A 102,445-nucleotide genomic window follows, 5' to 3' on the forward strand; every position below is an offset into this window, starting at 1 on the left:
ACGTCGGTGCGCTGGTGGATACCCAGCAGATGAACACCGTGCTGTCTTACATCGAATCGGGTCACACCGATGGCGCCAAGCTGGTGGCCGGCGGCAAGCGCATCCTGCAGGAAACCGGTGGCACGTATGTTGAGCCGACGATTTTCGACGGTGTCAGCAACGCGATGAAAATCGCCCAGGAAGAAATTTTCGGGCCAGTGTTGTCGGTCATCACGTTCGACAGCGCCGAAGAAGCCGTCGCGATCGCCAACGACACGCCTTACGGCCTGGCCGCCGCGGTGTGGACTGCCGATATCTCCAAGGCTCACCTGACCGCCCGCGCCCTGCGTGCCGGTAGCGTTTGGGTGAACCAATATGACGGTGGCGACATGACGGCGCCGTTCGGTGGCTTCAAGCAGTCCGGTAACGGTCGCGACAAGTCGCTGCACGCGTTCGACAAATACACCGAGCTGAAGGCGACCTGGATCAAGTTGTAAGTCGTTAAAGGAGGTCTGCCGCAGAAACAGGCCTCTCAAACGACGCAGATCCCTTGTGGGAGCGAGCCTGCTCGCGATAGCGGTGTGACAGTCGACGAAAATGTTGAATGTTCTACCGTCATCGCGAGCAGGCTCGCTCCCACAATGTTTTGTGCGGCACATAACAATATCCACAGGAGCGTGGAACATGCGTTGGGCGACGTATTTCGCCGTGTTGGCGTCTGTCTTGAGTGTTGGCCTGGCCCTGGGGGTCAGCATGCCGCTGGTGTCGTTTCGCCTGGAAGGCTGGGGTTATGGCTCGTTTGCCATTGGCGTGATGGCCGCGATGCCGGCCATTGGCGTGCTGTTGGGCGCGAAGATTTCCAGCCATCTGGCGGCGCGTCTGGGCACGGCCAATCTGATGCGTCTGTGCCTGTGGGCTGGCGCCGTGTCCATCGGTTTGCTGGCGCTATTGCCGAGCTACCCGATCTGGCTGGTGTTGCGCTTGATGATTGGCGTGATCCTGACCCTTGTATTCATCCTCGGTGAAAGCTGGATCAATCAACTGGTGGTCGAGCAGTGGCGCGGTCGATTGGTGGCGCTGTACGGCAGCAGTTATGCGCTGAGCCAACTGGCCGGGCCGATTTTGTTGGGTGTGCTGGGCACCGAGCACGATTATGGCTTCTGGGTCGGCGTCGGTTTGCTGGTGGCGGCCCCATTGCTGTTGTTGGGACGCAGCGGTGCGCCCAGCAGTGAAGCGTGCAGTGTGACCCTTGGCGATTTGCTGACCTTTTGCCGTGGCTTGCCGGCCATTGCCTGGGCGGTGTCGCTGTTCGCCGCTTTCGAAGCGATGATCCTGACGCTGTTGCCGGTGTATTGCCTGCGCCAGGGTTTCACCACGGAAATCGCCTTGGCCATGGTCAGCACGGTAGTGGTCGGTGATGCCTTGCTGCAATTGCCGATTGGCGCACTGGCGGATCGCGTGTCGCGGCGTTCTTTGTTCACCGGTTGCGCGGTCATTTTGCTGGTCTCGAGCCTGGCGATTCCGATGCTGATCGACACGCTGCTGATCTGGCCATTGTGGGTGCTGTTCGGCGCCAGTGCCGGTGGCTTGTTTACCTTGTCGTTGATCCTGATCGGCGAGCGTTATCGCGACGATGCACTGGTGCGCGCCAACGCGCATATCGCGCAATTGTGGGGCATTGGCTGCCTGCTTGGGCCATTGATCGCCGGTGCCGGGAGTCAGTGGATCAGCGGGCATGCGTTGCCATTGTTGATGGCGGCCGGGGCCTTTGGCCTGGTGATTCTGGTATCACGCCAAGGGGCGTTTGGCGCGGTGGCCGAGCCGGCCTAGAGCAACCGCTCCAGGCCAACTGTATTACTGAACCACGCGTTGAAGTGTCGCCACCAACTGCCCGGTTCCTTGGTCAAGGTGTGCATTTTGCCGTCGTCTTCGGTCACCCATACCACCTGGTCTTTTTCCAGTTTTACCTGATAACTCAGAGGTGGCGCCATGCCCTGTAAGGCCAGTTCGCGGACGCGGGCCGCCAGTTCTGGGCTGTCCACCAATACGCCGACTTCGGTGTTCCACAACACCGAACGCGGGTCGAAGTTGAATGAGCCGATGAAGGATTTCTTCTGATCGAAGACGATCGCTTTGCTGTGCAGGCTTGAGTCGGACTCACCATAAGACCTGCGGGAAAACAGGCGAGGGCCGCTACCGCTTTCATCGCCGGGCTGACGACGCAGCTCGAAAAGCTGCACGCCATGCTCCAAGAGTGCCTTGCGATACGGCGCATAGCCGCCATGCACCGCTGGCACGTCCGTGGCCTCCAGCGCGTTGGTCAGCAATCGCACCGACACCCCGGCATCGGCGCGGCCCGTGAGGTACACCAGCCCTGGTTCGCCAGGTACAAAGTATGCCGAAACCATGACCAGCTCTTTGCTGACGCCATTGAGTTCCGGTGCCAATTGAGTGGTCAGCAGCAATTGCGGATCGGGCTCACCTTTGGCCAGTACCTTGCTCGGCGCATCCCACAGCGCCTGGTTCCAGGCCCAGATCAGCTCTTTGCGCCAGATATCCAGACGCGGTTCGGTGGCGAACTTCATCAGCTGCTGATAGAGCGCGTGATTCTGCTTGCGCGACTCCTCCAGAGATTCTTCCAGCCGTGTGCGGGTGTTGGCCAGGTCCTGGGCAGTCGGCTTGCTCGATACGAACGCATCGATCGGTTTGCTCAGGGCGCTGTTCCAGTACTGGTCGAAACTGTGCCCCAACTGCTCAGCCACCGGGCCGACGCCCAGGATGTCGATGTCGGTGAAATTCAGATTGGGTTCGGCGTCGAAATACTCGTCCCCCAGATTGCGGCCGCCGACGATGGCCATGCTGGTATCGGCCAGCCACAACTTGTTGTGCATGCGCCGATGCTGCTGCGAGAGGTTGAACAACCGGCCCATGGTGCGTGTGACGCCAGTGCTGCGGCCCAAATGCAACGGATTGAACACGCGAATCTGGATCTGCGGATGTGCCGCCAGCGTGGCGATGGTGCGGTCCAGGCCGTCGCTGGTGGTGTCGTCGAGCAGAATGCGTACGCGCACGCCGCGATCGGCGGCCTTGAGCAATTCCTCCACCAGCATTCGCGTACTGATGCCGTCATGGACGATGTAGTACTGCAGGTCGAGGCTGCTTTGAGCGTTGCGAATCAATTCGGCGCGGGCGGTAAAGGCCTCGGTACTGTCGGACAACAGGCGAAATCCCGACTGTCCTTCATGGGAAGCCGCCTGGGCCTGGACCGAACGGCCAAACGCCGAGGCACTCGCCGGCAACGCCTGGCTCGGTTCGCGCTGCACATCGAAACTGGCGCAACCGCCGAGGAGCGACGCGAGCAACGCAAGAGCAAGCAGGGGCTGTCTGACTCTCACGTGGGCTCGTTCCGGTTGGCGGCAGATGTTGGCATATGGACGCTGATATCCGCAAAAAGGTCAGTCGGGCAATCCGTCGTCGGCCAGCAGCTTGATGGCGGCGGCGCCGACCTTGCGCACGGCTTCTTCAATCTGTGCCGTTGGTTTGGCAGCGTAGTTCATGCGCAGACAATTGCGGTACTTGCCGGATGCGGAAAAAATGCTGCCGACCGCAATCTGTACGCCCTGATCGTACAAGGCACGATTCAGTTTCAGTGTATCGAAGCCTTCCGGTAGTTCTACCCACAGCATGAAACTGCCTTGAGGGCGGCTGGCGCGGGTGCCGGCGGGAAAGTAACGGCTCACCCAATCGATCATCATGTCGCGATTACGCTGATATTGCGTGCGCATCCGCCGCAAATGCGGTTCGAAGTGTCCGCCCTTGAGGAATTCGGCAATGGCAATCTGCGGTTGCGGCGCGGTGGAACCGGTGCTGATGTATTTCATGTGCAACACCCGCTCCAGATACCGCCCCGGCGCGACCCAGCCAATGCGCAGCCCGGGCGCCAGGGTCTTGGAAAAGGAGCTGCACAGCAGGACGCGGCCATCCTCGTCGAAGGATTTGATCGTGCGCGGGCGTGGATAGGTATAAGCCAGTTCGCCATACACATCGTCCTCGATGATCGCCACATCGAAACGCTGTGCGAGCATCAGCAACGAACGTTTGCGCGACTCCGGCATGATGTAGCCCAGTGGATTGTTGCAGTTCGGCGTCAACTGGATGGCCTTGATCGGCCATTGCTCCAGCGCCAGCTCCAGTGCGTCCAGGCTTATTCCCGTGAGCGGGTCGGTGGGGATTTCCAGGGCTTTCATGCCCAGGCCCTTGAGGGTTTGCATGGCGCCGTGAAAGCTCGGCGAGTCCACGGCCACGATGTCTCCCGGCTCGCAGATGGCGCGGATGCTGGTGGACAGCGCTTCATGGCAACCGGTGGTTACGACCAGATCGCCCGGCCCCAACTGACAGCCGGAGTCGAGCATCAGGCGGGCGATTTGCTCGCGCAGTTCGAGGTTGCCGTGGATGTTGTCGTAATACAGGCCGGGCATGTCCTGTCGCCGGCTGATCCGCGCCAGGTCGCGCAGTAGCGGCTTCATGGTGGGCGAAGTGATGTCCGGCATGCCTCGCCCAAGCTGTACGACATCCTTGCGCGGTACCGCGCGGATCAGCTCCAGCACCTGATCCCATTGTGAGATGTCCACCGGGCGCTGGGCCGGGCGGCCCACCGCTGGCAGCTCCGGCAATTGGCGACTGGCTGGCACAAAGTACCCCGACTTGGGCCTCGGCATGGCCAGCCCGCTGTCCTCCAGTACCCGATACGCCTGTTGCACGGTACTCAAGCTGACCCCGTGTTCAACGCTTAACGCCCGCACCGACGGCAGTCGATCGCCGGGGCGATAGAAGCCCTGTTCGATCCGCGTACCGAGCAATTCGGCGAGATTGACGTAGAGGGTCATGGCGCAGCCTCGAGGTGATTGAGTCGGTTAACCAGTACAGATCAAGCAAAAATCTTCGATTCAGAGGTGAATTCAGTAAATCTGTATGGAGTTAATACAGTTGCTTTGAATCTGTAACGCTTTTCGTCGCCCGCGCATCATGGAATCTCTGGCTACCCAAGTAAACAGGAGCATTCAAAATGAACGGTTTGAGCGATGTGCGGCTGACGTTACACAGTCAGGAACTGGAGGCAGGGCAACAGGACAATTCGCGCCATGCGCTCAAGCGCAACGCGCCGTCCGGCCTGAGCCGCTGGGATCTGTTCTGGCAGCGCCTGCACACGCGCAAGGCGTTGCTGGCCCTGACGCCTGACCAGCTCAAGGATGTCGGGCTGACGCGGGAGCAGGCGCGGGAGGAGGGGCTCAAGCCGTTCTGGCGGATCTGAGTTTTTGTGGTGTTTTTTCGGGCCTCATCGCGGGCAAGCCTTGCTCCTACAGTTAGTGTTGATCTCAAGAGTGACGCATGACCTGTAGGAGCAAGGCTTGCCCGCGATGGCGTCGGCACCAACGCCATAAATGTCTCAGGCCAACTCTTTAAGCCGATGCCACAACATCCCCAATGCCAGCAACGGCGAACGCAAATGCTTGCCGCCCGGGAAGGTGATGTGCGGCACTTTGGCAAACAGATCAAACCCACCGCTGTGCTGACCACTGATAGCCTCGGCCAGCAGCTTCCCTGCCAGGTGCGTGGCGTTCACACCATGACCGGAGTAAGCCTGGGCGTAATACACGTTTGGTTGGTCCATGAGTCGGCCGATTTGCGGCAGTCGATTGGCGCCGATGCCGATCATGCCGCCCCATTGATAGTCGATCCTCACATCGCTCAGGCGGGGAAACACCTCCAGCATCTTTGGTCGCATATAGGCCGCAATGTCTTTCGGGTCGCGCCCGGAATAATGGCAGGCGCCACCAAACAGCAAGCGACGGTCCGCGGAGAGTCGGTAGTAATCCAGGGCCACCCGTTGATCACAGACCGCCATGTTCTGTGGCAGCAGGGCGTGGGCCAGCTCTTCGCTCAGGGGCTCGGTGGCGATGATGTAGCTGCCGGCGGGCAGCACTTTGCCGCTGAGTTGCGGATTGAGGCCGTTGAGATAGGCATTGCAGCCGAGTACCAGGGTTTTGGCGCGGACTGAGCCTTGGGCGGTATGGACCTTGACCTCGGGACCGTAGTCGATGCGGGTAACGGCGGATTGCTCGAAAAGTTGCACGCCCAGTTGCTGTGCAGCGGCTGCTTCGCCCAGCGCCAGGTTAAGCGGATGCAAATGGCCGGAGCCCATGTCGATCAAGCCGCCCACGTAGCGGTCGGAACCTACCACGGTGTGCATTTCATCAGGTTGCAGCAGCCGGGTTTCATAGCGGTAACCGAGGCTGCGCAACTCTGCGGCATCTTCGGCGAAGCCCTCGAGATCGCGGGGTTTGTTAGCCAGGTCGCAGTAGCCCCAGGTCAGGTCGCAGGGAATCTGGAATCGCTCGATTCGCTGTCGGACGATTTCCACGGCTTCCAGGCCCATCAGTTTCATCTGCCGTACGCCGTCGACGCCAATCACATTGGTGAACTGGTCGAGGCCGTGGCCGATCCCACGAATCAACTGGCCACCGTTGCGTCCGCTGGCTCCCCAGCCAATCTTGCGGGCTTCGAGCAGTACCACGCTGAGACCGCGCTCGGCCAACTCCAGCGCCGTGTTCAACCCCGAGAACCCACCGCCGACCACGCACACATCGGCCAGCACTTCACCGGCGAGCGCCGGATAATCCGGTTGCGGCAGGCTGCTGGCGGCGTAATAGGAGGCAGTGTGCTGGGCACGGGCGTTCATGCGCGTCATCCTGGTTTCTATGTTCAGAAAATTTGCCGGAGCATAAGCGGACCTACCCAGAGGGGCAACATTGGTCGGCCGGCACTGTCTGGATCAAGGCTTTTGCGTCAGAATCCGCATCTATTCCACCTTCGGTCGATGCTTCAATGAGTTGCAACAGCCAGAAAATCCGCACACTGCGCCAGCAGATCCCCTCGTTCGAGTGCGTGCCCGGTTGCCATGACTGCTGTGGGCCGGTGACCACCTCGCCGGAAGAAATGTCACGCCTGCCGCGCAAGACCCGGGCCGAGCAGGAAGCCGCCATGGATGAACTCAATTGCGTTCATCTCGGCCCGCACGGTTGCACGGTGTATGACGAGCGACCGCTGATCTGCCGGTTGTTCGGCACCACCAAGACCTTGCCATGTCCCAACGGGCGCGGGCCGGTCGAACTGATTCACCCGAGGGTCGAGAAACAGGTCTTTGAGTACATGGCCTCGAATCGGCAGGTGTTGGTTTAACAGATCGCAGCCTTTTAATCCGGAATCGGCAAGGTCAGGCTCTCTTTCACCTCTTCCATCACGATGTAGCTCTTGGATTCGCGCACATGCGGCAGCTTGAGCAGGATGTCGCCCAGCAGTTTGCGGTACGAGGCCATCTCGGAAATCCGCGCTTTCACCAGGTAGTCGAAATCCCCTGACACCAGATGACACTCCAGCACGTGCGGCAGCTTCAACACTGCACGTCGAAACTCTTCGAAAGTATCGCCGGATTTATAGTCGAGGCTGATCTCGACGAACACCAGCAGGCTGCCCTTCAAATGCTGCGGATTGAGCCGCGCGTTGTAGCCCATGATGATCCCTTCGCGCTCCAGGCGCCGGACCCGCTCGGTACAGGGCGTGGTCGAGAGCCCGACCTTTTCCCCCAGTTCGGTAAAAGAGATACGCCCGTCCGCTTGGAGAATCCGCAGAATATTGCGGTCGATCTTGTCCAGTTCCCGTTTGGTCTGAGTATTGGTACGCATAGGGGATGCGCCTCCGTGAAAAGGGTTTTTGCCGAGAATTGTCGCCAAATATAGGCGCTTATATAGTGAAAAGCACTGGCAAATCTTTTTTACACTGCGCACATCTGAAGCTCTGAACAACAAACGTCAGCGGTTTGCCGCGATGAGGGAAATAAAAATGCGCGTCATGGTCTTGGGTAGCGGCGTCATCGGTACCACCAGTGCTTACTATCTGGCGCGTGCCGGGTTTGAAGTGGTGGTGGTCGACCGGCAGCCAGCCGCTGCCATGGAGACCAGTTTCGCCAACGCCGGCCAAGTGTCGCCGGGTTATGCCTCGCCGTGGGCCGCGCCGGGCGTGCCGCTCAAAGCCATCAAGTGGCTGCTGCAGCGCCACGCCCCGCTGGCGATCAAGGCCACCGCCGACATCGATCAATACCTGTGGATGGCGCAGATGCTGCGCAACTGCACCGCCAGCCGTTACGCGGTGAACAAGGAGCGCATGGTCCGCCTGTCCGAGTACAGCCGTGATTGCCTCGACGAACTGCGTGCCGAGACCGGCATTGCCTACGAAGGCCGCAGCCTGGGTACCACCCAACTGTTCCGCACCCAGGCCCAACTGGACGGCGCGGCGAAAGACATCGCCGTGCTGAAAGAGTCCGGCGTGCCGTTCGAACTGCTCGACCGCGAAGGCATTGCCCGCGTTGAGCCGGCATTGGCCAGTGTCACCGACATTCTCGCCGGTGCCCTGCGCCTGCCGAATGACCAGACTGGCGACTGCCAGATGTTCACCACCAAGCTTGCCGAAATGGCGGCGAACCTCGGTGTGCAATTCCGTTTTGGCCAGGACATCCAGCGCCTCGACTTCGCCGGTGACCGCATCAACGGCGTGTGGATCGACGGCAAGCTGGAAACCGCCGACCGCTACGTGCTGGCACTCGGCAGCTACTCGCCGCAATTGCTCAAGCCGCTGGGGATCAAAGCGCCGGTGTACCCGCTCAAGGGCTACTCGCTGACCGTGCCGATCACCAACCCGGCGATGGCGCCGACGTCGACCATTCTCGACGAAACCTACAAAGTCGCGATCACCCGTTTCGACAACCGCATCCGCGTCGGCGGCATGGCGGAGATCGCCGGTTTTGACCTGTCACTGAACCCTCGTCGGCGCGAAACCCTGGAGATGATCGTCAATGACCTTTATCCTCAGGGCGGCAATCTGGCCGAAGCCAGTTTCTGGACCGGCCTGCGTCCGACCACGCCGGACGGTACCCCGATCGTTGGCGCCACCCCGTTCAAGAACCTGTTCCTGAACACCGGTCACGGCACTCTCGGCTGGACCATGGCGTGCGGTTCGGGTCGCTTGCTGGCGGACCTGATGGCCAAGAAAAAGCCACAGATCAGCGCCGAAGGCCTGGATATTTCCCGTTATGGCAACAAAACCCAAGAGACTGCAAAACATGTCAGTCCGGCGCCAGCTCACCAATGACACGATGAGCTCGCGGTTATAGCCGCTGCGCTTCAAGCCAGAGATTCCTCCCCCGGCGCTGGTAACGGTTCACGCCGTCCGCCAGTGCCGGTTCTTCGAAACGACCGACCAGAAGTCTGCCGCCATGCGCCCTGCCCGTGCCCTGATCGACCTCCAAGCCCTGCGTCACAACTACCAGATCGCCCGTGAAATCACCGGCGCCAAAGCCCTTGCGGTGATCAAGGCAGATGCCTACGGCCATGGCGCGGTGCGTTGCGCCCAGGCGCTGGAAGGCGAGGCGGACGGTTTTGCCGTGGCCTGTATCGAAGAGGCCCTGGAACTGCGCGCTGCGGGTATTCGCGCGCCGGTGTTGTTGCTGGAAGGTTTTTTCGAAGCCGATGAGCTGTCGCTGATCGTCGAGCATGATTTCTGGTGCGTGGTGCATTCGCTGTGGCAGCTCGAGGCGATCGAAAAGGCTGCGCTGAACAAGCCGATCATCGTCTGGCTCAAACTCGATTCGGGCATGCACCGGGTGGGCCTGCATCCGAAGGATTATCAAGCAGGCTATCAACGGCTGCTGGCCAGCGGCAATGTCGCGAAAATCGTGCTGATGAGCCACTTCGCCCGTGCCGATGAATTGAACAGCCAGGCCAGTGTCGAGCAGGCGGCGGTATTCGAAGCGGCGCGCCAGGGCTTGTCCGCTGAAATCAGCCTGCGTAACTCGCCGGCTGTGCTGGGCTGGCCGCAGATTCCCAGTGACTGGGTTCGCCCGGGCATCATGCTCTACGGCGCCACGCCTTTTGAGGAGGCCAACACCGTGGCCTCGCGCCTGCAACCGGTGATGACCCTGGAGTCGAAAGTGATCTGCGTGCGTGAACTGCCTGCTGGCGAGCCGATTGGTTATGGGGCGAAATTCATTACTCCAAAACCGATGCGCGTCGGCGTGGTGGCCATGGGTTACGCCGATGGTTACCCACGCCTGGCGCCAACCGGCACTCCGGTGCTGGTGGCTGGGCAGCGCAGCCAGTTGATCGGTCGGGTGTCGATGGACATGTTGTGTGTCGACCTGACCGATATCCCGCAAGCGGGACTGGGCTCGACCGTCGAGTTGTGGGGCAAAAACATCCTGGCCAGCGACGTGGCCATTGCCGCCGGCACGATTCCTTATCAGATCTTCTGCAACCTGCGTCGGGTGCCGATGCTCTATTCCGGGGACTGAAGCGCCGGAAGTCGCTTCGCCGAACAGGATTCAGGTCAAAGTGTTGTAAATACTGAACGCTGTCGCCATGATAACGCTCAATATTCCAACAAACTGAATCCCTGGAGGCTCCTGCATTGGACGTCGGCGAACGACTGCAATCGATCCGTAAGCTCAAAGGTCTTTCCCAGCGTGAGCTCGCCAAGCGTGCGGGCGTCACCAACAGCACCATTTCGATGATCGAGAAAAACAGCGTCAGCCCCTCGATCAGCTCGCTGAGGAAAGTGTTGGGCGGGATTCCCATGTCCATGGTCGAGTTCTTTTCCGAAGAAATCCTGCAGGAAATACCGACTCAGATCGTCTACAAGGCCAACGAGCTGATCGATATTTCCGATGGCGCCGTGACCATGAAACTGGTCGGCCGGGCACACCCGAGCCGGGCTATCGCGTTCCTCAATGAAATCTACCCGCCAGGCGCCGACACCGGTGAGGAGATGCTCACCCATGAGGGCGAGGAAACCGGAATTCTGGTGGAAGGTCGACTGGAGCTTGTCGTCGGGCTTGAAACTTTTGTGCTCGAAGCGGGCGATAGCTACTACTTTGAAAGTACCAAGCCGCATCGTTTCCGAAATCCGTTCGACGCGCCGGCGCGACTAATCAGCGCAGCTACACCGGCAAACTTTTAAGAAAAGAGGCGCCCTGCCAGCATGGCCGAGGCACCCGAGCCGTTTTACCGTTGCACAACAAGACCCCTTCGACTTTGGGGTTGTTTCAGTGTCGCGGGCTTACCGCTATACTTGCGCCCGCCTGCGAACCGTGGCCGTAGGCGTGACTAGCCACCATTGAGGGTGAACGCGTGAATCTAATTATGAAAATGCTGGCCGTACCAGCAACCGTATTGGCCCTCTGGGCTGTCAGCGCTCAAGCTGCGACGAACGACGAAATTGCCAAACGCCTCGAGCCAGTCGGCCAGGTGTGTGTTCAAGGTAAAGAGTGCAAGGGCATGGAAGTAGCCGCTACTGCCGGCGGCGGTGGTGGTGCTAAAGCGCCTAAAGATGTGATTGCCAAGCACTGCAACGCTTGCCACGGTACCGGCCTGCTGGGTGCGCCGAAAATCGGCGACAAGGCTGCCTGGAAAGAGCGTGCCGATCACCAGGGCGGCCTCGACGGCATCCTGGCCAAAGCCATTACCGGTATCAACGCGATGCCGCCTAAAGGCACTTGCGCCGATTGCACCGATGACGAACTCAAAGGCGCGATCAAAGAGATGTCCGGTCTGTAACAGCCCGACTCTGACGCCAAAAAGCCGCTTGCGAGCGGCTTTTTTGTGCCTGCGATTGCAAATAAACCGCGCCCTCCCTGTAGGAGCGAGCCTGCTCGCGAAAAAACCAACAGACGCAACGGGGCATCAGACACTCCGCGTTATCGTTGACGACCATCGCGAGCAGGTGGTTTGCGCCGTGCACAAAAACTGCGGCGAACATCAAAACCTGTGGGAGCGCGGCTTGCCCGCGATGACGTCGGCACAAACAACATCCTTGCTGCCTGACACTCCGCTATCGCCAGCAGGCTGGCTCCCACTTTAAAGACTGTTCATTGCAGCAAAGACCCGGCAAGCTCGGTCCAACCCCACGTCATGGAATGTAAGGGAGGATCGGATGGTGCAGCTGTGTTCTATCGAGCAAGCAGTCGACGATGTACTGGCGCGGTTGCCAGCGCATATTCACATGGGCCTGCCCCTGGGCCTGGGCAAGCCCAACCATTTCGTCAACGCGCTGTATCGGCGCGTGGCGCAGTTGCCGCAGCGGCAGCTGACGATCTACACCGCGTTGTGCCTTGGTCGCCCGCCATTGGGCGACGGCTTGCAAAAGCGCTTTCTCGAGCCCTTCATCGAAAATGTCTTCGGCGATTATCCGGAACTGGAGTTTCTAGCCGATCTGCGCCGCGACAGCTTGCCGGTCAATATCCGCATCCAGCAGTTCTTCATGCAACCTGGCAGCCTGCTCAACAGCGCAGCGGCGCAGCAGGATTACGTCAGCAGCAATTACAGTCACGCGGCTCGGGACATCAACGCCGCCGGGTTGAACCTGGTGGCGCAACTGGTTGCCAGCCACGCTGATCATCCCGATCGCTTGAGTCTGAGCTGCAACCCGGACATCACCCTCGACCTGTTGCCGATGATCGCCAGGCGCCGGGCTGCCGGCCAGACCATTCTGATGGTCGGCCAGGTGCATAACGATTTGCCCTACATGCCCGGTGATGCCGAAGTCGGGATCGATACGTTTGACCTTTTGATTGACGAGAAAGACAACACAACCCTGTTCTCGACGCCGAACATGCCGGTGGGTTTGCAGGATCATCTGATCGGCCTGCATGCCAGCACACTGGTGCGCGATGGCGGTACTTTGCAGATCGGCATCGGTTCCATGGGCGACGCGCTGACGGCGGCGTTGCTGGCGCGCCAAGCCGACAACGACGGTTACAAGGCAGTGTTGGCGGATGTAAATCTCAGCCAGTGGGCGCAACTGATCGAGCGCGAAGGCGGCATCGAGCCATTCGCCAGAGGCCTTTACGGTTGCAGCGAAATGTTCGTCAACGGCCTGCTGGTGCTGGCCGATGCGGGCATCGTGCGGCGCAAGGTGTACCCCGATGTGCCGACCCAGCAGCAGGCGAATGCCGGCACCCTCGACGAAGCGGCGCAAACCGATGGCATCTCGGTCCACGGCGGTTTCTTTCTCGGGCCGCGCAGTTTCTATGAGCGCTTGCGTGAGTTGCCGCAAAACAAGCGGCTCGAATTCAACATGACCCGCATCAGCTACATCAACGAGCTATACGGTCAGGAAGAACTCAAGCGTTTGCAGCGCCTCGATGCGCGGTTCATCAACACGGCGTTTACCGTGACCCTGCTGGGGGCTGCCGTGGCGGATCAGCTCGAAGACGGGCGCGTGCTCAGCGGCGTAGGCGGGCAGTACAACTTTGTGGTGCAGGGTCATGCACTGCAAGGCGCGCGCTCGGTGTTGCTGCTGCGCAGCTGGCGCGAGTCGGGGGGCGAGGTCAGTTCGAACATTGTTTGGGAGTACGGCCACTGCACCATTCCGCGGCATCTGCGCGATATTGTGGTCACCGAATACGGCATTGCCGATCTTCGCGGCAAAACCGATGCAGCAGTGATCGAAGCCTTGCTCAATATCAGTGACTCACGCTTTCAGCCCGGGCTGATCGAACAGGCGCAAAAGGTTGGCAAGCTACCGAAGGATTTCCACCTCGATCCGCGCTTTACCGACAACCGCCCTGAACGTTTGCAGGCGATCGCCGCGCGGCATGCGCCGCTGTTTCCCGAGTATCCGTTGGGCTGTGATTTCACCGAGGTGGAGCGGGACGTGTTGCGGGCGCTGAACTGGTTGAAGAGCAAGTTCAAGCTGAGCGAGATTCTGGAGTTGGGTAAGGCTGCGCTGGATGCACCCGAGGCTTCGACATTTCCCGGACACCTGGAGCGGATGCAGCTGAGCCAGCCGGAAGGGTTGAAAGAAGACCTTTATCAACGCCTCCTGCTAACCGGCCTGAAGGCTACCGCGCAATAGCTGCCACCCAACACAACTGTGGGAGCTGGCCTGCCAGCGATGAGGCCCTGACATTCAACATCTTCGTTGGCTGTCTGGCCGCCATCGCTGGCAAGCCAGCTCCCACAGTGATTTGCGGTGTGGTTATTCGATGAAGGTCACAACGCCATCTTTCAGCGACTTGACGCGCGCCAGCGATTCCACGCGATAGCCCTGAGAATCCAACTCGGCACGCCCACCCTGGAACGATTTCTCGATCACGATGCCCAGGCCGGCTACGGTCGCGCCAGCCTGCTTGATGATCGAGATCAGCGCCTGGGATGCCTTACCGTTGGCCAGAAAGTCATCGATGGTCAGCACGCGGTCGCTGCTGGTCAGGTGGCGCGGGGAGATCGCCACGGTGCTTTCGGTCTGCTTGGTGAACGAGTAGACGGTCGCCGACAGCAGGTTTTCGGTCAGGGTCAGGGACTGGTGCTTGCGGGCGAAAATCACCGGTACACCGAGGTTCAGGCCGGTCATGATCGCCGGTGCAATGCCCGAGGCTTCGATGGTGACGATCTTGGTGATGCCCGAGTCCTTGAACAGCGAGGCGAACTCGTCGCCGATCAGCTTCATCAGGGCCGGGTCGATCTGGTGGTTCAGAAAGGCGTCGACTTTCAGGACCTGGTCGGAAAGCACGATGCCTTGTTCACGAATTTTCTGGTGCAGTGCTTCCATGAAGCTGTCCTCTGTTGGCGCCTTTTGCGCCGAAGGTGTCAATAAAAGTGTCAATTCTAGCGCTTTAACATCGCGCGTATATCCGCCAATGCGTTGTTTCCGCGCACGGCTTTGACTTCGGTCGGGGTATCGTCGTTGCCTTCCCAGGCGAGGTCGTCCGGTGGCAACTCATCGAGGAAGCGGCTCGGCGCGCAATCGATGATCTCGCCGTACTGCTTGCGCTTGGCAGCGAAGGTAAAGGCCAGGGTCTGGCGCGCGCGGGTGATGCCCACGTAGGCCAGGCGGCGTTCCTCTTCGATGGTATCGGCTTCGATACTGGAGCGGTGCGGGAGGATTTCCTCTTCCATGCCCATGATGAACACGTAGGGGAATTCCAGGCCCTTGGAGGCGTGCAAGGTCATCATCTGCACGCCTTCGGCGCCGTCTTCTTCTTCCTGCTGGCGCTCGAGCATGTCGCGCAAGACCAGTTTGCCGATGGCGTCCTCGACGGTCATCTCGCCTTCTTCGTCCTTCTCCAGGGTGTTTTTCAACGCCTCGATCAGGAACCAGACGTTGCCCATGCGGTAGTCGGCGGCCTTGTCGCTGGAGCTGTTGGTGCGCAGCCAGTTCTCGTAGTCGATGTCCATGACCATGCTGCGCAGCGCCGAGATCGGATCTTCGCCGGCACACTGCTCGCGGACCCTGTCCATGAAGCGCTTGAAACGCGACAGGCGATCGGTGAAGCGGCTGTCCAGGTGCTCACCCAGGCCGATTTCGTCGGTGGCGGCGTACATCGAGATCTTGCGCTCGGTCGCATAGTTGCCGAGTTTTTCCAGGGTGGTCGAGCCGATCTCGCGACGCGGCACGTTGATCACCCGCAGGAAGGCGTTGTCGTCATCCGGGTTCACGATCAGGCGGAAGTAGGCCATCAGGTCCTTCACTTCCTGACGTCCGAAAAAGCTGTTGCCACCCGACAAACGATACGGCACCTGATGGTGCTGCAATTTCAGCTCGATCAGCTTGGCCTGGTAGTTGCCGCGATAGAGGATTGCGAAATCGCTGTACGGACGGTCGGTGCGCAAGTGCAGGCTGAGGATTTCCATGGCCACGCGCTCGGCTTCGGCGTCCTCGTTGCGGCAGCGGATCACGCGGATCTCGTCGCCGTGGCCCATTTCACTCCACAGCTGCTTTTCAAATTCGTGCGGGTTGTTCGAAATCAGCACGTTGGCGCAGCGCAGGATGCGGCTGGTGGAGCGGTAGTTCTGCTCCAGCATCACCACTTTCAAGGACGGGTAGTCTTCCTTGAGCAGCATCAGGTTTTCCGGGCGAGCGCCGCGCCAGGCGTAGATCGACTGGTCGTCGTCGCCCACCACGGTGAACTGGTTGCGCTTGCCAATGAGCATTTTCACCAGCAAATACTGGCTGGCGTTGGTGTCCTGGTACTCGTCCACCAGCAGGTAGCGCACCTTGTTCTGCCACTTTTCCAGGATGTCGGCATGTTCTTCGAACAGTTTTACCGGCAGCAGGATCAGGTCGTCGAAGTCCACCGCGTTGAACGCCTTGAGCGTGCGCTGGTAGTGGGTGTAGACGATGGCAGCGGTCTGCTCTTTGGGGTTACGCGCGTTTTCCAGGGCCTGGGCCGGCAGGATCAGGTCGTTTTTCCAGGCGCCGATCATGTTCTTGATCTCGTCGACACCGTCGTCGCCCGAGTATTCCTTCTGCATGATATCGGTCATCAGGGCCTTGACGTCGGTCTCGTCGAAGATCGAGAAGCCCGGCTTGTAGCCCAGCCGCACGTGTTCCTTGCGGATGATGTTCAGGCCCAGGTTGTGGAAGGTGCAGACCGTCAGCCCGCGACCTTCACCGGCACGCAGCAGGGTGCCGACCCGTTCCTTCATCTCGCGGGCGGCCTTGTTGGTAAAGGTCATGGCGACGATGTACTGGGCGCGGATGCCGCAGTTCTGGATCAGGTGCGCGATTTTGCGCGTGATCACGCTGGTCTTGCCGGAGCCTGCACCGGCGAGCACCAAAAGAGGGCCGCCGACGTAGCTCACGGCTTCTTGCTGCCGGGGATTGAGTCGGGACATAGGTAAATTCAGGAGTCAGTCACGAAATGGGCCGGCATTTTAACAGGCTCAGCAAATTGTGCTGCTCTCTCCGACTTGTGACGCAACACGCGATCTCTAATTGCCGCTTTTGTTACTTTCACGCAGGATGCGCAACGGATTTGCGTCTAATGTTCGTAATTCCGGATACAAAGACCTCGTTTGATAACTGATGTCATTGTCATTAGTTGTCGGCACGGCATAATGCCCGTCGCCTACATCTTTGCAGAGTCTAGGGAGCTAGCTTGTCTACGCCTGTCGAACCCTTGCGTTTGCTGCTACTGGCCGAAGAGCCAGCGTGGGCAGCGTTGTTGCGCGAGTGTCTGGCTCCGATGGGGAGCTCGGCCGTGCTCATCAGCGCGCCGAGTTGGGAGTCGGTCAGCAGCCTGTTCGATGACAACCGCAGTGCGGTGTTATTGACGATCCCGGCTCTTCAGCCGGCGCCGGGCCGTTGCTGTCTGCCGACGGTGTTGCTGCTTGAGCACGAGCCGCTCACACCGCCCGACGGCGTCAGCGACTGGCTGGTTCGCGACCATCTCGACCCCGGCATGCTGCGCCGGTGCTTGCGGCATGTGCGCGAGCGGGGCGTGCTGGAAACCACTTTGCAACGCCTGGCCGAACAAGATCCGCTCACCGGCATTGCCAATCGCCAGGGTTTCCAGACCTTGCTGACGGCGCGCCTGGCGGAAAACGACGGTCGCGGTCTGGCGCTCGGGCATCTCGACCTCGATAACTTCCGTCATGCCAACGACGCCCTTGGCCATCAGGCGGGCGACCGGTTGATCCTGCAAGTGGTCGCCCGGCTCAAAAGCCAGCTCGAAGCCGGTGATCAACTGGCGCGGCTGGGCAGCGATGAGTTCGCGCTGCTGATCGACACCCGCCGCGCCCCTCAACGCGCCGAGTGGATGGCCGAACGCATCACCGAAGCGCTGGCCGAGCCCTACTGGGTCGACGGCGAAAGCCTGTTGATCGGTTCCAGCCTGGGCATCGCCCATGCCCGTGCCCAAGCCGGTGCCGACCCGTTGATGTGGCACGCGCACATTGCCATGCAGCAGGCCAAGAGCACTCAAGGCTGCACCTTCCACATCTTCAACGAACGCATCAATCGCAATGCCCGCAGCATTGCCGATCTCGAAACCGAGCTGCGCCGGGCGTTGCGCCGCGATGAGCTGGAGCTGCACTACCAGCCACGCCTGAACCTTGAGGACGGGCAGATCGTCGGTCTCGAAGCGCTCGTGCGCTGGCGTCACGCTGAACGCGGGTTGTTGCCGCCAAGCGAATTCGTGCCGCTGGCCGAACAAAGCGGCCTGATCGTGCCGCTGGGTTACTGGGTGATTTCCCGTGCCCTGCGTGACATGCAGGCATTGCTGGAGCTGGGTTTGCCGCCGTTGCACATGGCGATCAACTTGTCGTTCCGTCAATTCCAGGACAGCCAGTTGCTTTCGACCTTGAGCCGGTTGATTGCCGAGCGCGGCGTCGAGGCACAGTGGCTGGAATTCGAATTGACCGAAACCGCGGTGATGCGTCGTAGCGATCTGGTGAAGCAAACCATGGATGCCCTCGGGCGTCTGGGCGTGCGCTTCTCCCTCGACGACTTCGGCACCGGGTTCTCATCGTTCGTGCACCTCAACAGCCTGCCGATCACTTTGCTGAAGATCGACAAGAGCTTTGTCGGCGGCATGGAACAGCGCGAAGAGAACCGCAAACTGGTCCACGCGATGATCAACCTGGCGCACAACCTCAATCTCGAAGTCGTCGCCGAAGGCGTGGAAACGCCAGAGCAACTGGAATTGTTGCGCGGGTTCGAATGCGATCAAGTGCAGGGCTATCTGATCAGCAAGCCGTTGGCGCTGGCGGATCTGGTGGAGTACCTGATGTTTGGTAGCAGTCAGCAGCCGGCGCTGGAAGTGGTGGTGTAACCGTTTGCAGGAACGCGCTTTGGGTGGCGAGGGAGCTTGCTCCCGCTGGGTCGCGCAGCGACCCCAAAAGCTTTGCGACAGCAGCGCAGCCGAGCGGGAGCAAGCGCCCTCGCCACACAATCCCCGGGGATTTCAGTCAGGTTGAGCCATCCGGAAACCTTCCTCAAGTGTTGGCTCCCGCCGAATCATCCGCTTCATCTTCCACTCAAACGCCAGCGTCAAACTGACCGCCGCGCAAGCCAGTCCCAGCGCCAGGCCCCACCAGACGCCCGTCGGCCCCCAGTTCAAATGGAACGCCATCCACCATGCGGCCGGTGCGCCGATCAGCCAATAGCATCCCAGGCCGACCAGGAACGTGGTCTTGGCATCCTTGAGCCCGCGAATGCAGCCCATGGCAATGGTTTGCGTGCCGTCGAACAGCTCGAACCACGCCGCTACCGCCAAGAGGCTCACGGCCAGATTGATGACTTCACGGAACGCCGGGTCGTTGTGGTCCAGGAACAGGCCGATCAACTGATTCGGCAGCAGCCAGAAGACCATTGCGAAACACAGCATCGCCGCCGCACCGAAGGCGATGCCGACCCGGCCGGCCAGTCGCGCATCGAGCAATTGCCCGGCGCCGTAATGCTGACCGATGCGCATGGTGATGGCGTAGGAGATGCCCGCCGGGACCATGAACGCCACCGAGACGATTTGCAGGGCGATCTGGTGCGCCGCCAGTTGGGTGCTGCCCATGGTGCCCATGCACAACGCCGCGAACGCAAACAGTCCGACTTCCACTGCATAGGTGCCGCCAATCGGCAGACCCAGTCGCCACAGCTCCTTCAAATACTGTCGGTTGAGCCGCAGCAACCCCTGGCGCAGCGGATACGCCTCGTACGCAGGATGCCGGCGAATGTGCCATGCCAGCGCCAGGGCCATGAGGTTGGCGACAATCGCGGTGACCAGGCCGATGCCCATCAAACCGAGTTTCGGCAGGCCGAACATGCCGGTGATCAACGCGTAGTTGAGCAGGAAGTTGGCCACCGTGCCGCCCAGGCTGATAACCATCACCGGTGTCGCGCGGCCGATGGCGCTGGTGAAGCCGCGCAAGGCCATGAAACTCAGATAACCGGGCAGGGCGAACGGCAAAAAGATCAGAAATTGCCCCGCCGCTTGTACGTTGCTTTCGGTCTGGCCGAACAGCAGCAACACCGGTTTGAGGTTCCACAGCAGTAACCCGGCGCCCAGCGCCATCAGCCAGGCCAACCACACTCCGGCCTGGGTCAGTCGGGCCGCGCCAAGAATGTCGCCCGCGCCCTGACGGATCGCCACCAGTGTGCCGACCGCCGCGATCACGCCAATGCAGAAAATCGACACGAACGAATAGGTCGCCGCACCCAGCCCGCCACCGGCCAGCGCCTCGGGACTCAGGCGGGCCATCATCAAGGTGTCGGTGAGCACCATCAGCATGTGCGCCAACTGTGAGGCAATCAACGGCCCCGCCAGCCGCAGGATGGCCCAGAGTTCAGTACGTGCTGGATGCTGCATGGTCATCAGGCTCGATCATCAACGTGAAGAGGAAAGCACCGATTCTCGGCGCTTCACGGGGTTTGCACAAAGGGATAAAAAGGATGGATGGCATGATTCAAACTCATGCTGCAGAGTTTCTGCTAGGGTGGCCAAGTCCCGCTGTAGGAGCATTCCCAATGTCACGTCGTCTTCCTCCCTTGTATGCCCTGCGCGCATTCGAAGCGGCGGCGCGGCATAGTTCGTTTACCCGCGCAGCCGAAGAGCTGTCGATTACCCAAAGCGCAGTCAGCCGGCATATTCGTACGCTCGAAGAGCATTTTGCCTGCCGCTTGTTTCATCGCAGTGGCCGCAACCTGCAACTGACCGAATCGGCGCGACTGATCCTGCCGGGCATACGCGAGGGCTTCACAGCACTTGAGCGAGCCTGCAATACCCTGCGCGCCGAAGATGACATCCTGCGCATGAAGGCGCCGTCGACCCTGACCATGCGCTGGCTGCTGGCGCGGCTCAGTCGATTTCGGCACCTGCAACCGGGTAATGAAGTGCAATTGACCAGTGCCTGGATGGACGTTGATTCGGTGGATTTCAACCATGAACCGTTCGACTGCGCTGTCATCCTCAGCAACGGGAACTTTCCTCCGGACTGGGAGGCAAGTTTCCTGTTCCCTGAAGAACTCATTCCTGTGGGCGCACCGAATCTTCTGAAGGATCAACCCTGGGACGTAGCGCGTCTGGCCAGTGCCGAACTCTTACATCCAACGCCCGATCGGCGCGACTGGCGCAATTGGCTGGAGCATATGGGCTTGACTGATCAAGTGTCGCTCAAGGGTGGGCAGGTCTTCGACACGCTGGAGTTGGGCATGATCGCCGCCGCGCGAGGATACGGTGTTTCCATGGGGGATCTGCTGATGGTGGCGGAAGATGTCGCCCAGGGGCGGTTGAGTCTGCCGTGGCCGACGGCCGTCGCCAGCGGTGAGCATTATTACCTTGTCTGGCCGAAAACGCGCCCGGGAGGCGAACGTTTGCGCCGTCTTGGCGACTTCCTGCAGAGCGAAGTACGAGCCATGGAATTGCCGGATGTCCACCGATTGAGCTGAATCGATAGAGCTGCCTGGGTGATGGCTTTAAGCTATATCCCGGCGAATTACTCAAGTATCTCGATTTGCCGCCGAAAATCTGCATGTTAGGACCTTCGTGCAGGTTCGACATATTGTCCATTATTAGAAATGTTGCTGAGCATTGGGGTCGGGATGATCCAGTCGCTCGGCCAGGAGCTGTCATGTCTCAACCTCGTGCCCGGATCGCCTCACAGCTTGGTCTCGCGCTTGCCGTGATACTGGCCATTGTCATCACCGGCAGTACTTTGTTCGCCCTGCGTTCGCTGGACACGGCCAACCTGGCGACCCGCGAAGAGCACTTGGCCAGTGAGGCCCGATTGCTGGCCGATCAGTTGAGTACTTTCCACGGCACATTGCGCGAAAGCACCCAACGCCTGGCAGGGCTGTTCGAGAAGCGCTTCAGCGCGGGCCTTACCGTGCACCCGGATGAACCGGTGAATGTGGCGGGCACGCAGACGCCGGGCCTGCACCTGGGAAGCGAAGTGCTCAACAACAACTTCAAGGAAGTTGATGAGTTCAAGCAGATGACCGCGGGTGTGGCCACGGTGTTCGTGCGCAGCGGCGAAGAATTCATTCGCGTCAGCACCAACGTCACCAAGCAGGACGGCAGCCGCGCCATCGGTACGGTGCTCGATCATGCGAACCCGGCCTATGCTCGATTGATGGCGGGGCAGAGCTTCGTCGGTCGATCCCTGCTTTTTGAACGTTTTTACATGTCGCAGTACACGCCGCTGCGTGACAGCAGCGGCAAGGTGTTCGCGGTGTTGTACGTAGGTTTTGATTACACCGATGCGCAGAAGGCCCAGTTCGAAAACCTCAAGCGCTTCCGCATCGGCCAGACCGGTTCGCTGGCGCTGCTGGATGAGCAAAACAAATGGCTGGTGCCGATTGCCGGTGTAGAAGCCCTGGACCAGGCTGTCCCGGCCATCAATGCGCTGGCGAAAACCCCGGGTAAAGGCGAGTTCTGGAGCGACAAGACCGAAGACTTCTACAGCATCGCCGTGCCGTTCGAGGGGGGGCCGTGGTCGGTGGTGGCGAGCATGCCGAAAACCGAAATCAGCGCCGTGACCTGGAGCGTCGGTATTCAGTTGGCAATCGGCAGTTTGCTGGCGATGCTGATTGCGGTGGGTTCGGCGGTCTGGTTATTGCGCAGCAAACTCGCGCCGTTGGGTGATCTGGTGCGTCAGGCCGAAGCATTGGGTGCCGGTGATTTGAGCGTGCGCTTGAACGTGTCGAGCAACGACGAGATCGGTCAACTGGCCCGCGCCTTCAACCAAATGAGCCAGGCGCTGTCGACGATGGTCGAGCACATCCGCAAGGCCTCGGTAGAGGTCAACAGTCGTGCCCAGGCGCTCTCGGGGCTGTCCGGTGGTGCCTACGAAGGCATGGAGCAGCAGTCGGGCGAGATCACCAGCATGGCCGGTGCCGTCGAAGAATTCAGCGCCACGTCCCTGAACATCGCCGACAACATGGGCAACACCCAGCGTCTGGCTCAGGAAAATGCGCAACAGACGCAAATCGGTCGAACGTCGATGGATGAAGCGTCCTCGTCTCTGGAGCAAATCGCCGGGGCGTTGAACAGCACTGCAACGGTGATCAACACCCTGGGTCAGCGCTCCCAGGAAATCGGCGGCATCGTCGGCGTGATTACCTCGATTGCCGAACAGACCAACCTGCTGGCGCTGAACGCGGCGATCGAAGCCGCCCGCGCCGGCGAGCAGGGTCGTGGCTTTGCCGTGGTGGCCGACGAAGTCCGTAACCTGGCATCCCGTACCCGCCAGGCGACTGACGAAATCTCCGGCATGATCCAGAGCATCCAGCAGGAAACCGGCAATGCCATCAGCACCATGGAGCAGGGCAACGTGCTGATGCAGGAAGGCTTGTCGCGTAACGCCAACGTCGCTACGGCATTGGCGCGCATCGACGAACAAAGTCGCTCGGCCGGCCAGCAATTCGCTGCGATCACCACGGCGACCCAAGAGCAGAGCAGCACCGCGACCTTGCTCAGCAGCAATTTGCAGAGCATTGCGTTGGCCAACAGTGAACAGCGTGAAGTGGTGGCCAATCTGGCAGTGACCGCCAAAGAGCTGGAGAAACTGGCGGCGGATCTGCGTTCCGAGGTTGATCGGTTTCGGTGAGGTGTTGCTGACATAGACTTTGCGTGCGAACTCGCCCTCACACCGTCCGTATTACACAGGATAGGGTGAGGGCCTGCTCGCGAAGGCATCAGTGTCGATTGTTGAGTTATCGCAGCGTCAAACCTGTTTTTCTTACTTGCTGAAACGTTTCCGCAGCGCTATAAAAATGGCACAACTCCAATAAAGGCTGCTGCCATGTCCCCGCTTAAACTTGCCGTCGCCCTCGGCGCGCTGTCCGCTGCTACCCACGCCATGGCCTGGGACTACGTCCTTCTCGATGCTGACAAGCCCGCGCAAAACTGGACCATCACCAGTGAGCAGCTTGGCGTGAAAACCGATAAACCCTTTTCCGTGAGCCTGCGCACGTTGCACGGTGGGCGGCAGGAAGGTGTCAGCATCGTTGATATCGATAACGGCACAATGAAACTCTCGGTGGTGCCGACCCGGGGCATGAATGTCCTGCACGCCTCTGTTGGCAACGTGCGCATGGGTTGGGATTCGCCCGTCAAGGACGTGGTCAACCCGGCCTTCATTGAACTCAGCGGGCGCGGTGGTCTGGGCTGGCTGGAAGGCTTCAATGAACTGGTGACCCGCTGCGGTTACGAATGGGTCGGCCATCCCGGCATGGACAATGGTGAGCTGCTGACGTTGCACGGTCGCGCTGCCAACATCCCGGCCAGTACCGTCACGCTGCACATCGACGAAAAACCACCCTACGCCATCAGCCTTCGCGGCGAGCTGAAAGAGCAGGCCTTCAAGAAAGTCGACTTTTCGGTTGTCACTGAACTGGTCACCCAGCCCGGCAGCGTGCGTTTCGTACTCAACGATACGCTGACCAACAACGGCGATTATCCAAAGGAATACCAGACGCTTTACCACAGCAACTTCAGTAGGCCGTTCCTTGAGCAGGGCGCACGTTTTGCCGCGCCGGTTAAACAGGTTTCGCCCTTCAACGACAAGGCCAAGGGCGATTTGGCGGACTGGAATACATATCGCGGGCCGACCAAGGATTACGACGAAACCGTCTATAACGTCGTGCCCTATGCTGACGCCAAAGGCGAAACCCTGACTGTTTTGCACAACCAGGCTGGAAGCCTCGGTGTTTCCGTTGGCTTCAATACCCAGCAGTTGCCCGTATTTTCCCTTTGGAAAAACACCGATACCCAAGGGCAGGGCTATGTCACCGGCCTTGAACCGGGTACCAGTTTTTCCTACAACCGTCGCTATCAGCGACCGCTAAATCTGGTGCCTACCATTGCATCGAAGGAACACAAACAGTTTCAGATCAGCTACAGCCTGCTCGCGGACAAAGACGCTGTGGATAACGCCTTGAAGCGTGTGACCGAGATTCAGGCCGGGAGAGAAACCGAATTGCGGCAGACACCGCTGGTTGACCTGACCGAACATTAAGGCGTCGCTGGCCGGTATTGCAGCGCTTCGGCAAGGTGCTCACGTTTGATGGTATCGACTTGCTCAAGGTCGGCCAGTGTCCGGGCGACCTTGAGTAAACGATGCGCCGAACGCAGCGACAATGTCAGCCGTTCACAGGCTGACTCCAGCCATTTCTCATCAGCTGTGGATAACTGGCAGTGTCGCTTCAGCCCCGGCAGATCGAGAAACGCGTTGGCACAACCCTGGCGTTTCTGCTGTCGTTCTCGAGCCTCTGCCACCAAAGCAGCGGCGCTGGCACTGTCTTCTCCAGGCTTCACCTGCGGGTTCAACGCCGTCGCTTCACGCGCCACCGTCAGGTGTAGATCGATTCGGTCGAGCAGCGGTCCTGACAACTTGTTGCGATAGCGCTGCACCATGTCCGGCGTGCACGAACACTTGCCGCTCGGCTCGCCAAGATATCCGCAGGGGCACGGATTCATCGCCGCTACCAACTGGAAGCGTGCCGGAAAACGTACGCGATCCTTGGCCCGGGCAATGACGATATGCCCGGACTCCAGCGGCTCGCGTAATACCTCCAATACCTTGCGATCAAATTCCGGCAGTTCGTCCAGAAAAAGCACGCCGTGGTGGGCCAGGGTTATTTCGCCGGGTTGCGGTTTCGAGCTGCCACCAACCAAGGCTGGCCCCGATGCCGAGTGGTGCGGTTGACGGAATGGGCGCTGCGGCCAATGAGTCAGCGGCGCGCCACTGGCAACTGACTGAATTGCCGCCACCTCCAAAGCCTCGCTCTCGGCCAGGGGTGGCAGCAGCCCCGGCAACCGGCTGGCCAACAATGTTTTACCGGTTCCCGGAGGCCCGTTGAACAACAGGTTATGCGCCCCCGCAGCAGCAATCAGCAATGCCCGTTTGGCAGCCAGTTGCCCCTGCACTTCATTCAAGTCGGGATAAGGCTTGCTGGCATGCATCAACCCGTCAGACACATACGGCTCAACCGGCGTATGCCCGTTGAAATGCGCCACCGCTTCCAGCAAATGATCCACGGCGTAGACCTTCAACCCCGAGGCCAGACACGCCTCCTCGGCATTCGCTCGCGGTACCACCAGCGCACGACCAGCCTTGCGCGCCGCCAGTGCTGCCGGCAGCACGCCGCGTACCGGCCGTACCGCTCCTGACAACGCCAACTCGCCCAAGCATTCCACCTCGTCCAGTGTCAGACATGGCACCTGCACACTCGCCGACAGAATCCCCAAAGCAATCGCCAGATCAAACCGCCCGCCATCCTTGGGCAGATCCGCCGGAGCCAGATTCAAGGTGATCCGCCGCGCCGGAAACTGCAGCCCGGAATTGATGATCGCGCTGCGCACCCGATCCTTGCTCTCCTTCACCGCCGCCTCGGGCAGCCCGACCATGGTCAGGGAGGGCAAGCCATTGGCCAGATGGACTTCGACGGTGACAGCGGGGGCTTCCACGCCAATCTGGGCGCGACTGTGGACGATGGAGAGGGACATGGTGTTCCTTGAAATGTACAGGGGCCGCTTCCTGCGGTTCTTCAAGGGTAGTCAGGAGATGAGAGTTTCGCGTGGCGGGAGTGAAGGCAAAATTTCACGGGATGTTGCGAGCCATTCTGGGATGCCGGGTTTGGGATCAATAGATCGGAGCCTGCAGCAGCTCCTGCAAGCGAAGCGGAAGGTTGTTCCGACCTTCAATCGCGAGCAGGCTCGCTCTTACAGGGCTTGCGGCGTCACTCGGCTGGAGGAGTGAGCCTCGCTTCCAGTTCCGCAACCTTCGCTTCAAGCGCTTCCAACCGTGCCCGCGTGCGCGCCAGCACCACCATCTGGCTATCAAACTCTTCGCGACTCACCAGATCCAGTTTGCTGAAGCCGCTCTGCAGCAACATTTTGAACTGACTTTCGATTTCAGCTTTCGGCAGAGGCGTGTCGCCACTGAAGAGGCGGGAGGCGGTGCCGGTCAGGGCGTCGAGGAAGTCTTTGGGCGCGAGCATGGGAAGAGGTCCTGATAACAATGGCAGGCAGTGTATCACGCAGTGTCTATAGTCATTTTCGTGGGCAATGGATGCACGCTTTTCGCGCATGCGGACGGACGGCATCGCACCGTTGTTGTGCGTATCGCGTCGGGCGTTGTGGTGATGATCTGGTCATCTGCGAGCAAGGGCTTGAAAACAGAGGATTTTGCGGAGATGGCAAGCTTTCTGCTTAGACGCTAGTGACCCATGCACTGATGCAGTCGCTGTGACGAATGCAGTGCGCCAGGCGAAACGGGGGAAGTGTTTCGCAAGGAGCGGTTAACTGGCGTCGGACGGGCAAGTCAGAGCCGACGATGCGTTACAAAGCCAGGCACTGCGCTTAGACTTGAGACGGGTTTGTTTTCCTGGGGCAAGTCCACCAATTCGGGAGAGAGTTTTCATGAAGCTAGTCACTGCCATCATCAAGCCGTTCAAGTTGGACGACGTGCGCGAGTCGTTGTCCGAGATCGGCGTGCAGGGCATTACCGTTACTGAAGTCAAAGGCTTCGGTCGGCAGAAGGGTCACACCGAGCTGTATCGTGGCGCGGAGTACGTGGTCGATTTCCTGCCAAAGGTGAAGATTGATGTCGCCATTGACGACAAGGATCTCGACCGGGTTATCGAAGCGATAACCAAGGCCGCCAACACCGGCAAGATCGGTGACGGCAAGATCTTCGTGGTCAATCTGGAACAGGCGATTCGCATCCGTACCGGCGAAACCGATACCGACGCAATCTAAGCCGCCACAAACCCAACGCCCCAGGAGAAAACAATATGACTCTGCGTAAAATCGCAGGGCTAGGAGCCCTGTTGTCCCTCGTAATGCCCGGCCTGGCCATGGCGGCAGACGAAGTGGCAGCCCCAGTCCTCAACTCCGGCGACACCGCCTGGATGATGACCTCGACAGCCCTCGTGCTGTTCATGACCATTCCCGGCCTCGCGCTGTTCTACGGCGGCATGGTTCGGTCGAAAAACATTCTTTCCGTGATGATGCAGTGCTTCGCCATTACCGGTCTGATCAGCGTCCTGTGGGTCATTTATGGCTACAGCATCGCGTTCGACACCACCGGCATGGAGCAGGGCGTCGTCAACTTCAACTCCTTCTTCGGCGGCATGGGCAAGGCTTTCCTCGCCGGTGTCACGCCAGCCAGCCTGACCGGCCCGGCGGCGCTATTCCCTGAAGCGGTGTTCATCACCTTCCAGATGACGTTTGCGATCATCACCCCGGCGCTGATCGTCGGTGCATTCGCCGAGCGGATGAAGTTCTCCGCGATGCTGATCTTCATGGGCATCTGGTTCACCCTGGTTTATGCGCCGATCGCGCACATGGTCTGGTCCGGCAACGGCGGCCTGATGTGGGACTGGGGCGTACTCGACTTCGCTGGTGGCACCGTGGTGCACATCAACGCCGGTGTGGCCGGTCTGATCGCCTGCCTGGTACTGGGCAAGCGCAAAGGCTTCCCGACCACCCCGATGGCGCCGCACAACCTCGGTTACACCCTGATGGGCGCGGCCATGCTGTGGATCGGCTGGTTCGGTTTCAACGCCGGTTCCGCCGCTGCGGCCAACGGCACTGCCGGCATGGCGATGCTGGTGACCCAGATCGCCACCGCCGCTGCCGCACTGGGCTGGATGTTCGCCGAGTGGATCACCCACGGCAAACCAAGCGCATTGGGCATCGCCTCGGGTGTGGTTGCCGGCCTGGTCGCCATCACTCCGGCCGCGGGCACCGTTGGCCCGATGGGCGCACTGGTGATCGGTCTGGCTGCAGGCGTGGTGTGCTTCTTCTGCGCCACCACCCTGAAACGCAAACTCGGTTATGACGATTCCCTCGACGCCTTTGGCGTGCATGGTATCGGCGGTATCCTCGGCGCGATCCTGACCGGTGTGTTCGCTGCACCGTCGCTGGGTGGCTTCGGCACCGTCACCGACATCGCCGCACAAGTGTGGATTCAGTGCAAAGGCGTGGGCTTCACGGTGATCTACACCGCGATCGTCACTTTCATCATTCTCAAGGTACTCGACGCCGTCATGGGCCTGCGTATCACCGAAGAAGAAGAGGCTGTCGGCATCGATCTGGCGCTTCACAACGAACGCGGCTACAACTTGTAAGCACGCGCATTGAAAAACTTGCCCGGCTTGCCGGGCATTTTTTTGTCTGCAATTTGTCATTGAAGTAAGCGCTGAAAGGTTTTTTCTTACAGCTTTGGCGGTGTTTACGACACGTGTTTTTGTACCGTCGATGGCTTACATGACTGGAGGATTATTAGGGCCTTTGTTTTTTCCCAGAGCGCGCTAGAATGCGCCCCGAACGTGCGGAGAACTGTATGTGGCAACAGACTCTGATAACCCTGCGGGCAAGGCCCCGGGGCTTTCATCTGGTAACGGACGAGTTACTCGCCGGCTTGCCTGAACTCAAGGCGTGCCGGGTCGGTCTGTTGCATTTGTGGCTGCAGCATACCTCGGCGTCGTTGACCATCAACGAGAACGCCGATCCGGCGGTACGTCGCGACTTCGAACGATTTTTCAATCGTCTGATCCCACAAGGAACAGACGGCTATGAGCATAACGACGAAGGCCTGGACGACCTCCCGGCGCACTTCAAGGCCAGCGTACTTGGCTGTCAGCTCAGTTTGCCGATCTCGGCAGGCCGATTGGCGTTAGGGACCTGGCAAGGTGTTTATCTGGGCGAGCACCGTGATCATGGCGGTGCTCGTAAAGTCCTCGCCACCTTGTACGGTGATGGGGCATAACCGCTGGTCAGCAGCGGCTGTTGATTTTTTTCCGGCAGCCTTCGACAGAGGGCAAAGCTGGGCTATAACTAATCTGCTTTTCGCAAGTCATGAGGTAGAACATGAGCGACGATGATCTGGAAAACGACGACCTCGAAGTAGGCGACGAAGACGAGGCCGAAGAAGGCCTGGAAGCAGCAGCGGAAGACGTTGCTGACGACGACGGCGGTGATGCGCCCGCGCCGACTGCCAAAGGCAAGGCCAAGGCCGCGGTATCGGTTGATGAACTGCCGAGTGTCGAAGCCAAGAACAAGGAGCGCGATGCCCTGGCCAAGGCCATGGAAGAGTTCCTTGCGCGTGGTGGCAAGGTGCAGGAAGTGGAGGCCAACGTGGTCGCCGATCCGCCCAAGAAGCCAGACAACAAGTACGGCAGCCGGCCTATCTGAGCCTGCTTCGCGCTTGCTGAAAAAGCCCGCCGTCGCCGCGGGCTTTTTCATGTCTGAAAAAAAACAGGGATGTTGCGACGCGGTCATTGTGGCGAGGGAGCTTGCTCCCGCTGGGTAGCGTAGCGACCCCCTAATGTTGTGCGACTGCTTCGCAGCCGAGCGGGAGCAAGCTCCCTCGCCACAAAGAATGAGGATTGTGTCAGGCGCAGGTGGTGTTCCAGCGAGCGAGCAACGCCGGCAACTCGGTCAGGCTGCGAATCTCGGCATCCGGCAGACGCTCGGCCTCCCAGTCCTTGCCCGCCGGGTTGAACCAGATTGCCCGCAATCCAGCCTGTTGTGCACCGGCAATGTCGTCGCCCGGATGATCACCGATATGCACCGCCGATTCCGGCACTGCACCACCGCGCTGCAGAGCTTCATGGAACAAGCGCGCGTCAGGTTTGGCGATGCCGATATCTTCGGCGCATAGCGCAAATTTGAAGTAGTCCGCCAGGCCTAGCCGACGCACATCGGCGTTGCCGTTGGTGACCACGCCGAGGGCGTAATGGTTGGCGAGGATTTCCAGGGTGGGTTCGACTTCGGGAAATACCTCGATCTGATGCCGGGCGTGCAGGAACACTTCAAAACTTTTGTCCGCCAGATCCGAGGCTTCTGCGTGGGTGTATCCGGACTCTTCCAGCGCCTGGAACAAGACGCGCCGACGCAAGGCGCTGATCCGATGCTTGAGTCCCGGCTCGCTGCTCAAAATGCGTTCGCGAATGGCCCACAAATGCTCCACCGGCACCGCGCCCAGATTGGGTGCGTGCTCGGTCAGCCATTCACGCAAAACGGCTTCGGCGCTGACGATCACCGGGGCCGTGTCCCAAAGGGTGTCGTCGAGATCGAAGGTGATCAACTGAATACTCATGAATCATCGCCTTTCATGCGTTTGGCCCGTGGATGGGCGCTGTCGTAGACCGTGGCCAGGTGCTGGAAGTCCAGGTGGGTGTAGATTTGCGTGGTCTTGATGTCCGAATGGCCGAGCAGTTCCTGCACCGCTCGCAGGTCCTGGGAGGACTCCAGCAAATGGCTGGCAAAGGAGTGCCGCAGCATGTGCGGGTGCAGGTTTTGGCCCAGTTCACGTTCACCGGCCGCTTTGACCCGCACCTGTATCGCCCGGGGGCCGAGACGTCGGCCTTGCTGGCTGATAAATACCGCGTCATCTGCCGGGTTGGCCAGTGCGCGCAAGGGCAACCACTGTTCCAATGCCTCGCGAGCCTTCTGGCCCACCGGCAATAGCCGTGTCTTGCTGCCTTTGCCGAGCACCTGGACCATGCCGTCGGCAAGGTCGAGTTGATCAAGGTTGAGTCCGGTCAGCTCCGACAGGCGTAACCCGGAAGAGTAGAAGAGTTCGAGAATCGCCTGATCGCGACGCGCGAGAAAGTCATCCTCCACACCCCCTTCAAGCAATTGCAACGCGCGGTCGGTGTCGAGGGTTTTCGGCAGGCGTCGCTCGCCCTTGGGTGGTGCCAGGCCATTGGCCGGGTCGTGGTCGCACAGGCCTTCGCGGTTCAGATAATGATAGAGCCCGCGCACGGCTGAAAGCAGGCGCGCCAGGCTGCGCGAGGATTGGCCCTGGGCATGCAGACGGGCGATCAGGCTGCGCAAGCGCTGGATATCCAGCGCTGCCCAGCTGCCGATATTCTGTTTGACGCACCAGCCCAGCACCTTATCGAGGTCGCGGCGATAAGCCGACAGCGTGTGCGGCGACACCTGCCGCTCACTGCGCAGGTGTTCGCAGTAAGCGTCCAGTTGCCGTTCCATGTTCAGCGTACCGAGCGCAGGGAGCTGTTGACCCGTGGCAGCACGCGGCCCATGACTTCGGCGATGTAGCTGAGGAACAACGTGCCCACCGAACTTTTATAGTGCTGCGGATCACGGCTGGCGATGGCCAGGATGCCGTGGATGCCTTGATGGCTGATGGCGACGACGGCAGTGGAGCCAATCTGCTTGCGCTGTTCTTCGCCGAACAGAAAGTCCAGCTCATGTTCACGCAGACTGCCGCTGACGCTTTTATCTTCCAGCAACAGGCCGCCGATGGCCACCTGTGCCTCGGCGTGGGTGACCCAGCGGCCCACCGGCATGGCGTTGTCGCCAAGCAGGATCAGACTGACGAAGGGCACCTGGAAATCCTGGCGCAGGCTGTCTTCGACGCAGATCACCACATCTTCCAGGCTGGTGGCGTCCATCAGCGCGAGAATCAGGCGGCGGGTCTTGTCGAAGAGTCGATCGTTGTCGCGGGCCACATCCATCAAATGCGAAAGACGATGGCGCAGTTCGATGTTGCGATCGCGCAGGATGGTCATCTGCCGCTCCACCAGGGACACGGTGTCGCCGCGCCGATGGGGAATGCGCATTGCCGGCAGCAGTTCTTCGTGCTCGACGAAGAAGTCCGGGTGAGCCTCCAGGTACGCGGCAATCGCCGCCGCCTCCAGGCTCTCGGACGGCGTTTCGTCGGACTGTCGGGCGGGTACCTGAGGCTTATCGGTCATGACGTTGGCTCACTCAAAGACGTACTTGTCCTTCGTATACGCGGACTGCCGGGCCGGTCATCAGCACCGGTTGGCCAGGGCCTGCCCACTCGATGGACAGCCGCCCACCCGGCAGGTCGATCAACAGTGGCGAATCCATCCACCCCTGGCTGATCGCCGCTACTGCAGCGGCACAGGCGCCGGTACCGCAGGCCTGGGTTTCCCCGGCCCCGCGTTCCCATACGCGCAACTGCGCTCGGCCCCGGTCGATGACCTGGAGAAAACCGACGTTGACCCGCGCCGGAAAGCGCGGGTGATGTTCGATTTTCGGCCCCAGTTCATGCACCGGTGCATTGTTGATATCGCTGACCCGCACGACGGCATGGGGATTTCCCATCGACACGGCAGCCAGCTCCACTGGCGTACCGTCGACGTCAACCTGATAACTCGTCGCCTGTTCCGATGCCTGGAACGGGATATCGGCCGGTACCAGGCGCGGGGCGCCCATGTTCACGCCGATCTGGCCGTCACTGCGAACGTCCAGCTCGATGATGCCGCTTTTGGTCTCGACGCGAATCTGCCGCTTGGCGGTCAGGCGCTTGTCGAGAACGAAGCGGGCGAAACAGCGCGCACCGTTGCCGCATTGCTCCACTTCGGAACCATCGGAGTTGAAGATCCGATAGCGGAAATCCACATCCGGGTTGCTCGGTGCTTCAACGATCAGCAATTGATCGAAGCCGATGCCGGTGTGCCGATCACCCCATTGCTTGGCGTGCTTGGGCAGAATATGCGCGTGCTGGCTGACCAGGTCGAGGACCATGAAGTCATTGCCCAGGCCGTGCATTTTGGTAAAACGCAGCAGCATGGCTTACTCCGGCAGCAGGCTTTCGCCAGCAAACAACTCGGCTACCGTTTCACGGCGACGCACTTCAAATGCCTGATCACCGTCCACCAACACTTCAGCGGCGCGGCCGCGGGTGTTGTAGTTCGAACTCATGACAAACCCATAGGCGCCGGCCGAATGCACGGCCAGCAGGTCGCCTTCTTCCAGGGCCAGTTCACGCTCCTTGGCCAGGAAGTCGCCGGTCTCGCAGATCGGGCCGACGATGTCGTAGGCGCGGGCAGCGGTGGTACGCGGGCGCACGGCGGTGACGTCCATCCAGGCCTGATACAACGCCGGGCGGATCAGGTCGTTCATGGCGGCGTCGACGATGGCGAAGTCTTTGTGCTCGGTGTGCTTGAGGTACTCGACCTGAGTCAGCAGCACGCCAGCGTTGGCGACGATGAAGCGGCCCGGCTCGAACACCAGCGCCAGGTCGCGACCGTCGAGACGCTCACGCACGGCCTTGATGTAGTCGGCAGCCAATGGCGGCTCTTCATCGCGATAACGCACGCCCAGGCCACCACCGAGATCGATGTGGCGCAGGTAGATGCCGCAATCGCCGAGACGGTCGACCAGGCCCAGCAGGCGGTCGAGGGCGTCGATGAATGGCGGCAGGGTGGTCAGTTGCGAGCCGATGTGGCAATCGACGCCGACCACTTCCAGGTTTGGCAGTTGCGCGGCACGCACGTAGACGTCTTCAGCGTCGGCGATGGCGATGCCGAACTTGTTCTCTTTGAGGCCGGTGGAAATGTACGGGTGGGTGCCGGCATCGACGTCCGGGTTGACGCGCAGCGAAATCGGCGCGCGAACGCCCAGCTCGGCGGCGACGATCTGCAGACGTTCCAGCTCGTCGGTGGATTCGACGTTGAAGCAGTGCACGCCGACTTCCAGGGCGCGACGCATGTCGTCACGGGTCTTGCCGACGCCGGAGAACACGATCTTGTCGGCACTGCCGCCGGCAGCCAGTACGCGTTCCAGTTCGCCACGGGAAACGATGTCGAAACCGGCGCCCAGACGCGCCAGGACATTCAGTACGCCCAGGTTGGAGTTGGCCTTGACCGCAAAGCACACCAGGTGCGGCATGCCGGCCAGCGCATCGGCGTACGCCAGGTATTGGGCTTCGATGTGCGCGCGCGAGTAAACGTAGGTCGGTGTACCGAAGCGCTCTGCGATGGCAGACAGGGCAACACCTTCCGCGAACAGTTCACCGTCACGGTAGTTAAAAGCGTCCATGAGGTTCCCTTATTGGTAGACGTCGTGCTTGTGCGACTTGGACGGCTGCTTTTGCGAGGACTGTGCCTGCTCTGCAGGGTCCTGGCTATCGTCCGGCAGGTACAGCGGGCCTTTTTGACCACAGGCCGACACGAGGCAGGCGACCGCGAGGAGCGCGGCAAGGGAAGAGATCAGGCGCTTCATGGCGAAATCCTTGAAAATGCATTAATTGCGCCGGAGTATACCGGCCACCCGGCAGCTTGCCTATGCGAGGGGGCTCCCGTCCGGCGGGGCTTGGCTTGCTGCAGGCAAGTCGTGTGAATGCATTGTGGGAGAGGGCTTGTGTGGCGAGGGAGCTTGCTCCCACAGGAACAGTGTTTGATGGACCTATGGCATCGCTTGGTCGTTATCCTTTGCAATCGACAGGGCTCGCCCGTATCTTGCGGCGCTTGAGCCTGATCAGACAATTTTTGAGGTTGCCGCAATGAGTTTGTCCGAAGCCCGTTTTCACGATCTGGTCGATGAAACCCAGGAAAAGCTGGAAGACATCTTTGACGAAAGCGATCTGGATATCGATCTGGAGAGCTCGGCCGGTGTGCTGACCGTCAAGTTCGAGAATGGCACTCAGCTGATCTTCAGCCGCCAGGAGCCGCTGCGTCAGTTGTGGCTGGCGGCTGTTTCCGGTGGTTTCCACTTCGACTACGACGAAGAGAGCGAGCGCTGGATGTGCGACAAGAGCGAGGAGCAACTGGGTGAAATGCTTGAGCGCATCGTCAAGGCGCAGGCAGACGTCGAACTCGATTTCGAAGGTCTGTAAACGCGTGACACAGCCAGCGCCCGTCCGTCCGCCAAAGCCCCTCTACAGCAATGTCAGCCCAGCGGTGCCGTCGCCGTGCAGCGGTGTGTGCCGTCTGGATGAGCAAAAAGTCTGCCTGGGCTGCTTTCGCCATGTCGAAGACATCCGTGAATGGCGCTCGGCGGATGATCAGCGCCGGCGGGTGATTTGCGCCGAGGCTGCTCACCGCAAATCCTCGGGATAAAGGCTGTTGTGGCGAGGGAGCTTGCTCCCGCTCGGTTGCGAAGCAGCTGCATGCTTTTGGGGGCGCTTTGCGCCCAGCGGGAGCAAGCTCCCTCGCCACAATGGACCGCACGGAAGCCGGATCGCCCAGCTTGTATATTTTTTGAGCTGTGATAGTGTCCGGGTACGCCTCAACCCATCGAGGCTCGTGAAAACCCCGCCTTCTTCTGGCGGGGTTTTGCTTTTTTCGTGCAGAAGAAAGGAGTCTGCCCTGATCATGACCGCACCTTCCATCACCCTTACCCGTCTGGACGTTCAGCGTCTGGAGCGTCTGATCGACAGCCTGGATGACACGCTGCCGGGCGTTATCGCGTTGCAAACCGAACTGGATCGCGCCGATACCGTGGTCGGCCACGATGAAGTGCCCGCCGATGTCGTGACCATGAACTCCCGTGTGCACTGCCGCGAAGAAAGCAGTGGCAAGGATTACCACCTCACCTTGGTGTACCCGAAGGATGCCAATGCCGACGAAGGCAAAATCTCTATCCTGGCGCCGGTCGGCAGTGCGCTGCTGGGGTTGAAGGTCGGTCAACATATCGACTGGCCGGCACCGGGCGGCAAGACATTGAAGCTGACCTTGCTGGAAGTCGAATCGCAACCGGCCAACGGTGGCGATTACAACATCTGATCGCGTCTCAGACCTGCTCGAGCGCGGCGTTCAATGCACGCTCCAGGTCGGCCTTGTAGCGCAAATAAAGATTGCTTGAGCCGTGACCATCACCGAGCAGGCCCGCCAGATCCAGGTCGGTGATGTAGCAACGGTACCGTTCGCTCTCGCGGCGCTGCTCGACGATTTCCCGGGCGACCACGCTGAACAGTTGGTCGCCGTATTCCAGCTCTGAAAACTCCCGTTGATTGCAATACAGCGTGACCTGCACCTCGCCCGGTGCGGCTTTGCCGACGATCGCCTGTACGTCATAGAACGGTTTGTTGGCCGGGGTTTGCGGTGCTGGCCGGGCTTCGACCCGGCGCGCCCGACCCTGGCCGTGGGGCGAGAGTTGGTAGTAAAGGATGTCCGGGTTCTTCGGTTGCGCCGAATCCATCGGCAGTGCAGCGTCGCGCCGGTACTGGATCGACAGCAAAAACCGTTGCAAGGGCACCAGCAGGCTCTGCTCGTCATGCCAGGGCAACCGCTGATGCCACATGGCATTGAATTCATCGAGGACGTACAGATCAGCCAAGCCTTCATTCACCCGGTAGAACACCTGAATGCTGTCAGGCTGGCCCATGGGCAGCAGCAGTGACAGATCATGGTCTTGCAGCGCCATCGGGTCCAACTGCAGCGGGCTGTAACCGGATTGTTCCTGTGCCAGGTATTCGAACAGGGCCGGCAACGATGTGAGGGCGGCATGTTTAACCTTGCCAGGCACCAGCTCCAGCACGTGGTAATGCTGCTGGACCTGGATCAGGTAGCGCAAATTGAGTTGGCTGAGCAGCAAGTTCTGCGCGGTGTCGAGAATGTCCTCGACGCGCTGGGCAATGAACTGCGCGCGGTTATGGCAAAAACAACGTACGCGCAACGTTGGCTGCAACGGACCATCCGGCAGGTTGTTGAGGTAATCGCGCAGGCAGTCGAGCAGGGCGTGAGGGCCGTCGTAACGATTGACCAGCACTTCGTTCCAGCTATTGAGCGTGACCTGGTCAAGGGTCAACACCAGATTTTCGCGGACCCCTGCATAGCTCAGTGAGTCGGTGCGCTCGGTAGTCATCAGGATGTTCAAGTCGCGGTGATGCTTTAGCGGATCGACCCCGACGTTCACCAGAATCAGCACTTCGCTGGGCACGCTGGCGCGCAGCAAAGGCTCTTCGGCAACGGTTGGCAGTGGCAAGGGAATGCTTTGTTGCAGGCTGCCGAGCAGATTGAACAGTTCGAATTCGCTCATATCGCTGCTGCCGGGGTGCAAGGCGAGGCGCGTACTGCTGTCGATCACGCCGTTGCGGTGGCACCAAGTGAGCAATTCAAGCAGATGGCGGCTGCGCTTGATCGGCGCGAAATGCTCCCATTCGAGGGCATTGAGGCTGCCGTTGTACAAGCCCCATTGGCTTTGTCCGGATTCTTTCTTGTCGGGCGAGTGCACCAGCGTCAGGGTGTCTTCGGCCAGGTCGGGGGCAATGCCCGGATTGATGAACTCGACCTTGTCGGCCTTGCGCTCGAACGCCGCGTAGAGACGACGGCCGAGCACGCTCAAGTCGCGTTTGTTGATCAGGCTGACGGTTTGTTCGTTGCGGGCGAACTGGGTCAGGAAGCGGTAGCTGTAGTTCAGTTCGTTGACCAGGGCGCGGCGCTCCGATCCAACTTGCCTGACTTTCCACTGGCTGCGGCTGTCGAGCAGCGCCAGTTGTCGCTGGTCCCACTTCCATTCATGGGCCAGGCGTTCAAGCAGCGAGCGTTGCCAGCCCTGGGTGCGGCCGCCGCTGCCGGTCAGTTTGCGGTTGACCTTCAGGTACAGCGCGCGACGCACCAGTTCCAGGCGTTCCGGTTCATTTCGGGCGACGAGATATTCTTCGATGCGCCGGTAAACCACGACATATGGATCCAGCTCATCGAGGTCGAGCTGATTGGCGAACACCGCTTGCTTGAAGCGCAGGCTCAGGCACTGGACCCTGGGGTGTTCGCTGGCGTAAACCTCGGTCAGCAGCAGCTTGAGCACCGATTTGTACGGCGACTCGATGCCCTTGAACAGCTGCCACAGGCCGGCGCCAACAAACTCGCCGGGTGGAATAAAGGCCAGATGCCCCAAGTCCAGGCTTTCGTCGGCGCGGATGAAGCGCTTGGAGAGCAGCGTGTGAGTGTAGCGGTCGTAACTCGCCTCTTCGTAGACCGGCACCAGCCACCAGATCGGTGTGCGCCCTGCCAGCCAGATGGCAGTGCGATAGAACTCGTCGAGCAGCAGATAGTGCTGGGTGGTGCCGCAGTCTTCCGAACTCAGCTGTGTATCGCGCTCGCCGCGAACGAAACGAACCGGATCAATCAGAAAGAAATGCGCCTCCGCACCCTGGCTCGCCGCCCAGGCTTCAAGCAGTTGGCATTTCTTGCGCAGCTCGGCGAGCTCGTTTTCGGTCAAGTCCGGGCTGTGACACACCCACACGTCCATATCACTCTGATCCGCCTGGGCCAGCGTGCCGAGGCTGCCCATCAGAAACAATCCGTGAATCGGCCTGGGCGGATTGCTGCCGTGGCGCGGCTTGTAGGAAAACGATCGGGTCAGGCGCTGGGCTTCGGCCAGGACGTGGGTGTCCGGCTCGTAATTCGACACGCCGGCCGGCGTGTTGCCGGAAACGTAGCCTGGCAACAGTGGATGATTGACGTGGAAGAACAACGGCAAGAGGCTCAATACCAATTGCTGGCGAGTGGACAAGCCTTCTATGGCACGGGCCAGGCGGCCGTCATTGAGCTTCAGAAAACGTGCGCGCAGCTGGCTGAGAACCTTTCGGTCGATTCCCTCTTCCAGATCGGGGCGGATTTCATGGGTGCGGGTCATGTCAGCTCAAACCGGCTCGCGGGGCTCGGGTGTGGGGCTCTCGGGTGAGGGGCAGTTTAGCGCCTCGGCCACGGGATTTTTAAGCTGAATTTGTTTTTTGACGTCAGATTTCTATCGCCTGGTGACAGCGCTCGGCAGAAACGGGCAACCCGGCTGGCCCGCGGAAATCCCATGGCAGGGGTTCCCGTGGGCGAATGGGCGATTCAGGCTGTTTCCTGGACGCTCAGAATGGTCAGGACTGTTTGTACGCTTTGAGCGGCATCACGGCCCAGGCTGGTCAGATAACCGCCATCGGGCTGGTCGATCAGTTCTTTTTCATGCAGGCGTTTGGCAGCGGCAATGTGTTTCGGGGCAGCGGTCTGATGAATTTTCAAACCTTCCTGGGAACTGTCCAGGTTGAAGAGTGCGAGGACTTCCAGTTCGGCAACCAACTCAGGGGTAAGCGACATAAGGACTCCAGACTTTCTAGGAATTGGACGACAGCGCCCCTAAGGTGATCTCACTCGTGCGGCATGTCCAGTGCTGGCGGCAGGGTTTTTTTGCCTGGGGCGGCTTTCCCCGGCTGCGGGGTGCCGCAGGAGCGAGGCTTGCCCGCGAAGAGCCGTGACGAGGTTTTCAGATAAACCGCGGCGAGGCTTACACGGGCACACACGCTGGTTTATTTCTTTTCCGGTGGCAGTTCCGGCAATGCGCGCAGCGCTGCTTCATACCATTGGGTGTTGAATGCGCGGTCTTCTTCGAGGATTGCGTCGATTTCTATCGCTAGAACGTGAGCCATCAGATTGAGGATTTCTTCGCGCTCGTAACCTACCAGGGTCAACTTGTTGAACGTTGCCTTGGCTGCTGGCGGGTTGTCGCTTTCGATCTGGTTTTCGATAGCTTCGACCAGCGTGTTCTCGGCGAACTCTTCTTCGTCGGCATCGATATCGGTTGGCTCGCTCATGGCAGGCTCCTTGGGGAAAGATGGCCAGTTTACCCGCATTCATGCCCGTGATGCTGCTGGCAAGAAACGCCGCAGCGTTCTATAAACAGGCACTGCCCACCCCGCACGGCCTGGAGGCTATGTGATGCTCAAGCTTTACGGATTTGCTGTCAGCAACTACTACAACATGGTCAAACTGGCTCTGCTGGAAAAAGGCCTGCCCTTCGAAGAAGTGCCGTTTTACGCCGGGCAAACCCCGGAAGCGCTCGCCATCAGCCCGCGTGGAAAAGTACCGGTGCTGGGCGTCGAGCAGGGTTTCATCAATGAAACCAGCGTCATTCTCGAATACATCGAGCAAAGCCAGAAAGGCACGCCGCTGCTGCCCAGCGATCCTTACGAGCGGGCGCAGGTGCTGGCATTGGCCAAGGAGATCGAGTTGTATATCGAACTGCCGGGCCGTGCCTGCTATGGCGAAGCGTTTTTCGGCACGACATTGCCGGATGCCATCAAGGAAAAGACCCGCACCGAGCTGCTGCTGGGCATGGCGTCCCTGGGCCGACACGGCAAATTCAGCCCTTACGTGGCGGGCGACAGTTTGAGCGTGGCGGATCTGTATTTCCTGTACAGCGTGCCGTTGGCGTGCGGGGTCGCCAAGAAACTGTTCGATATCGATTTGTTGGCCGAGCTGCCGGCAGCGAAGGCACTGTTGCAGCGGCTGGAGCAGAATCCGAATGTGCAACGGATTGCTGCGGACAAGGACGCGGCGATGCCGGCGTTCATGGCGATGATTGCAGCCAAGAAGTAGATTTGCAGCGCTCCTGAGTCAGCCATCGCGGGCAAGCCCCGCTCCCACAGATATTGTGTCGGTCAACAGATGGTGACTCGGCGCCAATCCTGTGGGAGCGGGCTTGCCCGCGATACTTTTAGCGGCTGGCGAGCAATGCCTGACCGCGTGCCACGGCTGCCTTGACCTGCGCCGGCGCGGTGCCGCCGATGTGGTTGCGCGCATTGACCGAGCCTTCGAGGGTCAGCACGGCGAATACATCCTGATCGATCTGGTCGCTGAACTTGCGCAATTCTTCCAGGCTCATTTCCGCCAGGTCCTTGCCGCTTTCAACGCCATACTTCACGGCATGGCCGACGATTTCGTGGCAATCCCGGAACGGCAGGCCACGACGCACCAGGTAATCGGCCAGGTCAGTGGCGGTGGAGAAACCGCGCAGCGCCGCCTCACGCATCATCGCGTGCTTGGGCTTGATCGCCGGAATCATGTCGGCAAAGGCGCGCAATGAGTCGCGCAAGGTATCGGCGGCGTCGAACAACGGCTCCTTGTCTTCCTGGTTGTCCTTGTTGTAGGCCAGCGGCTGGCCTTTCATCAAGGTCAGCAAGCCCATCAGCGCCCCGAATACCCGGCCGCTTTTGCCGCGTACCAGCTCTGGCACGTCCGGGTTTTTCTTTTGCGGCATGATCGAGCTACCGGTGCAGAAACGGTCCGGCAGATCGATGAACTGGAACTGCGCGCTGGTCCACAGCACCAACTCTTCGGAGAAGCGCGACAGGTGCATCATCGCGATGCTCGCGGCGGAACAGAATTCGATGGCGAAATCGCGATCGGACACGTTGTCCAGCGAGTTGCCGCCGACGGCGTCGAAGCCCAGCAGTTGCGCGGTGTACTCGCGGTCGATCGGGTAGGTGGTGCCCGCCAGCGCAGCGCTGCCCAGCGGCATGCGGTTGGTGCGCTTGCGGCAGTCGACCAGGCGCTCATAGTCGCGGCTGAGCATTTCAAACCAGGCCAGCATGTGGTGCCCGAAGGTAACCGGCTGAGCGGTCTGCAGGTGGGTGAAACCGGGCATGATGCTGCCAGCTTCGCGCTCGGCCTGTTCCAGCAAGCCTTTTTGCAGGCGGGTGATTTCGCTCAGGATCAGGTCGATCTCGTCACGCAGCCACAGACGGATGTCAGTAGCGACCTGGTCGTTGCGGCTGCGGCCGGTGTGCAGCTTTTTGCCCGTCACGCCGATTCGGTCGGTCAGACGCGCCTCGATATTCATGTGCACGTCTTCGAGATCGACGCGCCAGTCGAACTGGCCGGCCTCGATTTCAGCCTGGATGGTCTTCAGGCCATCGATGATGCTGTCGCGCTCGGCATCGGTCAGCACGCCGACCTTGGCCAGCATGGTGGCGTGGGCGATCGAACCCATGATGTCGTGGCGATACAGGCGCTGGTCGAAGGTGACGGAGGCGGTGAAGCGGGCGACGAAGGCGTCGACGGGTTCACTGAAGCGGCCGCCCCAGGACTGATTGGTCTTGTCAGTGCTCATGAATTCGCTCGTATCGGCTGAAGAAAAATGGCGTTGAAACTGGCGCGGATAATAACAGGGTTGCCAATCGTGTCGGTGACACTGGTCGACTGGTTTTTCATGTCGTGAGTTGTGTCAGGTCAAGCCGTGGACGAATTGCACAACGATATTTTTCAATTGAGCAATATCGTCTCGGCAACCGTCTACAGTTGGACAATAGGATCAGCGCACTTCCTGGTGCCAAAGCTGACTATAAGAAGAGGGGTGTCCGTATTGCGTATCAGCAAACCCTGTGGCGATGTGTCGCCAAAGCGGGCCTGGGCCGCCAATCGCCCGGCAGATGAAAATTTAGCTGCCCGACAAGCGGCACTTTTTGACGCTCGCGCTAGTCTTAGCGTGGATCGCGGTGACGGACGTCACTTCACCTGTCTACGCTATCCTTGTGCAAGACTCACGCAGGAATCCAGCGCAATATGAATGTCCTGATCGTTGATGACGACCCCCTAGCCCGCGAGCGCCTGAGCCGAATGGTTGGCGAACTCGAGGGATACAGTGTCCTGGAGCCCAGCGCCACGAATGGCGAAGAAGCGTTGGCACTGATCGACAGCCACAAACCGGACATCGTGCTGCTTGATGTCCGTATGCCGGGCCTCGATGGCCTGCAGGTGGCCGCACGATTGTGCGAACGTGAAACTCCGCCCGCCGTGGTGTTTTGCACCGGGCCCGATGAATTTGCCGTGGAAGCCTTACAGGCCAGCGCCGTAGGCTATCTGGTGAAACCTGTGAGAACTGAACATTTACAAGACGCATTAAAAAAAGCCGAGCGCCCCAATCGTGTTCAACTCTCGGCCCTGACCCGTCCGGCTGCCGAAAGCGGCAGTGGTCCCCGCAGCCACATCAGCGCCCGCACCCGTAAAGGGATCGAGCTGATTCCGCTGGACCAGGTGGTCTACTTCATCGCCGATCACAAATACGTGACCTTGCGCCATGAAGCGGGCGAAGTGTTGCTCGATGAGCCGCTCAAAGCGCTTGAGGACGAATTCGGTGACCGTTTCGTGCGGATCCATCGTAACGCGCTGGTTGCCCGTGAACGCATCGAACGCTTGCAACGCACACCGCTTGGGCATTTCCAGCTGTTTCTCAAAGGCCTGAACGGTGACGCATTGATCGTCAGTCGACGCCATGTGGCCGGCGTGCGGAAAATGATGCAACAGCTTTGATTCGCTGTTCGCAGGCGAGTTTCACACCCGATTGCCGGATATCCGGGGCCAGGGAGGCCGAGTAGTTTCTGATACAAGTCAAAGTGGATTTGGCTGAGCTGTTATTATCCGTCGTATCTTTTCAGTACGGATTGATCCATGTCCTCTCGCCAAATCCGCATCGCCACCCGCAAAAGTGCTCTCGCCCTGTGGCAGGCCGAATACGTCAAAGCCCGTCTCGAACAGGCCCACCCGGGTTTGCTCGTGACGTTGGTGCCGATGGTCAGTCGAGGCGACAAGCTTCTCGACTCGCCATTGTCGAAAATCGGTGGCAAGGGCCTGTTCGTCAAGGAACTGGAAACCGCCCTGCTGGAAAACGAAGCCGACATCGCCGTGCATTCGATGAAAGACGTGCCGATGGACTTCCCCGAAGGGCTCGGCCTTTTCTGCATCTGCGAACGCGAAGACCCGCGTGATGCATTCGTCTCCAATACCTATTCCAGCCTGGCCGAGTTGCCGCAAGGCAGCATCGTCGGCACGTCGAGCCTGCGCCGCCAGGCTCAGTTGCTGACCCGTCGTCCGGACCTGGAAATCCGTTTCCTACGTGGCAACGTCAATACGCGTCTGGCCAAACTGGATGCCGGCGAATACGACGCCATTATTCTCGCCGCTGCCGGGTTGATCCGGCTGGGCTTTGAAGATCGCATCACCTCGGCCATCAGCGTCGACGACAGCCTGCCGGCCGGTGGCCAGGGCGCCGTGGGCATTGAGTGCCGGACTGCCGACAGCGAAATTCATGCGCTGCTGGCGCCGCTGCATCACCAGGACACCGCCACCCGCGTGACCGCCGAGCGTGCTCTCAACAAACACCTCAATGGCGGCTGCCAGGTGCCTATCGCCTGTTACGCCGTGCTTGAAGGCGAGCAGGTCTGGCTGCGTGGCCTGGTGGGCGATCCGAGCGGTGGCCTGCTGCTCAGCGCCCAGGCGCGTGCGCCACGTGGTGCTGCCGAAGCCTTGGGTGTGCAAGTGGCCGAGGATCTCTTGAGCCAGGGCGCCGCCGACATTCTCAAAGCGGTCTACGGCGAGGCAGGTCACGAGTGACCGGCTGGCGCTTGCTGCTGACGCGTCCGGCGGATGAGTCGGCAGCCCTGAGCCGTTTTCTGGCCGGGCAGGGGATTTTCAGCAGCAGCTTGCCGCTTTTGGACATCGTGCCGATCCCTGCCTCTGACACAATGCTAGGCGTGATTCGCAACCTCGAACGATTTTGCGCGGTGATCGTGGTCAGCAAGCCTGCCGCGCGAATCGGTGTCGAATTGCTCGAACGCTCCGGCTCGCAAGCAATGGGTGTGAAGTGGTTCAGTGTCGGTGCCGCGACGGCGCAGATCCTTGAGGATCAAGGCCTGGACGTGAGCTTCCCGGATGATGGGGACGACAGCGAAGCCTTGCTTGAACTTGCAGCGCTGCGCGAGGCTCTTGCGCGGCCGGATCCACGGGTTCTGATCCTGCGCGGCGAGGGCGGGCGCGAGTTGCTGGCCGAGCGCTTGCGTGAGCGAGGTGCTAGTGTCGAGTATCTGGAGTTGTACCGCCGCGAGTTGCCGATGTACCCGTCGGCAGCGCTGCCGGACCGGATCGAAGCGGAACGCCTGAACGCACTGGTGGTCAGCAGTGGACAGGGTTTTGAGCACCTGCATCAATTGGCTGGCGATGCCTGGCCGCAATTGGCGCAGTTGCCGTTGTTTGTACCAAGCCCCAGGGTCGCCGAGCTGGCACGTGCCGCCGGAGCCCTGAAAGTTGTGGATTGTCGTGGTGCGAGCGCCGCGGCTTTGCTGACGGCGTTACGGGAGCATCCCGTGCCCGTTCTCTAATGCAAAGGATGGATACGTGAGCGAAACAGCCTTGCCAAAAAATGACTCGCGGCCTGTGCCAGATGCGCCGGTTGATACTCCTCTTGATGAAGCGCTGCCTCCTGCTGCCGAGCCGCGCCGAGGCAATGGACTGGCGATCGTCGCCATACTGCTGGGTGCCGCCGGCATTGCGGTAGGTGGTTGGGGTGTCTGGCAGGTGCGTCACCTGCAGGCGACCAACCAACAACAACTGAGCCAGGTGCAGGCGTTGAGTGACGAGGCGCAGAGCCTGAAGCTCAATGAACAGCGCCTGAGCGCGCGTCTGGAACAACTGCCCGGCGCCGATGTGCTGGAAGAGCGCAGCCGTCTGGTGATTCAGTTGCAGGGTGATCAACAGCGACTCAATCAACGTCTGGAAACGGTTCTCGGTGCCAGTCGCAAGGACTGGCGTCTGGCCGAAGCCGAGCACTTGTTGCGCCTGGCCAGCCTGCGGCTGTCGGCATTGCAGGACATCAGCAGTGCCCAGGCGCTGGTGGAGGGTGCCGATGAGATTCTCCGCGAACAGAATGATCCGGGTTCGTTTGCCGCGCGCGAACAAGTAGCGAAAACCCTGGTGGCCTTGCGCAGCACTGAGCAGCCCGATCGCACCGGTTTGTTCCTGCGGTTGGGCGCATTGCGCGATCAAGTGATCAGCCTCACCGAGCTCGCACCCGAGTACAAGGACCGCGGCGAATCCCTGCTCGGGCTGACTGCAGATGGCGACGGCGCCAGTCGCTGGGCGCAATGGTGGGATCAGATATCGCGCTACATCCGCATCGATTTCAACGCCGACAAGAATGTTCGTCCGTTGCTGGCAGGCCAGAGCCTGAGCCAGGTGCGCCTGGCGCTGAGCCTGGCACTTGAACAGGCACAATGGGCTGCGCTCAATGGCCAGGCCGCGGTTTACAGCCAGGCGCTGGACGAGGCGCGGGATGTGCTCAAGGGCAATTTCAACCCGGACAACCCGCAAAGCAAAGTGATGCTCGAACAGGTGGCCGAACTGAGTACGCAGCCCGTCACGGTGGTCACCCCGGATCTGACCGGGACCCTGAGTGCGGTGCAGGGTTACCTGCAGCGACGTAACGTCAATGCCGAAGATTCGATCAAGCCGCTGGCCAAACCTGCCGCGAATACCGCGCAGGAGGCTACGCCATGAAGCGTCTCTATGTGATCGTGTTTCTGGTCATCGCTGCCGCAGCTGCGCTGGGACTGGCGATCGCCGAACATTCCGGTTACGTGCTGATTGCCTACAAGAGCTTCCGCTTCGAATCGAGCCTGTGGGCAACGCTGGCGTTGATTGCGGTGCTCTGGCTGGTGTTCTGGGGCATCAAGGCGTTGATCGAGTTGGTGACGACTTCCGGTGGCGTGGTCAATCCCTGGTCGCGACGCAATCGCAGTCGTCGGGTGCAGGTCGCTATCGAGCACGGGCAACTCGATCTGGCCGAAGGTCGCTGGGCCAGTGCGCAGCGGCATTTGCATCGCGCCGCGGAGGCCGAGCGCCAACCGTTGCTGTACTACCTCGGCGCTGCCCGCGCAGCCAACGAACAAGGCTTATATGAAGAGAGCGACAACCTGCTGGAGCGCGCTCTGGAGCGTCAACCTCAGGCCGAGTTGGCGATTGCCCTGAATCACGCGCAATTGCAGACCGACCGTGGTGATACCGAGGGTGCCCTGGCCACCCTGCAAGCGATGCATGAGCGCCATCCGCATAACGCACAGATGCTGCGCCAGTTGCAGCGCCTGCACCAGCAACGAGGCGATTGGTCGGCGGTAATCCGCCTGTTGCCGGAGTTGCGCAAGGATAAAGTCCTGCCCAAGGCTGAACTGGCCGAACTGGAGCGTCGTGCCTGGGGTGAAAACCTGTCCCTGGCAGCGCATCGGGAAGCGGATGGAACCGTCGGTTTGCAAGCGCTCGAACGCGCCTGGCAGCAACTGACGTCTGCTCAACGCCAGGAGCCGCAGCTGGTGCTGGCCTATGCTGAGCAACTCCGTCAGTTGGGCGCTCAGGCTGAGGCCGAAGAGGTCTTGCGCACGGCGCTCAAGCGCAGCTACGACAGCCACTTGGCGCGTCTCTACGGATTGGTGCGTGGCAATGATCCGGCGCGTCAGCTACAAATCGCCGAAGGCTGGCTCAAGGATCATCCCGCCGACCCGAGCCTGTTACTGACCCTGGGGCGTCTGTGTCTGCAATCCAGCCTGTGGGGCAAGGCGCGGGATTATCTGGAGAGCAGCCTGCGTGTGCAGCGCAATCCGGAAGCCTGCGCCGAGCTGGCGCGGCTGCTGGCGCAAATGGGCGACACCGAACGCAGCAACCAGTTGTTCCAGGAGGGCTTGGGCTTGCTGGACGAGCGCTTGCTGGCAGCGCCGTTACCGGTACTCGCTCACGCTTGATGGCGGGAAGTTGTCGCGTTTGTCCGTTGGCGAATTCTGCATGGAAGGCAATACAGAATGGCGAAAACCAGTCTGTTTTTGTCTTCCTATCGCATCTTAAGCATAGTCCTACAAAGGACTACACCTAATCTTCTAGCTTCTGTCGGGAATTCCCTACGTCCTTGCTGAAGTGTCGCTGTCCACCTGCCTTGAAAGGCTTGCGCGCTTTCCTCTACCGTAGCTATCTGTCCTTAATTGTTACGGAAAAGCCATGTCGTTGGCCTGCTCACGCTCCTTGTTTTTTGCACTTTTCATTGCGGGCGCCCTGGTGCTGGGCGTGTCTTACTATCTGCAATATGCCGTGGGTCTGAAGCCTTGCGGGTTGTGCCTGTTGCAGCGACTCTGCCTGGCGTTGCTGACGGGCGTCTGCCTGATCGCGGCGGTGCATGGGCCGGGCCGTCTCGGGGCATTCCTCTATTGGTTGCTGAATCTTGTCTGCAGCCTGGCCGGTACCGTGACTGCGTGGCGGCAGGTTTTGCTCCAGAGCGATCCGGCGCATCAGCTCTCGACATGTGTTCCGGATCTGCCTGAGGTATTCGCCAATGCGCCCTGGACGTGCATCCTGCGCCTGATGTTCAACGGCTCGATAGATTGCCGACAAGTCGCCTGGACCTTGTTCGACCTGAGCCTTCCTGAATGGAGTTTGCTGTTCTTCGTGGCAATGATGATTCTCGCGGTTTACCAGCTGTTGCGACTTGTGCGGATCAGCGTGCGGCGACCACTCGGCGGCGATTCGTCGCATCACGCCCTGGCACGCGATTAAACACTTGTATGAACTTTATCGCGTGCGTACCTTGAAGCCACAGTCGTGCGGGCATAATCTGGCCCGCACGTGTCATTGGAATTATGTTGCTCGATGACGCTCTGCCTGACCGCCCATTACAAGAGGCGAACAGGCATAGAGCAGCTGACCCACAAGGGAAGAGAGATCACCATGCTCGAAAGTTGTCAGAATGCTCAGGAACGCTGGGGTGGAGTGCACCTGTTGATCGATCGCTGGTTGCAGGAGCGCAAGGAGCTGATCGACGCCTACGACAAGCTCGGTGCAAAGCCTGAAGCTTTGGGCGAAAACAGAAAACCTTTGCAGGAATTCTGCGGCGTGCTGGTCGACTACGTTTCTGCCGGGCACTTCGAGATCTACGAACAGCTGACCGGCGAGGCCAAGGCCTTCAACGACAAGCGTGGTCTGGAGCTTGCCGAGACCCTCTACCCACGCATCGATGTCATCACCGAGAAACTCCTCGCGTTCAACGACCTGTGCGATGAAGGCAAGTGCGTCGCAGAGAAGTTCAAGGAGCTCGGCGGCCTGTTGCATGAACGCTTCGAACTGGAAGACTGCCTGATCGAAGTGCTGCACACCGCTCACAAGGAAGCCGATTCGGTCCAGGCCTGAAGCGCTTCGTGCAAAACCCGAAACGGCGTGCCAAGGCACGCCGTTTTCATTTCTGCTTTCAACCGGTAGCGCCGCGTAACTCGACTTCGAAGACCAGTGGTGTGAAAGGCGCGATCAGGTCGCCAGCACCCTCGGCGCCATAGGCTTGTGCCGAAGGAATCACCAGGCGCCATTTTGCGCCGACCGGCATTTGCTGCAACGCAGTGCGCCAGCCACTGATCACGCTATCAAGACTGAACCACTGCGGCTGACTGTTCTGGTCGAACACTGTGCCGTCGGGAAGGCGACCGATGTACAACACCTGCACCTTGCCGTTCGGCCCGGCCTTGACGCCAGTCCCGGGTGCCAACTCGGTCAGCAGAATGCCATCGGCCAATTCGCGGACACCGGGTTTGGCTTTTTCATCGGCGAGAAATCGTTGCTCGTTTTCCAGTGCCAGTTCGCTCTGCGGCGCAGGCGATTGCATGGCGACCCGGGCTTCGTGCTCGGTGAGAATCTGCTCGATTCGCTCCTCTTTCAACGCCAGTGGTTTGCCTTGGTAGGCTTGTTGAAGGCCTTCGACCAACGCCTTGAGTTGCAGGTCGGGAACCTCTTGGCGCAAGCGCTCGCCCAGGCTCGCGCCCAGACTGTATGCGAGATCGTGGGCGTCATTTTCCTGGGCTTTTTCAGCTGCATGAGCCGCCGAAAAAATTACCCACAGCGATAAAAAAAGGTAGCGCGACATGGGCACTCTCCAACCTGGAATGCGGGCGATTATGCCAGTGTGAAGAGACTGAAAGGTGAACTGCTTTTTGCGTCGACGAAGAAGATTTTCGCTGGTTTGCAACGCACCGCTTTCGATAGTGTCAACATGCCCTAGCGGCGGTTGCAGCAGAGGTCTAGTATGAGCCGCAACTCACTTCAGCCAGGAGGTAAACCATGTCGGCCACCAAGAAGCCAGTAAACACTCCGTTGCACCTGCTCCAACAACTCTCGGGCAGCTTGCTCGAGCATCTGGAAAACGCTTGTTCCGAAGCCTTGGCTGATGCTGAAAAACTGCTCGCCAAGCTGGAAAAGCAGCGCGGAAAAGCGCAGGAAAAATTGCATAAATCCCGCACCAAATTGCAGGACGCCGCGGCAGCCGGCAAGGCCAAGGCGCAAGCCAAAGCCAAGGAAGGAGTGAAGGAACTCGAAGACCTGCTTGATGCTCTCAAAGAGCGCCAGTCGGACACTCGTGGCTACATTCTGCAACTCAAGCGCGACGCTCAAGAGAGCCTGAAACTGGCTCAGGGCATTGGTCGTGTACAAGAGGCTGTCGGCAAGGCGTTGACCCTGCGTTCGGCCAAGTCAGCCGCGGCCCCTGCGAAGAAAGCCGCTGCCAAACCGGCTGCCGCAAAAGCACCGGCCAAACCTGCCGCCAAACCTGTCGCTAAAACGGCGGCTGCCAAACCAGCTGCAAAACCTGCTGCGAGAACTGCTGCTGCCAAACCTGTTGCTGCCAAGCCGGCTGCTGCAAAAACAGCGGCTGCAAAACCTGCCGCGGCAAAAACCGCTGCAGCAAAACCAGCCGCAAAACCGGCGGTAAAACCGGCGGTAAAAACTGCCGCTAAACCAGCCGCAAAACCAGCCGCTAAATCCGCTGCAAAACCTGCTGCCAGAACCGCCGCGGCGAAGCCTGCTGCCAAGCCGGCAGCCAAACCGGTTGCGGCCAAAACCGCGGCCAAGCCTGCGGCTAAACCAGCAGCAAAACCTGCAGCAAAAACTGCAGCAAAACCTGCGGCGAAAGCACCGGCTAAACCCGCTGCCAAACCGGCCGCTAAAACGGCTGCGGCAAAACCTGCCACTGCCGCCAAACCGGCAACTGCCAGCGCCGCCAAACCGGCCGCCGCCAAACCCGCTGCCAAACCAGTTGCAGCAAAACCAGCGGCCAAACCTGCTGCTAAACCAGCCGCCAAACCAGCAGTGAAAAAACCGGTTGCCGCCAAGCCCGCGACCGCACCTGTTGCCAAGCCAGCCACTCCGGCTCCCGCTGCAGCACCTGCTTCGACGGCCACTACCTCGACAACTGCGCCAGCACCAACGCCGGCCGCTGTTCCGAGCGCAGCAACCTCCACGCCTACCAGCGCTTCCTAAGTGCCGGTTACCGCGACGCGCAGCTGATGCAGCGCGTTGCGGTCGAGGTGGGCGGCGTCTGCCGTCACGCCTTCCAGCCAGGCCGATAGATCGGCCGTCTCTTCCTGCGGCCAGTTTTGGGTCGTTTGCTCCAGTCGCTTTAGCAAATGCCGTTCGGCTTCCAGCTCCAACGTCTTCACTTGCTCGCGCAACGTATGCAACCCGGCGTCTCTTGCTGCCGCGTCTTTCCATTGCATGCGCAACGCCCGTAACGGTCGCACGACATCCGCATCCCAGGTTCGGGCTATCTCTCGAAGTTGCTGCAAGCGCTGTTCGTTACAGCTGATTCTTCGCTCCTCCAGCCAAGCCGCGCACAGCAGCAGGCAGACATTGACTCCCGCCGCCTGCAATTGCAGGCACGCCTGCTCGACACCCGGGCGGGCGTAGGTAGTGAGGGAAAAGCTCCACAGGTCAGAGGACATAGTGCTACTCGCGCCAGTTGCGAGCGAAGCTGGTAGACTCCGCCGCCATTATGATTCGACTTCAGAACCTGACTTTACAGCGTGGCCCGCAACGTCTGCTAGAAGACGCCGAGCTGACCCTGCACGCCGGCCAGAAAGCCGGCCTCATCGGTGCCAACGGCGCCGGCAAATCGAGCCTGTTCGCCTTGCTTCGGGGTGAACTGCACCCGGATTCGGGTGATTGCTTGCTGCCGGGCGACTGGCGTATCGCCCACATGCGCCAGGAGGTCGACACGCTCGATCGCCTGGCGGTCGACTACGTGCTCGATGGCGACTTGCGCCTGCGCCAGGTACAGCGAGACCTGGCGGCAGCCGAAGCGGCCCATGACGGTGCCGCACAGGCCCGCCTGCACTCCGAGCTCGACAGCGCCGACGGCTACACCGCCGATGCCCGGGCGCGCAAGTTGCTGGCCGGTCTGGGCTTCACTAACGAGCAGATGGATCGTCAGGTCGGGGATTTCTCCGGTGGCTGGCGGATGCGTCTGAACCTGGCGCAGGCCTTGATGTGTCCATCGGACCTGCTGCTGCTCGACGAACCGACCAACCACTTGGACCTCGATGCCATTATCTGGCTCGAAGAGTGGCTCAAAAGTTACCCCGGCACCTTGATGCTGATTTCCCACGACCGGGATTTCCTCGATGCCGTGGTCGATCACGTGGCCCACGTCGATCAGCGCAAGATCACGCTGTATCGCGGTGGCTACAGTGCCTTCGAACGCGCCCGCGCCGAACGCCTGGCCCAGCAACAGCAGGCCTATGAGAAGCAGCAGGCGCAACGTGCGCACATGGAAAGCTACATCGCCCGCTTCAAGGCTCAGGCTACCAAGGCCCGTCAGGCCCAGAGCCGGATCAAGGCGCTGGAGCGGATGGAAGAGCTGACCGCGGCTCACGTCGATTCGCCGTTCGATTTTGTGTTCCGCGAATCGCAGAAAATTTCCAGCCCACTGATCGACCTGTCTGATGCTCGCCTGGGTTACGGCGACAAAGCGGTGCTGGAGAAGGTCAAGCTGCAACTGACCCCCGGTGCGCGAATCGGTTTGCTCGGGCCGAACGGTGCCGGCAAATCGACCCTGATCAAGAACCTTGCAGGCGAGCTGTCGCCGCTGGCGGGTCGGTTGACCCGTGGTGAGAACACCGTGGTCGGTTACTTCGCCCAGCATCAGTTGGACTCGCTGGATTCCAAAGCCAGCCCGTTGCTGCATTTGCAGCGCCTGGCACCCACCGAACGCGAACAAACCCTGCGCGACTTCCTCGGTGGTTTCGACTTCCGAGGCGCGCGAATCGACGAGCCGGTGCTGAATTTCTCCGGTGGCGAGAAGGCGCGCCTGGCGCTGGCGTTGATCGCCTGGGATCGGCCGAACCTGCTGCTGCTCGATGAGCCGACCAACCACCTGGACCTGGAAATGCGCCTGGCGCTGACCATGGCCTTGCAGGAATTCAGTGGCGCGGTATTGGTGGTTTCCCACGACCGTCACCTGCTCAAAAGCACCACCGACAATTTTTATCTGGTGGCGGACGGCAAGGTCGAAGAGTTCGACGGCGATCTGGAAGACTACACCCGCTGGCTGGTGGATTACCGCCAGCGCAATGCGCCGGTGAGCAATACGCCGGTCAATCCGGACAAAACCGACAAGAAGGCCCAGCGTCAGGCTGCAGCCGCGTTGCGTCAGCAACTGGCGCCGCACAAGCGTGAAGCGGAAAAGCTCGAAGCCGAGCTGGGCAAGCTGCACGAGAAACTGGCGAAGATCGATGCCAGCCTCGGTGACAGTGACATCTACGAGCCGGCGCGCAAGAACGACTTGCGTGATCTGCTGGCCGAACAAGCCAAGCTCAAAGTACGCGAAGCGGAGCTGGAAGAGGCCTGGATGGAAGCTTTGGAACTGCTGGAAAGCATGCAGGCGGAGCTGGAGGCGCTGTCCTGATGGAGGCCTTCAGACTTCCGTTGCCGGCCATGTGGGCCGAACCGATATGGCTCGGCGTGCAAATCCTGCTGATCCTGCTGGCCGGTTACCTGGCCCAGCGTTTTGTCGCCAAGTGCCTGACCCGCCTCGGCGAGCGCTACCCGTTCCCGCCACAGTTGCTGATGCCGCTACGCGGTGGCCTGCGTTGGCTGATCATGGGCAGTGCCCTGATTTTCGTACTGGAACGCCTGGGAGTGTCGGCCACGGTGCTGTGGACGGCGTTGTCCGGTTTTGTCGCGGTAGCGGCGGTGGCGTTTTTCGCCATGTGGAGTGTGTTGTCGAACCTGCTGTGCGCGATCCTGATTTTCACCGTTGGCCCGTTTCGCCTGGGCGATGTGGTCGAACTGGTGGACACCACCGACAAACCCGGGGTCAAGGGCCGTGTCGTGGCGATCAATCTGCTCTACACCACATTGATCGAAGCCGAAGAGCTCGGCACCGGCAGCGCGATGGTGCAAGTGCCCAACAGTTTGTTCTTCCAGCGTTCGGTTCGGCGTTGGCGGGGGACCGACATGTTCCCTTCGAGCGGGTTCGAAAAGTAAGCCGGCTTGGGATCGCAGCCTTTTCACATGCAAAAAATCGGTAGTCACCAGCCCAAAGCCGCATTAGCTTAGACGTCTGTCACGAGTTCGAGTCGAGGTGTGCAATGGAGCTTCAAACATGGCTGGCGTTTTTTGCCGCCTGCTGGGTGATCAGCCTGTCACCGGGCGCCGGCGCCATTGCGTCGATGTCCAGCGGCCTGCAATACGGTTTCTGGCGCGGCTATTGGAACGCCTTGGGCCTGCAACTGGGCCTTGCGGTGCAGATCGCGATTGTTGGCGCCGGTGTCGGCGCGATTCTCACCGCCTCCGCCACAGCCTTCTACGCAATCAAATGGTTTGGCGTGGCGTACCTGGTGTATCTCGCCATCAAGCAATGGCGCGCGTTGCCTGGCGACATGAGCGATGACGCGGCAGTGCGGCAGATCGGCAAACCGATGGCGCTGGTGTTCCGCGGGTTTCTGGTAAACATCAGCAACCCCAAGGCGCTGGTGTTCATGCTCGCGGTGTTGCCGCAGTTCATCGACCCGCACGCGCCACTACTGATCCAGTACGTGATCATTGGCGTCACCATGATTTGCGTCGACCTGATCGTCATGGCCGGGTACACCGGGCTGGCCTCCAAAGTGCTGCGTCTGTTGCGTACACCAAAACAGCAGAAGCGCATGAACCGCACCTTTGCCGGACTGTTCATTGGCGCGGCGGCGTTCATGGCCACCTTGCGTAAAACAGCGGTGTAGACACCCGTCAGTACAAAAAAGGCGACCTTTGCGGGTCGCCTTTTTCGTTTCAGGGGTTCGGTATGCGCGACACGCTTGTCAGGGGCTGGCTCGCGCAGGATGTTTGTCAAAACAGCACAACAAAGCTTGAGTGAAAGTGATTGGGAGGGAACAATATGTTACTTCGTATTTCCAGCTGAGAATCATTCATGAGTGCCCCGTCCCGTTTCCTGGCCTGGCTGATAGCGCCTGTGTTTGCCCTGTGCAGTTTCAATCTGCTGGCGGACACGGTGGAAGGCGCACCGCAAGCACTGCATTTACTCGACTATATCGGTGCGGACTACCCAGGTGCGGTACAAGCAGGCAACGTCGTCAGCGAATCCGAGTACCGCGAGCAGCTGGAATTCGTCCAGGTCCTGCAAGGTCTGGTGGCGGCCATGCCAGCGAAACCGGAAAAGGCTGAGCTGGTGCAGGGCATCGGCAAGCTGCACAGCGCCATTGCTGCGCGTCAGGAGGGGGCCGAGGTTGCCCGTCTGGCGCGGCAACTGGGGGCAAAACTGGCAGTGGCCTATGAGGTCAGCCAGGCACCGATCATCACTCCGGATCCGACCCGAGGGGCGCCGCTGTACGCCCAGCATTGCTCGGTGTGCCATGGCGATACCGGCGCGGGTGACGGTCCTGCGGGCGTTGGTCTGACCCCGCCACCCGCCAATCTGCGTGATAACGCGCGCCTGGATCACCTGAGTCTTTACGCGATCTACAACACCTTGAATCTGGGGGTGGAAGGCACCGATATGCCCGCCTTCGGCGATCAACTCGATGATCGTCAGCGTTGGGACCTGGCCACGTACATCGCCAGCTTCAGCGCCGATCCGGCGACCGTCAGCAGTGACAAGTCCTACAACATTGCCGATCTGGCTCGCCAGACTCCGGCCGAAGTGCAGGCCGTGGACGGTGCGCAAGCGGCGGCGATATTCCGTGCCCAACGGGCACAACCGCCGCAGGTCAAGCGTGGCCCGGCGCAATTGCTCGATTACACCGCCGCGACCCTGGACAAGAGCGTTGCAGCCTATCGTGCCGGCGAACACGATCAGGCCTATGACTTGTCGGTGGCGGCCTACCTGGAAGGCTTCGAACTGGTCGAAAGCTCCCTCGACAACGTCGACGCCAACGTGCGCAAAGACACGGAAAAATCGCTGATGGCTTACCGTCAGTCGTTGCAGGATGGCTTGCCGGTAGAGCAGGTCGAGCAGCGTCTGGAGGCGGCCAAGGCCAAACTGAAAATCTCCGCCGGTTTGTTGGGCAGCGATGGCTTGAGCTGGTCCCTGAGCTACATTTCCGGCCTGCTGATTCTATTGCGCGAAGGTTTGGAAGCGATCCTGGTGCTGGCGGCGATTCTCGCCTTCTTGCGTAACACCGGCCAGCAATCGGCCGTGCGCAGCGTCAACGTCGGTTGGGGGCTGGCGCTGGTCGCGGGGCTGGCCACCTGGGCGCTGGCGGCGTATGTGATTGATGTCAGCGGTTCCCAGCGTGAATTGCTCGAAGGCGCGACGGCGCTGTTTGCCAGCGTCATGGTGCTGTGGCTCGGGGTGTGGATGCATGATCGTCGTCACGCCGCGGCCTGGCAGGATTACATCAAGAGCAGCCTGGTGGGCGGTGGCGGGCGTTTCGGCTTTGCGATCCTGGCGTTCTTCTCGGTGTATCGCGAGCTGTTCGAGGTGATTCTGTTCTACGAAACCCTGTGGTTGCAGGCAGGTCCTGCTGGCCATGATGCGGTGCTGGCGGGTGGTGCCACGGCACTGGTGCTGCTGGTGGGCCTGGCGTGGGTGATATTGCGCGGCTCGGCAAAACTGCCGTTGGCGCTGTTTTTCAGCATTAATGCCGCTTTGTTGTGTGCGTTGTCGGTGGTGTTTGCCGGGCATGGCGTGAAGGCGTTGCAGGAGGCCGGGATCTTCGGCACGCGACCGGTGCCGTTCTTTGAGTTCGACTGGCTGGGTATTCATGCCGATGCGTATTCGTTGAGTGCGCAGGCTGTGGCGATCATTGCGATCGTCGTGTTGTATGGGCGTAGCTGGGTAGTCGAGAAGCGTCGGTTGGCGGTTTCTTAAACAGCATTCGCTGCGCTCATGATCGCGGGCAAGCCTTGCTCCTACAGACGGCGCTATCCTGTAGAGCATGGCTTGCCCGCGATGCTTTTAACGAGGAAAACACAATGCGTGTCTGGATCGATGCCGACGCCTGCCCGCGGGCGGCCAAGGATCTGGTGGTGAAGTTTGCCCTCAAGCGCCGTTTCGAAGTGGTGCTGGTGGCCGGACAGCCGCAGATCAAACCAGGCCTGGCGCTGGTGAAGTTGATCGTGGTGCCGAGCGGCCCGGATGCCGCCGACGACTATCTGGTGGAACATGCAGTCCCCGGTGAGCTGGTGATTTGCAGCGATGTGCCGCTGGCCGACCGGTTGGTGAAAAAGGGCGTTGCGGCACTGGACCCGCGAGGCAAGGAATTCGACTCGCAGAACATGGGCGACCGGCTGGCGGTGCGCAACCTGTTCACCGACTTGCGCGAGCAAGGGCAGATGAGCGGCGGGCCGGCGCCGTTTGGCGAGCGCGAGAAACAGGCGTTTGCCAATGCGCTGGACCGGATCTTGACGCGGCTATCGCGCCAGTCTTGAGCGAATGCAGTCGTTGTGGCGAGGGAGCTTGCTCCCGCTGGGGTGCGAAGCAACCCCCAAACCTGCCGCGACAGTTTTCAGAAAAATCGCAGCAATCGGTTTTGCGACTGCTGCGCAGTCGAGCGGGAGCAAGCTCCCTCGCCACAGGAGTCAATCGCCGCGACGGGTCAAGCGTCGTTTTCGTGGGTCAGTTCGAGGACGCGGTCGACCAGTTTGTTGATCCCTGAAGCCGCTTCACTGATCGACTGCGCCAGCATGTAGGCTGGGGTGCTCACCAGTTTGCGCGCCTTGTCTTCCACGATGTCGCTGACAGCGCATTCCTGGTGGGTGGCGCCCATCTTGTTCAGCGCCGTCGCCGTGTCGGCATCGTTGCCGATGGTGCAGGTCACACCGGGGCCATAAATCTTTGCCGCCAGGGCTGGCGAGATGCAGATCAGCCCCACTGGTTTTCCGGCTTCGGCAAAGGCTTCGGTCAACGCCAGCACGTCGGGCTGCACGGTGCAGCCGGTTCCCTCGATGGCGAAGTTGGAGAGGTTCTTGGCCGAGCCGAAGCCACCGGGAATGATCAGCGCATCGAAGTCTTCGGCGTCGGCTTCGCGGATGTCCTTGATTTCGCCGCGGGCGATGCGCGCCGACTCCACCAGCACATTGCGCGATTCGGGCATTTCTTCGCCGGTCAGGTGGTTGATCACATGCAGTTGCGCAATGTTTGGCGCGAAACACTGCACCTGCGCGCCGCGCTGGTCCAGGCGCAGCAAGGTAATCACACTCTCGTAGATCTCGGCGCCGTCGTACACACCACAACCGGAAAGGATCACTGCAACTTTTTTGCTCATGGGCTTTTTCTCCAGATTCATGGCGTTAAATGTCCACTAATTTGTCACTCGTTGCCATAGGGTTAATTCGCGGGTACACCTAGCATCTGTCCTCAGGATTCCGACCAGGGCGCGTCATGGACTTCATTCTGTATGCAGTGCCGTTTTTCTTTGTATTGATTGCCATCGAACTGGCGGCCGACCGCTGGCGCGGGGTGAGCAACTATCGGCTGGCAGACGCCATCAACAGCATCAGCACCGGCGTGCTGTCCACCACCACGGGTCTGCTGACCAAAGGCGTGGGGTTGCTGACTTACGCATTTGCCCTCAAGCACCTGGCACTGTTCGAACTCTCCGCCGACAGTGTCTGGGTCTGGGTATTCGCTTTCGTGTTTTATGACTTGTGCTACTACTGGCTGCACCGCATGGGCCATGAACGCAATATTCTCTGGGCTGCGCATTCGGTGCATCACCAGAGCGAGGACTACAACCTTTCCACCGCCCTGCGCCAGACCAGTACCGGATTTCTCCTGAGCTGGATCTTCTACCTGCCCATGGCCGTCGCGGGCGTGCCGTTGCTGGTGTTTGTCAGCGTCGCGGCGCTGAACCTGCTGTACCAGTTTTGGGTGCACACCCGGCATATTCCCAAACTCGGCTGGTTCGAGTGGTTCTTCGTCACGCCATCCAATCATCGGGCTCACCATGCACAGAACGCTCTCTACATGGATCGCAACTACGGCGGGGTGTTCATTATTTGGGACCGTCTATTCGGCTCGTTCCAGGAAGAGGACGACAACGAGCCGGTGATTTTCGGCGTGACCACGCCGCTGGCGAGCTGGAATCCGTTGTGGGCGAACGTGCAGTTCTACGCGCAGTTGTGGGCCGACGCGCGGCGTGCCGAAAGCACCTGGGACAAGCTGCGGATCTGGTTCATGCGCACCGGTTGGCGGCCGGCGGACGTGGCCGCCAAATACCCGATGAACAAGCCGGATCTGAGTCAGTTCCGCAAATTCGAAGTGCCGCTGGACGGGCGTCAGCAGCTCTATGTGCTGTTGCAATTCTGCGTCTACGTCGCGCTGGGCAGCTATTTGATGAACCTTGAGCCGAGCCTGCCAACGGCCGCATTGGTGCTTGGCTGGGGCGCCGTGGCGCTGGGGCTGTTCGTGCTGGGCGTGGCCCTGGAGAATCGCCCTTGGGCATTGAAGGTGGAACTGTTGCGGCTGGCGTCCAACGTGCCGCTGGTGTGGCTGGCGCCGTTGGTGGGGCTGTGGCCGGCCAGCGCGGTGGGCTGGATCGGCCTGCTCAGTTACAGCCTGCTGAGCGGTATCGGTCTTTACTGCTGTCGAAACCGCTTCACTCGATTGGCTTAGTTTCGCCGGTTTTCGCCTGTTCGGCTTTCAGGGCCTGCTCGTCGGCGTAGACCTGTCTGGCCAGGCGGGCGTTCTTGAAGCGCCGGCGCAACCACAAGCCCAGGCCCAGGATGAGCAGGGCGCCGAGGACCCACAGTTCGTATTTCTTGATGCTGCCGAGCATGCCCTCCAGCACCGCGCCGAAGTGATAGGCGGCCGCCGCCAATGCAGTGGCCCAGATCGCCGCGCCAATTCCGTTGAGCAACAGGTAGCGTCCCGGTGGATAGCCCGACAGGCCGATCGCCACCGGCATCACTGTGCGCAGTCCATAGACGAAACGGAAGCTCAGGACCCAGATGTCCGGGTGCTTGCGGATGTGTTCCAGCGCCCGATCACCCATCATTTGCCAGCGTGGTTTGCGCGCCAGCAACTTGCGCCCATGCTTGCGCCCCATGAAATACCACAGCTGATCGCCGGCATAACTGCCGAAGAACGCCACGACCACCACCAGGTTGATGTCCATGTATCCACGGAACGCGAGGAAGCCTGCGAGCACCAGAATGGTTTCGCCTTCGAAAAACGTGCCGAGGAACAAGGCAAAGTAGCCGAAGTCATGCAGAAATTGTTGGAGCATTGTCTGGGTGCTGGCGAAATGAACGCGCAGCCTAACCCTTCGCACACATTCAGGAAAGTGTCCAAATGTGTCTCGACGTGAACATTTCCTACAAGGACAATGGAATGCGGCTACATGTCGCGGTGTGCGCACAACTGTCACACGTTCGTCATAATGGCCGCTTATAACTGTTACGCTCGCACGCCTGCGGGCTCAGGAGTCTGCCGTGAGCTTTACCCCCGCCAACCGTTTGTTCCCTGCAACCCGCCTGCGCCGCAACCGTCGCGATGATTTCTCGCGCCGACTGGTCCGTGAAAATGTGCTGAGCGTCGATGACCTGATTCTGCCGGTATTTGTGCTGGACGGTGAAAACCGTCGTGAAGCGGTGGCGTCGATGCCGGGCGTCGAACGCCTGACCATTGATCTGTTGCTCGAAGAAGCGGCCAAGTGGGTCGAGCTGGGAATTCCGGCGCTGGCACTGTTCCCGGTGACCCCGCCAGGGCTGAAGTCGCTGGACGCCGCCGAAGCCTGGAACCCTGAAGGCATCGCCCAGCGCGCCACCCGCGCCCTGCGTGCGCAATTCCCTGAGCTGGGTGTGATCACCGACGTCGCTCTGGACCCGTTCACCACTCATGGCCAGGACGGTATCCTCGACGAAGAAGGCTACGTGCAGAACGACATCACCGTCGATGCACTGGTCAGGCAAGCCTTGTCCCATGCCGAAGCCGGTGCGCAGGTGGTCGCCCCGTCGGACATGATGGACGGGCGCATCCAGGCGATCCGCGAAGCGCTCGAAGTGGCCGGTCACGTCAACGTGCGGATCATGGCCTACTCGGCGAAGTACGCCAGCGCCTACTACGGCCCGTTCCGCGATGCGGTCGGTTCGGCACTGAACCTGGGCAAGGCCAACAAGGCCTCCTATCAGATGGACCCGGCCAACAGCAACGAAGCCCTGCACGAAGTGGCGGCTGACTTGTCAGAAGGCGCAGACATGGTCATGGTCAAGCCAGGCATGCCGTACCTGGACATCCTGTGCCGGGTCAAAGAAGAGTTCAAAGTGCCGACCTTTGTTTATCAAGTCAGCGGCGAGTACGCCATGCACATGGCCGCGATCCAGAACGGCTGGTTGAGCGAAGGGGTTATCCTCGAATCCCTGACCGCCTTTAAACGTGCAGGCGCTGATGGCATCCTGACGTACTTTGCCGTTCGTGCCGCTCAATTGTTACGAGAGCAAAAATAGCCCTCCCAGGAACATGTGATGAATACCGAAGGACTCACGGAAGTTGCCGTACAAGACGCTCAACCTGTGGTCGAGCAAATCGCCGAGACCCCGCCGGAGCTGGAGCCTGCTCCACCCGCGGCGGTAACCGAGCCCGCCCCGGCGGCGCCGGCGATTGCCATTCCCGGCCTGGATGACAGCAGCCTGTACATCCATCGCGAGTTGTCGCAACTGCAGTTCAACATCCGCGTACTGGAACAGGCGCTGGATGAGACCTATCCGTTGCTGGAGCGGCTGAAGTTTCTGCTGATCTTCTCCAGCAACCTGGACGAGTTCTTCGAAATTCGCGTCGCCGGCCTGAAGAAGCAAATCACTTTCGCCCGTGAGCAGGCGGGGGCCGATGGCTTGCAGCCGCATCAGGCCCTGGCGCGCATCAGCGAACTGGTGCACGGCCACGTTGACCGCCAGTACGCGATTCTCAACGACATTCTGTTGCCGGAGCTGGAAAAACATCAGGTCCGCTTTATCCGTCGTCGTCACTGGACGACCAAGCTGAAAACCTGGGTGCGCCGTTATTTCCGCGACGAGATCGCGCCGATCATCACCCCGATCGGTCTCGACCCGACGCACCCGTTCCCGTTGCTGGTGAACAAGAGCCTGAACTTCATCGTCGAGCTCGAAGGCATCGACGCCTTCGGTCGCGACTCCGGCCTGGCGATCATCCCGGCCCCGCGCCTGCTGCCGCGCATCATCAAGGTGCCGGAGGAAGTGGGCGGCGCCGGCGACAATTATGTGTTCCTGTCGTCGATGATCCACGCCCACGCCGATGACCTGTTCCAGGGCATGAAGGTCAAGGGCTGCTACCAGTTCCGCCTGACCCGAAATGCCGACCTGGCGCTGGATTCCGAAGACGTCGAAGACCTTGCCCGCGCCCTGCGTGGTGAGCTGTTCTCGCGTCGCTATGGTGATGCGGTGCGTCTCGAAGTCGCCGATACCTGCCCGAAACACTTGTCCGATTACTTGCTCAAGCAATTCAACCTGAGCGAGACCGAGTTGTACCAGGTCAACGGTCCGGTGAACCTGACGCGTCTGTTCAGCATCACCGGTCTGGACAGCCAGCGCGAGCTGCAATATCTGCCGTTCACCCCGCAGATCCCGAAGCTGCTGCAAAACAGCGAGAACATTTTCAGTGTGATCAGCAAGCAGGACATCCTGCTGCTGCACCCGTTCGAGTCGTTCACCCCGGTGGTCGACTTGCTGCGCCAGGCTGCCAAGGACCCGCACGTGCTGGCGGTGCGCCAGACCCTGTACCGCTCCGGCGCCAACTCGGAAATCGTCGATGCGCTGGTGGATGCGGCGCGTAACGGCAAGGAAGTTACCGCGGTGATCGAGTTGCGCGCGCGGTTCGACGAAGAGTCCAACCTGCAACTGGCCAGCCGTCTGCAAGCGGCCGGTGCGGTGGTGATCTACGGCGTGGTCGGCTTCAAGACCCACGCCAAGATGATGTTGATCCTGCGCCGCGAGGCCGGTGAAATCGTGCGTTATGCGCACCTCGGTACCGGTAACTATCACGCCGGCAACGCTCGCCTCTACACCGACTACAGCCTGCTGACCTCCGACGACGCCTTGTGCGAAGACGTCGGCAAACTGTTCAGCCAGTTGATCGGCATGGGCAAGACCCTGCGCATGAAGAAGTTGCTGCATGCGCCGTTCACCCTGAAGAAGGGCATGCTCGACATGATTGCCCGCGAGACCCAGTTCGCCCTCGATGGCAAACCGGCGCACATCATTGCCAAGTTCAACTCACTGACCGATCCGAAGATCATCCGTGCGTTGTACAAGGCCAGCCAGTCGGGCGTGCGCATCGACCTCGTGGTGCGTGGCATGTGCTGCCTGCGGCCGGGCATTGCCGGGGTTTCGCACAACATTCACGTGCGTTCGATCATCGGGCGTTTCCTGGAACACACCCGGGTGTTTTATTTCCTCAACGGCGGCGATGAGCAGATGTTCCTGTCCAGTGCCGACTGGATGGAGCGCAACCTCGACAAGCGCGTCGAGACATGCTTCCCGGTCGAGGGCAAGAAGCTGATCATGCGGGTGAAGAAGGAGCTGGAGCTGTACCTGACCGATAACACCCACAGCTGGAGCCTGCAGTCGGACGGTCGTTACATCCGCAACACGCCGACCGGCAACCAGAACCCGCGCAGCGCCCAGGCGACGTTGCTGGAGCGATTGGGCAGTCCGATTCTGACAGTGCGTTAAAGCGTCGGAGCATAAAAATGGCGATCCCTGCGGATCGCCATTTTTGTTTCCGCCACATGCGATGGCGTCTCTAAAATTGCCATCGCCGGCAAGCCGTGTTCCTACAGGCGCAGTGCGTATCAGCGCACGCTGAGAACGATATCCACTCGGGTCAGCCATTCCGCTTCGATAGCGAAGTCGGCCTGGGTCAGCTGGTTTTCATCCAGCCAGTTTTCCGGGAACACCACTTCAAGATGATTGCCCATGGCGTTGAGCTCGACCTGAGGCATTTGCTGAGTACCGCGGATGTGGTGGAACAGGATCGCGAAGCGCAGCAACACGCACAGGCGTATCAGCTTGATGCCGTCATCGCCGAAGTCGGCGAATTTGTCCTTGGGAATGTTGCGACGGTGGCCACGCACCAGCAGCGCGAGCATTAACTGGTCTTCGCGGGAGAACCCGGCCAGGTCCGAGTGTTCGATCAGGTAAGCGCCGTGCTTGTGGTACTGGTAGTGAGCGATGTCCAGGCCCACCTCATGGACCTTCGCCGCCCAGCCGAGCAGTTCGCGCCAGACGCCATCTTCCAGGTCCCAGTCGCTTGCCACCTGATCGAAGGCATGCAGGGCTTTGCGTTCGACCCGCGCCGCCTGTTCCAGGTCGACGTGATAACGCTCCATCAGGGAGGTCAGGGTGCGTTCGCGCACGTCTTCGTGATGATGGCGGCCGAGCAGGTCATACAGCACGCCTTCACGCAGGGCACCTTCGCAGTGGTCCATGCGTTGCAGTTCGAGGGAGTCGAAGATGGCTTCGAGGATTGCCAGGCCCGCCGGGAAGATCGCCCGACGATCGGGCTTGATGCCTTCGAAGTCGATTTTCTCGACATCGCCGAGCTTCATCAGCTTGCGCTTGAGCCAGGCCAGGCCTTCGGCGTTCACTTCGCCGGTGCCGTGACCACCGGCCTTCAGCGCCAGGCCGATGGCGCGGATGGTGCCCGAGGAGCCGATGGCCTCATCCCAGGTCAGGCGATGCAGGGCGTGTTCAATGCTCATGATCTCCAGCCGCGCCGCGGTGTACGCCTGGGCATAGCGGGCCGGGGTGATCTTGCCGTCCTTGAAATAGCGTTGGGTGTAGCTGACGCAACCCATTTGCAGGCTTTCGCGCAGCAGCGGTTCGAAACGCTGGCCGATGATGAATTCGGTACTGCCGCCGCCGATGTCCGCCACCAGGCGCTTGCCCGTGGTGTCGGCGAGGGTGTGGGACACGCCGAGGTAGATCAGGCGCGCTTCTTCTCGGCCGGAGATGACTTCCACCGGGTGGCCGAGGATTTCTTCGGCGCGGTGGATGAATTCGGCGCGGTTACGAGCTTCACGCAGGGCGTTGGTACCAACGATACGCACGGCGCCGAGGGGCATACCGTTGATCAGTTGGGCAAAACGCTTGAGGCAATCGAGCCCGCGCTGCATGGATTCTTCGCTGAGTTTACGCTCGTCGTCGATGCCGGCCGCCAGCTGAACCTTCTCCCCGAGACGCTCGAGAATACGGATTTCGCCGTTCTGGGCCTTGGCCACGACCATGTGAAAGCTGTTGGAGCCCAGGTCGATTGCGGCGATCAGGGACAGATTCTTGGCTTGGGATTGCGGCATGGTCTGGGGGTCTCGGTCGATAACCTCGACATCGTGCCACGATCAAAGGCTGGCGCCAACGCGTTCGGTTCAAAGCCTTGATCCAGCGCATGGACTACATGGGTCCCTGTGGCGAGGGAGCTTGCTCCCGCTGGGCTGCGTAGCGGCCCTAAAACCATCCAACGCGGTGAGTCAGGAAAAACCGGTCCTCAGATTTTGCGACGGCTGCGCCGTCGAACGGGAGCAAGCTCCCTCGCCACAGGGATTTAGCTTGATGCTGCCACTGTCCCAATGAAGTTCGCCAGTTCCGCCGTTTGCGGCGTGGCGAACAGGACTTTCGGGTCCCCCACCTCATGCACCTTGCCGTGATGCATGAACACCAATTTATCCCCCACCTCCCGGGCAAAACGCATCTCATGGGTGACCATGATCAGCGTCATGCCTTCCTTGGCCAGTTGCCGAACAACGCTCAGCACTTCGTTGACCAGCTCCGGGTCCAGCGCCGAAGTGATTTCGTCACACAGCAAAACCTTCGGCGACATCGCCAGCGCCCGGGCAATTGCCACCCGCTGTTGTTGTCCGCCGGACAGCCGATCGGGAAAGGCATCGAACTTCTCACCCAGCCCTACCTTTTCCAGCATTTGCCGCGCCAGTTCGATCGCTTTGGCTTTTGATACTTTTTGCACCACCTGCGGTGCAAGCATGACGTTTTCACCGACGGTCAGGTGCGGGAACAGGTTGAACTGCTGGAACACCATGCCGACTTTCTGCCGCAGGCTGCGCAGATCGGCACGGGCAGCATCGAGGTATTCACCGTCGACTTCGATCACGCCATCGTTGATGGACTCAAGGCCATTGAGGGTACGCAGCAAGGTCGACTTACCCGAGCCGCTGCGTCCAATGATCGCCACCACCTGGCCTTCCTCCACGCTCAGGTCGACGCCTTTGAGCACATGGTGATCGCCGTAATATTTATGCAGGGCGGAAATTCTAAGCAGAGGCATGCAGTCTCCTTTCCAGGTAGCGCGCACTGAGGGACAAGGGATAACAGAGCAGGAAATAGCCGAGGGCGACGAGACCGTAGACCATGAACGGTTCAAAAGTGGCGTTGGCAAGCATGCCGCCGGTCTTGGTCAGTTCGGTGAAGCCGATGATCGAAGTCACAGCCGTGCCTTTGACCACCTGCACCGAGAAGCCCACGGTCGGCGCCACGGCGATGCGCAGCGCCTGCGGCAGGATCACGTAGCGCAGCTGTTCCAACGGGTTCAGCGCCAGGCTCGCCGAAGCTTCCCACTGGCCATTGGGAATCGAGTCGACGCAACCGCGCCAGATCTCTGCCAGGTAAGCGCTGGTGAACAGCGTCAGCGCAATCGCCGCCGCCATCCACGGCGAAATCTCAACCCCGGCCAGCGCCACACCGAAAAACACCAGAAACAGTTGCATCAAAAGCGGCGTGCCCTGGAACAGTTCGATGTAAGTGCGGGCGAAACTGCGCGGCAGGGCTTTTTTCGAAATGCGCATGACCATGATCAGCAGGCCGATCACGCCACCGCCGATGAACGCCACCAGCGACAACGCCAGCGTCCATTGCAGGCCCGTGAGCAGGTTGCGCAGGATGTCCCAGAAAGTGAAATCGCTCATCGGCTGCTCCTGGAGATATAGCGTGTTCCGATCCAGTTCAGGAGCTGGCGGATCAACAGGGCCATGCACAAGTAAAGCAACGTGGTCAGTGCATAGGTTTCAAAGGCGCGGAAGTTGCGCGACTGAATAAAGTTGGCGGCGAAGCTCAGCTCTTCGGTGGCGATCTGCGAGCAGACGGCCGAGCCGAGCATGACAATGATGATCTGGCTGCTCAGGGCCGGCCAGACTTTGCCCAGCGCCGGCAGCAGCACCACGTGGCGGAACGCCTCGAAACGCGTCATTGCCAACGCCGCCGCGGCTTCCAGCTGCCCTCGCGGGATCGCCTGAATGCCCGCGCGGATAATTTCGGTGGAATAGGCACCGAGGTTGATCACCATCGCCAATACCGCCGCCTGCCATTCGGAAATCTGCACGCCCAACGACGGCAAGCCGAAAAAGATGAAAAACAGCTGCACCAGGAACGGCGTGTTGCGGATCAATTCGACGTAGACCGCGAAGATCCCGGCGAACGGGCGAATGTTCCAGGCCCGCACCAGGGCGCCGACAATGCCCAGCCCCACGCCGAGCACCGCACCGATGGCCGTCAGCTCCAGAGTGAACAATGCACCGCGCAGCAACAGATCGGTGTTGTGAACCACCGGCAAGAAATCGAACTGATAAGCCATAGCGTGTCTCCTGCGCGCCGTGTCAGAGGTCGGCCGGCAGCGGCTCTTTGAGCCAGGTCAATGCGTTCTTCTCCAATGCGCCGTCGCTCTTGGCGGTCACGAGGATCTGATTGACCTTGTCCAGCAGCGCCGGCTCGTTCTTGTTCACGCCGACGTAGACCGGCGAATCCTTGAGCTTCACTTTCAGCGCCGGCACGCGTTTCGGGTTCTTTTCGCTGATGGCGACCATGACCACGTTGCCGCTGGCGATCAGGTCGACCTGCCCGGCCAGGTACGCGGCGATGGTCGAGTTGTTGTCTTCGAAGCGCTTGATGGTCACGCCTTCGGGCGCGACCTTGCTCAGCTCGATGTCTTCGATGGCGCCACGGGTGACGCTGACGGTCTTGCCCTTGAGGTCGTCCAGGCCTTTGATGTCGGCTTCTGGCGGGCCGAACACGGCGAGGTAGAACGGTGCATAGGCGCGGGAGAAGTCGATGACTTTTTCCCGCTCGGGGTTTTTGCCAAGGCTGGAAATCACCAGGTCGACCTTGCCGGTGGTCAGGAACGGGATGCGGTTGGTGCTGTTGACCGGAGTCAGTTCGAGTTTGACCTTGAGCTGGTCGGCCAGCAGTTTTGCAGTATCGATATCCAGGCCGCGAGGTTTCATGTCCGGGCCGACCGAGCCGAAGGGCGGGAAGTCCTGGGGCACGGCAACCTTGAGGACGCCGCGCTTGACCACATCCTCCAGACCGTCGGCGTGGGCGGGTGCCTGGCTCAGCATCAGGCTAGCGAACAAGACTTTGATGAGTGCGCTGTAACGCTGGGTCATGGCAGATCTCCGAATCGGCGAGAAGGAATGTCTGCGGATCGACAGAGCATGGGCCATGCCAACCTCGGGCCATGGGGGCGCCAGCGCGCGGTTTTACTGGTGTCGGAAGGTCTTACTGGTCTGAACAGTCGAGTCGCGTTTCGCACCTCGATAGCGCACCCGTGAAAATTCCCGAACCCCCATGGGGCACGACTTGCCGGACGCCGCGAATAGCTTTACAACTGGCCGCACATTGGCCTGGTTCGTCTGGAAAATCATGAACTCGATCTCCCGTGCCGTACCCGAAGTGGCGCTGCAAGCCATCCGCAAACTGATCACCGAACAGGGCTTCGGGCCCGGGGATGCCTTGCCCTCGCAACGGGATCTGGCGGTGCAATTGGGGGTCAGTCGGGCGTCGTTGCGCGAGGCGTTGTCATCACTGAGCGCACTGGGGGTCATCAGTATCCAGCCGGGCAAAGGCGTGTTTGTGCAATCACCAGTGGAGCTGCCGCGAGGCGATGCGGCGCCGGGCTGGCCATTCGCGGCGCAGGCTTCGCCGCTGGACATTTTTCAGTTGCGCTATGCGCTGGAGGGGTTTGCCGCAGGGCTGGCGGCCGTGACCTTGAGTACCGATGAGCTCGATGCGCTGCAAGACAATGTCGCCGCCATGCGCAACGAATTGAAGTCTGGCGACTTTGAAGCGGCGGCGCGCCTGGACTTCGAATTTCACCGTCGAATTCTGCTGGCCAGCGGCAATCAGGCGATGCTGAGCATCCTCACCGCCAGCGCCGACATCTTCCTGGAGAGCCAGAAGCTACCGTTCATCCGGGCCGAACGGGCCATGGAAACCTGGCAGGAACATCGCAAAATCCTTCGCGCACTGGCACGCCGAGCCTCAGGGGCCGCACAGAAAGCCATGCACGAACATGTGCGCAATGCCGCCTTGCGCACCGGAATCGCCTTCGTCGCTCCCGCCACAGCGTGACCTGGGCTATACCCAAACTCATGGACCACCATAGCGAGACTCAATCATCTGCACCTTCCTGAACACGGGAAGGGCAGCTATGATGGGCCACGTTTTTTTGCTTACAACCCTGGAGAATTCCATGAGCAGCGATCTTATCAAACACGTTAGCGACGCTAGCTTCGAGGCCGACGTACTCAAGGCTGAAGGCGCTGTACTGGTCGATTACTGGGCTGAGTGGTGCGGCCCTTGCAAAATGATCGCTCCTGTTCTGGACGAAATTGCCGAGACTTACAAAGGCAAGCTGACCGTTGCCAAACTGAACATCGACGAAAACCAGGAAACCCCGGCCAAGCACGGCGTGCGTGGTATCCCGACCCTGATGCTGTTCAAGAACGGCAACGTTGAAGCGACCAAGGTCGGCGCACTGTCGAAGTCGCAACTGGCAGCCTTCCTCGACGCCAACATCTAAGCGTCGTCGCAGCGTGTCAAATAAAGGCCCCGCAATTCGCGGGGCCTTTTTCGTTATGAGGGCTAGACGCTCCGAAACTCAGGTGTTACATTCGGCCCCGCGCTGGTTTCTCCAGTGCCCCCTGCTAGCCGTCGCCGACGCTCTCCTTTTCGAATAAGTACGCGATCCTGTCGCCTTCTCCGCGGCGCGGCCTCATTAAGCCAAAAGCTTAATTTTCCCCCCTCCATAAATGATTACGTCATTCCTATATGAATCTGACTGAACTCAAGCAAAAGCCGATTACCGAACTGCTCGAATTGGCCGAACAGATGGGCATAGAAAATATGGCCCGTTCGCGCAAGCAGGACGTGATTTTCTCCCTGCTGAAAAAGCACGCGAAAAGCGGCGAGGAAATCTCCGGTGATGGCGTGCTGGAGATTCTCCAGGACGGCTTCGGCTTCCTCCGCTCTGCAGACGCCTCCTATCTCGCCGGCCCGGACGATATCTACGTCTCGCCGAGCCAGATCCGTCGCTTTAACTTGCGCACCGGTGACACCATCGTTGGCAAGATCCGCCCTCCGAAGGAAGGCGAGCGTTATTTCGCGCTGCTCAAGGTCGACACGATCAACTTCGACCGTCCGGAAAACGCGAAAAACAAGATTCTCTTCGAGAACCTGACCCCGCTGTTCCCGACCGTGCGCATGAAGATGGAAGCCGGCAACGGCTCCACCGAAGACTTGACCGGTCGTGTTATCGACCTGTGCGCCCCGATCGGCAAAGGCCAGCGCGGTCTGATCGTTGCACCGCCGAAAGCCGGTAAGACGATCATGCTGCAGAACATCGCGGCGAACATTGCGCGCAACAACCCTGAAGTTCACCTGATCGTGCTGCTGATCGACGAGCGTCCGGAAGAAGTAACCGAAATGCAGCGCACCGTGCGCGGCGAAGTGGTTGCCTCGACGTTCGACGAGCCGCCAACCCGTCACGTACAGGTGGCCGAAATGGTGATCGAGAAGGCCAAGCGCCTGGTCGAGCACAAGAAAGACGTGGTGATCCTGCTCGACTCCATCACCCGTCTGGCCCGTGCCTACAACACCGTGATCCCGAGCTCCGGCAAAGTGCTCACCGGTGGTGTCGATGCCCACGCCCTGGAGAAGCCAAAGCGTTTCTTCGGTGCTGCGCGGAACATCGAAGAAGGCGGCTCGCTGACCATCATCGCCACCGCGCTGGTTGAAACCGGCTCGAAGATGGACGAAGTGATCTACGAGGAATTCAAAGGCACCGGCAACATGGAACTGCCTCTGGATCGCCGCATCGCTGAAAAGCGCGTGTTCCCGGCCATCAACATCAACCGTTCCGGCACCCGCCGCGAAGAGTTGCTGACCGCCGACGACGAGTTGCAGCGCATGTGGATCCTGCGCAAGCTGCTGCACCCGATGGACGAAGTCGCTGCCATCGAGTTCCTGGTCGACAAGCTGAAAACGACCAAGACCAACGATGAGTTCTTCCTGTCGATGAAACGCAAGTAAGTCGAGCAGGTTGTGCCATACAGGGCACCAGAGCCGGGGAAACCCGGCTTTTTGCTATCTGATTTTTGATGAACCGGCAGTTCGTGGTTCTGAATAGAGGGGTTCGGCGCTAAACTGCCTGCCCCGAACGCCACGGCCAACACGAGGCTTACGCATGCAGTATCGCGACTTGCGCGACTTTATCAGCGGGCTGGAACAGCGCGGCGAGCTCAAGCGCATCCAGATTCCGGTGTCCCCAGTGCTCGAAATGACCGAGGTCTGTGACCGCACCTTGCGCGCCAAAGGCCCGGCCCTGCTGTTCGAAAAGCCTGTCGGTTATGACATTCCGGTGCTCGGCAACCTGTTCGGCACCCCCGAGCGCGTTGCGTTGGGCATGGGCGCCGAAGCGGTCAGCGAACTGCGCGAAATCGGCAAGTTGCTGGCGTTCCTCAAGGAACCCGAGCCGCCGAAAGGGCTGAAAGACGCCTGGTCCAAACTGCCGATCTTCCGCAAGATCATCTCGATGGCGCCCAAGGTCGTCAAAGATGCGATCTGCCAGGAAGTGGTCATCGAAGGCGATGACGTCGATCTCTCGACACTGCCGGTGCAGACCTGCTGGCCGGGCGACGTGGCGCCGCTGATCACCTGGGGCCTGACCGTTACCAAAGGTCCGAACAAGGATCGGCAGAACCTCGGGATCTACCGTCAGCAAGTGATCGGCCGCAACAAAGTCATCATGCGTTGGCTCAGCCACCGTGGCGGCGCGCTGGATTACCGCGAATGGTGCGAGAAGCATCCGGGGCAACCGTTCCCGGTGGCCGTGGCGCTGGGCGCTGACCCGGCGACCATTCTCGGCGCCGTGACCCCGGTGCCCGACAGTCTCTCCGAATACGCTTTCGCCGGCCTGCTGCGCGGCAACCGCACCGAACTGGTGAAATGCCGGGGCAACGACCTGCAAGTGCCGGCCACCGCCGAGATCATCCTTGAAGGCGTGATCCATCCGGGCGAGATGGCCGATGAAGGCCCGTACGGCGACCACACCGGCTACTACAACGAAGTCGACAGCTTCCCGGTGTTCACCGTCGAGCGCATCACCCATCGCATCAAGCCGATCTACCACAGCACCTACACCGGACGTCCACCGGATGAGCCGGCGATCCTCGGCGTGGCGCTGAACGAAGTGTTCGTGCCGATCCTGCAGAAGCAGTTCCCGGAGATCACCGATTTCTACCTGCCGCCAGAAGGCTGCTCGTACCGCATGGCCGTCGTGACCATGAAGAAGTCGTATCCGGGGCATGCCAAGCGGGTAATGCTCGGTGTCTGGTCGTTTTTGCGACAGTTCATGTACACCAAGTTCGTTATCGTCACTGACGACGATATCAACGCACGGGACTGGAACGACGTGATCTGGGCCATCACCACGCGCATGGACCCCAAGCGCGACACGGTGATGATCGAGAACACGCCGATCGACTACCTTGACTTCGCCTCGCCGGTGTCCGGCCTGGGGTCGAAAATGGGGCTCGATGCCACGCATAAATGGCCGGGCGAAACCACACGTGAGTGGGGCCGGGTGATCGTCAAGGACGATGCCGTGACCCAACGGATCGATGCCATCTGGAATCAGTTAGGAATAGATTGATGCGTGTAACTTTGCAGCCCTCCGGAGCGGTGCTCGAGATCCTGCCCGGCGAGCGGATTCTCGATGGCGCACGTCGTCTGGGCTATGAGTGCCCGCAAAGCTGTCGCAACGGCAACTGCCATGTGTGCGCTGCGCTGCTGGTGGAAGGGCGCGTCGAACAGGCGGGCGATGTGCGCGATCATGGCGAGTTCTACACTTGCATTGCAGAGCCGCTCGAAGACTGCATCGTGCTGTGGGATGGCGTGCTCGCGCTGGGAGAATTGCCGGTGCGCACCCTGTCGTGTCAGGTCACCAGTTGCACCGAGGTCGGTGGTGATACCTGGCGAGTGCGGCTGCGGGCGCCGGCGGGTAAACCTCCGCGTTATCACGCCGGCCAGTACTTGATGATCCATCGGGACAATGGCGAGAAATCATCTTTCTCCCTGGCTTCGGCACCCTCCGGTGGGCGTGATCTGGAAATCCACGTACTGGCGCGCGAAGCCAGTGCAATAAACCTGATCAAGCAGCTGCAAGGCAACACGATGGTGCGGATCGACATGCCGTTCGGCGACACGCACCTGGCCGAGCTGCCGGACGGTCCTCTGGTGTTGATTGCCGCGGGTACCGGCATGGGCCAGGTCCATGGCCTGATCGAACACTGTCGCGCCGAAGGCTTCAAGCACCCCGTGCATTTGTATTGGGGCGTGCGCCGTCCTGAAGACTTCTATGAAATCGAACACTGGGACGAGTGGCTGAAGCTACCCAACCTGTTCCTGCACAAAGTCGTCAGCGATCAAAGCGGCTGGCAGGGACGCTGCGGCATGTTGCATGAGGCCGTGTGCGAAGACTTCCCCGATCTCAAGACTTTGCACGTGTACGCCAGTGGTTCTCCGGCCATGGTCTACGGCACGCTGGATGCGCTGGTCGAGGCGGGCATGGACGCCCATCAGATGCGCGCAGACGTATTTGCCTACGCGCCTAGATCGTAACCCCTGTAGGAGCGAGCCTGCTCGCGATGGTCGTTAACGTTGACACGGGAAATCAGGAAGCCCGCTTCGCTCCTGACCCCATCGCGAGCAGGCTCGCTCCTACACAGGTGGTTATAACTCTGTATATAGCGGATCGGTATTTATAAAATAATATAAATGCCGGTACGTTATATCTAATCCAGCCAGTTAATTAATAACTGTGCCATGGCACCTAAATTGCCTTAAAACATATGTGCCTTATTGTTACAACGGTGCGTTCTATAAAGTAATACTTCACTCGCGGGGAGCTGAACGCTATTCGCCATGAGCGCCATAGAATCTTCATTTCTGAATCTGGCTTATCCGCCGCAGCTCGATCTGGGGCCGCAGCTCACTCACGAACAATTACTCAGCTCAATGCAAACGACCATGGCGCGCCACAAGGGTGGGCCTGTATGGCTGTTCGCCTATGGGTCACTGATCTGGCGCCCTGAGTGCACGGCTGTCGAGCGCGTTCGCGGGCGGGTCCATGGTTACCACCGGGGGTTGTACCTGTGGTCCCACGAACATCGCGGCACACCGGAGATGCCGGGACTGGTATTCGGCCTGGATCGCGGCGGCTCTTGCAGCGGCTTTGCTTATCGTCTGCCTGAAGAGCAACTTGAAGCGTCACTGTATGCGCTTTGGCAACGTGAGATGCCGTTCCCGTCTTATCGTCCACACTGGCTCAACTGCCGACTCGAAGACGGCAACCAGGTTCAGGCATTGGGATTCGTTCTGGAGCGGCACCTGCCCAGTTATGCCGGCAACTTGCCGGATCATGTGCTGAGCCATGTGTTTGAAAACGCTTGCGGGCGTTACGGCACCACTCGCGATTATGTCGAGCAGACCGCTCACGCCCTGCGTAGCCACGCCATGCCAGACCGGAATCTGGAGGCGCGGCTCAAGCGCTGTAAATCAAAGGCCGATCAGGCGAGTGCTTCGCGGCTCTGACTGGCGACTTGCTTGTGCCACAGCGTTGGCGCAAGGAAAGCCATCGCCAGCAGGCAGGCGCCGATCAGCAGGACGAAACCGCCGTCCCAACCGAAGTGGTCCACGGTGTAGCCCATCGCTGCACTGGCCGCGACCGAACCCCCCAGGTAACCGAACAAACCGGTGAAACCCGCTGCCGTACCGGCGGCTTTCTTCGGCGCCAGCTCCAGCGCCTGCAAGCCGATCAGCATGACCGGGCCGTAGATCAGGAAGCCGATGGACACCAGGGCGATCATGTCGACCGTCGGGTTGCCGGCCGGATTCAACCAGTACACCAGGGTCGCCACGGTCACCAGCGCCATGAACACCATGCCGGTCAGGCCACGGTTGCCACGAAAAATCTTGTCCGACATCCAGCCGCACAGCAACGTGCCCGGGATACCCGCCCATTCGTAGAAGAAGTACGCCCAGGACGTCTTGTCTACGGTGAAACCCTTGGCTTCCTTGAGGTAGGTCGGCGCCCAGTCCAATACGCCGTAGCGCAGCAGATAGACGAAGACGTTGGCCAGGGCGATGTACCAGAGCATTTTGTTGCGCAGCACGTATTTGACGAAGATTTCCTTGGCGCTGAATTCTTCTTCGTGGCTGGCGTCGTAGCCTTCCGGATAGTCGTTCTTGTACTTCTCGATGGGCGGCAGGCCCACCGATTGCGGGGTATCGCGCATGGTGATGAAGGCAAAAACCGCCACGGCCATGGCGACGGCTGCCGGTACGTAGAACGCGGCATGCCAGTCATTGAACAGGCCCATGCCGACCAGGAACAGCGGACCAATCAGGCCGCCGCCGACGTTGTGCGCGACGTTCCACAGCGACACCACGCCACCGCGTTCCTTCTGTGACCACCAGTGCACCATGGTCCGGCCACTGGGCGGCCAACCCATGCCCTGAGCCCAGCCATTGATGAACAGCAGGACGAACATGATGGTCACGCTGGACGTTGCCCAATGCGCGAAACCGAAAATGAACATCACGGCAGCCGAAACCATCAGGCCGAACGGCAGGAAGAAGCGCGGGTTGGAGCGGTCGGAAACGATGCCCATCAGGAACTTGGACAAGCCATAGGCGATGGCAATCGCCGACAGCGCCACGCCCAGTTCACCGCGGGTATAGCCCTCTTCGATCAGATAGGGCATCGCCAGGGAAAAGTTTTTGCGCAGCAGGTAGTAACCGGCGTAACCGATAAAGATACCGGCGAAGATTTGCCAGCGCAGGCGGCGGTAGGTGCTGTCTATTTTTTCTTCAGGCAAGGGCGCCTGATGTGCGGCAGGACGAAAGAAAGCAAACATTCAGGAGCTCCAGTTTTCTTGTTTTGACTGCGGATGCGAATGTTACAGTTTCGTTACCGAAAATAGCACTGGTTCTCATCAGCCAAACAGCGGAAATGTTGGAAAACGAGCATTCCTTTATGAACATGTCGCTCAGATGTAAGTGAAGGGCGTTGTAGGAGTTGTTACCGCTTTCCTTTAGTGACTGCCGGGCCGGCAGGATTAAGGCAAATCTTTGGGAAATGTCCTGCACTGTTACCGGAAGCCATGATCTTCAGCTCAATACCTTCGCGCTTTAACCTTTTGGCCAGTTGCCAAGACTGGCATTTGAGGTGCGAAGGGGAGAGATAAGGGTTATGCGGTGGATTGCGTTCTTGCTGGTGCTGGCGTTGTCTGGAGAAGCCCGGGCCGAGGAGTTTTTGCTTATTCCGGAAGACAATCCCAAGCCGGTGTACCCGCCGGCGCTGCAAAGGGCCGGAATTACAGGTGATGTCCGGGTCAGGTTCACGGCGCATGCCGATGGTTCGGTGAGCAAGGTGAGCATTTTGCAAAGCGATCACCCGGATTTGGCCGAGGCGACCCGGGTTGCCATTGCGCAGTGGCGATTCAAGCCGTGGGTGGTCGAAGGTGGCAAACCCAAAGAGCAGGAGGTCATTGCGCCCATGATCTTTCGATACGACTCGGATCTGCCCATTCATATCAATCAGTGGCTCAAGGAGCTGAGATGCCGCGATTTCAATGAGGTTATGGCCAATGTTCCGGAGAGCGGTTGGCTTGATGCTTCTGCCTTCCATTACACCCGTGCCTACCTGTCGAATGCGTTTTCCGCGACCAGCTTGTCAAACGAGCGACGTCTGGAGCTGATCGCAAAGCTGAACAGGGCGGTGCCGATTATCGTCCGGCAATGTTCGAGCAAACCAACGTCCCGGTTTGCGAGGTTTTTGCCTGAGGACCTTCGCAAGCTGCTTTAGTTGTCGACTGGGTCTGAACCCGATTGCTTGAGTCCAGACCGTTTTGCCAATTCAGCGAACCTGCACCACCACCTTGCCTACCGCCTTGCGCTGGCCCAGATCGTTGATCGCCTGCGCGGCATTGCTCAGCGGATACACCTGCGACACCAACGGCTTCAGCTTGCCTTCGGCAAACCAGCCGAAGAGCTGCTGGAAGTTCGCGGCGTTGTCCTGCGGTTGGCGCTGGGCGAACGAGCCCCAGAATACGCCGAGTACCGCTGCACCTTTGAGCAGTGCCAGGTTCACCGGCAGTTCGGGAATCCGGCCGCTGGCGAAACCGACCACCAGCAGGCGGCCGTTCCAGGCGATGGCGCGGATGGCCTGGTCGAACAGGTCACCACCCACCGGGTCATAGATCACGTCGGCACCCTGGCCATCGGTCAGGCGTTTGATTTCGTCCTTGAGGCTGGTTTCGCTGTAGTTGATCAGTTCGTCGGCCCCCGCGGCTTTGGCCACGGCGAGTTTTTCTGCGCTGCTGGCGGCAGCGATCACACGGGCGCCCATGGCCTTGCCTATCTCCACTGCCGCGAGGCCGACGCCACCGGAAGCGCCGAGCACCAGCAGGGTTTCGCCCGGCTGCAGGTTGCCACGCTGCTTGAGCGCGTGCATCGAGGTGCCGTAGGTCATGCTGAAGGCGGCGGCTGTGTTGAAGTCCATCGACGGCGGAATCGTTAGCACGTTGTAGCCCGGCACCGCGACCTGTTCGGCGAAGCTGCCCCAGCCGGTCAGGGCCATGACCCGGTCTCCGACTTTCAGGTGACTGACCTTTTCACCCACTTCGCAGACCACGCCGGCTGCTTCACCGCCCGGTGAAAACGGGAAGGGCGGCTTGAACTGGTACTTGCCCTCAATGATCAGCGTGTCGGGGAAGTTGACCCCGGCGGCGTGCACATCCAGCAGGATTTCGTTCTTCTTCGCGACAGGGCTGGCGACGTCTTCCAGCACCAGCGATTCGGCAGGGCCGAAGGCTTTGCACAGCACGGCTTTCATCAGGGCTATTCCTTTGGGAGTGATGGCCGATAAGTGTAGGTGTGTGAGTCGATGGGTCAACGAGCATGCCCGGCCCTGATAGGCAGCCATAAGCTTGTGCTTGCGCGGCGGGTCGTTATGCTAGGCCGCAAACCGGATAAGGAGCGAATTGTGAAAGCGTGGATCATGTTGATGCTGGCCCTGTCTCTGCCTGTGGCAGCAGTGGCCGAAGAAGCCAAAGAGGATGCGGCACCGAAGGTCAATTACATCACCCTGAGCCCGCCGTTCGTGGGTAATTACGGGCTCGATGGCACGCCGAAACTCAAGGTATACAAGGCCGATGTGGCGTTGCGAGTGACCGGCGAAGAGGCGACCAAAGCGGTCAAGGCCAACGAGCCGCTGATTCGGAATCAGCTCGTGGCGTTGTTTGCCCAGCAGACTACCGAGACGATGAACAACGTCGAGGCCAAGGAAAAGCTGCGTCAGGAAGCGCTGAAGCAAACCCAGCAGATAATGAACGACGAAACCGGCAAGCCGGTGGTTGAGGATCTGTTGTTCAACAACCTGATCATCCAGTAATGCTGGACCTGTAGGAGCAAAGCTTGCTCGCGATAGCGCACTCAAGACCGCCATCGCCGGCAAGCCGTGCTCCCACGACCGCCATCGCCGGCAAGCCGTGCTCCTACAGAAGCGCAATCACCGCCGCCCACTGCTCCGGCGTCACCGGCATCACCGACAGCCGCGATCCTTTCTGCACCAGCGGCATTTCGGCCAGTGCCGTCTGCTGCTTCAGGTAATCGAGCTTCAAGACCTTGGAAAACGTCTTGATATGTTCTACGTCAATTGCACTCCAGGCGTTTTTTTCCGTGGTTGCCTTGGGGTCGTAGTAATGACTTTCAGGCTCCAGCGCCGTCGGGTCTGGATACGCGGCTTCGACTATCTTGCCGATCCCGGCGATCCCTGGTTCCGGGCAGCTGGAGTGATAGAAGAAAAACTCGTCCCCCACCGCCATGGCCCGCAGGAAATTTCGCGCCTGATAGTTGCGGACCCCGTCCCAGCGCGCTCTGCCAAGCTTCTCCAGGCCTTTGATCGAGAGTTCGTCGGGCTCGGATTTCATCAGCCAATAGGCCATGTTTTTTGTTCCTTGCGAGGTGAGTGGGCAGGTTGTCGGGCAATTTTATGACAAACCGACAGTCGGTTGACGCCAGCATTTGCGCAGCGGTTCACGTTGCCGCAAAATGCCGGCCTTTAGAGCTTGACGCTGCTGCACGGCCTACAAAACGGAAACCGCTGCTGTCATCGTGTTGATATGCCTTTGGGGGGCAATCGATGAAACGCAAACCGGATTTACTATGGATTTTGGTCATTTTGTTCGGCCTCGGCGTCGTGACCACTGGCTATGCCCAAAGCCTGTGGGCCAACAAGACCGACGCGCCGGTCGAAGTAGCCCAGTTGCAGCAACAGTCGACTGCGTTCAAGCGCTGATCCTGTCTTTTCGACGCCGCTGACGCCAGTGGCGTCTAGCCCGCGTAATACCAGGCCTTGTCCGTTACCGTTCCTTGCAGCGGCACATCCCAGCTCGCTTGAGCCAGGCGCTCGACCTTCTGACATTCATGGGCCAGCCCCAGCAGTGTCGGCTTGCGCCAGTCATTGCGACGCGCCAGGTAGGCCAGGCTTCGATCGTAGAAACCGCCGCCCATGCCCAGGCGTCCGCCGACATCGTCAAAACCCACTAATGGCAGCAGCACCAGATCCAGCGCCCAGACTTTGCGTTGCCGGGCAAGGTTGTGCCGGGGTTCGAGTATCCGAAAGCGGTTGGGCTTGAGCTTTTCACCGGGGCGGATGCGCTGGAAAACCATTTTGGTTCGCGGCCAGGCGCTGAGTACCGGCAGATAGGTGGCCTTGCCTCGACGTTGAGCCGCACGCAGCAGCAGTCGCGGGTCAATTTCACCGTCGGTGGGCAGGTAAAGAGAGATGTGTTTTGCGCGGCGAAACAGCGGTTGCTGAGCCAATTGCCTGTACAGCCCGCGAGCTGCCGCGCGCTGTTGACTGGGCGTCAATGCGCGGCGGGCCTTGCGCAGCAAGCGTCGAAGTTGCGGGCGGGGAAGCAAAGCAGGTTCGGTCATGGAATCGGCTTCAGCAGTATGGGTACGCAAATGGTACCCATAAAAACGCCGATGCCGGTATTCAAACCGGCATCGGACTGGAATCAGGCTCCCCGGATGTACCGCTGTCGACTTAGCCCTTGAACCCGAAAGTTCAAGGTGGAAGATGCAGTAGGCTTTAAGGCTTTCCGTCTAGCGGACATGCACACCAGCCCAACGTGCAACCTCCAGGGTATAGCAAATCGGCTCAGGGACATCGCCAACTGGCAAGCACCCCAGGGAGTGATCGGAGTATACCGCAAGCGGTGGCGCGAATCAGCCTTTGGTGACGTCCGGATCGGTCGCGAGCACCAGATCGACGCGATCGAGCAGGTCACGTACCTGTTCACGGGTCGAGCCGCTGGCCTGGATATCCGGGCGCTCTTCCTTGTGCAGCAGGTCGTGGGTGATGTTCAGCGCAGCCATCACGGCAATACGGTCGGCACCGATAACTTTGCCGCTGCTGCGAATCTCGCGCATCTTGCCGTCCAGATAGCGGGCGGCGCTCACCAGGTTGCTGCGCTCTTCCTGGGGGCAGATGATCGAATACTCTTTGTCGAGGATCTGCACGGTGACGCTATTGCTTGAACTCATGAGTCTTGCTCCAGGGCCTTGAGGCGCGAAATCATCGATTCGACCTTACGCCGGGCGATTTCGTTTTTTTCAATGAGGTGAGCGCGTTCCTCGCGCCAGGTCTTTTCCTGAGCTAGTAAGAGTCCGTTTTGGCTCTTAAGTTGCTCGACTCGGGTAATCAGCAGTTCGAGTCTGGCCATCAGCGCTTGCAGGTCGGTGTCTTCCATTGTCTTCACTGTCTGATGGGGTTGAACTGTAGGAGCGAGCCTGCTCGCGATGAACCCGAGAACGCCGCGGGTGTCAGGTACCCAGCGTAATCGTTGGCGGCCATCGCGACGGTGCGACGATTCGGCAGGCTCGCTCCTACAGAGGAGTCGATGTAGGATACAAGGCCTTCATTCTAGACATAGCGCCGTCTGGCGCCTAGCTGCCCATGACCATTCAGAATTCCCCGTACCAAGCTTTCGCCACCCTGCTGACTTCCAGTGGTCACAATGTCTCGCCTGCCGAACTGCACGGCCTGCTGCTCGGCCGCAGCTGCGCCGGCGCCGGTTTCGATGCCGAAGGCTGGCTGATCGACGCCGCCGAACTGCTCGAAAACGAGCCGCAGGACAACGTACGCAACGCCTTGATCGGCCTGCAAGAGATGGTCAAGGGCGAGCTCACCGGCGATGACGTGACCGTCGTCCTGTTGCTGCCGACCGACGATGCTCCGCTTACCGAACGCGCCGCTGCGTTGGGCCAGTGGTGCCAGGGCTTCCTCAGCGGGTTCGGCCTGAACTGCCGTGACAGCAGCGCCCTGAGCACCGAGGCCACCGAGGTGTTGCAGGATCTGGCAGCGATTTCCCAGGTGCAGGATGCCCTGGAAGAGTCCGAAGACGGCGAAACCGACTACATGGAAGTCATGGAATACCTGCGCGTCGCGCCGCTGCTGCTGTTCTCGGAAACCAAGAAAGACGCGGCGGCTGCCGCCAAACCGTCGCTGCACTGATCAAAGCCAGGGAACGCCATCTGCCCATGATCCATATCCCGAAATCGGAATACAGCCGTCGCCGCAAGGCCTTGATGGCGCAGATGGAACCCAACAGCATCGCCATCCTGCCCGCCGCCGCGGTCGCCATCCGCAACCGCGACGTCGAGCACGTCTACCGTCAGGACAGCGACTTCCAGTACCTCAGCGGTTTTCCCGAGCCGCAGGCGGTACTGGTGTTGATGCCAGGCCGCGTGCATGGCGAGTACATTCTGTTCTGCCGCGAACGCAACGCCGAACGTGAGTTGTGGGATGGCCTGCGTGCCGGCCAGGAGGGTGCGATTCGCGACTTCGGCGCCGACGACGCCTTTCCGATTACCGATATCGACGACATTTTGCCCGGTCTGATCGAAGGTCGTGACCGGGTGTATTCGGCCATGGGCAGCAACCCGGAATTCGACCGGCACTTGATGGAATGGATCAACGTGATCCGCTCCAAGGCCAATCTCGGCGCCCAGCCACCGAACGAATTCGTTGCCCTGGATCATCTGCTGCATGACATGCGCCTGTATAAATCGGCGGCAGAAGTGAAGGTGATGCGCGAGGCCGCACGGATTTCCGCCCAGGCGCATGTCCGTGCCATGCAGACCAGCCGTGCCGGCTTATACGAGTTCAGCCTTGAAGCCGAACTCGATTACGAATTCCGCAAGGGTGGGGCGAAGATGCCGGCCTACGGTTCGATCGTTGCTTCTGGGCGCAACAGCTGCATCCTGCATTACCAGCAGAATGACGCCGTGCTCAAGGACGGCGATCTGGTGCTGATCGACGCCGGCTGCGAAATCGACTGCTACGCCAGCGACATCACCCGTACCTGGCCGGTCAACGGCAAATATTCCGCAGAGCAGAAGGCGATCTACGAACTGGTGCTGGCCGCGCAGGAAGCCGCGTTTGCCGAGATCGCACCGAATAAACACTGGAATCAGGCCCATGAAGCCACGGTGCGGGTGATTACCACGGGTCTGGTCGAATTGGGTTTGTTGCAAGGCAACGTTGAAACGTTGATCGCCAGCGAAGCCTACAAGGCGTTTTACATGCACCGCGCCGGTCACTGGCTGGGAATGGATGTGCATGACGTCGGCGAATACAAGGTCGGTGGCGAATGGCGTGTGCTGGAAGTCGGCATGGCGTTGACGGTAGAGCCGGGGATTTACATCGCCCCGGACAATCAGAGCGTGGCGAAAAAATGGCGCGGCATTGGCGTGCGCATCGAGGACGACGTAGTGGTCACCAAAAACGGCTGTGAAATCCTCACCAAGGGCGTACCGAAAACAGTGGCTGAAATCGAGGCTTTGATGGCGCAAGCGCGGACACAAGCGGCATGAGTCGAGTCAATCTGGCAATCATCGGTGGTGGCCTGGTCGGTGCCAGCCTGGCGTTGGCGTTACAGGCCGGGGCCAAGGCTCGGGGCTGGAAAATCGTCCTGATCGAGCCCTTCGCGCCCGGCGATTCGTATCAGCCAAGTTATGACGCGCGCTCCACGGCCTTGTCCTTTGGTGCACGGCAGATTTATCAGCGCCTTGGCGTTTGGCAGGAGATCTCCCGCCGCGCCGAACCGATCAAACAGATTCACGTCTCCGACCGCGGGCGTTTTTCCACGGCGCGGCTGTCGGCCATGGAGGAAGGTGTGCCGGCGTTGGGTTACGTGGTGGAAAACGCCTGGCTCGGCCAGTGCCTGTGGCAAGGCCTGGACAAAGACGTCATCAGTTGGCGGTGCCCGGCCGAAGTCACCCGCATGGAGCCGCTCACCGATGGCTATCGCCTGATCCTCAATGACGAAACCACACTGGAATGCGACCTCGCCGTGTTGGCCGATGGCGGCCGCTCAGGGCTGCGCGAGCAATTGGGCATCGGCATTCGAAAGCGCCCGTACAACCAGAGCGCGCTGATCGCCAACATCACCCCGAGTGAAGCCCACAACGGCATGGCGTTCGAGCGTTTTACCGACGATGGCCCGATGGCGTTGCTGCCGCTGCCGGACAACCGCTGCGCATTGGTCTGGACCCGTTTGGGGATGGACGCGCAACGCTTGGCTGCATTGGATGAACGCAGTTTTCTCAGCGAGTTGCAGGGCGTGTTCGGTTATCGCTTGGGCACGTTGAAGCAGGTTGGCGCTCGGCATTTGTATCCTTTGTCGCTGGTCGAGGCCGAGGAACAGGTACGCTCGCACTTGGCGGTGCTCGGCAATGCCGCCCATAGCCTGCACCCGATTGCCGGACAGGGTTTCAACCTGTCGCTGCGTGATGCCCAGGCACTGGCCGATGCATTGCTCGCCAGCGAGCAGCCATTGGGCCACTTCGCGACCTTGCAGGCTTATCGCGAACGTCAGCGCCTGGATCAGAACCTCACCGTCGGTTTCTCCGATCAGGTCACGCGCCTGTTCGGCAGCACCCAGCCACTGGTTTCGTTGGGGCGCAATCTCGGATTGCTCGGTCTGGATCTGCTGCCGCCGGCCAAACGCTGGTTCGCCCGACAGGCCATGGGCCTGGGTACTCGCCCTGATGTTTAAGTGGCTGACTCGCACGTTCGGCAAGGCGCGACTGATGCGCCGATTCATGAGCTTCTATCCGCCGTACCTCGGCGCTGGCGTGCGCGTGCGGCATATCAGCGATGACTTTCGCGACATCCAGGTCTCCATGGGCTTGAGCTGGTACAACCGCAATTACGTCGGCACCCAGTTTGGTGGCAGCCTGTATTCGATGGTCGACCCGTTCTTCATGCTGATGCTGATGGAGAACCTGGGGCGCAACTACATCGTCTGGGACAAGGCGGCGGACATCGATTTCATCGCGCCGGGCAAAGGCCCGGTGTTCGCCCGTTTCAACATCGACGACACGTTGCTCGACGAGATCCGGCGACAGACGGCGGGTGGCGAAAAATACCTGCCGCAATTGCAGGTCGATATTCATGACGGCGCCGGCCACCTGGTGGCGCGTGTCGGAAAAACCCTTTACGTGCGGCTCAAGCCGCAAGCGAGACAGGCTTAAAGCATGGAAATGCGCGCAGATCTGCTGATTGTCGGAGCCGGAATGGTCGGCAGTGCCCTGGCGCTGGCGTTGCAGGACAGCGGGCTGGAAGTCCTGCTGCTCGACGGCAGTCCGATGAGCGTCAAACCGTTTGACGCCCAAGCCCCGTTCGAACCACGGGTGAGTGCGCTGTCCATCGCCAGCCAGCGGATTCTCGAGCGCCTGGGTGTGTGGGACGGCATCGTCAGCAGGCGCAGCAGTCCCTATAGCGACATGCACGTCTGGGATGGCAGCGGTACCGGGCAGATCCACTTCTCGGCAGCCAGCGTGCATGCCGAGGTGCTGGGACACATCGTTGAGAACCGCGTGGTGCAGGACGCCTTGCTCGACCGCTTGCACGATTGTGATTTAGGCATGCTGGCCAACGCGCGTCTGGAGCAGATGCGTCGTTCCGGCGACGATTGGCTGCTGACCCTGGCCGACGGCCGCACGTTGCGTGCACCGCTGGTGATCGCCGCGGATGGCGCCAATTCGGCAGTGCGGCGCCTGACGGGCGTGGCGACGCGGGAGTGGGATTATTTGCATCACGCCATCGTCACCAGCGTGCGCAGCTCAAAAAACCATCAATCGACAGCCTGGCAGCGCTTTACCGACAACGGCCCGTTGGCGTTTTTGCCGTTGGAGCGTAATGGTCAGCACGACTGGTGTTCGATCGTCTGGTCGACTACGCCGAGTGAAGCCGAACGCCTGATGGCGCTGGATGACGAGGTGTTCTGCCGCGAGCTGGAGCGAGCCTTCGAAGGTCGGCTAGGGACCGTGCTCAAGGCCGACCCGCGTCTGTGCGTGCCACTGCGTCAGCGGCATGCCAAGCGTTATGTAGCTGAAGGCCTGGCGCTGATTGGCGATGCGGCCCACACCATTCACCCGTTGGCCGGGCAGGGCGTGAATCTTGGTTTCCTCGACGCCGCCGTACTGGCCGAAGTGTTGTTGCAAGCGGCGAGCCGTGGCGAGCGTCTGGCGGATGTGAAGGTACTCAGCCGCTACGAACGTCGCCGCATGCCGCATAACCTGGCGCTGATGGCGGCGATGGAAGGCTTCGAGCGACTGTTCCAGGCCGATCCGTTGCCGGTGCGCTGGTTGCGTAATACCGGGCTGAAGCTGGTTGACCAGATGCCGGAGGCCAAGGCGCTGTTTGTGCGCGAAGCGCTGGGTTTGATCGGGGATCTGCCGACGCTGGCCAAGGCCTGAGATATTGATGGCCTGTGGCCTGTTCGCGGGCAAGCAAATCGACACGCACTGGTAGGAGCGAGGCTTGCCCGCGAAGGCGTCGGCACATTTTTCAACAATGTCGCCTATGCAACATCTGGTAACGCCTCCGCGAACTGTTCGATTGAGAAGCTAAATGTGAGTCCTTATCATTTGGTCTCACTTTTTCAATCGAGAGACCGCTCCCATGTTGGCACCGAAGCGTCTACTGACCGCACTGGCCCTGACTCTGATTGGCAGCACTGCCGCCCAGGCCGCCGACGAGGTGGTTGTCTACTCCTCGCGTATCGACGAGCTCATCAAGCCAGTCTTCGATGCCTACACTGCAAAAACCGGTGTGAAGGTGAAGTTCATCACCGACAAGGAAGCGCCGCTGATGCAGCGGATCAAGGCCGAGGGCGAGAACGCCACAGCCGACCTGCTGCTGACCGTTGATGCCGGCAACCTCTGGCAGGCCGAGCAGATGGGCATTCTCCAGCCGTTCACCTCGAAAACCATCGACGCCAATATCCCGCTGCAATATCGCGCAGCTTCCCATGCCTGGACCGGCCTGAGCTTGCGCGCGCGGACCATCGCCTACTCCACCGAGCGGGTGAAGCCGGGCGAGTTGACCACCTACGAAGCGCTGGCCGACAAGAACTGGGAAGGTCGCCTGTGCCTGCGCACGGCAAAGAAGGTCTACAACCAGTCCCTGACTGCCACCATGATCGAAGTGCACGGCGCCGAGAAAACCGAGAAGATCCTCAAGGGCTGGGTCAACAACCTGTCCACCGACGTATTCTCCGATGACGTCGCCGTTCTCGAAGCCATCAACGCCGGCCAATGCGATGTGGGCATCGTCAACACCTACTACTACGGTCGCCTGCACAAGCAAAAACCTGATCTGCCGGTGAAGCTGTTCTGGCCGAACCAGGCGGACCGTGGCGTGCACGTCAACCTGTCGGGTATCGGCCTGACCAAACACGCGCCGCACCCGGAAGCCGCCAAGGCCCTGGTGGAGTGGATGACCACGCCTGAAGCGCAGAAAATCTTTGCCGATGTGAACCAGGAGTTCCCGGCCAACCCGACGGTTCAGCCATCCGCAGAAGTGGCGGCGTGGGGCAAGTTCATTGCCGATACCTTGCCGGTGGAAGTCGCGGGCAAGCGTCAGGCTGAGGCAATCCGGATGATGGATCGGGCTGGCTGGAATTGACGTTACCTTTATACTGCGCGCCTTTACGGCACTGATCGTTCCCACGCTCTGCGTGGGAATGCATCCACCGACGCTTCGCGTCGAAGCGTGACGCAGAGCGTCACAAGATGTGTGCCCACGCAAAGCGTGGGCACAATCATTTAAACGAGAGTTTTCCTTGGCCCACCCCGCCCAACGCCGCTGGTATCCCCTGGTCTTCGCCATCGCTGCGCTGGTCCTGTTGCCCTTGAGCGTGTTGCTGTTGTCCTGGCAAACCATCGATCAGCAGATCTGGTCCCATCTCTGGGAAACCCAGATGCCGCGGTTGTTGGGCAACACCCTGACCCTGGTGCTTGGCGTTGGTGTCGGCGTGACGGTGCTCGGTGTGAGCCTGGCCTGGCTCACCAGCCTTTGCGAGTTCCCCGGCAGGCGCTGGCTGGACTGGGCCTTGATGCTGCCCTTTGCGATTCCCGCCTACGTGCTGGCGTTCGTCTTTGTCGGCCTGCTGGATTTCGCCGGCCCGGTGCAAACCCTGTTGCGTGAGTGGTTCGGCACCGGGCTGCGCCTGCCGCGCGTGCGTTCCACGGGTGGGGTGATTGTGGTTTTGGTGCTGGTGTTCTACCCCTATGTTTACCTGCTGGCGCGCACGGCATTCCTGGCTCAGGGCAAAGGCTTGATGGAGGCTGCTCGGGTGCTGGGGCAATCGCCCTGGCAGGCGTTCTGGCGGGTGGCCATGCCCATGGCGCGTCCTGCCATTGGCGCGGGTGTGGCATTGGCGCTGATGGAAACCCTGGCGGATTTCGGTGCCGTGTCGGTGTTCAACTTCGACACCTTCACCACCGCCATCTACAAGACCTGGTATGGCTTTTTCAGCCTGTCCAGCGCCGCGCAACTGGCCAGCCTGCTCCTGCTGGTGGTGATGGTGGTGTTGTACGGCGAGCGGCGTGCCCGTGGTGCCAATCGGGCGAGCAATGAACGGCCACGGGTCAAGGCGCTGTATCACCTGCATGGAGTCAAAGCGCTGCTGGCCACCGGCTGGTGCGGTCTGGTATTCGCCTGCGCCTTCGTCATCCCTGTGCTGCAACTGTTGGTGTGGTTCTGGCAGCGCGGGCGCTTCGATCTCGATGAGCGTTATACCGGTCTGATCGTCCACACGCTGTACCTGGGCGCGATGGCGGCGTTGGTCACTGTCAGTGTCGCGTTGGTCCTGGCGTTTGCCCGACGCTTGGCGCCGACGCAGGGCATCCGCGCAGGTGTCAGTCTGGCCAATCTGGGTTATGCATTGCCCGGTTCGGTGCTGGCGGTGTCGATCATGCTGGCGTTCAGTTATCTGGACCGCGAGCTGGTGATTCCACTCTCCGGCTGGTTCGGCGGAGCCGGCAAGCCACTGCTGCTGGGCAGTCTGGCAGCGCTGTTGCTGGCCTATCTGGTGCGTTTCATTGCCGTGGCTTATGGGCCGCTGGAAAGCAGTCTGGCGCGTATACGGCCATCTTTGCCCGAAGCGGCACGTAGCCTGGGTGTCAGCGGTCCGCGACTGTTTTTCAAAGTGTATCTGCCGTTGTTGCTGCCCGGTTCGTTGAGTGCGGCGCTGCTGGTGTTTGTCGACGTGCTCAAGGAAATGCCCGCGACCCTGCTGATGCGCCCGTTTGGCTGGGATACGCTGGCAGTGCGAATCTTCGAAATGACCAGTGAGGGTGAGTGGGCGAGGGCGTCGTTACCGGCCTTGACCCTGGTTTTGGTCGGGCTGCTACCGGTTATCGGATTGATACGACGTTCGGCGCATCGAAACAGCTAGGTGTCAGTCCTACACCTTGCGGCTACAATGCGCGGCATTCGGTGCGGTCCGTCTGACAGACAAGGTAGTAAAAATCGGCTGGAAGCCTTTGATATCAAGGTTTTCAGACGGTTTATCACTCGCCCGCACCTTCGCCACGCCCGGAAGGAGAAACCCATGGGACAGCGTACGCCTCTGTATGACCTTCACCTCGCCCTTGGCGCGAAGATGGTCGATTTTGGCGGTTGGGATATGCCTCTGCATTATGGATCGCAGGTCGAGGAACACCATGAGGTGCGCCGCGATTGCGGTGTCTTCGATGTATCCCACATGACCGTGATCGATGTCAGCGGCCCCCAGGCCAAGGCCTGGCTGCAGCACCTGCTGGCCAACGACGTCGAACGCCTGCACAGCTCCGGCCGTGCGTTGTACAGCGCCATGCTCAATGAACGTGGCGGCATCGTTGACGACATGATCGTCTACCGCCTCGATGAGGGTTATCGCCTGGTGGTCAACGCCTCGACGCGCGATCAGGACATGGCGTGGATGCAGGCGCATCTCGACGGCTTCGATGTACAGCTCAACGAACGGGCCGAACTGGCGATGCTGGCCATTCAGGGGCCGCATGCCCGGCACAAGATTGCCGAACTGGTGAACCAGTCCCGCGGCAATCTGATTCAGCTGCTCAAGCCTTTTGAAGGTCAGCCCGACGGTGACTGGTTCATTGCGCGTACCGGCTACACCGGTGAAGACGGTCTGGAAATTATCTTGCCGGCCGATCAGGCGCCGGGATTCTTCAACGATCTGGTCGGGGCGGGTATTTCCCCGATCGGGCTGGGCGCACGTGACACCTTGCGGGTCGAGGCCGGGATGAACCTCTACGGCCAGGACATCAATCAAGACGTTTCACCGCTGGCCTCCAACATGGCCTGGAGCATTGCCTGGGAACCGACCTCGCGCCAGTTCGTCGGCCGCAAGGCACTGGAGGCGGAACAGGCCGGAGGAATTCAGCACAAACTGGTGGGGCTGGTCCTTGAGGAACGCGGCGTTTTGCGCGCGCATCAAGTGGTCCGCATCGCTGATGTTGGCGAAGGGGAGATCACCAGTGGTAGTTTCTCTCCTACGCTTAGCAAGTCGATTGCACTGGCGCGCGTGCCGATGGCAACTGCCGACCGCGCAGAAGTGGAAATCCGTGGCAAGTGGTACCCGGTTCGAGTGGTCAAACCGACCTTCGTACGCCATGGCAAAACCTTGATCTAATCTTTTCCGGCGGGCTTGGACCGCCGACAATTTTCCTGAGGAACTGAACATGAGCGATATTCCTGCCGACCTGCGTTTTGCCGAAAGTCACGAATGGGCACGTCTGGAAGCCGATGGCACCGTCACCGTGGGCATCAGCGATCACGCGCAGGAAGCGCTGGGTGATGTGGTGTTTGTCGAATTGACCGAAGTCGGCAACGTGTTTGCCGCGCAAGATCAGGCCGGTGTCGTTGAATCGGTGAAAGCCGCTTCCGACATCTATTCGCCGATTGCCGGTGAAGTGATTGCCGTGAACGAAGAGCTGAGCGCCAACCCGGAACTGCTCAACTCCGATCCGTACGGCGCCTGGATCTTCAAGCTCAAGCCAGGCAACAGCGCTGACCTGGACAACCTGCTCGATGCCGCCGGTTACAAGGCTGCCATCGGCGAGTAAGCCTTCAAGCGTCACCCCAAAGCCCCGACCTGTCGGGGCTTTTTCATGCCTGACAACTTTCGCGATACCTGCTTTTTTGTGGGAGCGAGCTTGCTCGCGATGAGGGCCTCACATTCAACATTTATATTGGTTGATCTACCGCTATCGCGAGCAAGCTTTGCTTCCACAGGGTTTTCCAAAGAATCGTGTCCGACATCGGCTGCTATGCTGGTTTGACCGTGTTGCATCGACGCTGAGCGCCAGCCAAGAGAGAGCCCGTCATGTCCCAGTTGCCGTCCCTGAGCCAGTTACGCGACCCCAATGCCTTTCTTCGCCGCCACCTCGGGCCGGATGCCGCCGAGCAGCAGGCGATGCTCGACAGCCTCGGTCTTGGCAGCCGGGTCGAGCTGATCGAACAGACTGTGCCGCCGGGAATTCGCCTGAATCGGGCGCTTGATCTGCCACCGGCACTGGACGAAGAAGCGGCGCTGGCGAAGCTGCGGGGATATGCCGAGCAGAATCAGGTCTGGACCAGCCTGATCGGCATGGGCTATCACGGCACGCTCACGCCGACGGTCATCTTGCGCAACGTGCTGGAAAATCCCGGCTGGTACACCGCTTACACGCCTTATCAACCGGAGATCGCTCAGGGCCGGCTCGAAGCGCTGTTGAACTTCCAGCAACTGACCATCGATCTCACGGGGCTGGAATTGGCCAACGCCTCTCTGCTGGACGAAGCGACCGCCGCGGCGGAAGCCATGGCCCTGGCCAAACGCGTTGCCAAATCGAAAAGCAATCTGTTCTTCGTCGATGAAAACTGCCATCCGCAGACTATTTCCGTGGTGCAGACCCGCGCTGAAGGCTTCGGTTTCGATCTGATCATCGATGCTGTGGATAACTTGAAGCAGCACCAGGTGTTCGGCGCGCTGCTGCAATATCCCGACACCCACGGCGAGATCCGCGACCTGCGTCCCTTGATCGATCACCTGCATGCCCAACAGGCGCTGGCCTGTGTCGCCACGGATCTGCTGAGCCTGCTGTTGCTGACCCCGCCGGGAGAATTGGGTGCCGACGTAGTGTTCGGTTCGTCCCAGCGCTTCGGCGTGCCCATGGGCTACGGTGGGCCGCATGCGGCGTTCTTTGCCAGCCGCGACGAATACAAGCGAGCGATTCCCGGGCGGATCATCGGCGTGTCGAAAGATGCCCGGGGTAACGTCGCCCTGCGCATGGCCCTGCAAACCCGCGAGCAACACATTCGTCGCGAGAAAGCCAACTCCAACATTTGCACGGCCCAGGTGTTGCTGGCCAACATTGCCAGTTTCTATGCGGTCTACCACGGGCCGGAAGGGCTCAAGCGCATTGCCCAGCGTGTGCATCGACTGACCTGTATTCTCGCCGAGGGCCTTGAGCGCAAGGGCATCAAGCGCCTGAACCAGCAGTTCTTCGACACGCTGACGCTGGACGTCGGTGGCACCCAAACGGCAATTATCGAAAGCGCCGTGGCCGCACAGATCAACCTGCGCATCCTGGGGCGTGGGCGGTTGGGTTTAAGCCTCGACGAAAGTTGTGACGAAACCACGGTGGCAAAACTGTTCGATGTGTTCCTGGGAGCCGATCATGGGCTCGACGTCGACGAACTGGACACACAAACGCTGGCTTGCGGCATACCGGCCGGCCTTTTACGCACTACGCCTTATCTGCAACATCCGGTGTTTAGCGCCCATCACAGCGAAACCGAAATGTTGCGTTACCTCAAGCAGCTGGAAAACAAGGATCTGGCGCTCAATCAGTCGATGATTCCACTGGGCTCGTGCACCATGAAGCTCAACGCCACCAGCGAGATGATCCCGATCACCTGGCCGCAGTTTGCCAATCTGCATCCGTTCGCACCTAAAGAGCAGGCGGTCGGTTATTCGTTGATGATCGAGGAGCTGGAGCGCTGGCTCTGCGCGATCACCGGTTTCGATGCGATCTGCATGCAACCCAACTCGGGCGCCCAGGGCGAGTACGCGGGATTGCTGGCGATCCGCAAATACCACGAGAGCCGCCAGCAGGGTGGACGCGATATCTGTCTGATTCCATCATCGGCCCATGGCACCAACCCGGCGTCGGCGCAGATGGCCGGGATGCGCGTGGTGATCGTTGAATGCGATGAGGCCGGCAACGTCGATCTGGAGGACTTAAAGGAAAAAGCGGCAGACGCCGCAGACAAACTCTCTTGCCTGATGGCGACGTATCCTTCGACCCATGGCGTCTACGAGGAAGGCATCAGCGAGATCTGCGCGGTGATCCACCAGCACGGCGGCCAGGTGTACATGGACGGCGCCAATCTCAATGCCCAGGTCGGGCTGGCGCGGCCTGCAGACATTGGCGCCGACGTGTCCCACATGAACCTGCACAAGACCTTCTGCATTCCCCACGGCGGCGGCGGGCCGGGCATGGGGCCGATAGGCGTGCGCGCGCATCTGGCGCCGTTCGTGGCCAACCATCCGGTGGTGCCCATCGACGGACCGCTGGCACAGAACGGCGCGGTCAGCGCAGCGCCGTGGGGCAGCGCGAGTATCCTGCCGATCAGCTGGATGTACATCGCCATGATGGGGCCGCAACTGGCCGACGCCAGCGAAGTGGCGATCCTGGCGGCGAATTACCTGGCGCGGCATTTGTCCGGCGCGTTCCCGGTGCTCTACACCGGGCGCAACGAGCGGGTGGCTCACGAATGCATTCTCGACCTGCGACCTTTGAAGGCGCTCACAGGCATCAGTGAGGAAGACGTTGCCAAGCGCCTCATGGACTATGGCTTCCACGCACCCACCATGTCGTTTCCGGTGCCGGGGACGTTGATGGTCGAGCCTACGGAAAGCGAATCGAAAGCCGAGCTGGACCGCTTCATCGGGGCCATGCTGAGTATTCGCGCAGAGATTACCGAAGTGCAGAATGGCAACTGGCCGGCCGAAGATAATCCCTTGAAGCGCGCACCGCATACGCTGGCCGATGTCACCGGGATCTGGGAACGGCCCTACAGCATCGAGCAAGCAGTTACGCCGGACGCGCATACCAAGGCCCACAAGTACTGGCCGGTGGTGAACCGGGTGGACAATGTCTACGGGGACCGGAATCTGTTTTGCGCGTGTGTGCCGGTGGATGATTACCGCTGACAGTACTCGTTCCTGTAGGAGTAAGGCTTGCCCGCGATAGCGACCTTGAGATCGTCATCGCGGGCAAGCCTTGCTCCTACAGTTTGTGCAAAAAAATGCCGCTCATTTGAGCGGCATTTTTTGTTCAGCAACCGGGCTTATTCGGCAGCCACGGCATTCTTCGCCAGAATCGCATTCGCCAGTTCCATATCCGTAGCCTGCAGGCCCGGGTTGTCGGCGCGGACTTTCTGCATGGCCGCTTCCAGGTACGGGCCGCGGATGCCGCCGTCGCTGGCAACGAAGCTGCCGGCATCGTCCTGGGCGGCGACGATCAGTTTGTGATCCTTGAAGGTCAGGTAGGTCGAAGCGGTGGTCGCACCGGACGAAATGACATTACGCCAAAAGCTATCAGCCATCGCCGAACCGACTGGCAGGGACAACAGGGCGATGGTGGCGACAGCAAATTTGAAACGCATAGGGGTGACTCCACTGGGTTTTTAACTACGGGGTTGGATCGTCATCGCCCCATCCAGTTCCATCACCGCCCGCCTACTTCTGCTCGCTCTGCGGCGTCACGCGCAAGACTTCTTCGACGGTGGTCAAACCCGCCGCCACTTTCTGCGCCCCCGACAATCGCAAGCTGCGCATGCCCTCCTTGAACGCCTGTCGCCGCACCGCCAGCAAGTCGGTGTCCGGGTTGATCAGGGATTTGATGCCATCGCTGAGCTGCATGATTTCGTAGACGCCCGCTCGCCCGTGATAACCAGTGTCGCGGCATTCCAGGCAACCGATGGCGCGTTGAGCGTTACCGGGCAACGGCGCCTGCCAGGGCCGGGTCAGGGTTTGCCAGTCCTCTTCGTTCAAGGCTTGTGGTGCCTTGCAGTGCGGGCACAAGGTCCGCACCAACCGCTGGGCCATGACGCCGAGGACCGTGGCTTTGATCAGGTAGTGCGGCACGCCGAGTTCCAGCAAACGGCTGATGGCGCTGGGTGCATCGTTGGTGTGCAGCGTCGACAGCACCAAGTGGCCGGTGAGGGCAGCTTGAATGGCCATTTCGGCAGTTTCCAGGTCGCGGATCTCGCCGATCATGATGATGTCCGGGTCTTGCCGCATCAGCGCGCGCACGCCGGCGGCGAACGTCAGGTCGATGTTGTGCTGGACCTGCATCTGGTTGAACGCCGGTTCGACCATTTCAATCGGGTCTTCGATGGTGCAGAGGTTGACCTCCGGCGTCGCCAGTTTTTTCAGCGTGGTGTAGAGCGTGGTGGTCTTGCCCGAACCGGTCGGCCCGGTGACCAGAATGATGCCGTTGGGTTGGCGGGTCATGTCTTGCCAGCGGCGCAGGTCGTCTGCGGAAAAACCCAGCTGGTCGAAATCCTTCAGCAGCACTTCGGGGTCAAAGATCCGCATCACCATTTTTTCGCCGAAGGCTGTCGGCAGGGTCGAAAGCCGCAGTTCGACTTCCCCGCCGTCCGGGGTCTTGGTCTTCACCCGGCCATCCTGGGGTTTGCGCTTTTCCGCAACGTTCATCCGCCCCAGGCTTTTCAGGCGACTGACGATGGCCATGGTCACTTGCGGAGGAAATTGGTAGACGTTGTGCAACACGCCATCGATGCGAAAACGCACCGTGCCCTGCTCGCGCCGGGGTTCGATATGGATATCGCTGGCGCGCTGCTGGAAGGCGTACTGGAACAACCAGTCGACGATGTTGACGATGTGCGCGTCGTTGGCGTCCGGCTCCTGGTCGCTGGCGCCAAGGTTGAGCAATTGTTCGAAGTTGCCCAGGGTATTGACCTGCTGATCGGCGTTGTTGGCCCCGGTGACCGACTTGGCCAGGCGAAAGAACTCAACGCTGAAACGCTGGATATCCACGGGGTTGGCCACCACGCGTTTGATCGGCAGCTTCAGTACATGGGTCAGGTCGGCCTCCCAGCCGTTGACGTACGGCTGCGCGCTGGCGACCGTCACGGCGTCGCGGTCGATGGCCACCGCCAGGATCTTGTGACGCTGGGCGAAGGCGTAGGACATCAACGGCGTAACGGCGGCGACGTTGATTTTCAACGGGTCGATACGCAGGTAAGGCTGGCCGGCCTGCTGGGACAGCCACAGGGTCAGGTTTTCCAGATCAAGATGCTTGCCCGGACGGCTGAGGTCGTCCAGTTGTTGGCTGGCGATGAATTCCAGCGGGTGCATCTGGCCCTGTGCGGCATGGCGGCGACGGGCATTGAGTGCCTGCTCGGCAGAATCCTGGTTGATAAAACCTTGGGCGACCAGCTCGCGCAGCACATCATTGAGATCCAGCCAGCGGTCCTGAATTGAGAGTTGAACGGACATGCGGGCTCCTTTTGGACAACAGTCCGCAAAGGATAGCCGCGGCTCCGCAGACCGTTGGGCCACTACCCGACGAAGGCGTATCCGGTCTTTTCAGCCAGTCGCCTGAGCCGGCTCAACCCAGGCTGAATCGACGGTTCGCAACTCAACCGAGCAGACGCTGATCAGGTTACGAAGTTTTTGTGCAATGACCTTGGCGCGGTGCCAGCTCAATCCGTCCATGACAATCTCGATGACCAGCAGGTCGTGCTGGCGCTGCACGTTGACCTGGTCCGGCGTGAGGCATTGCAGCGCAAACAGGTTGAGTGCGCGGCACAACAAGTCCGGTTCGGCTTCGGCCAGCAATTGGTAGTGCACACGGCAGTGGGCATTGCCGGCATTCCAGACGTCGGCGCGGATGGGAAAAGTGTTCACGGCTTCGAGATGCGGCATGGTCGGACTCCAAAAAACATGGAGAAATTTTTACATCCGTTGCCGGGTATTTCTTCTCTATGATTGAGCGAAAGACGGTTATGTCGAATCAATCAATTCGTTTACAAAGCGGTATGGGGTATTTTTATGCAGGTTGAGTTGGACAGCTACGACCGTAAGATTCTCGCGTTGCTGCAAGAAGACGCTTCGCTCTCCAGTGCGCAGATCGCTGAGCAGGTGGGACTCTCGCAGTCACCGTGCTGGCGGCGGATTCAGCGTATGAAGGACGAGGGGATCATTCGTGCCCAGGTGACGTTGCTGGATCGCAAGAAAATCGGCCTGAACACGCAGATATTTGCCCAGGTAAAACTCAACGCCCACGGGCGATCGAACTTCACCGAATTCACCGAAGCGATTCGCGGTTTTCCCGAGGTGCTGGAGTGTTATGTGCTGATGGGGGCTGTGGACTTCATGCTGCGGATCGTCGCGGCGGACATCGAAGCGTATGAGCGCTTCTTTTTCGAGAAGCTGTCGCTGGTGCCGGGGATTCAGGAAGTGAACTCGGTTGTGGCGTTATCGGAGATCAAGTCGACCACCTGTTTGCCGGTGGTGCGGTGATTGCCTTTGTGGCGAGGGAGCTTGCTCCCGTTGGGTTGCGAAGCGACCCCAAAACCGGCGTTTGCCGGAATGGGGAGTCCTTCGGCCTCCAGCGGGAGCAAGCTCCCTCGCCACAGGGTTACATGCGCAGGAGCATCTTCCAGGCACGGTTCTGATAAACCGCAATCGCCTGCTGCTTGCGCGCATCGAGCAATTCGTCGGTGATCGTCGGTTCGTTGGCCAGTTGCGCCAGTTTGTTCAGCTCGCCATACAGGCGGTCCATTTCCGGGACCTCCAGTACGTTGCGCGCATGGTGCAACCAGACCTGGATGCGCTCGATGCGCGGCAGCTGTTCAGCCAGATCTTCCGGCTGTTGCTGGTAACGCTGCAACTGCAAGGAAGTGGCTTCTTCGCCCAGCAACCGTGGCAACCAGCTGCCCAATTGCGCAGCGCCCTGACGATTGCCGCGGGTGTTGCGCTCGGCGGTCCAGGTGCGGGCCAGCAACCAGCGTGAAGTGGTCAGGGAGAACAGGCCCCAACGCGGGTCTTCCAGTTCTTCGAGGAATTGCTCCGGCGCGGCTTTGCGCACGTCTTCATCCTCCAGGCCGGCCTGAACCAGCGGACGCCAGTCTTCCAGCAAGGCATCGAGCGCGACGCGCAGGTCGTGGGTCGACTGACGCGGGGCGGCTTGCCCGAGGCTGCTGATCAGCGCGCGCATTTCAGCCAGGCACTCGACCCAGTCCTGCAGCAGGCGCCAATGACCGTTGAAGCGATACTGCTCGGCCAGACGCTGGCTGCTGCCCAGCAAATGCCAGCTCAGCGCGGCGAACGCGTCGTCCAGCGGGGTTTCGGCGGTGATCTGCGGCGCCGGCAGGCTCAGCGAATAGCTGTGGGCGTCGTACAGGCGATAACCGCGCTCGGCCTTGCTGATATCGCAAGGCATCAGCGCCAGTTTCTCGGCCAGCTCGGCGGCCAGCTCCAGCAATGCGGCCGGCTCGCCTTCGCGCAGTTCCAGTTCCAGCTCGCAGATTTCTTCTTTCTGTTTGCCGACCACGACGTGGCCCAGATCCAGAGCGGCTTCGATAACCACTTTGGTCTTGCCACGGCCCCAGGCGATTTCTGCACGTTCGCGGACGAAGTCGGTGGTGAAGATCGGCTTCAGGGTTTTCTTGTCCAGTTCGGCCAGTTCCTCGGGCCAGCATTCGCCGTCGAGTTTCTTCAGGTCGAGCTTGGCTTTGGGCAGGTTCCAGTCGTACTCGTTACGCTCGGACAGACCGGCAATGCTTTGGCCGCGGGTTTTGAGGGTCTGGATCACTTCTTCGCCATCCTTGCGCAGGCGCAGGGCGACTTTGGCCCGGGCCAGATCGCGCTCCGGGGTGTCGAAGTATTGATTCATCAACTCACGGCGTTCCCAGCCACTTTTGTTGCGTTTTTTAAGAAGAGGGTGCTCGCGCAGGGCGGCGAGGGTTTCGCGGCTGACGCGGAGTTTGATTTCGGTTTCTTTCTGCATGGCCGGAAAATCCAGGATCGGGAGCGCAGCCGGGGGAATAGGTGGCTGCCAAGGTCGTGCAGTGTACAGGACTCGACCAAGATAGGGTCTGTTGACGCTTGGTGACGGCCGCGACGGCCCTCCCTTGGCTCGTCACCAAGCGCCAACAGACCCTGCCCGCCGTGCGACGGTTTATTCCTGTCGCCGGATGGTTCTATGATGGTCTTCAATTTGCGAGTTGGAGTCAGCGATGCCTTTGCCGTCCATGAAAGATCAATTCGCTGCGCTGATTGCTGCACCGTCCGTCAGTTGCACCCAGGCCAGCCTCGATCAATCCAATCGCCCGGTGATCGACCTGCTGGCCGCGTGGCTCGGTGATCTTGGCTTCGCCTGCGATATCCAGCAGGTCAGCCCGGGCAAATTCAATCTGCTGGCCAGTTATGGCTCCGGTCCCGGTGGGTTGGTGCTGGCCGGTCACAGCGACACCGTGCCGTTCGATGGCGCGTTGTGGCAGACCGACCCATTGAAGCTGACTGAAGTCGATGGTCGTTGGGTCGGGCTCGGCAGTTGTGACATGAAAGGCTTTTTCGCCCTGGCCATCGAAGCCGTCAAGCCGTTGCTCGATCAGCCGTTCAAGCAACCGCTGCTGATCCTCGCCACGTGCGATGAAGAAAGCTCGATGTCCGGCGCCCGCGCGCTGGCAGCCGCCGGGCGGCCGCTGGGGCGTGCCGCGGTCATCGGCGAGCCGACCGGGCTCAAGCCGATCCGCATGCACAAAGGCATCATGATGGAGCGCATCGACATACTCGGGCAAAGCGGCCATTCCTCGGACCCGCGCCTGGGCCATAGCGCGCTCGAAGCCATGCACGACGCCATTGGCGAACTGCGTGGCCTGCGCCTGTTGTGGCAGCGTGAATTTCGCAACCCACAGTTCAGCGTGCCGACGCCGACGATGAATTTCGGCTGCATCCATGGCGGCGACAACCCCAATCGCATCTGCGGGCAATGCTCGCTGGAGTTCGATCTGCGGCCGCTACCGGGCATGGACCCCAAAGCCCTGCGCGCGGCGATCCTGCAGAAGCTCAACCCGATTGCCGAGCGGCATCAGGTGAAAATCGATTACGCGCCGCTGTTCCCTGAAGTGCCGCCCTTCGAGCAGGCTGAAGATGCCGAATTGGTGCGCATTGCCGAAAAGCTCACCGGCCATGGCGCCGAAGCAGTGGCGTTCGGCACAGAAGCGCCTTATCTTCAGCACCTTGGCTGCGAGACACTGGTACTCGGCCCGGGCGATATCGCCTGCGCCCACCAGCCGGGGGAATACCTTGAAATGTCACGTTTGCAGCCTACGGTGCATCTATTACGTCAGTTGATTGAACATTACTGCCTGACTCCGGCCCAAACGAAACACAACCTGTAGGAGCCGGCTTGCTGGCGATAAACGATGACGCGGTTCATCTGAAGAACCGCAGCGCTTGCATCGCCAGCAAGCCGGCTCCTACAGGTTTCATGTATAAATTGCCGGTATCCCAACCCGTATTCATGAGGAGAGCGCGCGTGTCGCCAAGCCTGTTCCGACGATAACCATCAGCCCGCTGTGCGTTTTCTGTTTCGCCCTTTTTTCGGCTGCTATTTATTACAGGCCCAGGTTCATGCCCGAATACGTCAATTGGCTTCGTCACGCTTCGCCTTACATCAACGCCCACCGCGATTGCACCTTTGTCGTCATGCTGCCCGGCGACGGTGTCGAGCACCCCAACTTCGGCAATATCGTCCACGACCTGGTGCTGTTGCACAGCCTGGGTGTGCGACTGGTGCTGGTTCACGGCTCCCGTCCGCAAATCGAAGCGCGCCTTGCCGCGCGCGGCCTGACCCCGCATTACCACCACGGCATGCGCATCACCGATGCCGCGACGCTGGAGTGCGTGATCGATGCGGTGGGCCAGTTGCGTATCGCCATCGAGGCGCGGCTGTCCATGGACATGGCATCCTCGCCAATGCAGGGCTCGCGCCTGCGGGTTGCCAGCGGCAACCTGGTGACCGCCCGGCCAATCGGCGTGCTGGAAGGCGTCGATTATCACCACACCGGTGAAGTGCGCCGGGTTGACCGCAAAGGCATCAATCGCCTGCTGGACGAGCGCTCCATCGTGCTGCTGTCGCCGTTGGGTTATTCGCCGACCGGTGAAATTTTCAACCTCGCTTGTGAAGATGTCGCAACACGTGCGGCCATCGACCTCGGCGCCGACAAGCTGTTGCTGTTCGGCGAGGAGAAGGGCCTGATCGATGAGCACGGGCGTCTGGTGCGCGAACTGCGTCCACAGCAAGTCCCGGCGCATTTGCAGCGACTGGGCAGCAACTACCAGGCAGAGCTGCTGGATGCCGCCGCTGAAGCCTGCCGTGGCGGCGTGGCGCGCAGCCATATCGTCAGTTATGCCGAAGATGGTGCATTGCTGACCGAACTGTTCACCCGTGACGGTGGCGGTACGCTGGTGGCCCAGGAGCAATTCGAGGTGGTACGTGAAGCGGCTATCGAGGACGTCGGCGGTTTGCTGGATTTGATCAGCCCGCTGGAAGAACAGGGCATTCTGGTGCGGCGTTCGCGTGAGGTGCTGGAGCGCGAGATCGAGCAATTCAGCGTGGTTGAGCGCGAGGGCATGATCATCGCGTGCGCGGCGCTGTATCAGATTGCCGACTCGGATGCCGGTGAGCTCGCGTGCCTGGCCGTCAACCCGGAATACCGTCACGGCGGTCGCGGCGATGAGCTGCTGGAACGCATTGAAACCCGCGCCCGTGCCCAAGGCCTGAAGACGTTGTTCGTGCTAACCACCCGCACTGCGCACTGGTTCCGCGAGCGTGGTTTTGTACCGAGCAGCGTTGATCGCCTGCCGTCGGCCCGGGCGTCGCTGTACAACTACCAGCGTAACTCGAAGATTTTCGAAAAAGCCCTTTGACCTGATCATTCCCACGCTCTGCGTGGGAATGCCTCTACGGACGCTCTGCGTTCGGTACTGGATGGGACGCGGAGCGTCCCGGGCTGCATTCCGCTTTTGTGGCGAGGGAGCTTGCTCCCGCTGGAGGCCGAAGGATTCCCCATCAGGGCCGCTACGCGGCCCAACGGGAGCAAGCTCCCTCGCCACAGGTTTCAGTGGATTCCTCTTCGTTCCCTGATCGTTCCCACGCTCTGCGTGGGAATGCCTCTACGGACGCTCTGCGTTCGGTACTGGATGGGACGCGGAGCGTCCCGGGCTGCATTCCGCTTTTGTGGCGAGGGAGCTTGCTCCCGCTGGAGGCCGAAGGATTCCCCATCAGGGCCGCTACGCGGCCCAACGGGAGCAAGCTCCCTCGCCACAGGTTTCAGTGGATT

97 protein-coding genes and 1 other RNA gene (1 of these 98 cut by a window edge) are annotated in these 102,445 nt (G+C 60.4%); 59 read left to right on the forward strand and 39 right to left on the reverse strand.

Annotated features, from left to right (window positions below):
- Both D8U73_RS04215 and D8U73_RS04220 read left to right on the forward strand, forming a co-directional pair.
- A protein-coding gene (locus tag D8U73_RS04215; protein WP_130903805.1) for an aldehyde dehydrogenase crosses the window boundary here: on the forward strand, window positions 1-476 show its final stretch. The gene continues 1,018 nt to the left of window position 1, outside the view; the window shows 476 of its 1,494 coding nt (coding positions 1,019-1,494); its start codon lies off the left edge, out of view; the stop codon is at window positions 474-476.
- Between the two features lie 187 nt (window positions 477-663).
- Window positions 664-1,809, forward strand: a complete 1,146-nt coding sequence (locus D8U73_RS04220) for an MFS transporter (RefSeq protein WP_056854155.1) — start codon at window positions 664-666, stop codon at window positions 1,807-1,809.
- Here D8U73_RS04220 and D8U73_RS04225 read toward each other — a convergent pair.
- Together D8U73_RS04225 and D8U73_RS04230 are read right to left on the reverse strand one after the other, a co-directional pair.
- Window positions 1,806-3,374: a phospholipase D family protein gene (locus D8U73_RS04225; protein ID WP_056854154.1), complete on the reverse strand. Its 1,569-nt coding sequence runs from the start codon at window positions 3,372-3,374 to the stop codon at window positions 1,806-1,808. The two genes, D8U73_RS04220 and D8U73_RS04225, sit on opposite strands and share 4 nt — an antisense overlap.
- Window positions 3,375-3,434: 60 nt before the next feature.
- Window positions 3,435-4,865, reverse strand: a complete 1,431-nt coding sequence (locus D8U73_RS04230; RefSeq protein ID WP_056854153.1) for a PLP-dependent aminotransferase family protein — start codon at window positions 4,863-4,865, stop codon at window positions 3,435-3,437.
- Window positions 4,866-5,044: 179 nt separating this feature from the next.
- Here D8U73_RS04230 and D8U73_RS04235 point away from each other — a divergent pair, with 179 nt between their 5' ends.
- The gene (locus tag D8U73_RS04235) at window positions 5,045-5,290 is read left to right on the forward strand and encodes a DUF1127 domain-containing protein (protein WP_056854152.1); all 246 of its coding nucleotides are present in this window, start codon (window positions 5,045-5,047) and stop codon (window positions 5,288-5,290) included.
- Window positions 5,291-5,425: 135 nt separating this feature from the next.
- Here the strand turns inward: D8U73_RS04235 and D8U73_RS04240 are convergent, their stop codons facing one another.
- A complete protein-coding gene (locus D8U73_RS04240) occupies window positions 5,426-6,718 on the reverse strand; it encodes an FAD-binding oxidoreductase (RefSeq protein ID WP_056854151.1) in 1,293 nt (430 codons plus the stop codon).
- 146 nt (window positions 6,719-6,864) lie between these two features.
- Here D8U73_RS04240 and D8U73_RS04245 point away from each other — a divergent pair, with 146 nt between their 5' ends.
- Window positions 6,865-7,218: a YkgJ family cysteine cluster protein gene (locus D8U73_RS04245; RefSeq protein ID WP_056854150.1), complete on the forward strand. Its 354-nt coding sequence runs from the start codon at window positions 6,865-6,867 to the stop codon at window positions 7,216-7,218.
- Between the two features lie 14 nt (window positions 7,219-7,232).
- Here the strand turns inward: D8U73_RS04245 and D8U73_RS04250 are convergent, their stop codons facing one another.
- Complete coding sequence (locus D8U73_RS04250) at window positions 7,233-7,721, reverse strand: Lrp/AsnC ligand binding domain-containing protein (protein WP_007975155.1); 489 nt, start codon at window positions 7,719-7,721, stop codon at window positions 7,233-7,235.
- Window positions 7,722-7,878: 157 nt separating this feature from the next.
- Here D8U73_RS04250 and dadA point away from each other — a divergent pair, with 157 nt between their 5' ends.
- From dadA to D8U73_RS04275, 5 genes are all read left to right on the forward strand, one after another.
- Window positions 7,879-9,183 (forward strand): D-amino acid dehydrogenase, encoded by a 1,305-nt coding sequence (dadA, locus tag D8U73_RS04255; protein WP_056854149.1) that lies wholly within the window; start codon window positions 7,879-7,881, stop codon window positions 9,181-9,183.
- 124 nt (window positions 9,184-9,307) lie between these two features.
- Entirely contained in the window at window positions 9,308-10,381 is a 1,074-nt protein-coding gene (alr, locus tag D8U73_RS04260; protein WP_056854148.1) for an alanine racemase, read from the forward strand.
- A 116-nt stretch (window positions 10,382-10,497) separates the two neighbouring features.
- Complete coding sequence (locus D8U73_RS04265) at window positions 10,498-11,046, forward strand: cupin domain-containing protein (RefSeq protein ID WP_056854147.1); 549 nt, start codon at window positions 10,498-10,500, stop codon at window positions 11,044-11,046.
- 182 nt (window positions 11,047-11,228) lie between these two features.
- Window positions 11,229-11,642, forward strand: coding sequence for a c-type cytochrome (locus D8U73_RS04270; protein WP_056854146.1), 414 nt, complete (start codon window positions 11,229-11,231; stop codon window positions 11,640-11,642).
- Window positions 11,643-12,018: 376 nt separating this feature from the next.
- Window positions 12,019-13,941, forward strand: a complete 1,923-nt coding sequence (locus tag D8U73_RS04275) for an acetyl-CoA hydrolase/transferase C-terminal domain-containing protein (RefSeq protein WP_130903806.1) — start codon at window positions 12,019-12,021, stop codon at window positions 13,939-13,941.
- Between the two features lie 123 nt (window positions 13,942-14,064).
- Here D8U73_RS04275 and D8U73_RS04280 read toward each other — a convergent pair whose 3' ends face one another.
- Window positions 14,065-14,637, reverse strand: a complete 573-nt coding sequence (locus D8U73_RS04280; protein WP_130903807.1) for a xanthine phosphoribosyltransferase — start codon at window positions 14,635-14,637, stop codon at window positions 14,065-14,067.
- A 56-nt stretch (window positions 14,638-14,693) separates the two neighbouring features.
- Window positions 14,694-16,703, reverse strand: coding sequence for a DNA helicase Rep (gene rep, locus D8U73_RS04285; RefSeq protein ID WP_007975144.1), 2,010 nt, complete (start codon window positions 16,701-16,703; stop codon window positions 14,694-14,696).
- Window positions 16,704-16,966: 263 nt separating this feature from the next.
- On the opposite strand from rep, the gene D8U73_RS04290 reads away from it, so the two are divergent.
- Window positions 16,967-18,640: a bifunctional diguanylate cyclase/phosphodiesterase gene (locus D8U73_RS04290; protein ID WP_130903808.1), complete on the forward strand. Its 1,674-nt coding sequence runs from the start codon at window positions 16,967-16,969 to the stop codon at window positions 18,638-18,640.
- Between the two features lie 132 nt (window positions 18,641-18,772).
- Here D8U73_RS04290 and D8U73_RS04295 read toward each other — a convergent pair whose 3' ends face one another.
- Window positions 18,773-20,170, reverse strand: coding sequence for a NorM family multidrug efflux MATE transporter (locus tag D8U73_RS04295; RefSeq protein WP_056854373.1), 1,398 nt, complete (start codon window positions 20,168-20,170; stop codon window positions 18,773-18,775).
- Between the two features lie 158 nt (window positions 20,171-20,328).
- Between D8U73_RS04295 and D8U73_RS04300 the strand changes: the two genes are divergently transcribed.
- The 3 genes from D8U73_RS04300 (at window position 20,329) to D8U73_RS04315 (ending at window position 24,818) form a co-directional block, all read left to right on the forward strand.
- On the forward strand, window positions 20,329-21,249 hold the full coding sequence (locus tag D8U73_RS04300) for a LysR substrate-binding domain-containing protein (protein ID WP_056854142.1): 921 nt from the start codon (window positions 20,329-20,331) through the stop codon (window positions 21,247-21,249).
- A gap of 182 nt (window positions 21,250-21,431) precedes the next feature.
- Window positions 21,432-23,408, forward strand: a complete 1,977-nt coding sequence (locus D8U73_RS04310; protein WP_130903809.1) for a methyl-accepting chemotaxis protein — start codon at window positions 21,432-21,434, stop codon at window positions 23,406-23,408.
- A 195-nt stretch (window positions 23,409-23,603) separates the two neighbouring features.
- A complete protein-coding gene (locus D8U73_RS04315) occupies window positions 23,604-24,818 on the forward strand; it encodes an aldose 1-epimerase family protein (RefSeq protein WP_130903810.1) in 1,215 nt (404 codons plus the stop codon).
- Here D8U73_RS04315 and D8U73_RS04320 read toward each other — a convergent pair.
- Together D8U73_RS04320 and D8U73_RS04325 are read right to left on the reverse strand one after the other, a co-directional pair.
- Entirely contained in the window at window positions 24,815-26,308 is a 1,494-nt protein-coding gene (locus tag D8U73_RS04320) for a YifB family Mg chelatase-like AAA ATPase (RefSeq protein ID WP_056854139.1), read from the reverse strand. The genes D8U73_RS04315 and D8U73_RS04320 overlap by 4 nt on opposite strands.
- Before the next feature lie 233 nt (window positions 26,309-26,541).
- Window positions 26,542-26,802, reverse strand: a complete 261-nt coding sequence (locus D8U73_RS04325) for an accessory factor UbiK family protein (RefSeq protein ID WP_130903811.1) — start codon at window positions 26,800-26,802, stop codon at window positions 26,542-26,544.
- Between the two features lie 421 nt (window positions 26,803-27,223).
- On the opposite strand from D8U73_RS04325, the gene glnK reads away from it, so the two are divergent.
- From glnK to sutA, 4 genes are all read left to right on the forward strand, one after another.
- Window positions 27,224-27,562, forward strand: a complete 339-nt coding sequence (gene glnK / locus D8U73_RS04330; protein ID WP_002555808.1) for a P-II family nitrogen regulator — start codon at window positions 27,224-27,226, stop codon at window positions 27,560-27,562.
- Window positions 27,563-27,597: 35 nt separating this feature from the next.
- Window positions 27,598-28,935, forward strand: coding sequence for an ammonium transporter (locus D8U73_RS04335; protein WP_056854130.1), 1,338 nt, complete (start codon window positions 27,598-27,600; stop codon window positions 28,933-28,935).
- A 215-nt stretch (window positions 28,936-29,150) separates the two neighbouring features.
- The gene (locus D8U73_RS04340; protein WP_056854129.1) at window positions 29,151-29,576 is read left to right on the forward strand and encodes a secondary thiamine-phosphate synthase enzyme YjbQ; all 426 of its coding nucleotides are present in this window, start codon (window positions 29,151-29,153) and stop codon (window positions 29,574-29,576) included.
- 101 nt (window positions 29,577-29,677) lie between these two features.
- Window positions 29,678-30,001 carry a transcriptional regulator SutA gene (gene sutA, locus D8U73_RS04345; protein WP_034147693.1) on the forward strand — a complete coding sequence of 108 codons (324 nt, stop codon included), beginning with the start codon at window positions 29,678-29,680 and terminating at the stop codon, window positions 29,999-30,001.
- Window positions 30,002-30,200: 199 nt separating this feature from the next.
- Here sutA and D8U73_RS04355 read toward each other — a convergent pair whose 3' ends face one another.
- The 6 genes from D8U73_RS04355 to D8U73_RS04380 are packed head-to-tail and all read right to left on the reverse strand — an operon-like array spanning window position 30,201 to window position 34,810.
- A complete protein-coding gene (locus D8U73_RS04355) occupies window positions 30,201-30,908 on the reverse strand; it encodes an HAD-IA family hydrolase (RefSeq protein ID WP_056854128.1) in 708 nt (235 codons plus the stop codon).
- Entirely contained in the window at window positions 30,905-31,804 is a 900-nt protein-coding gene (xerC, locus tag D8U73_RS04360) for a tyrosine recombinase XerC (protein WP_130903812.1), read from the reverse strand. The genes D8U73_RS04355 and xerC overlap by 4 nt, the downstream gene beginning before the upstream one ends.
- A 2-nt stretch (window positions 31,805-31,806) precedes the next feature.
- Window positions 31,807-32,532 (reverse strand): DUF484 family protein, encoded by a 726-nt coding sequence (locus D8U73_RS04365; RefSeq protein ID WP_130903813.1) that lies wholly within the window; start codon window positions 32,530-32,532, stop codon window positions 31,807-31,809.
- Between the two features lie 13 nt (window positions 32,533-32,545).
- Complete coding sequence (gene dapF, locus D8U73_RS04370; protein WP_056854125.1) at window positions 32,546-33,376, reverse strand: diaminopimelate epimerase; 831 nt, start codon at window positions 33,374-33,376, stop codon at window positions 32,546-32,548.
- 3 nt (window positions 33,377-33,379) lie between these two features.
- Complete coding sequence (lysA, locus tag D8U73_RS04375) at window positions 33,380-34,627, reverse strand: diaminopimelate decarboxylase (RefSeq protein ID WP_056854124.1); 1,248 nt, start codon at window positions 34,625-34,627, stop codon at window positions 33,380-33,382.
- Window positions 34,628-34,636: 9 nt separating this feature from the next.
- Window positions 34,637-34,810 (reverse strand): lipoprotein, encoded by a 174-nt coding sequence (locus D8U73_RS04380; protein WP_082557570.1) that lies wholly within the window; start codon window positions 34,808-34,810, stop codon window positions 34,637-34,639.
- A 280-nt stretch (window positions 34,811-35,090) separates the two neighbouring features.
- Between D8U73_RS04380 and cyaY the strand changes: the two genes are divergently transcribed.
- The 3 genes from cyaY to rnk all read left to right on the forward strand — a co-directional run bounded on the left by cyaY (window position 35,091) and on the right by rnk (window position 36,312).
- The gene (cyaY, locus tag D8U73_RS04385) at window positions 35,091-35,423 is read left to right on the forward strand and encodes an iron donor protein CyaY (protein ID WP_056854123.1); all 333 of its coding nucleotides are present in this window, start codon (window positions 35,091-35,093) and stop codon (window positions 35,421-35,423) included.
- 4 nt (window positions 35,424-35,427) lie between these two features.
- The gene (locus D8U73_RS04390; protein WP_082557569.1) at window positions 35,428-35,646 is read left to right on the forward strand and encodes a DUF1289 domain-containing protein; all 219 of its coding nucleotides are present in this window, start codon (window positions 35,428-35,430) and stop codon (window positions 35,644-35,646) included.
- A gap of 255 nt (window positions 35,647-35,901) precedes the next feature.
- Window positions 35,902-36,312, forward strand: coding sequence for a nucleoside diphosphate kinase regulator (gene rnk, locus D8U73_RS04400; RefSeq protein ID WP_056854122.1), 411 nt, complete (start codon window positions 35,902-35,904; stop codon window positions 36,310-36,312).
- 7 nt (window positions 36,313-36,319) lie between these two features.
- On the opposite strand, the gene D8U73_RS04405 is transcribed toward rnk, so the two are convergent.
- From D8U73_RS04405 to D8U73_RS04415, 3 genes are all read right to left on the reverse strand, one after another.
- Window positions 36,320-39,166, reverse strand: coding sequence for a class I adenylate cyclase (locus D8U73_RS04405; protein WP_130903814.1), 2,847 nt, complete (start codon window positions 39,164-39,166; stop codon window positions 36,320-36,322).
- Window positions 39,167-39,369: 203 nt separating this feature from the next.
- Window positions 39,370-39,615, reverse strand: a complete 246-nt coding sequence (locus tag D8U73_RS04410) for a TIGR02647 family protein (RefSeq protein WP_056854120.1) — start codon at window positions 39,613-39,615, stop codon at window positions 39,370-39,372.
- Window positions 39,616-39,824: 209 nt separating this feature from the next.
- Window positions 39,825-40,109, reverse strand: coding sequence for a hypothetical protein (locus tag D8U73_RS04415; protein WP_130903815.1), 285 nt, complete (start codon window positions 40,107-40,109; stop codon window positions 39,825-39,827).
- A 124-nt stretch (window positions 40,110-40,233) separates the two neighbouring features.
- Here D8U73_RS04415 and D8U73_RS04420 point away from each other — a divergent pair, with 124 nt between their 5' ends.
- Window positions 40,234-40,893, forward strand: coding sequence for a glutathione S-transferase (locus D8U73_RS04420; protein ID WP_056854118.1), 660 nt, complete (start codon window positions 40,234-40,236; stop codon window positions 40,891-40,893).
- A gap of 118 nt (window positions 40,894-41,011) precedes the next feature.
- Here the strand turns inward: D8U73_RS04420 and argH are convergent, their stop codons facing one another.
- Window positions 41,012-42,406: an argininosuccinate lyase gene (argH, locus tag D8U73_RS04425; RefSeq protein WP_130903816.1), complete on the reverse strand. Its 1,395-nt coding sequence runs from the start codon at window positions 42,404-42,406 to the stop codon at window positions 41,012-41,014.
- 452 nt (window positions 42,407-42,858) lie between these two features.
- Between argH and D8U73_RS04430 the strand changes: the two genes are divergently transcribed.
- The 7 genes from D8U73_RS04430 (at window position 42,859) to D8U73_RS04460 (ending at window position 49,290) form a co-directional block, all read left to right on the forward strand.
- A complete protein-coding gene (locus D8U73_RS04430; RefSeq protein ID WP_056854116.1) occupies window positions 42,859-43,605 on the forward strand; it encodes a LytTR family DNA-binding domain-containing protein in 747 nt (248 codons plus the stop codon).
- Between the two features lie 138 nt (window positions 43,606-43,743).
- On the forward strand, window positions 43,744-44,685 hold the full coding sequence (hemC, locus tag D8U73_RS04435; protein WP_130903817.1) for a hydroxymethylbilane synthase: 942 nt from the start codon (window positions 43,744-43,746) through the stop codon (window positions 44,683-44,685).
- Window positions 44,682-45,449: a uroporphyrinogen-III synthase gene (locus tag D8U73_RS04440; protein WP_130903818.1), complete on the forward strand. Its 768-nt coding sequence runs from the start codon at window positions 44,682-44,684 to the stop codon at window positions 45,447-45,449. The genes hemC and D8U73_RS04440 overlap by 4 nt, the downstream gene beginning before the upstream one ends.
- A gap of 16 nt (window positions 45,450-45,465) precedes the next feature.
- Window positions 45,466-46,623, forward strand: a complete 1,158-nt coding sequence (locus D8U73_RS04445; protein ID WP_056854113.1) for a uroporphyrinogen-III C-methyltransferase — start codon at window positions 45,466-45,468, stop codon at window positions 46,621-46,623.
- The gene (locus tag D8U73_RS04450; protein WP_056854112.1) at window positions 46,620-47,858 is read left to right on the forward strand and encodes a heme biosynthesis protein HemY; all 1,239 of its coding nucleotides are present in this window, start codon (window positions 46,620-46,622) and stop codon (window positions 47,856-47,858) included. The genes D8U73_RS04445 and D8U73_RS04450 overlap by 4 nt, the downstream gene beginning before the upstream one ends.
- Window positions 47,859-48,108: 250 nt before the next feature.
- On the forward strand, window positions 48,109-48,660 hold the full coding sequence (locus D8U73_RS04455) for a disulfide bond formation protein B (protein ID WP_056854111.1): 552 nt from the start codon (window positions 48,109-48,111) through the stop codon (window positions 48,658-48,660).
- A 171-nt stretch (window positions 48,661-48,831) separates the two neighbouring features.
- Complete coding sequence (locus D8U73_RS04460) at window positions 48,832-49,290, forward strand: Rsd/AlgQ family anti-sigma factor (RefSeq protein ID WP_056854110.1); 459 nt, start codon at window positions 48,832-48,834, stop codon at window positions 49,288-49,290.
- A 58-nt stretch (window positions 49,291-49,348) separates the two neighbouring features.
- Here the strand turns inward: D8U73_RS04460 and D8U73_RS04465 are convergent, their stop codons facing one another.
- Entirely contained in the window at window positions 49,349-50,014 is a 666-nt protein-coding gene (locus D8U73_RS04465; protein ID WP_056854109.1) for an FKBP-type peptidyl-prolyl cis-trans isomerase, read from the reverse strand.
- 194 nt (window positions 50,015-50,208) lie between these two features.
- Between D8U73_RS04465 and D8U73_RS29310 the strand changes: the two genes are divergently transcribed.
- Entirely contained in the window at window positions 50,209-51,402 is a 1,194-nt protein-coding gene (locus D8U73_RS29310) for an AlgP family protein (RefSeq protein WP_130903819.1), read from the forward strand.
- On the opposite strand, the gene D8U73_RS04475 is transcribed toward D8U73_RS29310, so the two are convergent.
- Window positions 51,399-51,863: a TIGR02444 family protein gene (locus D8U73_RS04475; RefSeq protein ID WP_130903820.1), complete on the reverse strand. Its 465-nt coding sequence runs from the start codon at window positions 51,861-51,863 to the stop codon at window positions 51,399-51,401. The genes D8U73_RS29310 and D8U73_RS04475 overlap by 4 nt on opposite strands.
- 50 nt (window positions 51,864-51,913) lie before the next feature.
- Between D8U73_RS04475 and D8U73_RS04480 the strand changes: the two genes are divergently transcribed.
- The 5 genes from D8U73_RS04480 (at window position 51,914) to D8U73_RS04500 (ending at window position 57,789) form a co-directional block, all read left to right on the forward strand.
- Window positions 51,914-53,824 carry an ATP-binding cassette domain-containing protein gene (locus D8U73_RS04480; protein WP_130903821.1) on the forward strand — a complete coding sequence of 637 codons (1,911 nt, stop codon included), beginning with the start codon at window positions 51,914-51,916 and terminating at the stop codon, window positions 53,822-53,824.
- Window positions 53,824-54,405 (forward strand): mechanosensitive ion channel family protein, encoded by a 582-nt coding sequence (locus D8U73_RS04485; protein ID WP_056854105.1) that lies wholly within the window; start codon window positions 53,824-53,826, stop codon window positions 54,403-54,405. Before D8U73_RS04480 ends, D8U73_RS04485 begins: the two co-directional genes overlap by 1 nt.
- A 104-nt stretch (window positions 54,406-54,509) precedes the next feature.
- Window positions 54,510-55,142 carry a homoserine/homoserine lactone efflux protein gene (rhtB, locus tag D8U73_RS04490; protein ID WP_130903822.1) on the forward strand — a complete coding sequence of 211 codons (633 nt, stop codon included), beginning with the start codon at window positions 54,510-54,512 and terminating at the stop codon, window positions 55,140-55,142.
- Between the two features lie 188 nt (window positions 55,143-55,330).
- Entirely contained in the window at window positions 55,331-57,229 is a 1,899-nt protein-coding gene (locus tag D8U73_RS04495) for a cytochrome c/FTR1 family iron permease (protein ID WP_130903823.1), read from the forward strand.
- 104 nt (window positions 57,230-57,333) lie between these two features.
- The gene (locus D8U73_RS04500) at window positions 57,334-57,789 is read left to right on the forward strand and encodes a YaiI/YqxD family protein (protein ID WP_056854102.1); all 456 of its coding nucleotides are present in this window, start codon (window positions 57,334-57,336) and stop codon (window positions 57,787-57,789) included.
- 167 nt (window positions 57,790-57,956) lie between these two features.
- On the opposite strand, the gene elbB is transcribed toward D8U73_RS04500, so the two are convergent.
- Window positions 57,957-58,625, reverse strand: coding sequence for an isoprenoid biosynthesis glyoxalase ElbB (elbB, locus tag D8U73_RS04510; RefSeq protein WP_056854101.1), 669 nt, complete (start codon window positions 58,623-58,625; stop codon window positions 57,957-57,959).
- A 116-nt stretch (window positions 58,626-58,741) separates the two neighbouring features.
- Between elbB and D8U73_RS04515 the strand changes: the two genes are divergently transcribed.
- The gene (locus D8U73_RS04515) at window positions 58,742-59,974 is read left to right on the forward strand and encodes a sterol desaturase family protein (RefSeq protein WP_130903825.1); all 1,233 of its coding nucleotides are present in this window, start codon (window positions 58,742-58,744) and stop codon (window positions 59,972-59,974) included.
- Here the strand turns inward: D8U73_RS04515 and D8U73_RS04520 are convergent.
- The gene (locus D8U73_RS04520) at window positions 59,958-60,587 is read right to left on the reverse strand and encodes a DedA family protein (protein WP_056854099.1); all 630 of its coding nucleotides are present in this window, start codon (window positions 60,585-60,587) and stop codon (window positions 59,958-59,960) included. The genes D8U73_RS04515 and D8U73_RS04520 overlap by 17 nt on opposite strands.
- A 205-nt stretch (window positions 60,588-60,792) precedes the next feature.
- Between D8U73_RS04520 and hemB the strand changes: the two genes are divergently transcribed.
- Window positions 60,793-61,806, forward strand: a complete 1,014-nt coding sequence (gene hemB / locus D8U73_RS04525) for a porphobilinogen synthase (RefSeq protein ID WP_056854098.1) — start codon at window positions 60,793-60,795, stop codon at window positions 61,804-61,806.
- Between the two features lie 18 nt (window positions 61,807-61,824).
- Window positions 61,825-64,047 (forward strand): polyphosphate kinase 1, encoded by a 2,223-nt coding sequence (gene ppk1, locus D8U73_RS04530; RefSeq protein WP_056854097.1) that lies wholly within the window; start codon window positions 61,825-61,827, stop codon window positions 64,045-64,047.
- Window positions 64,048-64,166: 119 nt separating this feature from the next.
- Here the strand turns inward: ppk1 and ppx are convergent, their stop codons facing one another.
- From ppx to D8U73_RS04560, 5 genes are all read right to left on the reverse strand, one after another.
- Window positions 64,167-65,669 (reverse strand): exopolyphosphatase, encoded by a 1,503-nt coding sequence (gene ppx / locus D8U73_RS04535; protein WP_130903826.1) that lies wholly within the window; start codon window positions 65,667-65,669, stop codon window positions 64,167-64,169.
- Window positions 65,670-65,914: 245 nt separating this feature from the next.
- The gene (locus tag D8U73_RS04545; RefSeq protein WP_130903827.1) at window positions 65,915-66,652 is read right to left on the reverse strand and encodes an amino acid ABC transporter ATP-binding protein; all 738 of its coding nucleotides are present in this window, start codon (window positions 66,650-66,652) and stop codon (window positions 65,915-65,917) included.
- Window positions 66,639-67,289: an amino acid ABC transporter permease gene (locus D8U73_RS04550; protein WP_130903828.1), complete on the reverse strand. Its 651-nt coding sequence runs from the start codon at window positions 67,287-67,289 to the stop codon at window positions 66,639-66,641. Before D8U73_RS04550 ends, D8U73_RS04545 begins: the two co-directional genes overlap by 14 nt.
- Window positions 67,286-67,954: an amino acid ABC transporter permease gene (locus tag D8U73_RS04555; RefSeq protein WP_130903829.1), complete on the reverse strand. Its 669-nt coding sequence runs from the start codon at window positions 67,952-67,954 to the stop codon at window positions 67,286-67,288. The genes D8U73_RS04550 and D8U73_RS04555 overlap by 4 nt, the downstream gene beginning before the upstream one ends.
- A 22-nt stretch (window positions 67,955-67,976) precedes the next feature.
- Window positions 67,977-68,762 carry a transporter substrate-binding domain-containing protein gene (locus tag D8U73_RS04560; protein ID WP_056854092.1) on the reverse strand — a complete coding sequence of 262 codons (786 nt, stop codon included), beginning with the start codon at window positions 68,760-68,762 and terminating at the stop codon, window positions 67,977-67,979.
- Between the two features lie 256 nt (window positions 68,763-69,018).
- On the opposite strand from D8U73_RS04560, the gene D8U73_RS04565 reads away from it, so the two are divergent.
- The 6 genes from D8U73_RS04565 (at window position 69,019) to D8U73_RS04590 (ending at window position 75,246) form a co-directional block, all read left to right on the forward strand.
- A complete protein-coding gene (locus D8U73_RS04565) occupies window positions 69,019-69,726 on the forward strand; it encodes a FadR/GntR family transcriptional regulator (protein ID WP_056854091.1) in 708 nt (235 codons plus the stop codon).
- A 121-nt stretch (window positions 69,727-69,847) separates the two neighbouring features.
- A complete protein-coding gene (gene trxA / locus D8U73_RS04570; protein ID WP_003206727.1) occupies window positions 69,848-70,177 on the forward strand; it encodes a thioredoxin TrxA in 330 nt (109 codons plus the stop codon).
- A 248-nt stretch (window positions 70,178-70,425) separates the two neighbouring features.
- Window positions 70,426-71,685, forward strand: coding sequence for a transcription termination factor Rho (gene rho, locus D8U73_RS04575; RefSeq protein ID WP_003206716.1), 1,260 nt, complete (start codon window positions 70,426-70,428; stop codon window positions 71,683-71,685).
- A 154-nt stretch (window positions 71,686-71,839) separates the two neighbouring features.
- Complete coding sequence (gene ubiD, locus D8U73_RS04580) at window positions 71,840-73,306, forward strand: 4-hydroxy-3-polyprenylbenzoate decarboxylase (protein ID WP_130903830.1); 1,467 nt, start codon at window positions 71,840-71,842, stop codon at window positions 73,304-73,306.
- Window positions 73,306-74,274, forward strand: coding sequence for a CDP-6-deoxy-delta-3,4-glucoseen reductase (locus D8U73_RS04585; protein ID WP_130903831.1), 969 nt, complete (start codon window positions 73,306-73,308; stop codon window positions 74,272-74,274). Before ubiD ends, D8U73_RS04585 begins: the two co-directional genes overlap by 1 nt.
- Window positions 74,275-74,577: 303 nt before the next feature.
- Complete coding sequence (locus D8U73_RS04590; protein ID WP_056854088.1) at window positions 74,578-75,246, forward strand: gamma-glutamylcyclotransferase; 669 nt, start codon at window positions 74,578-74,580, stop codon at window positions 75,244-75,246.
- On the opposite strand, the gene glpT is transcribed toward D8U73_RS04590, so the two are convergent.
- Window positions 75,222-76,571 carry a glycerol-3-phosphate transporter gene (gene glpT, locus D8U73_RS04595; protein ID WP_056854087.1) on the reverse strand — a complete coding sequence of 450 codons (1,350 nt, stop codon included), beginning with the start codon at window positions 76,569-76,571 and terminating at the stop codon, window positions 75,222-75,224. The genes D8U73_RS04590 and glpT overlap by 25 nt on opposite strands.
- 335 nt (window positions 76,572-76,906) lie before the next feature.
- On the opposite strand from glpT, the gene D8U73_RS04600 reads away from it, so the two are divergent.
- Window positions 76,907-77,521, forward strand: a complete 615-nt coding sequence (locus D8U73_RS04600) for an energy transducer TonB (RefSeq protein WP_056854086.1) — start codon at window positions 76,907-76,909, stop codon at window positions 77,519-77,521.
- 51 nt (window positions 77,522-77,572) lie between these two features.
- Here the strand turns inward: D8U73_RS04600 and D8U73_RS04605 are convergent, their stop codons facing one another.
- Window positions 77,573-78,550: an NADPH:quinone oxidoreductase family protein gene (locus D8U73_RS04605; protein ID WP_130903832.1), complete on the reverse strand. Its 978-nt coding sequence runs from the start codon at window positions 78,548-78,550 to the stop codon at window positions 77,573-77,575.
- Between the two features lie 150 nt (window positions 78,551-78,700).
- On the opposite strand from D8U73_RS04605, the gene D8U73_RS04610 reads away from it, so the two are divergent.
- Complete coding sequence (locus D8U73_RS04610) at window positions 78,701-79,108, forward strand: flagellar basal body-associated protein FliL (RefSeq protein ID WP_056854084.1); 408 nt, start codon at window positions 78,701-78,703, stop codon at window positions 79,106-79,108.
- A 103-nt stretch (window positions 79,109-79,211) separates the two neighbouring features.
- Here the strand turns inward: D8U73_RS04610 and D8U73_RS04615 are convergent, their stop codons facing one another.
- Window positions 79,212-79,661, reverse strand: a complete 450-nt coding sequence (locus D8U73_RS04615; protein WP_056854083.1) for an EVE domain-containing protein — start codon at window positions 79,659-79,661, stop codon at window positions 79,212-79,214.
- A 197-nt stretch (window positions 79,662-79,858) separates the two neighbouring features.
- On the opposite strand from D8U73_RS04615, the gene D8U73_RS29130 reads away from it, so the two are divergent.
- Window positions 79,859-80,014 carry a hypothetical protein gene (locus tag D8U73_RS29130; RefSeq protein WP_008048702.1) on the forward strand — a complete coding sequence of 52 codons (156 nt, stop codon included), beginning with the start codon at window positions 79,859-79,861 and terminating at the stop codon, window positions 80,012-80,014.
- A gap of 35 nt (window positions 80,015-80,049) precedes the next feature.
- On the opposite strand, the gene D8U73_RS04620 is transcribed toward D8U73_RS29130, so the two are convergent.
- The 4 genes from D8U73_RS04620 to D8U73_RS04635 form a co-directional block, all read right to left on the reverse strand.
- Window positions 80,050-80,655 (reverse strand): 5-formyltetrahydrofolate cyclo-ligase, encoded by a 606-nt coding sequence (locus tag D8U73_RS04620; protein ID WP_056854082.1) that lies wholly within the window; start codon window positions 80,653-80,655, stop codon window positions 80,050-80,052.
- An 85-nt stretch (window positions 80,656-80,740) separates the two neighbouring features.
- A non-coding RNA gene (gene ssrS, locus D8U73_RS04625) (6S RNA) lies at window positions 80,741-80,919 on the reverse strand.
- 30 nt (window positions 80,920-80,949) lie between these two features.
- Complete coding sequence (locus tag D8U73_RS04630; RefSeq protein WP_008055229.1) at window positions 80,950-81,267, reverse strand: cell division protein ZapA; 318 nt, start codon at window positions 81,265-81,267, stop codon at window positions 80,950-80,952.
- Entirely contained in the window at window positions 81,264-81,473 is a 210-nt protein-coding gene (locus tag D8U73_RS04635; protein ID WP_007982902.1) for a TIGR02449 family protein, read from the reverse strand. Before D8U73_RS04635 ends, D8U73_RS04630 begins: the two co-directional genes overlap by 4 nt.
- A 206-nt stretch (window positions 81,474-81,679) precedes the next feature.
- On the opposite strand from D8U73_RS04635, the gene D8U73_RS04640 reads away from it, so the two are divergent.
- The 10 genes from D8U73_RS04640 to gcvP all read left to right on the forward strand — a co-directional run bounded on the left by D8U73_RS04640 (window position 81,680) and on the right by gcvP (window position 94,277).
- Window positions 81,680-82,237 (forward strand): YecA family protein, encoded by a 558-nt coding sequence (locus tag D8U73_RS04640; protein ID WP_130903833.1) that lies wholly within the window; start codon window positions 81,680-81,682, stop codon window positions 82,235-82,237.
- Between the two features lie 26 nt (window positions 82,238-82,263).
- Window positions 82,264-83,598, forward strand: coding sequence for a Xaa-Pro aminopeptidase (pepP, locus tag D8U73_RS04645; protein ID WP_130903834.1), 1,335 nt, complete (start codon window positions 82,264-82,266; stop codon window positions 83,596-83,598).
- On the forward strand, window positions 83,595-84,782 hold the full coding sequence (ubiH, locus tag D8U73_RS04650; protein ID WP_056854079.1) for a 2-octaprenyl-6-methoxyphenyl hydroxylase: 1,188 nt from the start codon (window positions 83,595-83,597) through the stop codon (window positions 84,780-84,782). The genes pepP and ubiH overlap by 4 nt, the downstream gene beginning before the upstream one ends.
- The gene (locus tag D8U73_RS04655; RefSeq protein WP_056854078.1) at window positions 84,775-85,260 is read left to right on the forward strand and encodes a DUF4442 domain-containing protein; all 486 of its coding nucleotides are present in this window, start codon (window positions 84,775-84,777) and stop codon (window positions 85,258-85,260) included. The genes ubiH and D8U73_RS04655 overlap by 8 nt, the downstream gene beginning before the upstream one ends.
- A gap of 9 nt (window positions 85,261-85,269) precedes the next feature.
- Window positions 85,270-86,487 carry a 2-octaprenyl-3-methyl-6-methoxy-1,4-benzoquinol hydroxylase gene (locus D8U73_RS04660; protein WP_177435511.1) on the forward strand — a complete coding sequence of 406 codons (1,218 nt, stop codon included), beginning with the start codon at window positions 85,270-85,272 and terminating at the stop codon, window positions 86,485-86,487.
- Between the two features lie 205 nt (window positions 86,488-86,692).
- A complete protein-coding gene (locus D8U73_RS04665) occupies window positions 86,693-87,697 on the forward strand; it encodes an extracellular solute-binding protein (protein ID WP_056854076.1) in 1,005 nt (334 codons plus the stop codon).
- Between the two features lie 157 nt (window positions 87,698-87,854).
- The gene (locus D8U73_RS04670; RefSeq protein ID WP_130903836.1) at window positions 87,855-89,471 is read left to right on the forward strand and encodes an iron ABC transporter permease; all 1,617 of its coding nucleotides are present in this window, start codon (window positions 87,855-87,857) and stop codon (window positions 89,469-89,471) included.
- Window positions 89,472-89,627: 156 nt separating this feature from the next.
- Entirely contained in the window at window positions 89,628-90,710 is a 1,083-nt protein-coding gene (gcvT, locus tag D8U73_RS04675; RefSeq protein ID WP_056854074.1) for a glycine cleavage system aminomethyltransferase GcvT, read from the forward strand.
- A 49-nt stretch (window positions 90,711-90,759) separates the two neighbouring features.
- Window positions 90,760-91,143, forward strand: a complete 384-nt coding sequence (gene gcvH / locus D8U73_RS04680; protein ID WP_056854073.1) for a glycine cleavage system protein GcvH — start codon at window positions 90,760-90,762, stop codon at window positions 91,141-91,143.
- 260 nt (window positions 91,144-91,403) lie between these two features.
- Complete coding sequence (gene gcvP, locus D8U73_RS04690) at window positions 91,404-94,277, forward strand: aminomethyl-transferring glycine dehydrogenase (protein WP_130903837.1); 2,874 nt, start codon at window positions 91,404-91,406, stop codon at window positions 94,275-94,277.
- 137 nt (window positions 94,278-94,414) lie between these two features.
- On the opposite strand, the gene D8U73_RS04695 is transcribed toward gcvP, so the two are convergent.
- The 3 genes from D8U73_RS04695 to D8U73_RS04705 form a co-directional block, all read right to left on the reverse strand.
- Window positions 94,415-94,732 carry a DUF2388 domain-containing protein gene (locus tag D8U73_RS04695; protein ID WP_056854071.1) on the reverse strand — a complete coding sequence of 106 codons (318 nt, stop codon included), beginning with the start codon at window positions 94,730-94,732 and terminating at the stop codon, window positions 94,415-94,417.
- 73 nt (window positions 94,733-94,805) lie between these two features.
- Window positions 94,806-96,590, reverse strand: coding sequence for a GspE/PulE family protein (locus tag D8U73_RS04700; RefSeq protein WP_056854070.1), 1,785 nt, complete (start codon window positions 96,588-96,590; stop codon window positions 94,806-94,808).
- A 90-nt stretch (window positions 96,591-96,680) separates the two neighbouring features.
- The gene (locus tag D8U73_RS04705) at window positions 96,681-97,019 is read right to left on the reverse strand and encodes a hypothetical protein (RefSeq protein WP_130903838.1); all 339 of its coding nucleotides are present in this window, start codon (window positions 97,017-97,019) and stop codon (window positions 96,681-96,683) included.
- 126 nt (window positions 97,020-97,145) lie between these two features.
- Between D8U73_RS04705 and D8U73_RS04710 the strand changes: the two genes are divergently transcribed.
- Window positions 97,146-97,616, forward strand: a complete 471-nt coding sequence (locus D8U73_RS04710) for an Lrp/AsnC family transcriptional regulator (protein WP_130903839.1) — start codon at window positions 97,146-97,148, stop codon at window positions 97,614-97,616.
- Window positions 97,617-97,734: 118 nt separating this feature from the next.
- On the opposite strand, the gene D8U73_RS04720 is transcribed toward D8U73_RS04710, so the two are convergent.
- Entirely contained in the window at window positions 97,735-99,105 is a 1,371-nt protein-coding gene (locus tag D8U73_RS04720; protein ID WP_056854067.1) for a CYTH domain-containing protein, read from the reverse strand.
- A gap of 229 nt (window positions 99,106-99,334) precedes the next feature.
- Here D8U73_RS04720 and argE point away from each other — a divergent pair, with 229 nt between their 5' ends.
- Window positions 99,335-100,501, forward strand: a complete 1,167-nt coding sequence (gene argE / locus D8U73_RS04725; protein ID WP_130903841.1) for an acetylornithine deacetylase — start codon at window positions 99,335-99,337, stop codon at window positions 100,499-100,501.
- A gap of 232 nt (window positions 100,502-100,733) precedes the next feature.
- Window positions 100,734-102,032, forward strand: a complete 1,299-nt coding sequence (gene argA, locus D8U73_RS04730) for an amino-acid N-acetyltransferase (RefSeq protein WP_056854065.1) — start codon at window positions 100,734-100,736, stop codon at window positions 102,030-102,032.
- Window positions 102,033-102,445 lie beyond the last annotated feature (413 nt).

The sequence above is a fragment of the Pseudomonas sp. Sample_22 genome, assembly GCF_004307635.1.
In the GTDB taxonomy this organism is placed as follows: Bacteria; Pseudomonadota; Gammaproteobacteria; order Pseudomonadales; family Pseudomonadaceae; genus Aquipseudomonas.

Coding starts and splice junctions, on each gene's coding strand:
- D8U73_RS04220 (WP_056854155.1), top strand. CDS start 664: ATGCGTTGGGCGACGTATTTCGCCGTGTTGGCGTCTGTCTTGAGTGTT.
- D8U73_RS04230 (WP_056854153.1), bottom strand. CDS start 4,865: ATGACCCTCTACGTCAATCTCGCCGAATTGCTCGGTACGCGGATCGAA.
- D8U73_RS04235 (WP_056854152.1), top strand. CDS start 5,045: ATGAACGGTTTGAGCGATGTGCGGCTGACGTTACACAGTCAGGAACTG.
- D8U73_RS04240 (WP_056854151.1), bottom strand. CDS start 6,718: ATGAACGCCCGTGCCCAGCACACTGCCTCCTATTACGCCGCCAGCAGC.
- D8U73_RS04245 (WP_056854150.1), top strand. CDS start 6,865: ATGAGTTGCAACAGCCAGAAAATCCGCACACTGCGCCAGCAGATCCCC.
- D8U73_RS04250 (WP_007975155.1), bottom strand. CDS start 7,721: ATGCGTACCAATACTCAGACCAAACGGGAACTGGACAAGATCGACCGC.
- dadA (WP_056854149.1), top strand. CDS start 7,879: ATGCGCGTCATGGTCTTGGGTAGCGGCGTCATCGGTACCACCAGTGCT.
- alr (WP_056854148.1), top strand. CDS start 9,308: ATGCGCCCTGCCCGTGCCCTGATCGACCTCCAAGCCCTGCGTCACAAC.
- D8U73_RS04270 (WP_056854146.1), top strand. CDS start 11,229: ATGAAAATGCTGGCCGTACCAGCAACCGTATTGGCCCTCTGGGCTGTC.
- D8U73_RS04275 (WP_130903806.1), top strand. CDS start 12,019: ATGGTGCAGCTGTGTTCTATCGAGCAAGCAGTCGACGATGTACTGGCG.
- D8U73_RS04280 (WP_130903807.1), bottom strand. CDS start 14,637: ATGGAAGCACTGCACCAGAAAATTCGTGAACAAGGCATCGTGCTTTCC.
- rep (WP_007975144.1), bottom strand. CDS start 16,703: ATGTCCCGACTCAATCCCCGGCAGCAAGAAGCCGTGAGCTACGTCGGC.
- D8U73_RS04295 (WP_056854373.1), bottom strand. CDS start 20,170: ATGCAGCATCCAGCACGTACTGAACTCTGGGCCATCCTGCGGCTGGCG.
- D8U73_RS04300 (WP_056854142.1), top strand. CDS start 20,329: ATGTCACGTCGTCTTCCTCCCTTGTATGCCCTGCGCGCATTCGAAGCG.
- D8U73_RS04310 (WP_130903809.1), top strand. CDS start 21,432: ATGTCTCAACCTCGTGCCCGGATCGCCTCACAGCTTGGTCTCGCGCTT.
- D8U73_RS04315 (WP_130903810.1), top strand. CDS start 23,604: ATGTCCCCGCTTAAACTTGCCGTCGCCCTCGGCGCGCTGTCCGCTGCT.
- D8U73_RS04320 (WP_056854139.1), bottom strand. CDS start 26,308: ATGTCCCTCTCCATCGTCCACAGTCGCGCCCAGATTGGCGTGGAAGCC.
- D8U73_RS04325 (WP_130903811.1), bottom strand. CDS start 26,802: ATGCTCGCGCCCAAAGACTTCCTCGACGCCCTGACCGGCACCGCCTCC.
- glnK (WP_002555808.1), top strand. CDS start 27,224: ATGAAGCTAGTCACTGCCATCATCAAGCCGTTCAAGTTGGACGACGTG.
- D8U73_RS04335 (WP_056854130.1), top strand. CDS start 27,598: ATGACTCTGCGTAAAATCGCAGGGCTAGGAGCCCTGTTGTCCCTCGTA.
- D8U73_RS04340 (WP_056854129.1), top strand. CDS start 29,151: ATGTGGCAACAGACTCTGATAACCCTGCGGGCAAGGCCCCGGGGCTTT.
- sutA (WP_034147693.1), top strand. CDS start 29,678: ATGAGCGACGATGATCTGGAAAACGACGACCTCGAAGTAGGCGACGAA.
- D8U73_RS04355 (WP_056854128.1), bottom strand. CDS start 30,908: ATGAGTATTCAGTTGATCACCTTCGATCTCGACGACACCCTTTGGGAC.
- xerC (WP_130903812.1), bottom strand. CDS start 31,804: ATGGAACGGCAACTGGACGCTTACTGCGAACACCTGCGCAGTGAGCGG.
- D8U73_RS04365 (WP_130903813.1), bottom strand. CDS start 32,532: ATGACCGATAAGCCTCAGGTACCCGCCCGACAGTCCGACGAAACGCCG.
- dapF (WP_056854125.1), bottom strand. CDS start 33,376: ATGCTGCTGCGTTTTACCAAAATGCACGGCCTGGGCAATGACTTCATG.
- lysA (WP_056854124.1), bottom strand. CDS start 34,627: ATGGACGCTTTTAACTACCGTGACGGTGAACTGTTCGCGGAAGGTGTT.
- D8U73_RS04380 (WP_082557570.1), bottom strand. CDS start 34,810: ATGAAGCGCCTGATCTCTTCCCTTGCCGCGCTCCTCGCGGTCGCCTGC.
- cyaY (WP_056854123.1), top strand. CDS start 35,091: ATGAGTTTGTCCGAAGCCCGTTTTCACGATCTGGTCGATGAAACCCAG.
- rnk (WP_056854122.1), top strand. CDS start 35,902: ATGACCGCACCTTCCATCACCCTTACCCGTCTGGACGTTCAGCGTCTG.
- D8U73_RS04405 (WP_130903814.1), bottom strand. CDS start 39,166: ATGACCCGCACCCATGAAATCCGCCCCGATCTGGAAGAGGGAATCGAC.
- D8U73_RS04410 (WP_056854120.1), bottom strand. CDS start 39,615: ATGTCGCTTACCCCTGAGTTGGTTGCCGAACTGGAAGTCCTCGCACTC.
- D8U73_RS04415 (WP_130903815.1), bottom strand. CDS start 40,109: ATGAGCGAGCCAACCGATATCGATGCCGACGAAGAAGAGTTCGCCGAG.
- D8U73_RS04420 (WP_056854118.1), top strand. CDS start 40,234: ATGCTCAAGCTTTACGGATTTGCTGTCAGCAACTACTACAACATGGTC.
- argH (WP_130903816.1), bottom strand. CDS start 42,406: ATGAGCACTGACAAGACCAATCAGTCCTGGGGCGGCCGCTTCAGTGAA.
- D8U73_RS04430 (WP_056854116.1), top strand. CDS start 42,859: ATGAATGTCCTGATCGTTGATGACGACCCCCTAGCCCGCGAGCGCCTG.
- hemC (WP_130903817.1), top strand. CDS start 43,744: ATGTCCTCTCGCCAAATCCGCATCGCCACCCGCAAAAGTGCTCTCGCC.
- D8U73_RS04450 (WP_056854112.1), top strand. CDS start 46,620: ATGAAGCGTCTCTATGTGATCGTGTTTCTGGTCATCGCTGCCGCAGCT.
- D8U73_RS04455 (WP_056854111.1), top strand. CDS start 48,109: ATGTCGTTGGCCTGCTCACGCTCCTTGTTTTTTGCACTTTTCATTGCG.
- D8U73_RS04460 (WP_056854110.1), top strand. CDS start 48,832: ATGCTCGAAAGTTGTCAGAATGCTCAGGAACGCTGGGGTGGAGTGCAC.
- D8U73_RS04465 (WP_056854109.1), bottom strand. CDS start 50,014: ATGTCGCGCTACCTTTTTTTATCGCTGTGGGTAATTTTTTCGGCGGCT.
- D8U73_RS29310 (WP_130903819.1), top strand. CDS start 50,209: ATGTCGGCCACCAAGAAGCCAGTAAACACTCCGTTGCACCTGCTCCAA.
- D8U73_RS04475 (WP_130903820.1), bottom strand. CDS start 51,863: ATGTCCTCTGACCTGTGGAGCTTTTCCCTCACTACCTACGCCCGCCCG.
- D8U73_RS04480 (WP_130903821.1), top strand. CDS start 51,914: ATGATTCGACTTCAGAACCTGACTTTACAGCGTGGCCCGCAACGTCTG.
- D8U73_RS04485 (WP_056854105.1), top strand. CDS start 53,824: ATGGAGGCCTTCAGACTTCCGTTGCCGGCCATGTGGGCCGAACCGATA.
- rhtB (WP_130903822.1), top strand. CDS start 54,510: ATGGAGCTTCAAACATGGCTGGCGTTTTTTGCCGCCTGCTGGGTGATC.
- D8U73_RS04495 (WP_130903823.1), top strand. CDS start 55,331: ATGAGTGCCCCGTCCCGTTTCCTGGCCTGGCTGATAGCGCCTGTGTTT.
- D8U73_RS04500 (WP_056854102.1), top strand. CDS start 57,334: ATGCGTGTCTGGATCGATGCCGACGCCTGCCCGCGGGCGGCCAAGGAT.
- elbB (WP_056854101.1), bottom strand. CDS start 58,625: ATGAGCAAAAAAGTTGCAGTGATCCTTTCCGGTTGTGGTGTGTACGAC.
- D8U73_RS04515 (WP_130903825.1), top strand. CDS start 58,742: ATGGACTTCATTCTGTATGCAGTGCCGTTTTTCTTTGTATTGATTGCC.
- D8U73_RS04520 (WP_056854099.1), bottom strand. CDS start 60,587: ATGCTCCAACAATTTCTGCATGACTTCGGCTACTTTGCCTTGTTCCTC.
- ppk1 (WP_056854097.1), top strand. CDS start 61,825: ATGAATACCGAAGGACTCACGGAAGTTGCCGTACAAGACGCTCAACCT.
- ppx (WP_130903826.1), bottom strand. CDS start 65,669: ATGCCGCAATCCCAAGCCAAGAATCTGTCCCTGATCGCCGCAATCGAC.
- D8U73_RS04545 (WP_130903827.1), bottom strand. CDS start 66,652: ATGCCTCTGCTTAGAATTTCCGCCCTGCATAAATATTACGGCGATCAC.
- D8U73_RS04550 (WP_130903828.1), bottom strand. CDS start 67,289: ATGAGCGATTTCACTTTCTGGGACATCCTGCGCAACCTGCTCACGGGC.
- D8U73_RS04555 (WP_130903829.1), bottom strand. CDS start 67,954: ATGGCTTATCAGTTCGATTTCTTGCCGGTGGTTCACAACACCGATCTG.
- D8U73_RS04560 (WP_056854092.1), bottom strand. CDS start 68,762: ATGACCCAGCGTTACAGCGCACTCATCAAAGTCTTGTTCGCTAGCCTG.
- D8U73_RS04565 (WP_056854091.1), top strand. CDS start 69,019: ATGAACTCGATCTCCCGTGCCGTACCCGAAGTGGCGCTGCAAGCCATC.
- trxA (WP_003206727.1), top strand. CDS start 69,848: ATGAGCAGCGATCTTATCAAACACGTTAGCGACGCTAGCTTCGAGGCC.
- rho (WP_003206716.1), top strand. CDS start 70,426: ATGAATCTGACTGAACTCAAGCAAAAGCCGATTACCGAACTGCTCGAA.
- ubiD (WP_130903830.1), top strand. CDS start 71,840: ATGCAGTATCGCGACTTGCGCGACTTTATCAGCGGGCTGGAACAGCGC.
- D8U73_RS04585 (WP_130903831.1), top strand. CDS start 73,306: ATGCGTGTAACTTTGCAGCCCTCCGGAGCGGTGCTCGAGATCCTGCCC.
- D8U73_RS04590 (WP_056854088.1), top strand. CDS start 74,578: ATGAGCGCCATAGAATCTTCATTTCTGAATCTGGCTTATCCGCCGCAG.
- glpT (WP_056854087.1), bottom strand. CDS start 76,571: ATGTTTGCTTTCTTTCGTCCTGCCGCACATCAGGCGCCCTTGCCTGAA.
- D8U73_RS04600 (WP_056854086.1), top strand. CDS start 76,907: ATGCGGTGGATTGCGTTCTTGCTGGTGCTGGCGTTGTCTGGAGAAGCC.
- D8U73_RS04605 (WP_130903832.1), bottom strand. CDS start 78,550: ATGAAAGCCGTGCTGTGCAAAGCCTTCGGCCCTGCCGAATCGCTGGTG.
- D8U73_RS04615 (WP_056854083.1), bottom strand. CDS start 79,661: ATGGCCTATTGGCTGATGAAATCCGAGCCCGACGAACTCTCGATCAAA.
- D8U73_RS29130 (WP_008048702.1), top strand. CDS start 79,859: ATGAAACGCAAACCGGATTTACTATGGATTTTGGTCATTTTGTTCGGC.
- D8U73_RS04620 (WP_056854082.1), bottom strand. CDS start 80,655: ATGACCGAACCTGCTTTGCTTCCCCGCCCGCAACTTCGACGCTTGCTG.
- D8U73_RS04630 (WP_008055229.1), bottom strand. CDS start 81,267: ATGAGTTCAAGCAATAGCGTCACCGTGCAGATCCTCGACAAAGAGTAT.
- D8U73_RS04635 (WP_007982902.1), bottom strand. CDS start 81,473: ATGGAAGACACCGACCTGCAAGCGCTGATGGCCAGACTCGAACTGCTG.
- D8U73_RS04640 (WP_130903833.1), top strand. CDS start 81,680: ATGACCATTCAGAATTCCCCGTACCAAGCTTTCGCCACCCTGCTGACT.
- pepP (WP_130903834.1), top strand. CDS start 82,264: ATGATCCATATCCCGAAATCGGAATACAGCCGTCGCCGCAAGGCCTTG.
- ubiH (WP_056854079.1), top strand. CDS start 83,595: ATGAGTCGAGTCAATCTGGCAATCATCGGTGGTGGCCTGGTCGGTGCC.
- D8U73_RS04655 (WP_056854078.1), top strand. CDS start 84,775: ATGTTTAAGTGGCTGACTCGCACGTTCGGCAAGGCGCGACTGATGCGC.
- D8U73_RS04660 (WP_177435511.1), top strand. CDS start 85,270: ATGCGCGCAGATCTGCTGATTGTCGGAGCCGGAATGGTCGGCAGTGCC.
- D8U73_RS04665 (WP_056854076.1), top strand. CDS start 86,693: ATGTTGGCACCGAAGCGTCTACTGACCGCACTGGCCCTGACTCTGATT.
- gcvT (WP_056854074.1), top strand. CDS start 89,628: ATGGGACAGCGTACGCCTCTGTATGACCTTCACCTCGCCCTTGGCGCG.
- gcvH (WP_056854073.1), top strand. CDS start 90,760: ATGAGCGATATTCCTGCCGACCTGCGTTTTGCCGAAAGTCACGAATGG.
- gcvP (WP_130903837.1), top strand. CDS start 91,404: ATGTCCCAGTTGCCGTCCCTGAGCCAGTTACGCGACCCCAATGCCTTT.
- D8U73_RS04695 (WP_056854071.1), bottom strand. CDS start 94,732: ATGCGTTTCAAATTTGCTGTCGCCACCATCGCCCTGTTGTCCCTGCCA.
- D8U73_RS04700 (WP_056854070.1), bottom strand. CDS start 96,590: ATGTCCGTTCAACTCTCAATTCAGGACCGCTGGCTGGATCTCAATGAT.
- D8U73_RS04705 (WP_130903838.1), bottom strand. CDS start 97,019: ATGCCGCATCTCGAAGCCGTGAACACTTTTCCCATCCGCGCCGACGTC.
- D8U73_RS04710 (WP_130903839.1), top strand. CDS start 97,146: ATGCAGGTTGAGTTGGACAGCTACGACCGTAAGATTCTCGCGTTGCTG.
- D8U73_RS04720 (WP_056854067.1), bottom strand. CDS start 99,105: ATGCAGAAAGAAACCGAAATCAAACTCCGCGTCAGCCGCGAAACCCTC.
- argE (WP_130903841.1), top strand. CDS start 99,335: ATGCCTTTGCCGTCCATGAAAGATCAATTCGCTGCGCTGATTGCTGCA.
- argA (WP_056854065.1), top strand. CDS start 100,734: ATGCCCGAATACGTCAATTGGCTTCGTCACGCTTCGCCTTACATCAAC.